This window comes from Saliniferula longa, from assembly GCF_050789285.1.
Taxonomy (GTDB): domain Bacteria; phylum Pseudomonadota; class Alphaproteobacteria; order Rhodobacterales; family Rhodobacteraceae; genus CAVPWP01.
The window spans coordinates 1122956-1233516 of sequence record NZ_JBOUVX010000001.1; the positions used below are offsets into that span (position 1 = coordinate 1122956).

At 67.6% G+C, this 110561-nt stretch carries 109 protein-coding genes, 3 tRNA genes, 1 other RNA gene and 1 pseudogene (2 of these 114 running past the window's edge); 69 read left to right on the top strand and 45 right to left on the bottom strand.

Annotation, left to right across the window (positions count from 1 at the left end; translation table 11 throughout):
* From ACRDNQ_RS05270 to ACRDNQ_RS05285, 4 genes are all read left to right on the top strand, one after another.
* A protein-coding gene (locus ACRDNQ_RS05270; RefSeq protein ID WP_431827582.1) for a SulP family inorganic anion transporter crosses the window boundary here: on the top strand, positions 1–293 show its final stretch. It extends 1468 nt beyond the left edge of the window; the window shows 293 of its 1761 coding nt (coding positions 1469–1761); its start codon lies off the left edge, out of view; the stop codon is at positions 291–293.
* Between the two features lie 696 nt (positions 294–989).
* Entirely contained in the window at positions 990–1472 is a 483-nt protein-coding gene (locus ACRDNQ_RS05275) for a Hint domain-containing protein (RefSeq protein ID WP_431827850.1), read from the top strand.
* Between the two features lie 213 nt (positions 1473–1685).
* On the top strand, positions 1686–2747 hold the full coding sequence (cheB, locus tag ACRDNQ_RS05280) for a chemotaxis-specific protein-glutamate methyltransferase CheB (protein ID WP_431827583.1): 1062 nt from the start codon (positions 1686–1688) through the stop codon (positions 2745–2747).
* The gene (locus tag ACRDNQ_RS05285; RefSeq protein WP_431827584.1) at positions 2744–3319 is read left to right on the top strand and encodes a chemotaxis protein CheD; all 576 of its coding nucleotides are present in this window, start codon (positions 2744–2746) and stop codon (positions 3317–3319) included. The genes cheB and ACRDNQ_RS05285 overlap by 4 nt, the downstream gene beginning before the upstream one ends.
* A 217-nt stretch (positions 3320–3536) precedes the next feature.
* On the opposite strand, the gene ACRDNQ_RS05290 is transcribed toward ACRDNQ_RS05285, so the two are convergent.
* The 10 genes from ACRDNQ_RS05290 to ACRDNQ_RS05335 form a co-directional block, all read right to left on the bottom strand.
* Positions 3537–3893 (bottom strand): hypothetical protein, encoded by a 357-nt coding sequence (locus tag ACRDNQ_RS05290; protein WP_431827585.1) that lies wholly within the window; start codon positions 3891–3893, stop codon positions 3537–3539.
* A gap of 383 nt (positions 3894–4276) precedes the next feature.
* Positions 4277–4663, bottom strand: a complete 387-nt coding sequence (locus ACRDNQ_RS05295; protein WP_431827586.1) for a response regulator — start codon at positions 4661–4663, stop codon at positions 4277–4279.
* A 1-nt stretch (position 4664) separates the two neighbouring features.
* Positions 4665–5540: a CheR family methyltransferase gene (locus ACRDNQ_RS05300; protein WP_431827587.1), complete on the bottom strand. Its 876-nt coding sequence runs from the start codon at positions 5538–5540 to the stop codon at positions 4665–4667.
* Positions 5537–6025, bottom strand: coding sequence for a chemotaxis protein CheW (locus ACRDNQ_RS05305; protein WP_431827588.1), 489 nt, complete (start codon positions 6023–6025; stop codon positions 5537–5539). Before ACRDNQ_RS05305 ends, ACRDNQ_RS05300 begins: the two co-directional genes overlap by 4 nt.
* 2 nt (positions 6026–6027) lie before the next feature.
* The gene (locus tag ACRDNQ_RS05310; RefSeq protein ID WP_431827589.1) at positions 6028–8289 is read right to left on the bottom strand and encodes a chemotaxis protein CheA; all 2262 of its coding nucleotides are present in this window, start codon (positions 8287–8289) and stop codon (positions 6028–6030) included.
* Positions 8290–8299: 10 nt separating this feature from the next.
* Positions 8300–8665, bottom strand: coding sequence for a response regulator (locus ACRDNQ_RS05315; protein WP_431827851.1), 366 nt, complete (start codon positions 8663–8665; stop codon positions 8300–8302).
* The gene (locus tag ACRDNQ_RS05320; protein WP_431827590.1) at positions 8662–8991 is read right to left on the bottom strand and encodes an STAS domain-containing protein; all 330 of its coding nucleotides are present in this window, start codon (positions 8989–8991) and stop codon (positions 8662–8664) included. Before ACRDNQ_RS05320 ends, ACRDNQ_RS05315 begins: the two co-directional genes overlap by 4 nt.
* Positions 8992–9053: 62 nt before the next feature.
* Complete coding sequence (locus ACRDNQ_RS05325; protein WP_431827591.1) at positions 9054–10055, bottom strand: glucokinase; 1002 nt, start codon at positions 10053–10055, stop codon at positions 9054–9056.
* Positions 10056–10059: 4 nt separating this feature from the next.
* The gene (locus ACRDNQ_RS05330; RefSeq protein WP_431827592.1) at positions 10060–11388 is read right to left on the bottom strand and encodes a GH1 family beta-glucosidase; all 1329 of its coding nucleotides are present in this window, start codon (positions 11386–11388) and stop codon (positions 10060–10062) included.
* Complete coding sequence (locus ACRDNQ_RS05335) at positions 11385–12452, bottom strand: LacI family DNA-binding transcriptional regulator (protein ID WP_431827593.1); 1068 nt, start codon at positions 12450–12452, stop codon at positions 11385–11387. Before ACRDNQ_RS05335 ends, ACRDNQ_RS05330 begins: the two co-directional genes overlap by 4 nt.
* A gap of 251 nt (positions 12453–12703) precedes the next feature.
* Here ACRDNQ_RS05335 and ACRDNQ_RS05340 point away from each other — a divergent pair, with 251 nt between their 5' ends.
* The 5 genes from ACRDNQ_RS05340 to ACRDNQ_RS05360 all read left to right on the top strand — a co-directional run bounded on the left by ACRDNQ_RS05340 (position 12704) and on the right by ACRDNQ_RS05360 (position 19368).
* A complete protein-coding gene (locus ACRDNQ_RS05340) occupies positions 12704–14059 on the top strand; it encodes an ABC transporter substrate-binding protein (RefSeq protein ID WP_431827594.1) in 1356 nt (451 codons plus the stop codon).
* Between the two features lie 101 nt (positions 14060–14160).
* Positions 14161–15393: a carbohydrate ABC transporter permease gene (locus ACRDNQ_RS05345; protein ID WP_431827595.1), complete on the top strand. Its 1233-nt coding sequence runs from the start codon at positions 14161–14163 to the stop codon at positions 15391–15393.
* A complete protein-coding gene (locus tag ACRDNQ_RS05350; protein WP_431827596.1) occupies positions 15393–16550 on the top strand; it encodes an ABC transporter permease subunit in 1158 nt (385 codons plus the stop codon). Before ACRDNQ_RS05345 ends, ACRDNQ_RS05350 begins: the two co-directional genes overlap by 1 nt.
* Before the next feature lie 9 nt (positions 16551–16559).
* Positions 16560–18224 carry a beta-galactosidase BglA gene (bglA, locus tag ACRDNQ_RS05355; RefSeq protein ID WP_431827852.1) on the top strand — a complete coding sequence of 555 codons (1665 nt, stop codon included), beginning with the start codon at positions 16560–16562 and terminating at the stop codon, positions 18222–18224.
* Between the two features lie 52 nt (positions 18225–18276).
* The gene (locus tag ACRDNQ_RS05360) at positions 18277–19368 is read left to right on the top strand and encodes an ABC transporter ATP-binding protein (protein ID WP_431827597.1); all 1092 of its coding nucleotides are present in this window, start codon (positions 18277–18279) and stop codon (positions 19366–19368) included.
* A gap of 4 nt (positions 19369–19372) precedes the next feature.
* Here ACRDNQ_RS05360 and ACRDNQ_RS05365 read toward each other — a convergent pair whose 3' ends face one another.
* Positions 19373–20005, bottom strand: a complete 633-nt coding sequence (locus ACRDNQ_RS05365) for an exopolysaccharide biosynthesis protein (protein WP_431827598.1) — start codon at positions 20003–20005, stop codon at positions 19373–19375.
* A 152-nt stretch (positions 20006–20157) separates the two neighbouring features.
* On the opposite strand from ACRDNQ_RS05365, the gene ACRDNQ_RS05370 reads away from it, so the two are divergent.
* From ACRDNQ_RS05370 to ACRDNQ_RS05405, 8 genes are all read left to right on the top strand, one after another.
* Complete coding sequence (locus tag ACRDNQ_RS05370; RefSeq protein ID WP_431827599.1) at positions 20158–20805, top strand: NAD(P)H-dependent oxidoreductase; 648 nt, start codon at positions 20158–20160, stop codon at positions 20803–20805.
* A gap of 3 nt (positions 20806–20808) precedes the next feature.
* On the top strand, positions 20809–22731 hold the full coding sequence (locus ACRDNQ_RS05375) for a monovalent cation:proton antiporter-2 (CPA2) family protein (protein WP_431827600.1): 1923 nt from the start codon (positions 20809–20811) through the stop codon (positions 22729–22731).
* A 109-nt stretch (positions 22732–22840) separates the two neighbouring features.
* A complete protein-coding gene (gene guaB, locus ACRDNQ_RS05380) occupies positions 22841–24289 on the top strand; it encodes an IMP dehydrogenase (protein WP_431827601.1) in 1449 nt (482 codons plus the stop codon).
* 88 nt (positions 24290–24377) lie between these two features.
* Positions 24378–25553, top strand: a complete 1176-nt coding sequence (locus ACRDNQ_RS05385; RefSeq protein WP_431827602.1) for an RsmB/NOP family class I SAM-dependent RNA methyltransferase — start codon at positions 24378–24380, stop codon at positions 25551–25553.
* A 72-nt stretch (positions 25554–25625) separates the two neighbouring features.
* The gene (locus ACRDNQ_RS05390) at positions 25626–27971 is read left to right on the top strand and encodes an ATP-binding protein (protein ID WP_431827603.1); all 2346 of its coding nucleotides are present in this window, start codon (positions 25626–25628) and stop codon (positions 27969–27971) included.
* Positions 27972–28315: 344 nt separating this feature from the next.
* Positions 28316–29392, top strand: coding sequence for a recombinase RecA (gene recA, locus ACRDNQ_RS05395; protein ID WP_431827604.1), 1077 nt, complete (start codon positions 28316–28318; stop codon positions 29390–29392).
* A 322-nt stretch (positions 29393–29714) separates the two neighbouring features.
* Positions 29715–32375 (top strand): alanine--tRNA ligase, encoded by a 2661-nt coding sequence (gene alaS, locus ACRDNQ_RS05400; RefSeq protein ID WP_431827605.1) that lies wholly within the window; start codon positions 29715–29717, stop codon positions 32373–32375.
* Between the two features lie 3 nt (positions 32376–32378).
* Positions 32379–32666, top strand: coding sequence for a DUF1330 domain-containing protein (locus tag ACRDNQ_RS05405; RefSeq protein WP_431827606.1), 288 nt, complete (start codon positions 32379–32381; stop codon positions 32664–32666).
* 80 nt (positions 32667–32746) lie between these two features.
* On the opposite strand, the gene typA is transcribed toward ACRDNQ_RS05405, so the two are convergent.
* Positions 32747–34567, bottom strand: a complete 1821-nt coding sequence (typA, locus tag ACRDNQ_RS05410) for a translational GTPase TypA (protein ID WP_431827607.1) — start codon at positions 34565–34567, stop codon at positions 32747–32749.
* Positions 34568–34819: 252 nt separating this feature from the next.
* Between typA and cysS the strand changes: the two genes are divergently transcribed.
* From cysS to ACRDNQ_RS05425, 3 genes are read left to right on the top strand one after another with little or no spacing between them, the layout of a single operon-like run.
* Positions 34820–36208, top strand: coding sequence for a cysteine--tRNA ligase (gene cysS / locus ACRDNQ_RS05415; RefSeq protein WP_431827608.1), 1389 nt, complete (start codon positions 34820–34822; stop codon positions 36206–36208).
* On the top strand, positions 36205–37827 hold the full coding sequence (gene cimA / locus ACRDNQ_RS05420) for a citramalate synthase (protein ID WP_431827609.1): 1623 nt from the start codon (positions 36205–36207) through the stop codon (positions 37825–37827). The genes cysS and cimA overlap by 4 nt, the downstream gene beginning before the upstream one ends.
* A complete protein-coding gene (locus tag ACRDNQ_RS05425) occupies positions 37824–38579 on the top strand; it encodes a squalene/phytoene synthase family protein (RefSeq protein WP_431827610.1) in 756 nt (251 codons plus the stop codon). Before cimA ends, ACRDNQ_RS05425 begins: the two co-directional genes overlap by 4 nt.
* Here ACRDNQ_RS05425 and ACRDNQ_RS05430 read toward each other — a convergent pair.
* A complete protein-coding gene (locus ACRDNQ_RS05430) occupies positions 38576–39826 on the bottom strand; it encodes an MFS transporter (protein WP_431827611.1) in 1251 nt (416 codons plus the stop codon). The genes ACRDNQ_RS05425 and ACRDNQ_RS05430 overlap by 4 nt on opposite strands.
* 189 nt (positions 39827–40015) lie before the next feature.
* Between ACRDNQ_RS05430 and ACRDNQ_RS05435 the strand changes: the two genes are divergently transcribed.
* From ACRDNQ_RS05435 to pgi, 7 genes are all read left to right on the top strand, one after another.
* Positions 40016–40750, top strand: coding sequence for a cobalt-precorrin-6A reductase (locus ACRDNQ_RS05435; RefSeq protein ID WP_431827612.1), 735 nt, complete (start codon positions 40016–40018; stop codon positions 40748–40750).
* Positions 40729–41379 carry a DNA-3-methyladenine glycosylase family protein gene (locus ACRDNQ_RS05440; RefSeq protein ID WP_431827613.1) on the top strand — a complete coding sequence of 217 codons (651 nt, stop codon included), beginning with the start codon at positions 40729–40731 and terminating at the stop codon, positions 41377–41379. Before ACRDNQ_RS05435 ends, ACRDNQ_RS05440 begins: the two co-directional genes overlap by 22 nt.
* Positions 41376–42047 carry an alpha/beta hydrolase gene (locus ACRDNQ_RS05445; RefSeq protein WP_431827614.1) on the top strand — a complete coding sequence of 224 codons (672 nt, stop codon included), beginning with the start codon at positions 41376–41378 and terminating at the stop codon, positions 42045–42047. Before ACRDNQ_RS05440 ends, ACRDNQ_RS05445 begins: the two co-directional genes overlap by 4 nt.
* Before the next feature lie 176 nt (positions 42048–42223).
* Complete coding sequence (locus ACRDNQ_RS05450; protein ID WP_431827615.1) at positions 42224–42808, top strand: HNH endonuclease; 585 nt, start codon at positions 42224–42226, stop codon at positions 42806–42808.
* Between the two features lie 153 nt (positions 42809–42961).
* A complete protein-coding gene (gene zwf / locus ACRDNQ_RS05455; RefSeq protein ID WP_431827616.1) occupies positions 42962–44416 on the top strand; it encodes a glucose-6-phosphate dehydrogenase in 1455 nt (484 codons plus the stop codon).
* A complete protein-coding gene (pgl, locus tag ACRDNQ_RS05460; RefSeq protein ID WP_431827617.1) occupies positions 44413–45084 on the top strand; it encodes a 6-phosphogluconolactonase in 672 nt (223 codons plus the stop codon). The genes zwf and pgl overlap by 4 nt, the downstream gene beginning before the upstream one ends.
* Positions 45085–45112: 28 nt before the next feature.
* Positions 45113–46732: a glucose-6-phosphate isomerase gene (pgi, locus tag ACRDNQ_RS05465; protein WP_431827618.1), complete on the top strand. Its 1620-nt coding sequence runs from the start codon at positions 45113–45115 to the stop codon at positions 46730–46732.
* A gap of 80 nt (positions 46733–46812) precedes the next feature.
* On the opposite strand, the gene ACRDNQ_RS05470 is transcribed toward pgi, so the two are convergent.
* The 4 genes from ACRDNQ_RS05470 to ACRDNQ_RS05485 form a co-directional block, all read right to left on the bottom strand.
* Entirely contained in the window at positions 46813–47286 is a 474-nt protein-coding gene (locus ACRDNQ_RS05470; RefSeq protein ID WP_431827619.1) for an acyl-CoA thioesterase, read from the bottom strand.
* Between the two features lie 13 nt (positions 47287–47299).
* Positions 47300–47373, bottom strand: a tRNA-Gly gene (locus ACRDNQ_RS05475).
* A 63-nt stretch (positions 47374–47436) separates the two neighbouring features.
* Positions 47437–48366: a Hint domain-containing protein gene (locus ACRDNQ_RS05480; protein ID WP_431827620.1), complete on the bottom strand. Its 930-nt coding sequence runs from the start codon at positions 48364–48366 to the stop codon at positions 47437–47439.
* Positions 48367–48480: 114 nt separating this feature from the next.
* Positions 48481–50517, bottom strand: a complete 2037-nt coding sequence (locus tag ACRDNQ_RS05485; protein WP_431827621.1) for an ASKHA domain-containing protein — start codon at positions 50515–50517, stop codon at positions 48481–48483.
* Positions 50518–50664: 147 nt separating this feature from the next.
* Between ACRDNQ_RS05485 and ACRDNQ_RS05490 the strand changes: the two genes are divergently transcribed.
* A complete protein-coding gene (locus tag ACRDNQ_RS05490) occupies positions 50665–50934 on the top strand; it encodes a hypothetical protein (RefSeq protein WP_431827622.1) in 270 nt (89 codons plus the stop codon).
* A 4-nt stretch (positions 50935–50938) separates the two neighbouring features.
* On the opposite strand, the gene ACRDNQ_RS05495 is transcribed toward ACRDNQ_RS05490, so the two are convergent.
* The 4 genes from ACRDNQ_RS05495 to ACRDNQ_RS05510 are packed head-to-tail and all read right to left on the bottom strand — an operon-like array spanning position 50939 to position 53830.
* Positions 50939–51913, bottom strand: a complete 975-nt coding sequence (locus tag ACRDNQ_RS05495) for a methyltetrahydrofolate cobalamin methyltransferase (RefSeq protein ID WP_431827623.1) — start codon at positions 51911–51913, stop codon at positions 50939–50941.
* Complete coding sequence (locus ACRDNQ_RS05500) at positions 51910–52569, bottom strand: HAD family hydrolase (RefSeq protein ID WP_431827624.1); 660 nt, start codon at positions 52567–52569, stop codon at positions 51910–51912. The genes ACRDNQ_RS05495 and ACRDNQ_RS05500 overlap by 4 nt, the downstream gene beginning before the upstream one ends.
* An 11-nt stretch (positions 52570–52580) precedes the next feature.
* A complete protein-coding gene (locus ACRDNQ_RS05505) occupies positions 52581–53507 on the bottom strand; it encodes a methylenetetrahydrofolate reductase (RefSeq protein ID WP_431827625.1) in 927 nt (308 codons plus the stop codon).
* Between the two features lie 26 nt (positions 53508–53533).
* Positions 53534–53830, bottom strand: coding sequence for a virulence factor (locus tag ACRDNQ_RS05510; RefSeq protein ID WP_431827626.1), 297 nt, complete (start codon positions 53828–53830; stop codon positions 53534–53536).
* A gap of 261 nt (positions 53831–54091) precedes the next feature.
* Here ACRDNQ_RS05510 and ACRDNQ_RS05515 point away from each other — a divergent pair, with 261 nt between their 5' ends.
* A complete protein-coding gene (locus ACRDNQ_RS05515; protein ID WP_431827627.1) occupies positions 54092–55207 on the top strand; it encodes a Ppx/GppA phosphatase family protein in 1116 nt (371 codons plus the stop codon).
* A gap of 15 nt (positions 55208–55222) precedes the next feature.
* On the top strand, positions 55223–55942 hold the full coding sequence (locus ACRDNQ_RS05520) for an RlmE family RNA methyltransferase (protein ID WP_431827628.1): 720 nt from the start codon (positions 55223–55225) through the stop codon (positions 55940–55942).
* Here the strand turns inward: ACRDNQ_RS05520 and ACRDNQ_RS05525 are convergent.
* The 4 genes from ACRDNQ_RS05525 to ACRDNQ_RS05540 form a co-directional block, all read right to left on the bottom strand.
* The gene (locus tag ACRDNQ_RS05525) at positions 55939–56178 is read right to left on the bottom strand and encodes a ribbon-helix-helix domain-containing protein (protein ID WP_431827629.1); all 240 of its coding nucleotides are present in this window, start codon (positions 56176–56178) and stop codon (positions 55939–55941) included. The genes ACRDNQ_RS05520 and ACRDNQ_RS05525 overlap by 4 nt on opposite strands.
* A complete protein-coding gene (locus ACRDNQ_RS05530) occupies positions 56175–56375 on the bottom strand; it encodes a DUF4169 family protein (protein WP_431827630.1) in 201 nt (66 codons plus the stop codon). The genes ACRDNQ_RS05525 and ACRDNQ_RS05530 overlap by 4 nt, the downstream gene beginning before the upstream one ends.
* A gap of 7 nt (positions 56376–56382) precedes the next feature.
* Positions 56383–57777: a class II fumarate hydratase gene (fumC, locus tag ACRDNQ_RS05535; protein ID WP_431827631.1), complete on the bottom strand. Its 1395-nt coding sequence runs from the start codon at positions 57775–57777 to the stop codon at positions 56383–56385.
* A 172-nt stretch (positions 57778–57949) separates the two neighbouring features.
* Positions 57950–58534 (bottom strand): hypothetical protein, encoded by a 585-nt coding sequence (locus ACRDNQ_RS05540; RefSeq protein WP_431827632.1) that lies wholly within the window; start codon positions 58532–58534, stop codon positions 57950–57952.
* Positions 58535–58768: 234 nt separating this feature from the next.
* On the opposite strand from ACRDNQ_RS05540, the gene ACRDNQ_RS05545 reads away from it, so the two are divergent.
* Entirely contained in the window at positions 58769–59440 is a 672-nt protein-coding gene (locus ACRDNQ_RS05545) for a VPLPA-CTERM sorting domain-containing protein (RefSeq protein ID WP_431827633.1), read from the top strand.
* Between the two features lie 49 nt (positions 59441–59489).
* Here ACRDNQ_RS05545 and ACRDNQ_RS05550 read toward each other — a convergent pair whose 3' ends face one another.
* From ACRDNQ_RS05550 to ssrA, 3 genes are all read right to left on the bottom strand, one after another.
* Entirely contained in the window at positions 59490–59951 is a 462-nt protein-coding gene (locus tag ACRDNQ_RS05550; RefSeq protein WP_431827634.1) for an SspB family protein, read from the bottom strand.
* Positions 59952–60032: 81 nt separating this feature from the next.
* A complete protein-coding gene (locus tag ACRDNQ_RS05555; protein ID WP_431827635.1) occupies positions 60033–60695 on the bottom strand; it encodes a DUF1194 domain-containing protein in 663 nt (220 codons plus the stop codon).
* 51 nt (positions 60696–60746) lie between these two features.
* Positions 60747–61096, bottom strand: a transfer-messenger RNA (tmRNA) gene (ssrA, locus tag ACRDNQ_RS05560).
* 68 nt (positions 61097–61164) lie between these two features.
* Between ssrA and mbfA the strand changes: the two genes are divergently transcribed.
* Positions 61165–62142, top strand: a complete 978-nt coding sequence (mbfA, locus tag ACRDNQ_RS05565; RefSeq protein ID WP_431827636.1) for an iron exporter MbfA — start codon at positions 61165–61167, stop codon at positions 62140–62142.
* On the opposite strand, the gene ACRDNQ_RS05570 is transcribed toward mbfA, so the two are convergent.
* On the bottom strand, positions 62139–62696 hold the full coding sequence (locus tag ACRDNQ_RS05570; RefSeq protein WP_431827637.1) for a nucleotidyltransferase family protein: 558 nt from the start codon (positions 62694–62696) through the stop codon (positions 62139–62141). The two genes, mbfA and ACRDNQ_RS05570, sit on opposite strands and share 4 nt — an antisense overlap.
* Positions 62697–62892: 196 nt before the next feature.
* On the opposite strand from ACRDNQ_RS05570, the gene ACRDNQ_RS05575 reads away from it, so the two are divergent.
* Positions 62893–63642 (top strand): sulfite exporter TauE/SafE family protein, encoded by a 750-nt coding sequence (locus ACRDNQ_RS05575; RefSeq protein ID WP_431827638.1) that lies wholly within the window; start codon positions 62893–62895, stop codon positions 63640–63642.
* Between the two features lie 28 nt (positions 63643–63670).
* Here the strand turns inward: ACRDNQ_RS05575 and ACRDNQ_RS05580 are convergent, their stop codons facing one another.
* Positions 63671–64591, bottom strand: coding sequence for a LysR family transcriptional regulator ArgP (locus ACRDNQ_RS05580; RefSeq protein WP_431827639.1), 921 nt, complete (start codon positions 64589–64591; stop codon positions 63671–63673).
* A gap of 203 nt (positions 64592–64794) precedes the next feature.
* On the opposite strand from ACRDNQ_RS05580, the gene ACRDNQ_RS05585 reads away from it, so the two are divergent.
* The gene (locus tag ACRDNQ_RS05585) at positions 64795–65745 is read left to right on the top strand and encodes a fatty acid desaturase family protein (RefSeq protein WP_431827640.1); all 951 of its coding nucleotides are present in this window, start codon (positions 64795–64797) and stop codon (positions 65743–65745) included.
* Between the two features lie 134 nt (positions 65746–65879).
* Here the strand turns inward: ACRDNQ_RS05585 and ACRDNQ_RS05590 are convergent.
* Positions 65880–65969: transfer RNA gene (locus tag ACRDNQ_RS05590), tRNA-Ser, on the bottom strand.
* A 321-nt stretch (positions 65970–66290) separates the two neighbouring features.
* Here ACRDNQ_RS05590 and ACRDNQ_RS05595 point away from each other — a divergent pair.
* The 10 genes and pseudogenes from ACRDNQ_RS05595 to ACRDNQ_RS05640 all read left to right on the top strand — a co-directional run bounded on the left by ACRDNQ_RS05595 (position 66291) and on the right by ACRDNQ_RS05640 (position 75599).
* Positions 66291–67139 carry a DUF2059 domain-containing protein gene (locus ACRDNQ_RS05595; RefSeq protein WP_431827641.1) on the top strand — a complete coding sequence of 283 codons (849 nt, stop codon included), beginning with the start codon at positions 66291–66293 and terminating at the stop codon, positions 67137–67139.
* A gap of 10 nt (positions 67140–67149) precedes the next feature.
* A complete protein-coding gene (locus ACRDNQ_RS05600) occupies positions 67150–69273 on the top strand; it encodes a tetratricopeptide repeat-containing sulfotransferase family protein (protein WP_431827642.1) in 2124 nt (707 codons plus the stop codon).
* A gap of 160 nt (positions 69274–69433) precedes the next feature.
* Positions 69434–69895, top strand: a pseudogene (gene rplU, locus ACRDNQ_RS05605) (50S ribosomal protein L21); the annotation flags it as partial.
* Between the two features lie 63 nt (positions 69896–69958).
* A complete protein-coding gene (gene rpmA / locus ACRDNQ_RS05610; protein WP_431827643.1) occupies positions 69959–70228 on the top strand; it encodes a 50S ribosomal protein L27 in 270 nt (89 codons plus the stop codon).
* A 196-nt stretch (positions 70229–70424) separates the two neighbouring features.
* Entirely contained in the window at positions 70425–70964 is a 540-nt protein-coding gene (locus ACRDNQ_RS05615) for a GNAT family N-acetyltransferase (RefSeq protein ID WP_431827644.1), read from the top strand.
* Between the two features lie 10 nt (positions 70965–70974).
* A complete protein-coding gene (locus tag ACRDNQ_RS05620; RefSeq protein ID WP_431827645.1) occupies positions 70975–71523 on the top strand; it encodes a GNAT family N-acetyltransferase in 549 nt (182 codons plus the stop codon).
* A 25-nt stretch (positions 71524–71548) separates the two neighbouring features.
* The gene (gene obgE / locus ACRDNQ_RS05625; RefSeq protein ID WP_431827646.1) at positions 71549–72574 is read left to right on the top strand and encodes a GTPase ObgE; all 1026 of its coding nucleotides are present in this window, start codon (positions 71549–71551) and stop codon (positions 72572–72574) included.
* Positions 72562–73686 (top strand): glutamate 5-kinase, encoded by a 1125-nt coding sequence (gene proB / locus ACRDNQ_RS05630; RefSeq protein ID WP_431827647.1) that lies wholly within the window; start codon positions 72562–72564, stop codon positions 73684–73686. The genes obgE and proB overlap by 13 nt, the downstream gene beginning before the upstream one ends.
* A 22-nt stretch (positions 73687–73708) precedes the next feature.
* On the top strand, positions 73709–74278 hold the full coding sequence (locus tag ACRDNQ_RS05635) for an antibiotic biosynthesis monooxygenase family protein (RefSeq protein ID WP_431827648.1): 570 nt from the start codon (positions 73709–73711) through the stop codon (positions 74276–74278).
* A 46-nt stretch (positions 74279–74324) separates the two neighbouring features.
* The gene (locus ACRDNQ_RS05640) at positions 74325–75599 is read left to right on the top strand and encodes a glutamate-5-semialdehyde dehydrogenase (protein ID WP_431827649.1); all 1275 of its coding nucleotides are present in this window, start codon (positions 74325–74327) and stop codon (positions 75597–75599) included.
* Here ACRDNQ_RS05640 and ACRDNQ_RS05645 read toward each other — a convergent pair.
* Positions 75589–76185 (bottom strand): histidine phosphotransferase family protein, encoded by a 597-nt coding sequence (locus ACRDNQ_RS05645; protein ID WP_431827650.1) that lies wholly within the window; start codon positions 76183–76185, stop codon positions 75589–75591. The genes ACRDNQ_RS05640 and ACRDNQ_RS05645 overlap by 11 nt on opposite strands.
* Before the next feature lie 30 nt (positions 76186–76215).
* Between ACRDNQ_RS05645 and ACRDNQ_RS05650 the strand changes: the two genes are divergently transcribed.
* The 3 genes from ACRDNQ_RS05650 to olsA all read left to right on the top strand — a co-directional run bounded on the left by ACRDNQ_RS05650 (position 76216) and on the right by olsA (position 78214).
* Entirely contained in the window at positions 76216–76398 is a 183-nt protein-coding gene (locus ACRDNQ_RS05650; protein WP_431827651.1) for a DUF3553 domain-containing protein, read from the top strand.
* A 206-nt stretch (positions 76399–76604) separates the two neighbouring features.
* A complete protein-coding gene (gene olsB, locus ACRDNQ_RS05655; protein ID WP_431827652.1) occupies positions 76605–77390 on the top strand; it encodes an L-ornithine N(alpha)-acyltransferase in 786 nt (261 codons plus the stop codon).
* Positions 77387–78214 carry a lyso-ornithine lipid O-acyltransferase gene (olsA, locus tag ACRDNQ_RS05660; protein WP_431827653.1) on the top strand — a complete coding sequence of 276 codons (828 nt, stop codon included), beginning with the start codon at positions 77387–77389 and terminating at the stop codon, positions 78212–78214. The genes olsB and olsA overlap by 4 nt, the downstream gene beginning before the upstream one ends.
* 26 nt (positions 78215–78240) lie before the next feature.
* Here olsA and ACRDNQ_RS05665 read toward each other — a convergent pair whose 3' ends face one another.
* Both ACRDNQ_RS05665 and ACRDNQ_RS05670 read right to left on the bottom strand, forming a co-directional pair.
* Positions 78241–78861: a thiamine phosphate synthase gene (locus ACRDNQ_RS05665; RefSeq protein ID WP_431827654.1), complete on the bottom strand. Its 621-nt coding sequence runs from the start codon at positions 78859–78861 to the stop codon at positions 78241–78243.
* Positions 78862–78916: 55 nt separating this feature from the next.
* On the bottom strand, positions 78917–79246 hold the full coding sequence (locus tag ACRDNQ_RS05670) for a TfoX/Sxy family protein (RefSeq protein WP_431827655.1): 330 nt from the start codon (positions 79244–79246) through the stop codon (positions 78917–78919).
* Between the two features lie 68 nt (positions 79247–79314).
* On the opposite strand from ACRDNQ_RS05670, the gene ACRDNQ_RS05675 reads away from it, so the two are divergent.
* Genes ACRDNQ_RS05675 through ACRDNQ_RS05685 form a run of 3 tightly spaced genes read left to right on the top strand, consistent with a single transcriptional unit; the run spans position 79315 to position 82721 of the window.
* Entirely contained in the window at positions 79315–80049 is a 735-nt protein-coding gene (locus tag ACRDNQ_RS05675) for an RNA methyltransferase (RefSeq protein ID WP_431827656.1), read from the top strand.
* 57 nt (positions 80050–80106) lie between these two features.
* On the top strand, positions 80107–81252 hold the full coding sequence (gene ctaA, locus ACRDNQ_RS05680) for a heme A synthase (protein WP_431827657.1): 1146 nt from the start codon (positions 80107–80109) through the stop codon (positions 81250–81252).
* Complete coding sequence (locus tag ACRDNQ_RS05685; protein ID WP_431827658.1) at positions 81249–82721, top strand: carboxypeptidase M32; 1473 nt, start codon at positions 81249–81251, stop codon at positions 82719–82721. Before ctaA ends, ACRDNQ_RS05685 begins: the two co-directional genes overlap by 4 nt.
* Positions 82722–82725: 4 nt before the next feature.
* On the opposite strand, the gene ACRDNQ_RS05690 is transcribed toward ACRDNQ_RS05685, so the two are convergent.
* Together ACRDNQ_RS05690 and ACRDNQ_RS05695 are read right to left on the bottom strand one after the other, a co-directional pair.
* Positions 82726–83130, bottom strand: a complete 405-nt coding sequence (locus ACRDNQ_RS05690) for a DUF1801 domain-containing protein (protein ID WP_431827659.1) — start codon at positions 83128–83130, stop codon at positions 82726–82728.
* Positions 83127–83930: an enoyl-CoA hydratase gene (locus ACRDNQ_RS05695; RefSeq protein WP_431827660.1), complete on the bottom strand. Its 804-nt coding sequence runs from the start codon at positions 83928–83930 to the stop codon at positions 83127–83129. The genes ACRDNQ_RS05690 and ACRDNQ_RS05695 overlap by 4 nt, the downstream gene beginning before the upstream one ends.
* Positions 83931–83995: 65 nt before the next feature.
* On the opposite strand from ACRDNQ_RS05695, the gene ACRDNQ_RS05700 reads away from it, so the two are divergent.
* Positions 83996–84421: a PaaI family thioesterase gene (locus tag ACRDNQ_RS05700; protein WP_431827661.1), complete on the top strand. Its 426-nt coding sequence runs from the start codon at positions 83996–83998 to the stop codon at positions 84419–84421.
* 9 nt (positions 84422–84430) lie between these two features.
* Here ACRDNQ_RS05700 and ACRDNQ_RS05705 read toward each other — a convergent pair whose 3' ends face one another.
* On the bottom strand, positions 84431–84886 hold the full coding sequence (locus ACRDNQ_RS05705) for an Lrp/AsnC family transcriptional regulator (RefSeq protein WP_431827662.1): 456 nt from the start codon (positions 84884–84886) through the stop codon (positions 84431–84433).
* Positions 84887–85047: 161 nt separating this feature from the next.
* Here ACRDNQ_RS05705 and ACRDNQ_RS05710 point away from each other — a divergent pair, with 161 nt between their 5' ends.
* On the top strand, positions 85048–85254 hold the full coding sequence (locus tag ACRDNQ_RS05710) for a DUF6356 family protein (RefSeq protein ID WP_431827663.1): 207 nt from the start codon (positions 85048–85050) through the stop codon (positions 85252–85254).
* On the opposite strand, the gene ACRDNQ_RS05715 is transcribed toward ACRDNQ_RS05710, so the two are convergent.
* The 3 genes from ACRDNQ_RS05715 to ACRDNQ_RS05725 all read right to left on the bottom strand — a co-directional run bounded on the left by ACRDNQ_RS05715 (position 85251) and on the right by ACRDNQ_RS05725 (position 88045).
* Entirely contained in the window at positions 85251–85889 is a 639-nt protein-coding gene (locus ACRDNQ_RS05715) for a YitT family protein (protein ID WP_431827664.1), read from the bottom strand. The genes ACRDNQ_RS05710 and ACRDNQ_RS05715 overlap by 4 nt on opposite strands.
* Before the next feature lie 88 nt (positions 85890–85977).
* On the bottom strand, positions 85978–87189 hold the full coding sequence (locus tag ACRDNQ_RS05720; protein WP_431827665.1) for an NADP-dependent isocitrate dehydrogenase: 1212 nt from the start codon (positions 87187–87189) through the stop codon (positions 85978–85980).
* Between the two features lie 202 nt (positions 87190–87391).
* The gene (locus tag ACRDNQ_RS05725) at positions 87392–88045 is read right to left on the bottom strand and encodes an alpha/beta hydrolase (protein WP_431827666.1); all 654 of its coding nucleotides are present in this window, start codon (positions 88043–88045) and stop codon (positions 87392–87394) included.
* A 188-nt stretch (positions 88046–88233) separates the two neighbouring features.
* On the opposite strand from ACRDNQ_RS05725, the gene iscR reads away from it, so the two are divergent.
* The 11 genes from iscR to ACRDNQ_RS05780 all read left to right on the top strand — a co-directional run bounded on the left by iscR (position 88234) and on the right by ACRDNQ_RS05780 (position 96968).
* Positions 88234–88719 (top strand): Fe-S cluster assembly transcriptional regulator IscR, encoded by a 486-nt coding sequence (gene iscR / locus ACRDNQ_RS05730; protein WP_431827667.1) that lies wholly within the window; start codon positions 88234–88236, stop codon positions 88717–88719.
* A complete protein-coding gene (locus ACRDNQ_RS05735) occupies positions 88712–89773 on the top strand; it encodes a cysteine desulfurase family protein (RefSeq protein ID WP_431827668.1) in 1062 nt (353 codons plus the stop codon). Before iscR ends, ACRDNQ_RS05735 begins: the two co-directional genes overlap by 8 nt.
* Before the next feature lie 20 nt (positions 89774–89793).
* Positions 89794–91317: a Fe-S cluster assembly protein SufB gene (gene sufB / locus ACRDNQ_RS05740; RefSeq protein ID WP_431827669.1), complete on the top strand. Its 1524-nt coding sequence runs from the start codon at positions 89794–89796 to the stop codon at positions 91315–91317.
* A 60-nt stretch (positions 91318–91377) separates the two neighbouring features.
* The gene (locus tag ACRDNQ_RS05745) at positions 91378–91704 is read left to right on the top strand and encodes a DMT family protein (protein ID WP_431827670.1); all 327 of its coding nucleotides are present in this window, start codon (positions 91378–91380) and stop codon (positions 91702–91704) included.
* 117 nt (positions 91705–91821) lie between these two features.
* The gene (locus ACRDNQ_RS05750) at positions 91822–92364 is read left to right on the top strand and encodes a hypothetical protein (protein WP_431827671.1); all 543 of its coding nucleotides are present in this window, start codon (positions 91822–91824) and stop codon (positions 92362–92364) included.
* A 76-nt stretch (positions 92365–92440) separates the two neighbouring features.
* Positions 92441–93196, top strand: coding sequence for a Fe-S cluster assembly ATPase SufC (sufC, locus tag ACRDNQ_RS05755; RefSeq protein WP_431827672.1), 756 nt, complete (start codon positions 92441–92443; stop codon positions 93194–93196).
* Positions 93196–94485, top strand: coding sequence for a Fe-S cluster assembly protein SufD (sufD, locus tag ACRDNQ_RS05760; RefSeq protein WP_431827673.1), 1290 nt, complete (start codon positions 93196–93198; stop codon positions 94483–94485). Before sufC ends, sufD begins: the two co-directional genes overlap by 1 nt.
* Positions 94486–94501: 16 nt before the next feature.
* Positions 94502–95035, top strand: a complete 534-nt coding sequence (locus ACRDNQ_RS05765; protein WP_431827674.1) for a YIP1 family protein — start codon at positions 94502–94504, stop codon at positions 95033–95035.
* Positions 95032–95625, top strand: coding sequence for a Yip1 family protein (locus ACRDNQ_RS05770; RefSeq protein ID WP_431827675.1), 594 nt, complete (start codon positions 95032–95034; stop codon positions 95623–95625). Before ACRDNQ_RS05765 ends, ACRDNQ_RS05770 begins: the two co-directional genes overlap by 4 nt.
* A complete protein-coding gene (locus tag ACRDNQ_RS05775) occupies positions 95625–96845 on the top strand; it encodes a cysteine desulfurase (protein WP_431827676.1) in 1221 nt (406 codons plus the stop codon). Before ACRDNQ_RS05770 ends, ACRDNQ_RS05775 begins: the two co-directional genes overlap by 1 nt.
* 46 nt (positions 96846–96891) lie before the next feature.
* Positions 96892–96968: transfer RNA gene (locus ACRDNQ_RS05780), tRNA-Arg, on the top strand.
* A 163-nt stretch (positions 96969–97131) separates the two neighbouring features.
* Here ACRDNQ_RS05780 and ACRDNQ_RS05785 read toward each other — a convergent pair.
* The gene (locus tag ACRDNQ_RS05785) at positions 97132–98229 is read right to left on the bottom strand and encodes a tyrosine-type recombinase/integrase (RefSeq protein WP_431827677.1); all 1098 of its coding nucleotides are present in this window, start codon (positions 98227–98229) and stop codon (positions 97132–97134) included.
* A 1169-nt stretch (positions 98230–99398) separates the two neighbouring features.
* Here ACRDNQ_RS05785 and ACRDNQ_RS05790 point away from each other — a divergent pair.
* The gene (locus tag ACRDNQ_RS05790; protein ID WP_431827678.1) at positions 99399–99824 is read left to right on the top strand and encodes a hypothetical protein; all 426 of its coding nucleotides are present in this window, start codon (positions 99399–99401) and stop codon (positions 99822–99824) included.
* Positions 99825–99859: 35 nt separating this feature from the next.
* Here ACRDNQ_RS05790 and ACRDNQ_RS05795 read toward each other — a convergent pair whose 3' ends face one another.
* The 4 genes from ACRDNQ_RS05795 to ACRDNQ_RS05810 all read right to left on the bottom strand — a co-directional run bounded on the left by ACRDNQ_RS05795 (position 99860) and on the right by ACRDNQ_RS05810 (position 105008).
* A complete protein-coding gene (locus ACRDNQ_RS05795) occupies positions 99860–100864 on the bottom strand; it encodes a lipoprotein N-acyltransferase Lnb domain-containing protein (protein WP_431827679.1) in 1005 nt (334 codons plus the stop codon).
* A gap of 328 nt (positions 100865–101192) precedes the next feature.
* Entirely contained in the window at positions 101193–102248 is a 1056-nt protein-coding gene (locus ACRDNQ_RS05800) for an alpha/beta hydrolase (protein ID WP_431827680.1), read from the bottom strand.
* A gap of 304 nt (positions 102249–102552) precedes the next feature.
* Entirely contained in the window at positions 102553–103803 is a 1251-nt protein-coding gene (locus ACRDNQ_RS05805) for a carbohydrate porin (protein ID WP_431827681.1), read from the bottom strand.
* A gap of 161 nt (positions 103804–103964) precedes the next feature.
* Positions 103965–105008 (bottom strand): helix-turn-helix domain-containing protein, encoded by a 1044-nt coding sequence (locus tag ACRDNQ_RS05810; RefSeq protein ID WP_431827682.1) that lies wholly within the window; start codon positions 105006–105008, stop codon positions 103965–103967.
* A 235-nt stretch (positions 105009–105243) separates the two neighbouring features.
* On the opposite strand from ACRDNQ_RS05810, the gene ACRDNQ_RS05815 reads away from it, so the two are divergent.
* The 5 genes from ACRDNQ_RS05815 to ACRDNQ_RS05835 all read left to right on the top strand — a co-directional run.
* On the top strand, positions 105244–106620 hold the full coding sequence (locus ACRDNQ_RS05815) for an amidohydrolase family protein (RefSeq protein WP_431827683.1): 1377 nt from the start codon (positions 105244–105246) through the stop codon (positions 106618–106620).
* A 208-nt stretch (positions 106621–106828) separates the two neighbouring features.
* A complete protein-coding gene (locus ACRDNQ_RS05820; RefSeq protein WP_431827684.1) occupies positions 106829–108175 on the top strand; it encodes a metal-dependent hydrolase family protein in 1347 nt (448 codons plus the stop codon).
* A gap of 66 nt (positions 108176–108241) precedes the next feature.
* Positions 108242–108919 carry an ABC transporter ATP-binding protein gene (locus ACRDNQ_RS05825; protein ID WP_431827685.1) on the top strand — a complete coding sequence of 226 codons (678 nt, stop codon included), beginning with the start codon at positions 108242–108244 and terminating at the stop codon, positions 108917–108919.
* A complete protein-coding gene (locus ACRDNQ_RS05830) occupies positions 108919–110259 on the top strand; it encodes an ABC transporter permease (RefSeq protein WP_431827686.1) in 1341 nt (446 codons plus the stop codon). The genes ACRDNQ_RS05825 and ACRDNQ_RS05830 overlap by 1 nt, the downstream gene beginning before the upstream one ends.
* Positions 110260–110279: 20 nt before the next feature.
* Positions 110280–110561 carry the start of a DUF3299 domain-containing protein gene (locus ACRDNQ_RS05835; protein ID WP_431827687.1) on the top strand. 375 nt of this gene lie beyond the right edge of the window, so 282 of the gene's 657 nt are visible here — the first part of the coding sequence; it begins with the start codon at positions 110280–110282; its stop codon lies beyond the right edge, outside the window.

Consider the following 110561-nt stretch of genomic DNA (forward strand, 5'->3'; position numbering starts at 1 on the left):
TCATCTATGACCGTGTCGTGGGCGACAGGGCGATCCGGCATGTGGTGCTGATGTGTTCGGCGGTGAACGAGATCGACATGAGCGCGCTTGAATCGCTCGAGGCGCTGAACCACAGGTTGAACGAGATCGGGATCCGGCTGCACCTGAGCGAAGTGAAGGGCCCGGTCATGGACCGTCTGGAACGCACGCATTTCCTGGACGAACTGTCGGGCCGGGTCTTCCTTTCGCAGTTCGAGGCGATGCGCGCCTTGCAACCTGGAGGCGAAACGGGCCCGGCGCCGCTTCGGTGCTAGGATTGCGGGGGGCCGGGCGCGCAGATCGCGCGGACCGGCCTGCCACAATCGGCACGATTCGAGGCCGGATGGGCGCGGATTCTTTCAGATAATCGCGTCCGCGCTCCCGCCGCGGCACCCTGAAATCCCGGAAATCGCGGCGGAACAGACTGTTGTCGCTGGCGCGACAGTGCGACTTTGGCGATCCGGCCTCAATTCTTAACGTCCGGTTTATGTTGGATCGGACGACAATTCGCTTCGATTCTTATGGGTTTTTCGGGGCCGATCCCGCCCTGAACACGGCCTTTGTTGCGCACCGGGAAACCATCTGGGCCGTTCTCCGTCAACTGCCTGCGGGCGGGTGCACCATATCGACACAGTCGGGCGGCTTCCTGCCCAAGTATCGCCGGACGCGCCGGACAGAAAGGTGCCGTAGCGGATCGGACAGCCTGCCACCAAGCGTTGACCGGACTGCGTAGTGAGTAGATGGTAGGGGACCAGTATCGGTGCCCGTTCCGGGTAAGATGCGTGTCGGTCGGGGTGGGGAGACCGGCACGCGATCCGCGGACAGGGTGTAAGACGGCCGGGGATGTGCTCCGGGTGCGTGTTGTAAACGTGTCGCCGCGATGGTTGCGGTGTGATGAGTGGAAGGTGAGTGACGTGACGATTGACCAGTTCCCCGCGACGGTGCGGGAAGGTGCGACCCGCCCCAGCGCAATGCCGGGCGGGCCCCAGCGAACGGTGCGGACCGAACGCGAACCTTCTTCCCTGCAATGGACGCTGCCCGGCTTTGCGCCGATGACACGGATCACCACGTCCTTCGGCGAGGTGCACGCCCAGGCTCTGCGCGAACGCGACCTTGTCCGAACCCGCTCGGGCGAGTTCAAGCCGATCCGCTGGATCGACCGCATCGTGTTGGACGAGGAATTCCTGATCCGTCACCCCGATGCCCTGCCGGTGCTGATCCGCGCCAATTCGCTTGGCCGCGGCCTGCCGCGCGCCGACGTGATGCTGTCGCCACGCCAGCCGATCGCGCCGGCACTGAACCACCTGCCGGGCACCGCGCGGACCGCGGCCGATCTTCTGGCCCGTCCCGGCGTCTTCCGGAAGACCGAGAACGTGCTGACCTACACGCTCTTCCACCTCGGTACGCCGGACTACGTGATGTGCGAACGACTTTGGGTCCACGTCGCGCCCTGAGGCGCGCGCCGGATCCCCACGGGGTTTGCAGCAGGCGGAGGGGCAGCATCCGGCATTGGCCGGGCGCGGCCCCTCCGCCACCCTGAATTTCCCCGTGCCGCTCAACCGAATCTTCACTGCTTTGCGCGAGGTCTGACCCGACGAACCGGGGAAGGCGTGGGACGGCATGACTCTGGCGGGCGAACAGCGGCGGGGCGCCGGGGGCGGGGGCCGATGACGCCGGACGCGCCTGCGGGCCTCACCCGCGTTCTGATCGTGGACGACTCGCGCACCATCCGCACGATGCTGCGGGCGCTTCTGGCCGCTGATCCCCGGATCGCGGTGGTGGGCGAGGCCACCGATCCCTACGAAGCGCGCGAGGCGATCAAGGCGCTTGATCCCGATGTTCTGACGCTTGACGTCGAGATGCCGCGCATGAACGGATTGGACTTTCTCGGGCGTCTCATGCGGCTGCGGCCGATGCCTGTTGTCATGGTGTCCACCCGCACCACCGAGAACAGCGAAACCGCCATCCGCGCGCTTTCGATCGGGGCGGTCGATTGCATCGACCTGTCGCGCTTTCGCGGCGATGCCGAAGGGGCCGTGCGCCTGGCCGACACGCTGGTCCAGGCCGCCCGCGCCTCGGTCGGCCGTCTTACCGCGCGGCCAAGGCCCGCGCAGGCCCGGCCCGCCGCCGCGCCGTTTCAGTGGAACGGCAGGATCGTCCTGATCGGAAGTTCGACGGGTGGGGTCGATGCTCTGGAACGCGTCTTGGCGGCCTATCCCGCGGACGGGCCGCCGACGCTGGTCGCCCAGCACATGCCGCCATCGTTCCTGCGCAGCTTCGCCGACCGGCTGAACGCGCAGGTCGCCCCGCAGGTGTCGGTGCTTGGCGCGGACGCGCTGCTCGAGACGGGCCGCGTCTACTTCGCGCCGGGCGGCGACAGCCATGGCATCGTCGTGGGGCGCGACCGTCTTCGGCTGCGCGCCATCGCCGACGATGGCACCGCGGCCTATGTGCCGTCGGTCGATCGCCTGTTCGCCTCGGCCGTCGGCGTGGCGCGCCAGGTCGTCGCGGTCCTGCTGACCGGCATGGGCCGCGACGGCGCCGAAGCGATGCGCGACCTGCGTGCGGCCGGCGCGCATACCATCGTGCAAAGCGGCGACAGTTGCGTCATCGACGGCATGCCGCGCGCCGCCCGCGATCTTGACGCCGCGATCGAGGTGCGCCCCCTCGACGAGATCGGCGCGGCGATCCTGGCGGCCACCGGCCGCGCCGCCCTGGCCCGGACATGAGCCTCGCGGGGTCCGGGCCGCAGACGCGCCCGACCGTCGAGCGCAGGCTTTACATCGCACAGGGCGAGCATGTCGTATCCGACCATCCCGACACGGTGATCACGACGATCCTGGGCTCGTGCGTGGCCGTCTGTCTTTGGGATCCCGCGACCGGAGTGGGCGGGATGAACCACATCCTGTTGCCCGATTTCGGGGGACGCGGCGAGGCCGTCCCGGGGACCGGCGTCGCGGGCGCCGGGGTCTACCGGTTCGGCGCGGCCTTGATGGAGGTGCTCATCAACGACGTCCTCAAGGCGGGTGCCGGCGGGTCGCGCCTGCGCGCCAAGCTGTTCGGCGGGGCTGCGATGCTGGGGGCGGCCACCGAGATCGGGCCTTGCAACGTGGCCTTCGTCAGGCAGTTCCTGCGCCGCGAAGGGATCGCGATCGAGGCCGCCTCGACCGGCGGAACACGGGCCCGGCAGATCCGTTTCTGGCCGAACGGGGGCCAGGCCCGGCAGCGGCTTGTCGTGGCGGCGGCCAGGCCGGCTGCGCCGGCGGTCTTGCCCAAGGCAAGCGACGTCGAACTGTTCTGAGTGTCCCCGAACAGGCCCCGTGGCGCCCGTGGATGTGCCACGGCAAAGGTGCACGGGGGCCTGCGGCTGGTCTTTGCGCAGGTCTCCGCCCCGGTCGGCGCAGGCGGAGGCGGCCGCGAAGGCCCTTCGTGCCTTGTGGCGGATCCGGTGGTCTGCCGCGATCCGCGGCCTGCGTACGCCTGCGACTGCAAGCGTGGCGGCGCTCTGTCCGGGGCTTTCACAGAAGGGTCAGCCGGCCCGCCTCGTCCGCCGCCGTGTCGTGGGGCGGCCGTCGCGCGAAAAGCCGCTCGGAGACGCTGCGCAGACGCAGCGATCGGGCCAGATCGGCCGGCGCGGGAAGATCGGCGGGCAGCGCCGACGCAAGGGCCCCGGTCAGGCGGCCAAGATCGTCAAGCGTCTGTCGCAGCCGGTCAAGCTCTTGCAGGTCGCGGGCCGAGGACGCGCTTGGGGCCGCCGCGCCCTGGGGCAAGGCGCGCTCGATCCGGGCCGCGAGGCTGGACAGGGCGACCAGTTCGTCCGACAGGCGCGCGACAAGCTCGCGCACCGTCTGTCCCGCGCCGATATCAAGGCCCACGGCCCCGGGCCGCCCGGCAGCGCCGTTCCCGGACGTCCGGTCGCGGCCGCACCGGTCCCGCTTCGCCGCGGATCTGCGGGGCCCTTCCGGAGTCGAGCCTTCGGGGTCTGGCCGGTCCGAGCCTGCTTCGCCTCGGGTGGCCCCGTCCGGTGTCGTTCCGCCCCGTTCGGCCGGGCCCAGCTTGGCCGCGCCGCCGTCGCCTCCGTGGCCGCGGTCCCGGTTGGCGCGATGCGGAACGGCCGCGTCTGCCCTCGAACCGTCGGGCAAGGCGCCTACCGGTCCAGCCCCGTCCGCGCGGGCGCCATGCGAGGAGTCCAAGCCCCGTGCGAAGTCATCCGCCGCGGCGCGGTCCGGCGCCGTCCTTCGGGACCCGGGCAAACCGGTCACAGCCGCCCCACGACGGCCTCGATCGCGGTCTTCAACTCCTGCGGCGTGAAGGGCTTGCGCAGGTAGTTGTTCATGCCCAGCCGGCGCCCCTGATCGATGATCTGCGCCTCGGCCCGCCCGGTGATCAGAAGAAAGCCGATGCGCGCGGTGCGCGGGCTTTGCCGCAGCGCGTGCAGAAGGTGAAGCCCGTCCATGCCGGGCATGTTGTAGTCCGAGATCACCAGGTGCGCCGGGCTGTGCGCGAGCGTGGCAAGCGCGCCCGGCCCATCGGCGGCGCTGGCCACGTTGCGGATCCCGATCGCGTCCAGCGCCTGGGTGATCAGGCCGCGGCTGGTCGACATGTCGTCGACCACCAGGATGCGCAGCTGCTCGCGAAGCGACATGTCAGGTTCCCCCGTTGCGAAGCGGTCCGGCGCGCCGGTAGGTGGTCACGCCGGCCCCGGCCAGGTCGGGCGCGGCGCCGTCCTGCACCCGCTCGGAATGGCCAAGAAAGAGCCATCCCCCCGGGGTCAGCGCGGCGGCGAAGCGCGGCCAGAGCCGGCGTTGCGTATCGGTGTCGAAGTAGATCACCACGTTGCGGCAGAAGATGGCGTCGAAGGGACATCGCATCGGCCAGGGATCGAGAAGGTTGAGGGCACGAAAGCTGACCAGTTCGCGCAGGGCCGGGCGGATGTCGATCGCGGCGTCGGCGGGGCCCGGCACGCCAAGCGTGGCGATGTCGGCCGCCGGCAGGCTGGCCACCGCGGCACGCGGATAGAGCCCCTTGCGCGCCTCGTCCAGGACGTGGCGGTCGATGTCGGTCGCCAGCACCCGCAGGTCGAGCTGCCCGGCGTCCGGCGCGGCCCGCAGAAGTTCAACAGCGATCGAATAGGCCTCCTGTCCGGTCGAGCATCCCGCCGACCAGATCCGCACCCGGCCGCCGGCGCGCGCCCGCGCCACAAGCCCGGGCAGGACCGACGTGCGCAGGGTGTCGAAATGGTGCCGCTCGCGGAAGAACTGGGTGACGTTCGTGGTCAGGGCCGCAACCAGCTCAAGCCGCTCGGCCTGGCCATCGGCGGCCTCGACGAAGTCGAGGTAGTCCTCGATCCGCGCCACGCCAAGCGCGCGCAGCCGCCGGGCAAGGCGCGACTGCACCATGGGCGCCTTGACGTCGGGGATTTGCAGGCCCGCCTCGCGCCGGGCAATCGCCGCCACGCGGGCGAAGTGCGCCGGCGCGAGCGGTGCGGCGAGCGGCCCGCCCGGGCACGGCAGCGCGGTCACGCGGCCTCCTCGGTCATGCCCGGCAGGACCTGATCGAGATCGAGAAGCCGCACCATCCGCCCTTCGATCAGGGTCAGCGACTGCACGAAACCCCGCCCGGCACCGGTGGCAAGTTCGGGCGGGGCCTGAAGCTCAGACCGCGGGATCGTCAGGATGTCCGAGACCGCATCGACCCGCAGCCCTACCGTGCGTCCGCCGCTTTGGACCACGATGATGACGTGGCGCGCATCCGGCCCTTCGGTGGCCAGGCCAAGACGCAGCGCCAGGTCGAGCACCGGCAGCACGGTGCCGCGCAGGTTGATCACCCCGCGCACGAAGGCCGGGGCGTGGGGCAGCGAGGTCGCGTGGGTCCAGCTTCGGATCTCGCGGACCTGCATGATGTCGACCGAATATTCCTGTTCGCCGACGCGGAAGGTCAAAAGCTCGATCTCGGCGCTGTCGCCGGTCGGCGGGGGGGCTTCGGCCGGGGGAAGGGAAGGCTGCATCGTCACGCGCTCCGTCTGAGGGCTGGGGTCTGTGGGCCGCGCCCGGCGGCGGTCGCCACGAGGTCGGCCGGATCGAGGATCAGCGCGATCTTGCCATCGCCGAGGATCGTCGCCGCGCTGACCCCGGGAACGCGGCCATAGCTGTCCTGCAGGCCCTTGATCACGACCTGGCGCTGATCCTCGATCCCGTCGACGACAAGCGCCGCGCGCGTGCCGTCTTCCTGACCGAGAAGGAGCACGATGGCGCCGGCAAGGATCTCGCCCGCCGCGCGATAGCCAAGCGCCACCCCAAGATCGAGCAGCGGAACGACCTGGCCGCGCACCGCGATCACGGGCTCGTCCGGGCCGACCAGGCGCACGTCCGCGGGCGACACCGACAGCGTCTCGGTGATGGCGTTGAGCGGCATGACGAGGGTCTGGCCGGCGACCCGAACGACCATCCCGTCCAGCACCGCAAGCGTAAGCGGCAGCGAGATGGTGAAGCGCGTGCCGCGCCCTGGGTCCGAGGCGATCGCGATGCGCCCGCCCAGCGTCGTGATCGCGCTGCGCACCACGTCCATGCCCACGCCGCGTCCCGACAGGTTCGACACGGCGCTTGCCGTCGAGAAGCCGGGCAGGAACAGAAGCGCGTCGATGTCCGGATCGCTCAGGGTCTGCCCGGGCGGGATCAGGCCCTTCGCCTCGGCGATGCTCTGGACCTTCGGCCGGTCGATGCCGCGGCCGTCGTCCGCCACCTCGATCACCACCCGGCCCGAGCGGTGGATGGCCGAAAGCGTGATGCGGCCTTCGGGCGGCTTGCCGGCGGCGATCCGGTCTGCGGGCGGCTCGAGCCCGTGGTCGACGGCATTGCGCACCATGTGCGTCAGCGGGTCGGCCAGGCGCTCGATCACGGTCTTGTCGATCTCGGTTGCCTCACCCTCGGTCCGAAGGCGCACGGACTTGCCGACATCGGCCGAGGCCTCGCGCACGATCCGCGCCATGCGCTGGAACAGCGGCTTCACCGGTTGCGCGCGGATCATCATGACGCTGTCCTGGATGTCGCGGGTCAGCTGAAGGAATTCGTCAAGCCCGGCCGCCACCCGGACGTCGGCGGCAAGGCCCGCGCCGGCGACCGCCTGCGACAGCATGGCCTGGTTGATGACCAGTTCGCCCACCAGATTGACCAGTCGGTCGATCCGGTCGAGGTCGACCCGGACCGTCGGACCCGCAGCGCCCGCGGCCGCGCCCGGCGCGGCGTCCGCCCGGCCGGCCGACGCGTCGCCAGCCGCGCCGCCAGCCCCGGCAGGGCTGGCGGGAGGGGTGCCGGGAAGGGTGGCGGCAGGGGCGGCAGCGGCGGGCAGATCGGGGGTGAAGATTGCGGATGGGGCGGTGGAAGAGTCAGGGATCGGGGCAGGGGCCACGACGGGGCCGTCGTCCAGGACGGCGCCGGTCGGGTCGGATTCCGAGTTGCGGTCATCCCAGATGCCCGGGGCCTCGAGGTCGCACAGGCCCACGACGAATTCGAAGACCTCGCGGATCGCCGCGGCCTTGACCCCCGTGGTCAGGACGACGTCCCATCCGATCAGCGCCGAGGCCGGATCATAGGCCGCAAGGTCGGGCAGGGCGGCATGGGTGCAGCGTGCCTCGAGGCGGCCCAGGTCAGCAAGCGCCCGCAGCAGGAAGGCAGGCTCGTTCCCGGTGGCGTAAAGCGCGGGGTTGGGCCGAAAACGGATCGACACCTCCCTTTCGGCGGCAGGGGCCGCGCGGTCGGCGTTGTGGGCGGCCGCGCCGTCCCGGGCCCCGTCGGGACCCGGCGCGAGTCCCAGGTCGAACTCAAGGTCGATCGCCATCGGCGTGAAGGCGGGCGCGGTGCCGTCGTCGTCGTCGGCGGCGGCGTCGTCCCCGACAAGCGCGCCAAGCGCTTCGGCCACGGGCGCGGTGGCGGCGGCGTCCGCCGGCAGGCCATCGCGCGCCGCGCGCACCAGGTCGGCCAGCGCGTCGCCGCCCGCGAAGAAGGCGCGGATCGCCCCGGGTCCGGGGTCGAGGCGGCCTGCGCGCAGCGCGTCCAGCGCGGTTTCGAAGCCATGCGCGAAGCGCACGAGGTCCTCGAGCCCGAAGGCCCCAGCGCCGCCCTTGATCGAATGCACGGCGCGAAAGACGGTGTTGACCGTGTCGGCGTCGCGCGCGCCCGCCTCGATGGCGTCAAGGCCGTCTTGCAGCGCCTCGAGCAGTTCTTCGCATTCGACGAAGAACGAGGCGCGGATCTCCTGCATGGGGTCGGTCATGGCGCCCTCGTCAGCCCGCCACCATGCGCAGCGCGCGCACCAGTTTCTCGGGGTCGAAGGGTTTGACGATCCAGCCCGTCGCCCCGGCGTCGCGCGCCCGCGCCTTCAGGTCGGCCGCGCTCTCGGTGGTCAGCACCAGGATCGGCACGGCGCGCATCCGGTCCTGCCGGCGCACCGCGTCGATGAAACCGAACCCGTCGAGGCGTGGCATGTTGATGTCGGTGATAATCGCGTCAGGCGCCAGCGTTTCCAGAAGGTCAAGCCCGTGCTGGCCGTCCTCGGCGAGGTGGGCGGTGAATCCGGCCTCGGTCAGGGCCAGTCGCAGCATGTCGCGCATGGTGCGGCTGTCGTCGACGGCAAGCACCTGCATCCTCAGGCCGCCGGCGCCAGGAAGTGGTCGGGGTCGATCCCCATCATCACGATCTGTCCCGCAGTGTCGGCGGGAAGTTCGTGCACGCGGAAGGCGCGGCCGTCGTGTCGCCAGGTCGCCGCGGCCACCATCAGCGTCTGCAGGCCAAGCGCCCCGATCATCGTACAGGCGCCCCCGTCAAGGTCGAGGTCCGCGCCGCGTGCGGCGCGCAGCGCCCCGGTCAGAGAGGCGGCCGCACGCGTGTCAAGGCGCGCGGGCAGGGCGAGGCAGGTCCGGCCCGGCGTCCGGTCCAGCGTCTGGCCTGTGGCGTCTTGCGAATCTATGTCGGTCATTGCGCTTCCCCTTGGCTTCGGACCCTTTCGAGCCCTTTAGGGGACGGCGCGTTAAGGCCGGGTTACGCGGGCCGGATCTTCGCCGCGATCTGGTCCAGGTAGGCGGCCGAGCCGGTCAGCGCGGCGAAGTCGTCCTCGACCACCCAGACGCTGAAGTTCTGCATGAAGCCCGCAAAGCGCCCCTTGTCGCGGAAGGCGGCCTCGAACCCGTGCGGGCCAAGATGCGGGGCGATCGCGCGCGCCACGCCGCCGGCAAGAAAGACGCCGCCGAAGGGAAGAAGCGTCAGCGCAAGGTTGCCCGCCACGGTGCCCAGGATGCGCACGAAGGTGGCCACGGCCTCGGCCGCGCGGGGGTCGGTGCCGGCCTCGCAGGCCGCCATGATGTCAGCCGCGTGCAACTCGCCCGGCGCGCCCAGCCGCTCCCCCAGCCAGGCATAGATCCGCTCGAGCCCGCGCCCCGACAGCACGTCCTCGATCCCGGGCACGCCATGGGCGGTCTCGACGAAGGTGCACAGGTCGAAATCGGCGGGCGTGCGGATCGGCATGTTGGCGTGGCCGGCTTCGGCCGCGGCGACGAAACGGTGTCCGTCGACGTGATAGACCGGCGCGATGTTGAAGCCGGTGCCCACCCCGATCACAAGCTGCGCGGCGTCGGGCCCCGCGGCCGAGCCGGCCATGACCGGACGCAGGTTCGCCGCGTCGATCCGGCCCAACGCATGGCCTTGCGCCTGCAGGTCGTTCAGGACGGCGACGGTCTCGGCCCGGGTGGCGCGGGCCACGCCGGCGGCGTCGATCGTCCAGTCGAGGTTCGTCATCGTCGCGCGCCCGTCATGCACGGGGCCGGCCACGGCGACGCAGGCGCCCTTGCAGTCGACCCCGCCCTCGTCCGCGAGGAACGCCGTCAGGACGCTTTCGAGGCCCGGGTAATCGGCATTGCGAAACCGCCGAACGGTGTCGGGCAGCAGGCGATGGCCCTCGGCCAGCGCCACGCGGGTGTTCGTGCCTCCGATGTCGGCGACGAGCGAGTAGCGGTTGGCCGGGCGGCCATGGGCGGGGACGGGCATGCGATCAGCTTCGTCTGAGGGCGGCGGCCAGCGCGTGATAGGACGCTTTCGGGGTCCGCCGCAAGCTGTCGAAATCGACGTGGACAAGGCCGAAGCGCTTTTCGTAGCCCAGCGCCCATTCGTAATTGTCCATCAGCGACCAGACGAAATACCCCTTCACAGGCACGCCTTCGGCGATGGCCTTGCGCACGCTGGCAAGATGCGCATCGAGATAGTCGATCCGGTGCGGGTCGAAGACGGCGCCGTTCTCGATCACGTCGGGCGCGGCCATGCCGTTCTCGGTCACGTAAAGCGGCAGGCCGTGGGTGTAATCCTCGTGCGTGCGGCGCAGGAAATGGTGTAGCCCCTCGGGATAGACCTCCCAGCCCATCGCGGTCTTGGGCAGCGGCCCCTCGACCTCTTTCAGCGCGGGCCAGGGGCTGGTGTCGTCGGCGGCGATGACCTTGCGCGTGTAGTAGTTGAGCCCCAGCCAGTCGAGCGGCGCGCGGATCGTGGCGAAGTCGTCCTGCCAGCCGTCGGGCATGTGCGGGCCGAAGCCTTCGATTACCTCGGCGGGGTATTCGCCGCGGAACAGGCCCGACAGGAAGAAGCGGTTGTAATAGGCGTCATAGCGCCGTGCGGCGGCCAGCGTCTCGGGCCGGTCGTCGGCAGGCTGGGCGTATTCGAAGTTGCAGACCGCGCCGAGGTTCGACATGCCGAGGCCGCGCATCACCTCGATCGACCGGCCATGGGCCAGAAGGACGTGGTGCATCGCCCGTGCGGTGGCGCGGATGTCGCGCAGGCCCGGTGCGTGCAGGCCCATGAAATGCGACAGCCAGCCCACGCACCAGGGCTCGTTGATGGGGGCGGCCGACCAGATCCGGTCGCCGATCCGGCCCATGATCACCTCGGTGAAGTCGGCCAGCCATCCGGCGATGTCGCGGTTGCGCCAGCCGCCCAGATCGGCCAGCTGCGAAGGCAGTTCCCAGTGATACAGCGTGGCGGCGGGCTTCAGGCCGCGGTCCAGCAACCCGTCGACCAGCCGGTCGTAGAAATCGAGGCCCTCGGGGTTGGGCGTTCCGCGCCCCTCGGGCAGGACGCGCGCCCAGCTTGTCGAGAAGCGATAGACGTCGACGTTCGATCCCGCGACGAGGTCAAGATCCTCGGGCCAGCGGTGGTAATGGTCGCAGGCGACAGCGCCGTGTTCGGCGCGCACCACGTTGCCCGGCGTGGCCGCGAAGGTGTCCCAGTGGGTCGACCCCGCGCCACCGTAGGCATGGCCTTCGATCTGGTAGCTCGAGGTGGCGGCCCCGAACTGGAAGTCCTCGGGGAAGTCGGCGCGGGTGAAGGTCATCGGTCAGCCATCTGTTTCTGGGCGACAAGCGCGGGGGTGGGGCCGGGGGCGGGACCGGTCGACTCGCCGATCAGGAATTCGGCCTCGAGAAGCTCGGTGATCGGGGCATGACCGGGGTTGTCGATGGTTTCAAGCAGGATTTCGGCGGCCCGCCGCCCGGCCTCGCGCACCGAGGACCGCAGCGCGGTGAAGATCGGGATGTCCTCGCCGTTGCGCAGATAGGACAGGTCGTCGTCATGGGTGATGATCGACACGTCGCGCCCCAGGCGCAGGCCCGCGCCCTCGACCGCGCGGCGCACGCCGAAGGCGGTGATGATCGAGGCGACGACGAAGGCGGTGGGCGGATCGGGCAGGGCCAGCATCCGGCGCGCGGCGCGATAGCCGTAGCCTTCGGTCATCTCGTCGCTGGTCATCAGCGCGGGGTCGGGCGCCAGGCCGCTGTCGGCCAAACCGCGCAGGAAGCCCTCGCGCCGGCGCGCGGCGAAGTCCATCGTCTCGATCCCGTTGACCAGCGCGATCCGCCGGTGGCCGAGGTCGGCCAGAAAGCCCGCCGCGCGCTGGAAGGACCGGCGGTTGTTGACGTCGAGCCAGCTGTAGGGCGCGGTCGCCTTGGAGCTGCGCCCGTGCACCACGAACGGCAGGCCGATCTCGGCCAGAAGCGGGATGCGCGGTTCGTCGGTCTTGGGGGCGTGGACGATCACGCCGTCGACCATGCGGGTAGAGGCGAGTTCGCGATAGGCGCGTTCCTCGTCGCCGTCGCTGACGATCGACAGGATCATGTCGTAGCCGGCGCGATGATATGTCTCGCCCGCGCCGGCGACGAAGTCGGCGAAGATCGGGTTCAGCATCTCGTGCTTGGTGGACAGGGGAATCACATGCCCGATCGCCATCGTCCGCCCCGTCGCCAGCGACCGCGCGCGCGTGTTCGGGCGGTAGTGCAGCCGCCGTGCCGCCTCGACCACGCGCAGGCGCGTCGCCTCGGCCACTTCGGGATAGCCGTTGAGCGCCCGGCTGACCGTGGTCTGCGACAGCCCCAGCTCCTGCGCGAGTTGCTTGAGATTCATGTCGCGGGCCCCAAAGCGCTTTGGATTCGGGGCGACTGTAGAAGCCGCCGCCCGTCCGGTCAAAGGCAAGTTCTTCCGCCCTGCGGCATTGCATATGCAGCATCGGAAGGCGCGGCCGGGGTGCGGGGATTTCCCGGATTGACAGGTTTCGCGGCATCGGCAACTGTGCCCGCGTCCAAAGCGCTTTGACAATTTGGCGCTCGACAGATTTGAGAAGCGCGATGCAATCGCGCGGAACCGGGAGGATACCGATGAGACACTTCCTTTACGCCGGCACGGCGGTTGCGGCGCTGTGCGCCGGCGCGGCACAGGCGCAGGACCTTGTTTTCCCCGTGGGCGAAGGCGCCTTCTCGTGGGACAGCTACAACGAATGGGCCGCGAACGCGCCCGACCTCAGCGGTCAGACGGTGACGATCACCGGTCCCTGGCTTCAGCCCGAGGATGACTTCTTCCGCAGCGTGGTCGCCTATTTCGCGGCCGCCACCGGCGCCGAGGTGATCTATACCGGCTCGGACTCGTTCGAGCAGCAGATCGTGATCGACGCCGAGGCCGGCGCGGCCCCGAACATCGCCGTCTTCCCGCAGCCGGGCCTGGCCGCCGACATGGCCGCGCGCGGCCTTCTGTCGCCGTTGCCCGAAGGCATGGGCGACTGGGTGGCCGAGAACTATGGCGCGGGTCCGTCGTGGGTTGCGCTTGGCACCTATGCCGACCAGTCCGGCGCCGATCAGCTTTACGGCTTCTTCTACAACGTCAACGTCAAGAGCCTTGTCTGGTACAACCCCGAGAACTTCGAGGACGCGGGCTATGAAATCCCGACCACGATGGAAGAGCTGAAGGCGCTTACCGAAGAGATGGTCGCCAACGGCGACACGCCCTGGTGCATCGGCCTGGGGTCGGGCGCGGCCACCGGCTGGCCCGCGACCGACTGGGTGGAGGACCTGATGCTGCGCACCCAGCCGGCCGACGTCTATGACCAGTGGACGACGAACGAGATCCCGTTCAACGACCCCCGCGTGGTGGCCGCGATCGAGGAATTCGGCTGGTTCGCGCGCGACGACGCCAAGGTGGCGGGCGGTGCGGGCGCGGTCGCCTCGACCGACTTCCGCGACAGCCCCAAGGGCCTCTTCGCCTCGCCGCCGCAGTGCTACATGCACCGCCAGGCGTCGTTCGTGCCGGCCTTCTTCCCCGAGGACGTGGAATTCGGCGTCGACGCCGACTTCTTCTACTTCCCGGCCTACGCCGAAAAGGACCTGGGCAACCCGGTTCTGGGCGGCGGCACGCTGATGGCGATCACCGACCCGTCGGACGCCACCAACGCGCTGATGGAGTTCTTCAAGCTGCCGATCGCGCATGAAGTCTTCGGCGCGCAGTCGGGCTTCCTGACGCCGCTGAAGTCGATCAACCCCGAAACCTACCTGAACGACGCGCTGCGCAAGCAGGGGGATATCCTGGTCAACGCCACGACCTTCCGCTTCGACGGGTCGGACCTGATGCCGGGCGGCGTCGGTGCCGGCACCTTCTGGACCGGCATGGTCGACTACACCGGCGGCAAGGACGCGCAGGCGGTGGCCGATGAGATCCAGTCAAGCTGGGATGCGCTGAAGTAAGCGCGCCCTGAGGGGCTGACAGGACTGGGGACTCCGGCCGTGCGCCGGGGTCCCTCGACACCCCCGGGAAAACCGGACCCATCAGACCGAGGGAGGGGATGATGCATCCTGCGTTGCAAGGCCTGTTGACCATTGCGATCGGCGTCGGCGGTTGTATCGGCTACTTCTATTTCTCCAACCAGTTCCTCGACAAGGTCCTGTTTCCCGCCAAGGGTCCGAACGCCGGGCGCAACATCAACCGCGCCAACCAGATCCGACCCTGGCTGTTCCTTTTCCCCGCGCTTTTCGCGCTTGGTCTCTACCTTGCCTATCCGGTGGTCGAGACGCTGCGCCTGTCGCTGACCGACCGTAGCCAGGGCGGCGCCTTCGTGGGCTTCGCCAATTACGAGCAGATGCTGTCCGAGGCCAAGTTCTGGGAAGCCATCCGCAACAACATGCTGTGGCTCATCGTGGTGCCGGCGGTGGCGACCGCGTTCGGCCTTCTGGCCGCGCAGCTGACCGACCGGATCAGCTGGGGCAACATCGCCAAGTCACTGATCTTCATGCCGATGGCGATTTCGTTCGTGGGCGCCTCGGTCATCTTCAAGCTGATCTACGACGCCCGTCCAGCCGATGCGGCGCAGATCGGCGTGCTGAACGCCGTCTGGATGCAGTTCGAACCCGGATTCTGGTCGCTTTTCTTCCTCCGGCTTCTGCCGGCGGTGATCCTGATCTCCTTCGCGGCGCTTGTGGCCTATGTCGGCTGGCTGTTCACCAAGGCGATCTGGGAACGGCAATCGGACCGGTCGCTCTGGCTTCTGCCGCTCAGGCTTCTGGTGGCGGTGGCCTCGGTCTGGCTGATCTGGAAAAGCCTCGCGTCGGTTCTGGCCCTTTTCACCTTCGCGCCGCCATATGGCGTGCCGCAGCAATGGCTGACAACGCCCTTCTGGAACAACTTCTTCCTGATGGCGGTGTTGATCTGGATCCAGACCGGCTTTGCCATGGTGATCCTGTCGGCCGCCTTGCGCGGCATCCCCGAAGAGACAATCGAGGCCGCCATCGTCGACGGCGCCAATCCCTTCCAGATCTTCTTCAAGATCAAGGTGCCGCAGATCATGCCGACGATCGTCGTCGTGTGGACGACGATCACGCTGGTGGTGCTCAAGGTCTTCGACATCGTCTTCGCCATGACCAATGGCCAGTGGGAGACGCAGGTGCTGGCCAACTACATGTACGACAAGCTGTTCCGCGCCAATGACTGGGGCGTGGGATCGGCCAGCGCGATCGTCATCATGCTTCTGGTGACGCCGATCCTGGTCTGGAACGTCTACAACGCCCGCAAGGAGATGCGCTGATGGACAACATCGCTGGCCGGAAGTCGGGGCTGACCTGGGCGGTCCACATCGCCGTCGCCCTTCTTGTCGTTCTGTGGCTCTTTCCCACCGTGGGCCTGTTCGTGTCGTCCTTCCGCACGGCCGACCAGATCTCGTCCTCGGGGTGGTGGGCGGCGCTCTTTCCGACCGAGCAGACCCAGCAGTTGCGCATCGGCGGCCGCGACGCCGCGGTGCAGGAGGGTGACCTCTGGGTGATCGAGGGCAGCTTCTTCGAGGGGCCCGAGTCGCTTTCGTCCTCGGCCGAGATCCGCGCCTTCGGCGTGTCCTCGCGCGCCATCGGCGCCTTCGCGCCGGGCGAGACCGCCGAACCGGGCGCGGGCGAGACCTTCACGCTGAACGCCGACGGCACCTATCGCTTCACCAGCGTCGAGGAACCCGGCGGGCGCGGCCAGCGGGTGTTCGTGACGGCCGAGACGCCGCCCGAATTCACGGTGAGGAACTACAACACCATCCTGTTCAGCGGCACCGGCCAGGACAACATGGCCAAGGCCTTCTTCAACACGCTGACGGTGACGATCCCGGCCACGGTCATTCCGATCCTCGTGGCGGCCTTCGCGGCCTATGCCCTGGCCTGGATGGATTTTCCCGGCCGGGCACTGCTGATCGCGCTGGTCGTGGCGCTGCTGGTGGTGCCGCTGCAGCTGGCGCTGATCCCGCTTCTGCGGCTGCATCTGGGGATCGGCATCGGCAAGGGCTATCTGGGGGTGTGGCTCGCGCATACCGGATTCGGGCTGCCGCTGGCGATCTACCTGTTACGCAACTACATGGTCGGCCTGCCGCGCGATATCATCGAGAACGCCAAGGTCGACGGGGCATCGGATTTCCAGATCTTCACGAAGATCGTCCTGCCGCTGTCCTTCCCGGCGCTCGCATCCTTCGCGATCTTCCAGTTCCTCTGGACCTGGAACGACCTTCTGGTCGCGAAGGTGTTCCTGATCGACGCCACCGGCTCGACCACGGTCATGACCAACCAGATCGTCGAGCTTCTGGGAACGCGCGGCGGCAACTGGGAAATCCTGGCGACGGCGGCCTTCGTGTCGATCGCGGTGCCGCTGGCGGTGTTCTTCGCGATGCAGCGCTATCTGGTGCGCGGCCTTCTTGCGGGCTCTGTGAAATAAGCGATGTCGATGAACTTCCTCGAACCCTATATCGAACCGCAACCGAAGCTGACCACCGATCCCGACTGGTGGCGCGGCGCGGTGATCTATCAGATCTACCCGCGCTCGTTCCAGGATTCGAACGGCGACGGCATCGGCGATCTGGCCGGGATCATCCACCGCCTGCCGCATGTGGCCGACCTTGGCGTCGATGCGATCTGGATCTCGCCCTTCTTCCGCTCGCCGATGAAGGACTTCGGCTACGATGTCAGCGATTACAACGACGTCGACCCGATGTTCGGCACGCTGGGCGATTTCGACGCGCTGGTCGGGCGGGCGCATTCGCTGGGGCTGAAGGTCGTCATCGACCTGGTCATGAGCCACACCTCGGACCAGCACCCGTGGTTCAAGGAAAGCCGCTCGTCGCGCGACAACGCCAAGGCCGACTGGTACGTCTGGGCCGATCCCAAGCCAGATGGAACGCCGCCCAACAACTGGCTGTCGATCTTCGGCGGGTCGGCCTGGCAGTGGGACGGCGAGCGGATGCAGTACTACCTGCACAACTTCCTCAAGGAACAGCCCGACCTCAACTTCCACTGTCCCGCCGTTCAGGACGCGCTTCTGGCGATGGCGCGCTTCTGGCTTGAGCGGGGCGTCGACGGCTTCCGGCTCGACACCGTGAACTTCTACGTCCACGACAAGCAGTTGCGCGACAACCCACCGCTGCCGCCGGAAGAGCAGAACGACACCACCGCCCCGTCGGTGAACCCCTACAATTTCCAGGATCACCTCTACGACAAGACCCAGCCCGAGAACATCGAATTTCTCAAGCGGTTCAGGGCCTTGATGGACGAGTTTCCCGCGATCACGTCGGTCGGCGAAGTGGGCGAAAGTCAGCGCGGGATGCAGGTGCAGGCCGACTACACCAAGGGCCATGACCGGCTGCACATGTGCTATGGCTTCGACTTCCTGTCGAACATCTTTCCCACCGCGACGCGCATCGACGAGGTCATGCGCCGCTTCGCCGCCGAGGCGCCGGACAGCTGGGCCTGCTGGGCCTTCTCGAACCACGACGTCGTGCGCCATGCCACGCGCTGGAACCTCGACGAGGCCCAGCGGCGGCTTTACGCCGCCATCCTTCTGGCTCTGCGCGGGTCGGTCTGCCTGTATCAGGGCGAGGAGCTTGGCCTGACCGAGGCCTACGTCGCCTTCGAGGACCTGCAGGATCCCTACGGCATCGAGTTCTGGCCCAAGTTCAAGGGCCGCGACGGCTGCCGCACGCCGATGCCCTGGGTCACCGACAACCAGAATGGCGGCTTCTCGGACAGCAAGCCCTGGCTGCCCGTGGCGATGGAGCATCTGCCGATGTCGGTCGCCGCGCAGCAGGGCGATCCGGCCTCGACGCTGGCCTTCTATCGCGAAATGATCGCCTTCCGCCGCGCCCATCCGATGCTGGTCAAGGGCGGGTACGAGCCGCTTGCCGCGCAGGACGGGCTTCTGGCGTTCAATCGGACGCTGGGGGCGACGCGCATGCTGTGCGTCTTCAACATGACCGACAGGGAACAGACGGTCCCGCTGCCGCCGGGCGACTGGCAACAGGACAAGGGCGCGCCCTTCGCGTCCTGGATCGGCGAGGGCGGGGCGGTCCTGCCGGCGTTCGCCGCCTTCTTCGCGCTGGACGGGGCGCAGCCATGACGGCGGGACTACAGGGGAACGGGCGCCCGGGCGCCCAGGGGAGGAGACAGCGATGGCCGATCTGAAACTGACCGATGTCGGCAAGGCCTATGGCGGCACCGTCGAGGTCCTGAAGAACATCAACCTCGACATCGAGACGGGCGAACTGATCGTCTTCGTCGGCCCCTCGGGCTGCGGCAAGTCCACGCTTCTGCGGATGATCGCGGGGCTCGAGAAGATCACCGCCGGCACGCTCGAGATCGACGGGCAGGTCGTGAACGACGTGCCGCCCTCTCAGCGCGGGATCGCCATGGTCTTCCAGTCCTACGCGCTTTATCCGCACATGACCGTCTACGACAACATGGCCTTCGCGCTGCGGCTGGCGAAGAAGTCCCCCGAGGAAATCGACGCGGCGGTCAAGGCGGCGGCGGCGAAGCTGCAACTGACGCCCTATCTCGACCGGCTGCCGAAGGCGCTGTCGGGCGGCCAGCGGCAGCGCGTGGCGATCGGACGGTCGATCGTGCGCAATCCCAAGGTCTATCTCTTCGACGAGCCGCTTTCGAACCTGGACGCCGCGCTGCGCGTGGCCACCCGGATCGAGATCGCGCAACTGAAGGAGGCGATGCCCGATTCGACGATGATCTACGTCACCCACGATCAGGTCGAAGCCATGACGCTGGCGACGCGCATCGTGGTGTTGGCCAACAAGGGCATCGCGCAGGTCGGCTCGCCGCTCGATCTCTACGAGACTCCGAACAGCGAATTCGTGGCGCAGTTCATCGGCTCGCCGTCGATGAACCTTCTGCCGGGCGAGGTCGTGGGCACGGGCGAACGCACGACCGTCAAGCTGGACGGCGGCGGCACGATCGTGTCGCACATCGCCACGAAGGCGTCGGACATGGGGCTGAAGGTCAACGTCGGCGTCCGGCCCGAAGATTTCGTGCAGACCACGGACGAGGTCTATGTCTACGAGGGCAAGGTCGACATCGTCGAGGCGCTTGGCGAGGTGACGCTTCTCTACTTCATGCCCGAGGGCGAGGCCGATCCGGTGATCGGCAAACTGCCGGGGATCCACCGCGAACTGCGCGGCACGACCGTGCGCCTGGGCGCGGCCCCCGAAAAGGTGCACCTGTTCGCCAACGGCGTGTCGCTGCTTTACCGCTGAGCGGTCACCAGAGGGTGGCCGCCGCCGCGAAGCCCGCAAGGAACAGTCCGGCGACGATGCCGGCGGCAATGGCGCCGACCAGCAGTCCGGCGCCAAGCCAGAGGCCATCACGTTCGCTGATCCCAAGCGCCAGAAGACAGATCGCGATGGCAGGGACGCCGTTCGCGAAGGGGATGGGCAGCATGATCATCAGCGACAGCACGATCGCGACAGCGCCCGCCATGCGCTCGGCAAGGCGATAGCTTTCGGGCCAGAAGCGCGGGCGCGCCATCCGCTCGACCCGCCTGAGCCAGGGCGTGATCCTGGCCACGAGTCTGCCGAAGGCGTCGCGATCGAAGGACCACCGGTTGAGACGTGCCGGCAGCCAGACGCGCCGCATCCCCGCAAGCAGCTGGACCGCGACAAGGGCAAGGAGAAGCCCAAGCACGGTCGAGGAGCCCGGAATGAACGGGATCGCGTTGGGAACGGCCAGCAGGATCATGACGGGCGCGAAGCTGCGGTCGCCAAGCGCGTCCACCACGTCGCGGACCGACACGCGGGCGCGATCCTCGGCCGCGAGCCGCGTGAAGACCTCCGAAAGGCGCAGCTCTTCCGTTCCGGCAAGGGGGCCCGAGGCGGGCAGCGACGTCGCGTCCATCGAACAGGTCCGGCGCGCAAGGAAAGCTGCGCAAGCGCCGCCAGACGTCCGGCAGCCCCCTTCAGATGGGTGACGCCCCCGGGTTGGACAAGAGCGGCGGCGTCGCGCGCGCACGACACCGTATTGCATTTGACCGGGCGCGAACTTTCCGCATGGATGGTGAACGGAGCCGCGCGAACGGAAGGCCGCCAACTGTGCCCAAGCTGATCGTCTATCATGCCCACCCCGGGCCGCAGCATTCGCACGCGAACCGGGCGATGGCCACCGTCGCGCGGGCGACCGAGGGGATTACGGTCGTCGATCTTTACGCCGAGTATCCGCGCTTCGACATCGACATCGACCGCGAACAGGCGCGATGCCTCGCCCATGACGTGATCCTCTTCCAGTACCCGATGTTCTGGTACTCGACGCCCTCGCTGATCAAGGAATGGCTCGACCTCGTGCTCGAGCACGGCTTTGCCTATGGCGCGGGCGGCGACCGGCTGGCCGGCAAGACGATGATGCTGGCGATCACGGCGGCGGGCCCCGAGGACGCCTATTCGCCCCAGGGCTACCAGCACTACCCGATCCGCACCTTCCTGACCCCGCTCGAGCAGACCGCGCGCCTGTGCCGGATGCGCTTTGCCGTGCCCTGCGTGCTGTACGGATCGCTGCGCGCCGGGCAGGACGGGCGGCTTGATCGGCATGTGGCGGGCTACGGCGCGCTGCTGGCGGCGATCCGCGACGGGCGGCACGACTTCGACGCGGGCGGCGCCGAGGTCCTTCAGTTCGACAGCGCGCTTCCGGCGGCGGGGGGCTGAGCCATGGCCGACGTCCTTCTTCTGGCGTTCCTCTTCCTGGTGGCGGGCATCGTTGCGGTCCCGATCGCGGCGCGCCTGGGGCTTGGGTCGGTCCTTGGCTACCTGATTGCCGGGATCGCGCTTGGCCCGCTTCTGGCGGCGCTGCATGTCGATGTTATCAGCATCCAGCATTTCGCCGAATTCGGCGTCGTGATGATGCTGTTCCTCGTGGGCCTCGAACTTGAGCCGCGCAAGCTTTGGCAAATGAAGGGCCAGCTTCTGGGCCTTGGCGGGCTTCAGGTCGCGGGCACCGCGGCGCTGGTGATGGCGGGGGCGATGGCGCTTGGCCAGCCCTGGAGCGTGGCGCTGGCCATCGGGCTTGTGCTGTCGCTGTCGTCGACCGCCATCGTGTTGCAGACGCTGAACGAGAAGGGACTGATGAAGTCCGACGGCGGACAGGCAAGCTTTTCGGTGCTTCTGGCGCAGGACATCGCCGTCATCCCGATGCTGGCGCTTGTCCCGCTGCTGGCGTTGCCCGAACTGGCCGCGCATGGCGCGGGCCATGCCGAGGACGGCCACGGCGCGGGCCTGAGCCTGGTCGAGGGGTTGCCGGGCTGGCAGGCGGCGCTGGTGACGCTGGGGGCCATCGCGGCGGTGGTTCTTGGCGGCAGTCTGCTGACCCGGCCGCTTTTCAGCTTCGTCTCGCAGGCGCGGATGCGCGAGCTGTTCGTGGCCACGGCGCTTGCGCTTGTCGTGGGGATCGCGCTTCTGATGACGCTCGTGGGCCTTTCGCCGGCGCTTGGCACCTTCCTTGCCGGCGTGGTGCTGGCCAACAGCGAATACCGGCACGAGCTTGAATCCGACATCGACCCCTTCAAGGGGCTGTTGCTGGGCCTCTTCTTCATCACCGTCGGCGCGGCCATCGACTTTGGCCTGCTGCTTGGCAACTTCGGCACGGTGCTTGGCCTGACGCTTGCGCTTCTGGCGGCGAAGGCGGCGGTTCTCTACATCCTCGGCGTGATCTTCCGCGTGCCGGGCGCGGACCGCTGGCTTTTCGCGCTTGGCCTGGCCCAGGCGGGCGAGTTCGCCTTCGTCCTGCTCAGCTTCACCGTGGCCAGCGCCGTCATCCCGCAGGCGGTGGCCGATCAGCTTCTGCTGGTCGTGGCGCTGTCGATGCTGCTGACGCCCGCGCTTTTCATCCTGTTCGACCGGGTCATCGCGCCGCGCTTCGACACCGCGCAGCTGTCCGAACCCGACGCCATCGACGAGACCGGCACCGTCATCATCGCGGGGCACGGCCGGTTCGGCGGAATCGTCAACCGGATGCTTCTGGCCAACGGCGTGCGCACGGTCGTGCTTGACCACAACTCGCGGCAGCTCGAGATGCTGCGCGCCTTCGGCTTCAAGGTCTATTTCGGCGACGCGACGCGGCCCGATCTGCTGCACGCGGCGGGGATCGATCATGCGCGCATGCTTGTCGTCGCCATCGACGATGCCCATCAGGCGACCGAGTTGGTGCGCCACGCCGTGCAGAGCTATCCGAAGCTTCACGTCATCGCGCGCGCCCGCGACCGCGATCATGTCTACCAGCTTTACGCCGCCGGCTGCCGCGACATCATCCGCGAGACCTTCGATGGCGGGGTGCGCACCGGCCGCTCGGCCCTCGAGGCGCTGGGGATGCACCCCTACGAGGCCCACCGCCGCGCCCGCGACTTCGAGCGGCGCGACCGCGAGGCGCTGGCCGAACTCGCCCGGCTTTACGACCCCGAGATCCCGGCGCATCAGAACGCCGCCTACGTCGCCAAGGTGCGCGAGGTGAGCGAACGGCAGGAGGCCGAGATGCGCGGGTCGGGCCGCGCCTTCGCCTCGCGCGTGGACCGCGCCTGGGCGCCGCCCACGCCGGGCGATGTCGAGGCCGAGACGGCGAAGGCCCGCGATCCGGGCTGAGGGACGAAATCTTGTGGGGCAGGGCGGGACGCCTACGAATTGGGGTTTTGCGCCCCGACGAAACATGCAATAGGGAACCGCCAAACGAACCCTCCCGAGGAGCTGCCCCATGGAGATTCGCGAGGCTCTCACCTTCGACGATGTTCTTCTTGTCCCTGCCGCGTCGAGCGTCCTTCCGTCGACGGCCGATACGCGCACGAAGGTGACGCGCGAGATCGCGATGAACATCCCGCTTCTGAGTTCGGCGATGGACACCGTCACCGAAAGCCGCATGGCCATCGCGATGGCGCAGGCGGGCGGGCTGGGTGTCATCCACCGCAACCTCGGGATCGAGGAACAGGCCCGCGAAGTCCGCCGCGTCAAGCGCTTCGTCTCGGGGATCGTCTACAACCCGATCACCCTGACGCCCGACCAGACCCTGGCCGACGCCAAGGCCCTGCAGGACCGCTACAAGGTCACAGGCTTTCCCGTGGTGGATGAAAACCGCCGCGTGGTGGGAATCGTCACGAACCGCGACATGCGCTTCGCCACCTCGGACGACACGCCGGTGCGGGTGATGATGACCGCCGACAACCTTGCCGTGCTGACCGAACCCGCCGATCTTGACGAGGCGCGCAGCCTGATGAAGGCGCGGCGCATCGAGAAGCTGCTGGTCACCGACGGCAAGGGCAAGCTGACCGGGCTTCTGACGCTGAAGGACACCGAGCAGGCGGTGCTGAACCCGGTCGCCTGCAAGGACCATCTGGGTCGGCTGCGCGTGGCCGCGGCCTCGACCGTGGGCGACAAGGGCTTCGAACGCTCGGCCGCGCTGGTGGATGCGGGCGTCGACATCGTGGTGATCGACACCGCGCATGGCCATTCCGACGGCGTGGCCGAGGCCGTGCGGCGCGCCAAGGCGCTGTCGAACGAGGTGCAGATCATCGCCGGCAACGTGGCGACCGGCGAGGCGGTGCGCGCGTTGATCGACGCGGGCGCGGATGCGGTGAAGGTGGGCATCGGCCCGGGGTCGATCTGCACGACGCGGATGGTCGCGGGCGTGGGCGTGCCGCAGCTGACCGCGATCATGGACAGCGCGGCGGCCGCGGGCGGCGTGCCGATCATTGCCGACGGCGGGATCAAGTATTCGGGCGATTTCGCCAAGGCGATCGCGGCTGGCGCGCATTGCGCCATGGTCGGAAGCATGATCGCCGGAACCGAGGAAAGCCCCGGAGAAGTCATTCTGTATCAAGGCCGTAGCTTCAAGAGTTACCGTGGCATGGGAAGTCTGGGCGCGATGGCGCGCGGCTCGGCCGACCGGTATTTCCAGTCGGACGCGGCCTCCGACAAGCTGGTGCCGGAGGGGATCGAGGGGCAGGTGCCCTACAAGGGGCCGGTCGCGACGGTGGTGCACCAGATGGTCGGCGGCCTGCGCGCCGCCATGGGCTATACCGGCTGCGCCACGATCGAAGAGATGCGCACCCGCTGCCAGTTCGTGAAGATCACCGGGGCGGGGCTGAAGGAAAGCCACGTCCACGACGTGCAGATCACGCGGGAAAGCCCGAACTACCGGGTCATGTGATCCCGCGTCCACGTCGTCCGCGTCCCCGGAATCCCTGTCCACGGAATTCTGCCCCGCCCCCCGCCCAACGCAGGACCGCACCCGTCCCATGACCCCAGCCGCCCGCATCGCCGCCGCCATCGGGCTTCTGGACCTCTGGCTGGGCGGAGAGCCCGCCGAACGCGCACTGACGAACTGGGCGCGGGCAAACCGTTTCGCCGGCAGCAGCGACCGTGCCGCGATCCGCGACCATGTCTTCGACGCGATCCGCTGCCGCCGCTCCTTCGCCGCGCTCGGCGGGGCCGAGACCGGCCGCGGTCTGATGCTGGGCGCCCTGCGCGCGGCTGGGGCCGATCCGGCCGGGGTCTTCACCGGCGCGGGCTTCGCCCCGGCCCCGCTTGCCTCCGACGAGGTTGCGTCGGGTCGCCCGTGGGAGGCGCTTTCCCCGCTTGAACGTCTGGACTGCCCCGACTGGCTGGCCCCGCCGCTTGAGGACAGCCTTGGCGACGACTTCGCTGCGGTGATGGCCGCGCTCAGGTCCCGCGCGCCGGTTTTCCTGCGGGTGAACCTTGGCCGCGCGGACCGCGACGCCGCGGTGCGCGCGCTGGCGACCGAGGGGATCACGGCGCGGCCGCATCCGCTGGCGGCCACCGCGCTCGAGGTGACCGAAGGCGCGCGGCGCATCCGCGGCGCGCGGGCCTATGTCGACGGCCTTGTCGAGTTGCAGGACGCGGCCTCGCAGGCCGTGGTCGAGGCGCTGGGGCCGGCGCCGACGGGGGCGGCGCGCACGCTCGACTACTGCGCAGGCGGCGGCGGCAAGACGCTGGCGCTTGCCGCGGCGGGCTGGGGGCCGGTCTTCGCCCATGACGCGGACCCGGGCCGGATGCGCGACCTGCCCGAACGCGCCGCCCGCGCGGGCGTTCAGGTTGGCGTTATCGCCCCTGGCAGGGTCGCGCCGCAGGGACCCTTCGACCTTGTCCTGTGCGATGTGCCCTGTTCGGGAAGCGGTGCCTGGCGGCGTCAGCCCGAGGCGAAGTGGGCGCTGACGCCCGAGGCACTTGGCCGTCTCTGCCGGGTTCAGTCCGACATCCTCGATGCCGCCGCGGGTCTGGTGGCCCCGGGCGGGCGGCTGGCCTACGCGACCTGTTCGATGCTGCGCGCCGAGAACGAGGATCAGGCTGCGGCCTTCCTGGCGCGGTCCCCTGGCTGGCGGCTTCTGGCACAGCGGCGCTGGAGCCCGCTCGAGGGGGGCGACGGTTTCGGACTTTCCATCTTTGCGCGTTGACTTGCCGCGCAGTACAACCCATGGTTGTTCCCTGATCCAGGCTTAAGCGGCGCTTAAGGATTGCCGTCCGAAATGGCGGCATCACGAATCGCCGAAAAGGGGACGCTCGTGCCACATCCGGCACTTTCTCCGCATCCGCTGACCCTCACCGCCGCCCGCCTCGCGCCGCGCGCGGTCTATGTGCTGGGGGCGGCTGCCTGTCTGGCCGTAGCGGGCGGGGTCGCGCCCTGGCCGCTGGCGGCCCGCCTGCTGTGGTCGGCGGCGGCCGGTCTTCTGGCGCTTGCCGCGGCGATCTGGTTTCTGGCCTACCGGCGCGCGGCCGGGCGCGCGCAGCTTTTTCACGCCGTCTCGCGTTTCGTCGAACGCGACGCCTCGCCCAGCTTCACCACCGACGCCGAAGGCGTGATCGGCTATCAGAACCGCGCCGCGCAGGAACGGTTCGGCGAACGCGACGGGGCCACGCTGGTGGCGGTGCTGGGCGACTATTTCGCCGCCCCCGCGACCGTTCTCCACCGCCTTCAGTCGCAGGCCGCGGTCAAGGGATCGGCGCGCGAGGATGTGGTGATGCGGCGCGGCCACATCCGCCTGTCCGTGCACGAAATCGGCCGGGACGGCTTTCTCTGGCGGCTTGAAGACATCGCCGAACGCACCGGCGCGGGCCGCGGCGGGGAAGGGATCAGCCTGCCCATGCTGACGGTCTCGAAGGCGGGAACCGTGCTGTTCATGAACGAGGCGATGCGCCGCCTGATCGGCGGGCGTGAAAGCGCGCTTGACCGCATCATCACCGACCTGCCGCTGCGGCCGGGCGACGTGCACGAGGTGGCCGCGCTGTCGGGGCGGGTGCGCAGCACGGTCCTGCAGATCGACAGCGCCGCCGGGCGCAGCGAGGTTTACCTGCTGCCGGTCCTCGCCGACCGCGCGCAGGCGGCGGGCTGGCAGTTCTTCGACGCGCTTCCCGTGCCGATGCTCAAGCTTGCCGGGGACGGAACGGTGCAGTTGGCCAACCGCCTGGCCCGCGACCTGCTGGGCCATCCCGCGCCGCCGGCCACGCCGCTGTCGGACCTGCTCGAAGGGTTGGGCCGGTCGATTTCGGACTGGATGGCGGATGCGGCCGGGGGCCACGGGCTGAACCGGGCCGAGCTTGTGCGCGCACGCGCGCCTGCGCAGGACGTGTTCCTTCAGATCACTCTCGGGCGCATCGCCGACGAGGACGAGACGACGCTGGTCGCGGTCCTGCACGATGCGACCGAGCTCAAGACGCTCGAGGCGCAGTTCGTGCAAAGCCAGAAGATGCAGGCGATCGGGCAGCTTGCCGGCGGCGTGGCGCACGATTTCAACAACCTTCTGACCGCGATCAGCGGCCACTGCGATCTGCTGCTGCTGCGCCATGACGAGGGCGACCCCGACTATGGCGATCTCGTCCAGATCCACCAGAACGCCAATCGCGCGGCCAGTCTTGTCGGACAGCTGCTGGCGTTTTCGCGCAAGCAGAACCTGCATCCCCAGCCGCTTGACCTGCGCGAGACGCTGTCGGACCTGACCCATCTTCTGAACCGCCTGGTGGGCGAGAAAGTGTCGCTCAGCCTGGTGCACGACCCCGCGCTGATGATGGTGCGCGCCGACAAGCGCCAGCTGGAACAGGTGCTGATGAACCTTGTGGTCAACGCGCGCGACGCCATGCCCGAGGGCGGGCGGATCACGATCGAGACGCGGATGGAGCATGTCGCCACGCCGCTGCGCCGCAGCCGCGCCGAGGTTCCGGCAGGGGCCTATGTCGTCGTCCGGGTCGAGGACGAGGGCACCGGCATCCCCGCCGACCAGCTGCCCAAGATCTTCGAGCCCTTCTTCACCACCAAGAAGACCGGCGAGGGGACGGGGCTTGGCCTGTCGACCGCCTATGGGATCGTCAAGCAGACCGGGGGCTTCATCTTCGCCGACAGCGTCGTCGGGCAGGGGACAAGCTTCACGCTGTATTTCCCCGCCCATGAACGCGTGGAACCCGCGCCGGCCCAGGCAGCCGTTCCCGCGCCCCGGACCGCGACGCCCTTCAAGGGTGACGGCGTCATCCTTCTGGTCGAGGACGAGGCCCCGGTGCGCGCCTTCGCCTCGCGCGCGCTGCGGATGCGCGGCTATACCGTGCTCGAGGCCGAGAATGCCGAAGAGGCGCTGAAGACGCTCGAGAACGATGCGCTGTCGGTCGACATCTTCGTCACCGACGTGATCATGCCTGGCATGGACGGGCCAAGCTGGGTCAGAAAGGCGCTCGAAACGCGGCCGGGCACGCGCGTGGTCTTCGTGTCGGGCTATGCCGAAGACAGCCTTGCCGAAAGCCAGGCGCGGATCCCGCATTCCGTCTTCCTGCCCAAGCCCTTCTCGCTGTCGCAACTGACCGAAACGGTCCAGGCGCAGCTGCACTAGCCTGACATGCCCCGCAGGATAGCGCCGACATCTGGGTGTGGCGGCGATCGGCGCGCGGGGCGGCTTGGGGCCAATCCCGCATGGGCCCGGCGGCACGTGCCCTCCGCGGATGCGCGCGGGCGGGCTCTGGCGATCCGGGGTGGGCCCGCCACCGCGAGATCTGCGTGCGAGCGCGCCGTCGCGTTCCGTCGCTAACCGCTTCTTAACCGATTCCGCAGTTAGGTGGGACTTGAAGAAAACTGTTGCGATGTTCTCCGTTTGATCTCATAAGATGAATGAGAACACAAGGCGAACACAGGCAGTCATTGCCGCCCCCGGGCGGGTGTGGAATAAGGAACAGGACCATGGCCACGGCAAGCATTCTCGAGATGACCGACAAACGCTCCACCGACAAGCAGAAGGCGCTCGATTCGGCGCTGGCGCAGATCGAACGCCAGTTCGGCAAGGGCTCGATCATGCGGCTTGGCGCCGACAACCCGGTGCAGGAGATCGAGTCGACCTCGACCGGGTCGCTGGGCCTCGATATCGCGCTTGGCATCGGCGGGCTGCCGAAAGGCCGCATCGTCGAGATCTATGGCCCCGAATCCTCGGGCAAGACGACGCTCACGCTGCATTGCGTGGCCGAGGAACAGAAGAAGGGCGGGGTCTGCGCCTTCGTCGACGCCGAGCATGCGCTTGACCCGCTTTACGCCCGCAAACTGGGCGTCAGCCTGGAAGAGTTGCTGATCTCGCAGCCCGACACCGGCGAACAGGCGCTCGAGATCACGGATACTCTGGTGCGCTCGGGCGCGGTCAGCATGGTCGTGGTCGACTCGGTCGCCGCGCTCACGCCCAAGGCGGAACTCGAGGGCGACATGGGCGACGCGCAGGTCGGCGCCCAGGCGCGGCTCATGAGCCAGGCGATGCGCAAGCTCACGGCCTCGATCAGCCGGTCGAACTGCATGGTGATCTTCATCAACCAGATCCGCATGAAGATCGGCGTCATGTTCGGCAGCCCCGAAACGACGACGGGCGGCAACGCGCTCAAGTTCTATTCTTCGGTCCGTCTCGACATCCGCCGCATCGGCGCGATCAAGGACCGCGACGAAGTGGTGGGCAACACCACGCGCGTGAAGGTCGTCAAGAACAAGGTCGCCCCGCCGTTCAAGCAGGTCGAGTTCGACATCATGTACGGCGAGGGGATCTCGAAGACCGGCGAACTGCTCGACCTTGGCGTCAAGGCCGGTGTGGTCGAGAAATCGGGCAGCTGGTTTTCCTATGGCGACGAGCGCATCGGGCAGGGGCGTGAGAACGCCAAGCAGTTTCTGAAGGACAATCCCGCCGTCGCGCTTGCCATCGAGGACAAGATCCGCGCCGCGCACGGGCTCGACTTCGACATGGGCGCCACCGACGACACCGACGAGGTGCTGGCCGAGGAATGACCGCTGACGACCGGGGACCGCCGGTCGCGGCCAGCCGGGCCTGCACGATCCTGGCCCATCCCAACCGATCCCGGCCCCGGCATCCTTTGCCGGGGCCGTTCGTTTCCCCAGGGCGACGCCTTGGGCAGGGCAGGCGGCCCGCGCGCGCCTTTCCGCGCCACCTGTCCGGATCACTCCTCGGGCGACCTTTCCCCGTGACCTTGCCCTGTCGGCTGCGCCTTAAGGATCGGCCTGCCCGGGAATGCCGCGACGAGGAACGCCCCCTGTGGACAGACCCGCCTCTTGCGCATAGATCAGGACGACCCCTGATCCCGGAACGCCCATGACCAGCCTGAACGACATCCGCGCGACCTTCCTCGGGTTCTTCGAGACGAACGACCACCGGGTCGTCGACAGCTCGCCCCTTGTGCCGCGCAACGACCCGACGCTGATGTTCACGAACTCGGGGATGGTGCAGTTCAAGAACGTCTTCACCGGCGTCGAACATCGCGACTATGTCCGCGCCACCACCGCGCAGAAATGCGTGCGCGCGGGCGGCAAGCACAACGACCTCGACAACGTGGGCTACACCGCGCGCCACCACACCTTCTTCGAGATGCTCGGCAACTTCTCGTTCGGCGACTACTTCAAGGAGGCCGCGATTCCCTTCGCCTGGGACCTCATCACCAAGGAATTCGGCATCTCGAAGGACCGGCTGCTGGTCACCGTCTACCACACCGACGACGAGGCGGCCCAGATCTGGAAGACATACGCCGGTCTGCCGGACGAGCGGATCATCCGCATCCCGACGTCCGACAACTTCTGGCAGATGGGCCCGACCGGCCCCTGCGGCCCCTGCACCGAGATCTTCTACGACCACGGCGATCACATCCCCGGCGGCCCCCCGGGCAGCCCCGACGAGGACGGCGACCGGTTCATCGAGATCTGGAACCTCGTCTTCATGCAGTACGAACAGTTCGAGGACGGCACCCGGCGCGAGCTTGGCGCCCAGTCGATCGACACCGGGATGGGCCTTGAACGGATCGGCGCGCTGCTTCAGGGCAAGCACGACAATTACGACACCGACCTCATGCGCGCGCTGATCGAGGCCTGTGCCCATGCCACAAGCTCGGATCCCGACGGGCCGGGCCGCATCCACCACCGCGTCATCGCCGATCACCTGCGCTCCACCAGCTTCCTGATCGCCGACGGCGTCATGCCCTCGAACGAGGGCCGCGGCTATGTCCTGCGCCGCATCATGCGGCGCGCCATGCGCCATGCCCATCTTCTGGGAGCGAAGGACCCGGTCATGTACCGTCTGGTGCCCGCGCTCGTGATGCAGATGGGCCAGGCCTACCCCGAACTGGGCCGCGCCCAGCCGCTGATCGAAGAGACGCTGAAGCTCGAGGAGAGCCGTTTCCGCGAAACGCTCGACCGCGGGCTCAGGCTTCTGGACGAGGAACTGGCCCATCTGCCCGACAGGGCCGACCTGCCAGGGGCGGCGGCCTTCAAGCTTTACGATACCTATGGCTTCCCGCTCGACCTGACGCAGGACGCGCTGCGCGAGCGTGGCCGCGCGGTCGACGTGGCGGGCTTCGACGCAGCGATGGCCGAACAGAAGGCCAAGGCCCGTGCCGCCTGGGCGGGTTCCGGCGAAACCGCCGACGCCGCGCTCTGGTTCGACATCGCCGAGCGTGACGGCACCACCGAGTTCCTGGGCTACGACACCGAGACGGCCGAAGGCCAGATTCGCGCCATCGTGCTGGGCGGCGCCGAAGTGCCAGAGGCCAGCGCGGGCGACAGTGTGCTGATCGTTCTGAACCAGACGCCGTTCTACGCCGAAGCCGGCGGCCAGGTCGGCGACAGCGGCGTGCTGCGCACCGACACCGGGGTTGCACGCATCACCGACACCCGGAAGACCGCAGGCGTCTTCATCCACGTCGCCGACGTCACCGAAGGCCGCATCGCCACCGGGACCGGCGCCGAATTGCGGGTCAACCACGACCGGCGCAGCGCGATCCGGGCCAACCACTCGGCCACCCACCTTCTGCACGAGGCACTGCGCGAGGCGCTTGGCGAGCATGTCGCCCAGCGAGGATCGCTCAACGCGCCCGACCGGCTGCGTTTCGACTTCAGCCATTCGAAGGCCATGACGCCCGAGGAACTGGTCCGGGTCGAGGCCGAGGTGAACGCCTTCATCCGCCAGAATTCGAAGGTCGAGACCCGCATCATGACCCCCGACGACGCCCGCGCCATCGGCGCCCAGGCGCTCTTCGGCGAGAAATACGGCGACGAGGTGCGCGTGGTGTCGATGGGCGAGGCGCCCACCGGGAAGGGCCTGAACGGCCGGACCTGGTCGATCGAGCTCTGCGGCGGCACCCACGTCCGCCAGACGGGCGATATCGGCCTGTTCGTGACGCTGGGGGAAAGCGCCTCCTCGGCCGGCGTGCGCCGGATCGAGGCGCTGACCGGCCAGGCCGCCTTCGACCACCTCGCCGGACAGGACCGCAAGCTGGCCGAGGTTGCGGCTGTCCTCAAGGCCCGACCCGAGGATGCCCCGGACCGGGTGCGCGCGCTGCTCGACGAACGCAAGGCGCTGCAGGCCGAGGTGGCCGACCTGCGCCGCAAGATCGCCCTAGGCGGCGGCAGCGGGGCCGAGGGCGGCGAGGTGCCGAGAACCGTGAACGGCGTCACCTTCCTCGCCCAGGTGCTCGATGGCGTGCCCGGACGCGATCTGCCGGGCCTGATCGACGCGCTGAAGGCGCGGGTGGGCAGCGGCGCGGTTCTTCTGATCAGCGAGGCCGACGGCAAGGCCGCCGTGGCTGCGGGGGTGACGACCGACCTGACCGGTCGCCTCTCGGCGGTGGACATCGCCCGCGCGGCGGTCGAGGCGCTTGGCGGCAAGGGCGGCGGTGGCCGGCCCGACATGGCGCAGGGCGGGGCCAAGAGCGCCGAGAACGCCGCGGCCGCCATTGCCGCCGCCGAAGCCGCGTTGAAAGGATAGACCATGCCCGCCTTCTGGATCGCCCACGTCAAGGTGCACGACGCCGAGGCCTATGGCCGCTATGCCAGCCTCGCGACCCAGGCCATCGCCGAACATGGCGGGCAGTTCATCGCCCGCGGCGGCCGCTACGTGCAGCTGGAAGGCCCCGACCGGCCGCGCAACGTGGTCGCGCGCTTCCCCTCGCTCGAGGCGGCTGAGGCCTGCTACCGCTCGCCCCACTACCAGGAGGCGCTGAGCCACGCCAGGGGCGCGGCCGACCGCGAACTCGTCATCGTCGAATACGAGGACTAGGCCCGCCGCCGATCATCGCGGTCTTCTTCTCTTGAGCAATACTCCGGGGAGCGCGAGGGGCTGGCCCCTCGCATCCCGCCTCAGGTTTCGGCGCGCGACTGCCGCTTGCGCTCGTGCGGGTCGAGAAAGCGCTTTCTCAGCCGGATCGCGTTCGGCGTGACCTCGACCAGTTCGTCGTCGTCGATATAGGCGATCGCCTCTTCCAGCGAAAACCGCACCATCGGCGTCAACCGCACGGCGTCATCGGTGCCCGAGGCGCGGACGTTGGTCAGCTTCTTGCCCTTCAGCGGATTGACCTCGAGATCGTTGTCGCGGCTGTGCTCGCCGATGATCATGCCCTGGTAGACCTCTTCCTGCGGGCCGATGAACAGCCGTCCGCGCTCTTCGAGGTTCCACAGCGCGTAGGCCACCGATTGCCCGGCCTCCATCGAGATCAGCACACCTGCGCGCCGGCCGGGGATCGCCCCCTTGTGCGGCGCCCAGCCGTGGAAGACGCGGTTCAGAACGCCCGTGCCGCGCGTGTCGGTCAGGAACTCGCCGTGATAGCCGATCAGCCCGCGCGATGGCACATGCGCGATGATCCGCGTCTTGCCGGCCCCGGCCGGCTTCATCTCGGCCAGGTCGCCGCGCCGCGCGCCGGTGATCTTCTCGATGACCGCGCCGGTGTACTCGTCGTCGACGTCGATCGTCACTTCCTCGATCGGCTCGAGCTTGCCGTCCTCGCCGTCGCGCAGGATCACCTGCGGGCGCGAAATCGACAGTTCGAACCCCTCGCGGCGCATGTTCTCGATCAGCACGCCCATCTGCAATTCGCCCCGGCCCGAGACCTCGAAGGCGTCACCGCCCGGCGTGTCGGCGACCTTGATGGCGACGTTCGATTCCGCTTCCTTCATCAGCCGCTCGCGGATCACGCGCGACTGCACCTTCTTGCCGTCGCGGCCGGCCAGCGGGCTGTCGTTGATCCCGAAGGTGACCGAGATCGTCGGCGGGTCGATCGGCTGGGCGGGCAGGGGCGTGTCGACCGCAAGCGCGCAAAGCGTATCCGACACGGTGGCCTTCGACATGCCCGCGACGGTGACGATGTCGCCGGCCTCGGCCGTCTCGATCGTCTGCTGCGACAGGCCCCGGAAGGCGAGGATCTTGGTCACGCGGAACTGCTCGATCTTCTGCCCGATGCGGCTCAGCGCCTGGATCGTCGCGCCCGTGGTCAGCCGCCCGCTTTCGATGCGGCCGGTCAGGATGCGCCCGATGAAGGGGTCCGCGCTCAGCGTTGTGGCCAGCATGCGGAACGGTTCTTCGACGCGGCTGGTCTGGCGCGGCGGCGGCACGTGGGCCACGATCAGGTTGAACAGGGCCGACAGGTCCTTGCGCGGGCCGTCCAGTTCCTCGTCGGCCCAGCCCGAGCGGCCCGAGGCGTAAAGATGCGGAAAGTCGAGCTGGTCCTCGTCGGCGTCGAGCGCGGCGAAAAGATCGAAGACCTCGTTCAGTGCGCGGTCGGGCTCGGCGTCGGGCTTGTCGACCTTGTTCAGCACCACGATCGGGCGCAGGCCCAGCGCCAGCGCCTTCGAGGTGACGAACTTGGTCTGCGGCATCGGCCCTTCGGCCGCGTCCACCAGAAGGACGACGCCGTCGACCATGCTCAGGATGCGTTCGACCTCGCCGCCGAAATCGGCGTGGCCGGGGGTGTCGACGATGTTGATCCGCGTGCCCTTCCATTCGACCGAGGTGCACTTGGCCAGGATGGTGATCCCTCGTTCGCGTTCGATGTCGTTGGAATCCATCGCCCGCTCGGCCACCGCCTGCCCGACGCGGAAGGCGCCCGACTGCTTCAGAAGCTCGTCGACAAGCGTGGTCTTGCCGTGGTCGACATGGGCGATGATGGCGATGTTGCGCAGCTTCATGGGGGCCGGTCCTATGGGGGATTGCGCGCCTGCTAGCGCGCCCCGCGCCGGAAGGCCAGAGCGAAACGACATCGCGCCCGATCCGCCACGCTGGACGAACCCTCGCGCCTCTGCTAAGGCCTTGCGGCATGACGACCCTGTGCATCATTCGCTGCTGCATTCTCCGCTGACAACAGTCACGCGGGCCGGTCCTCTTTTCCTCAAGACAAGATCACGCTAAGGCCCGCGGGCACCCGACCCGAAGGACGCCCCATGACCGAGATCAGGCTTTGGAACACCCGGACCCGGGCAAAGGACCCGCTCGAGCCCACGGTCATCCCCGGGCGCGTGTCGATCTATGTCTGCGGCCCCACGGTCTATGACCGGGCGCATCTGGGCAACGCCCGTCCGTCGGTGGTCTTCGACGTGCTGAACCGGCTTCTGCGCCACACCTATGGTGACGCGAACGTGACCTATGTGCGCAACATTACCGATGTCGAGGACAAGATCATCGACCGCGCCGCCGAACGCGGCATCGGCATCGACGAGCTGACCGCGACGACCGAGGCCTGGTATCATCAGGACATGGCCGCGCTTGGCGTTCTGCCGCCGGATGTCGAGCCGCATGCCACCGCCTTCATCCCGCAGATGATCGCGATGATCGAAACCCTTGTCGCGCAGGGCCATGCCTACGCGGCCGAGGGGCATGTGCTTTTCGCGGTGGGCAGCTATGCCGACTACGGCGCGCTGTCGGGCCGCTCGGTCGAGGACATGATCGCCGGCGCCCGGGTCGAGGTCGCGCCCTACAAGCGCGATCCGATGGACTTCGTGCTGTGGAAGCCTTCGGCCCCCGACCAGCCCGGCTGGGACAGCCCCTGGGGCCGCGGCCGCCCGGGCTGGCACATCGAATGCTCGGCCATGAGCCACGCGATCCTGGGCGACAGCTTCGATATCCACGGCGGCGGGATCGACCTTCAGTTCCCCCACCACGAGAACGAGATCGCCCAGTCGAAATGCGCCCACCCCGAAGGCGCCTTCGCCCGCATCTGGATGCACAACGAGATGCTTCAGGTCGAGGGCAAGAAGATGTCGAAGTCGCTGGGCAACTTCTTCACGGTGCGCGACCTGCTTGACCGGGGCGTCCCGGGCGAGGTGATCCGCTTCGTGTTCCTGTCGACGCATTATCGCAAGCCGATGGACTGGACGGAGAAGAAGAGGGGCGAGGCCGAAAAGCGCCTGACGGCGTGGTTTCGCAAGACGGATGGGGTCGAGGCAGCGAAGGTCGTGCCCGCTCGCGTTCTCGCGGCGCTCGCGGACGATCTGAACACACACCTTGCTCTGACCGAGATGAACTCGCTTTCGGCGCCTTACCTGAAGGCGGCTATGCGGCTGATCGGGCTGCCCGATGCCGAGGAAGTGGACTGGTTTCGATACGTTGAAAGCGGCGGCTTGGCGGTTGGCGTCAATTCGGAAGCGGCAACTAAGATCGACGAATTGCTCGCCCGCCGTAGCGAAGCCAAGAACAACCGTAACTTCGCCGAGGCTGACCGGATACGCGACGCGCTCTCGGAAGCTGGCGTCGTCATCAAGGATGTTCCTGGAGGATCAGTCTGGGAGTTTGGGATGTCAGTCGATCTGAACAAACTGGAAGCCCTGAAATGACCCGCGCGCGCCTCTATCTTTACGACACCACGCTGCGCGACGGGCAGCAGACGCAGGGCGTACAGTTCTCGACGCCGGAAAAGCAGGCCATCGCGCAGGCGCTCGACCGGCTGGGGGTCGATTACATCGAAGGCGGCTGGCCGGGAGCGAACCCCACCGACAACGACTTCTTCGCCGACGCCCCGAAGACCCGCGCCACCTTCACCGCCTTCGGCATGACCAAGCGTGCGGGCCGGTCGGCCGACAACGACGACGTGCTGGCCGCCGTCCTGAACGCCGCCACCCCGGCGGTCTGCCTGGTCGGCAAGACCCACGACTTCCACGTCGAGACGGCGCTTGGCATCACGCTTGAGGAAAACCTCGACAACATCGCCCGCAGCATCGAGCATTGCGTGAAGTTGGAGCGCGAAGCCATTTTCGACGCTGAACATTTCTTCGATGGCTACAAGGCCAACCCGGACTATGCCATCGCCTGTGCGACCGCCGCCTACGCGGCCGGCGCCCGCTGGGTGGTGCTGTGCGACACCAACGGCGGCACGCTGCCCGCGGACGTGGGCGCGATCACCCGGGCGGTGATCGACGCGGGCATCCCGGGCGACCGCGTCGGCATTCACACCCATGACGATACCGGCAACGCCGTCGCGGCCTCGCTGGCCGCCATCGACGCCGGCGCGCGGCAGGTGCAGGGCACGCTGAACGGCCTGGGCGAGCGCTGCGGGAACGCCAACCTGACCACGCTGATCCCGACGCTTCTGCTGAAGGAACCCTATGCAAGCCGTTACGAGACAGGGATAAATCCCGAGGCGCTGCAGGGACTGACGCGCACCTCGCGGATGCTTGACGACATCCTGAACCGTGTGCCGCTGCGCAGCGCGCCCTATGTCGGCGCCTCGGCCTTTGCGCACAAGGCCGGGCTGCACGCCAGCGCGATCCTGAAGGACCCCGCAACCTACGAACACATCGACCCCGCCGCCGTGGGCAACGCCCGCATCGTGCCGATGTCGAACCAGGCCGGACAGTCGAACCTGATCCGCCGCATGTCCGAGATGGGGATCGCGGTGGAAAAGGGCGATCCGGCGCTGGCCCGCATCCTTGACATCGTCAAGGCGCGCGAGGCCGAGGGCTATTCCTACGACACCGCGCAGGCCTCGTTCGAGTTGCTGGCGCGGCAGGAGCTTGGCGCCCTGCCGAACTACTTCGACGTGCGCCGCTACCGCGTCACCGTGGAACGCCAGCGCGACGACAAGGGGCGTCGGCTGACGCTGTCCGAGGCGGTCGTCGTCGTCGACATCGGCGGCGAGCGGAAGTTGTCGGTCAGCGAAAGCCATGACGAGGAAGGCTCGGACCGCGGCCCCGTGAACGCCCTGTCGAAGGCCTTGGCCAAGGACCTTGGACCCTATCAGTCGATCATCGACGACCTGCATCTGGTCGACTTCAAGGTGCGCATCACCCAGGGCGGCACCGAGGCCGTGACCCGCGTCATCATCGACAGCGAGGATTCGGCCGGCCGGCGCTGGTCGACAGTGGGCGTGTCGCCCAATATCGTCGACGCTTCGTTCGAGGCGCTTCTCGACGCCATCGTCTGGAAGCTTGTCCGCGACGGCGCCGTCGCGGCATGAGCCTGGACGCCTGCGCCGATCTCGTCCAGCGCGGCGACCCCGACCGTTTCGCCACCGTTCTGGCCGCGCCCGTCGGCCTGCGCGCGCGGCTGCTGCCGCTTTACGCCTTCAACGTCGAGGTGACGCGCGCGCCCTGGGTCACCGCCGAGGCGCCCATCGCCGAGATGCGCCTGCAATGGTGGCGCGACGCGCTGGAAGAAGTCGCCCAAGGCCGCCCGGTCCGCCGGCACGAGGTGACGACGCCGCTGGCCGGGGTGATCGACGCCGAGGCGGCGCGGACGCTGGACCGGCTGGTGGCCGCGCGCCGCTGGGACATCTACCGCGACCCGTTCGAGGACGCGGCGCATTTCGCCGAATATATCGACGCCACCGCCGCTGGCCTGATGTGGACGGCCGCGCGCCTGCTGGGCGCGGGCGACGAGGCCGCGGTGCGGGATCTGGGCTGGGCGCAGGGCCTGGCCGCCTTCCTGCGCGCTATCCCCGAGCTTGAATCGCGCGGTCGCCGCCCGCTGGTCGATGGCCGGCCCGAGGCCGTGGCCGCGCTTGCCGCCGAGGGTCTGCGGCGCTTGCGGGCAGGGGTGGCCGGGGGGGCGCGGGGGCCCGCGACCTGGCCGGCGTGGGAGGCCGCCGCCGTCCTTGCACTTGCCGCGCGCGACCCGGGGCGCGTGGCCGAAGGCGCCCTTGGCGTCAGCGAGCTGCGCCGCCGCGCGCTGCGGTTGCGGGCCGCGCTGACCGGGCGCGTGGCGGCCTAGCGACGGGCCGGGTCGCGGCGCTGCATCACCAGCCAGATCAGCGCGCCGCCGGCCAGGGCCAGGAACGGCGCCATCGCCATGTTCACCGCGCTCCAGCCGTCGGCGGAATTCCCGCCGGTGCAGTTCATCAGCCCGCCCGAGGCCAGCGACGCGACCGCGACGCCGCCGAAGACGATGGCGTCGTTCATGCCCTGCACGCGGCCGCGTTCCTGCGGGGCGTGCGACCGCGCCAGCATGGTCGTGGCCCCGATGAAGCCGAAGTTCCAGCCGATCCCGAGCAGGACAAGGGCGCCGAAGAAGTTCGCAAGCTCGACGCCGTTCAGCGCCACGCCGCCAGCGGCGGCCAGGATCACGAGGCCCGCCGCCACGATCCTTTCGGCCCCGAAGCGGGCGATCAGGTGGCCGGTGAAGAACGAAGGCGCGAACATCGCCAGCACATGCGCCGACACGATGTCGGACGCATTGCCGGTGGTGAAGCCGCAGCCCACCACCGCAAGCGGCGTCGAGGTCATCACCAGGTTCATCAGCGCGTACGAGACCATGCCGCAGATCACCGCGACCGCGATGACGGGATCCTTCAGAAGCTCTGTCTTGGTGCGTCCGCGCGGGTCGGCGGCGGTGGGTTTCGGCGGCTTCGGGATGTCGAGCAGGAAGAACAGCCCCATCCCGACGACGTTGATCGCCATGGCCGTCAGATAGGTGCCAAGGAACGGCACGACATGGGCGTCGACCGTGACCTTCACAAGCTGCGGTCCGATCAGCGCCGACAGAAGGCCGCCGGCCATGACATAGGAAATCGCCTTGGGCTTGAAGGCGTCCGTCGCAGTATCGGTCGCGGCGAAGCGATAGAAGCCCTGCGCGCTCATGTAGATGCCGGTCAGGTAGCTGCCCGCCAGAAGCAGGGCGAAGCTGCCCTGCCAGAGCCCGAAGGCCGCGATCGCCGATCCGACCAGCCCGCCGACCGACCCCAGCACGAACCCCGCGCGGCGGCCGTGGCGCTGCATCAGCCCCGACAGCCAGGGCGCCGTCGTCATCGACCCCACCACGATCAGCGAGATCGGGAGCGTGGCAAGGCAGGGATTGGGCGCAAGCTGCTGTCCGGCAAGCCCGCCGATCACGAAGATCATCGTGATCTGGCTGCCCAGGATCGCCTGCGCGGCGACCAGCACCGCCACGTTGCGCCAGGCGCGGCGGTCGCCTGTGCGGGGCGTCTCGGTCGGGCAGGCGGGTGATGTCGGGTCGTTCATGCCGTCAGGTAGACGCCCTTGCGCGGCAGGGGCAAGCACGAACCCATCCCTGCGACACCGGTGTCGCGCGGGCATTCGCAGCGCGTCCCTTGCGGCCGCCCGCGGACGCGCTATTTCTTTGCATGCCACCGTATTCAATTGAACGAAGTACGGGCAACGGGAGGGACGGGTGTCGCCGGTCGAACGTCGATGAGGCTTCTTCTTCTCGCCGGAACCTGGGAGGCGCGGCAGGTCGCCGCTGCGCTGACGCGCGAGTCGCGCGTGTTGGCCATCGCCTCGCTCGCCCGGGCCGAGCGTCGGCCCGAACCCTTCGGCATTCCCACCCGGATCGGCGGGTTCGGCGGCGACGCGGGCTTCGTCGACTGGCTTGGGCGTGAAGGCATCGACGCGATCATCGACGCCACCCATCCCTTCGCCGCGCGCATCAGCCACCGCACCGCGCGCATCGCCGCCGAACGCGGAGTGGACTACATCCAGTTCCTGCGCCCCGCCTGGCTGCCCGAGCCGGGCGACGACTGGACCTTCCTCAACACCGAGGCCGACGCCCCGCGCCACATCCCGGCCGGCGCGCGGGTCTTTCTGGCCACGGGGCGGCGATCGCTTCACGCCTTCGGGGCGCTGCGCGAGGCGACGCTTTTCTGCCGGCGCACGGACGGGGCGCGCGATCCGTTTCCCTTCGGCAACGGCATCTTCGTCTACGGCCGACCGCCGTTCTCGATCGACCACGAGATAACCACCTTCGGCCGACTTGCCATCGACTGGCTGGTCACCCGCAACTCGGGCGGCACGGCCAGCCGCGCCAAGCTGGAAGCGGCGCGCGAACTTGGGGTAAAGGTGGCGATGATCCGGCGGCCGCCACAACCGCCCGGGCCGAAGGTGGAAACCGTGGCGGAGGCGATGGCATGGGTGCGCAGACGGATCTGAGGGTCGGGCGCGTGATCCACAGCCCCGACTGCCTGGCCGAAGGGGCGCGCCATCTGGCGCGGGTCGAGCCGCGCTTCGGCCACGCGATCTCGGCCACGGGTCCCCTGCCGCTGCGCCTGCGCGCGGACGGGTACGAGGCGCTTCTTGACGCCATCGTCAGCCAGCAGGTCTCGGTCGCGGCGGCGGACGCGATTTGGGGCCGGCTCGATGCGGCGGGCCTTACCGCGCCGGGCGCGGTCCTTGCCGCCGACGACGAGGCGCTGCGCGCCTGTGGCCTGTCGCGGCAGAAGGCGCGCTATGCCCGCGCGCTGGCCGGGGCGGCGATCGACTATGCCGCGCTGCGCCGCCAGCCCACGGACGAGGTGATCGCGACCCTGATCGCCGTGCCGGGGATCGGGCGCTGGACGGCCGAGATCTATGCCATGTTCTCGCTCGGTCGGGCGGATGTCTTTGCGCCGGGCGATCTGGCGCTTCAGGAATCGGCGCGGCTGCTCTTCGCGCTTGATGCCCGCCCGCGCGAGGCCGTGCTGCGGCAGATGGCCGAACCCTGGGCACCCTGGCGGGCGGTTGCGGCGCGCCTTCTGTGGGCCTACTACCGGGTGGCGAAGGAACGCGAGGGGATCCGATGACGCGCACGCTGGCCGCCAAACGCCGTCCGCCGGCCTCGGGGACGACCCGCTCGGCGGTGATCTTCCTGCACGGCTATGGCGCGGACGGGGCCGATCTTCTGGGTCTGGCCGATCCCCTGGGCCCGCATATGCCCGACACCGCCTTTCACGCCCCCGACGCGCCCGAACGCTGCGTGGCAAGCCCCTTCGGCTATCAGTGGTTCCCGATCCCCTGGCTTGACGGGTCGTCCGAGACCGCGGCCGAGGCATCGATGGCGACCTCGCTTGACGATCTTCGCGCCTATGTCGCCGGCGTGCTGGACAGCGAAGGACTGACCGCGGACCGGCTGATCCTGTTCGGTTTCTCGCAAGGCTCCATGATGAGCCTGCATCTTGCCCCCCGCTGGCCCGCGCCCCTTGCCGGGGTGGTGGCCTTCTCGGGCCGGCTTCTGGCGCCCGACCGGCTGACGGCCGAGACCGTCTCGCGCCCGCCGGTGCTTCTGGTGCACGGCGACGCCGACGAGGTGGTGCCCTTCGTCTCGATGGCCGAGGCGGGGCGGGCGCTGACGGCGGCGGGGTTCGAAACCTACGCCCACCGCATGTCGGGCACCGGCCACGGCATCGCGCCGGACGGGCTCAGCGTGTCGCTGCGCTTCATGCTTGACCGGCTGGCCGCACCCGCGGACTGAGCGCGCCGCGCGGCCCTTTGCCCCGCTGTCACGCAACTGTGACGGACCCGCGCTACCCCTGCGACAAAACCCACTAGTCTCTGGGGCTTGCCAGACGTCAACCGCCAGATATAGTGGGTGCATCGGAGCTGGGGCAACGGCGGCCGTGGCCGCACAACACAGGGGTCCGGACGGTCATGGATGGTGATTTCCGAACGAGTTTCGTGCGCGACCCGTCAAGTCTGCGGCAGCATCCGGCCCTTGTCCTGAACGCAGATTACCGCCCGCTCAGCTACTACCCGCTGTCGCTCTGGCCCTGGCAGGAGGCCGTGAAGGCGGCCTGGCTGGACCGGGTCGACATCGTGGCCGAATACGACGAGGTCGTGCGCAGCCCCTCGACCGTGATCCGAATACCGTCGGTCGTGGTGCTGAAGGACTATGTCAAACCGCAAAAGCGCGTGGCCTTCACGCGCTTCAATCTTTTTCTCAGGGACGAATTCTGCTGCCAGTACTGCGGCGCGAAGGGCGATCTGACCTTCGACCACGTCGTGCCCCGCGCACGGGGCGGCGTGACAAGCTGGGAAAACGTCGTCGCGGCCTGCGCCCGCTGCAACCTGCGCAAGGGGTCGAAAAGCCTGTCGCAGGCCGGCATGTCGCTGCGGCGCGCCCCGCGCCGTCCGGGGGCTGAAGAACTGCGCGACCGTGGCCGCAAGTTCCCGCCGAACCACCTGCACGAAACCTGGCTCGATTTCCTTTACTGGGACGCGGAACTCGAGGCCTGACACCGCCGGCCGGTCGGGGCGTCGCTGCGTTGCAGAAACGTCGCGTCGGGACAAGGCGGCTTTCTGATCGCGGCCAGCTTCGCTAGACTTCGCGCCGCAGCACCGCTATAGCGCGGGCAAGGATGCTGTTAGCGCTAACGAACCGGAGCTCCCATGGTCTCGCGCGTCATTCCCGTCGACCCGTTCGACCTTGTCATCTTCGGCGGCACGGGCGACCTTGCCCAGAAGAAGATCCTGCCCGGCCTCTATCGCCGCTTCGCCGATGGACAGATGCCGGCCGAGGCGCGCATCATCGGCGCCGCGCGGTCCGACCTGACCTCGGACAGCTATCGCGCCATGGTGCGCGACGCCGTGTCCGAGGCGATTCCCGAAGGTCGGCGCAACGGCGACACGCTGACCGCGTTCCTTGGCCGGATCGAGTATGTCACGATCGACGCCACCGGCACCGCGGGCTGGACCGAGCTTGCCGCGATGGTCCGCCCCGACGTCGTCCGCGCCTTCTATTTCTCGGTCGCGCCAAGCCTTTTCGGCGATCTGGCCAAGCGGCTGAACGATCACCGCATCGCCTCGCGCCACTGCCGCATCGTCGTCGAAAAGCCCTTCGGGCGCGATCTGGCCTCGGCGCGCGACCTCAATGCGACGCTCGCCCGCCACTTCTCGGAAGAACAGATCTACCGGATCGACCACTATCTCGGGAAGGAGACGGTGCAGAACCTGATGGCGGTGCGCTTCGCCAACGTCCTGTTCGAACCGCTGTGGAACGCGCAATACGTCGACCACGTCCAGATCACGGTGGCCGAGACGGTGGGCGTCGGGGGCAGGGGGGCCTATTACGACAAGTCGGGCGCCATGCGGGACATGGTGCAGAACCACCTGATGCAGCTTCTGTGCCTGATCGCGATGGAGCCGCCCAGCCGATTCGACCCTGACGCCGTGCGCGACGAGAAGCTCAAGGTGATCCGCGCCCTCGACCCGGTCGAGCCGAAGGACATCGTGCGCGGGCAGTACCTGGCGAACGACACGCTCTCGGGCTATCGGGACGAGGCCGAAAGCCCCGACAGCCGCACCGAAAGCTTCATCGCGCTGAAGTGCGGGATCTCGAACTGGCGGTGGGCGGGCACGCCCTTCTACCTCCGCACCGGCAAGCGTCTGAAGGCGCGCGCCTCGGAAATCGCGGTGGTGTTCAAGGACGCCCCGCACGCGATCTTCGGCCAGTCGGCCGGCACCCACCGCAACATCCTGTCGATCCGGCTTCAGCCGAACGAGGGCATCACCCTTGGCGTGACGATCAAGGAACCCGGCCCCGGCGGCATGCGCCTTCTCGACGTGCCGCTCGACATGTCCTTCGCCGACGCGCTTGGCCCCGAGGCCAGCGAGGTGCCCGACGCCTACGAGCGGCTGATCATGGACGTGATCCGGGGCAACCAGACGCTGTTCATGCGCGGCGACGAGGTCGAGGCCGCCTGGGCCTGGACCGACCCACTGATCGAGGGCTGGACCGAGCGCGGCGATGCCCCCGCGCCCTACGAGATCGGCTCGACCGGGCCGGAAGAGGCCGCGATCCTAATGCACCGCGCCGGGCGCAAGTGGCGGGAGATCCGGCCATGAGGTTTGTCGAGTATCCCGACCGCGACATGATGATGATCGACGTCGCGAACGTGCTCGCGGGCGAAATCAACGCGACCCTGATGCACGAGGACCGCTGCACCCTGGCCGTGCCGGGCGGCACGACGCCAGGGCCCGTGTTCCAGTCGCTCTGCGCGGCCAAGCTCGACTGGAGCAGAGTCGACGTGCTTCTGACCGACGAACGCTGGGTCGACGAGGGGGACCCGCGCTCGAACGCGCGGCTTCTGCGCCAGACGCTGCTGACCAACCGGGCGGCGGCGGCGCGGTTCCACCCCTTCTACCGCGCGGGCCAGTCGCCCGACGAGGCCGCGCCGGACCTCGGGGACATGGTCACGCGGCTGCTGCCGGTGTCGGTCCTGCTTCTGGGCATGGGGGCGGACATGCACACGGCCTCGCTTTTCCCGGGCGCCGACGGGCTTGGGGCCGCGCTGGCGTCCGACGCGCCGCCGGTGCTGCCGATCACCGCCCCTGGCAGCGGCGAGGCGCGGGTGACGCTGACCGCGCCGGTCCTGGACGGGGCGATGTCGACGCATGTCCTGGTGACCGGCGCCGAGAAGCACGCCGCGCTCGAGCGCGCCGCGCAACTGACGCCGGCCGAGGCGCCGATCCGCTCCGTCTGGGGCAGGGCGACGGTTCACTGGGCGGCTTGACGCAGGACAGCGCAGAAGGACAACGACGATGACGCTCGACTGGCAGACCCTTTCGGCCCGCGCCGCCGCCGCGAAATCCCGCCGGATCCTCGATCTTTTCGACGGGACCGACCGCGCCCGCGACTTCTCGGTCGAGGCGGGCGGCTTGCTCTTCGACTATTCGAAGACGCACATGACCCCGGACGACCGCGACCTGCTGCTTGGGATGTATCGCGCCGCCGGCGTCGAGGCGCGGCGCGAGGCGATGTTCGAGGGCCGCAAGATCAACGACACCGAAGACCGCGCGGTGCTGCACACGGCGCTGCGCAACCTCGACGGCGGGCCGGTCCTGGTCGATGGCCAGGACGTCATGCCCGGCGTTCTCGCCACGCTCGACCGGATGGGCCGCTTCGCCGAGGACGTGCGCGCGGGCCGCTTCCGGGGCAGGGGCGGGGCGATCACCGACGTGGTCAACATCGGCATCGGCGGCTCCGACCTTGGCCCGGCGATGGCCACGCTGGCGCTTGCGCCCTATCACGACGGGCCGCGCTGCCACTTCGTCTCGAACATCGACGGCGCGCATGTGGCCGACATCCTGCGCCCGCTCGACCCCGCGCGGACGCTGGTCATCGTGGCCTCGAAGACCTTCACCACGATCGAGACCATGACCAACGCGGCCACGGCCAAGGCCTGGATGAGCGAGGCGGTCGCCCGCCCCGCCGACCAGTTCGCGGCCCTTTCGACCGCGGCCGAGCGCACCGAAGCCTTCGGCATCCACCCCGACCGCGTCTTCGGTTTCGAGGACTGGGTCGGCGGCCGCTATTCGATGTGGGGCCCGATCGGGCTGTCGCTGATGATCGCCATTGGCCGCGACGCCTTCCATGCCTTTCTGCGCGGCGGACAGGAGATGGACCGCCACTTCCGCGCCGCCGCGCCGCGGGACAGCCTGCCTGTGATGCTGGCGCTGAGCGGGCTCTGGCACAACCAGGGGATGGGCCTGCCCACCCGCGCCGTCCTGCCCTACGAACAGCGCCTTGCCCGGCTGCCGGCCTATCTTCAGCAACTCGAGATGGAATCGAACGGCAAGCAGACCACGATGGAGGGTGGGCAGGTGCCTGCGGCCTCGGTCCCGGTGGTCTGGGGCGAACCCGGCACCAATGGCCAGCACGCATTCTACCAGATGATCCACCAGGGCACGCAGGTCGTGCCGTGCGAGTTCCTTCTGGGCGCCGAGGGCCACGAGCCCGAGCTTGCCCACCATCACCAGCTTCTGGTGGCCAACTGCCTTGCCCAGTCGCAGGCGCTGATGACCGGCCGCAGCCTCGCCCAGGCCGAGGCGCTGATGGCGAAGGCGGGCTTCACCGGGGACGACCTGCGCCGCCAGGCCGCGCACCGGGTCTTTCCCGGCAACCGCCCGTCCGTGACGCTGGTCTACCCGAAGCTCACCCCCTTCGTCCTGGGCCAGATCATCGCCCTTTACGAACACCGCACCTTCGTCGAGGGGGCGATGCTGGGCATCAATTCCTTCGACCAGTGGGGGGTCGAACTGGGCAAGGAACTGGCGAAATCGCTTGAACCCGTGGTCGCGGGCGAGGCGCCGGGCGAAGGGCTCGACCCCTCGACGCAGGCCCTTGTCGCCACCGTCCACCGCTTCGCCGACGCGGGCTGATCCCCGCGCGCGGCCAGCGCGGCTCCATCGACCTGCAAATATCCTCGGGGGAGCGCGAGGGGGCGGACAGCCCCCTCGCCCTAGCGTTCGTCCCGGGCGCCGTCCCGCGTGACAAGCACCGCACGCTCGGCGTCCGTCAGCGGCAGGCTGCGCGCACCCGCGGGATCGGTCCGGACGATGACCGCGCTCCCGCTGGTGCAAAGCCGCCCCCCGCTCCAGACCGCATAGGCCTTGCGGAAGCTCGTCCGCCCGACACTCTCGCAGCGGGCCGTCACGATGTAATCGTCGTTGAGAAAGAGCGGCGCGTGATAGTCGCAGCTCAGGCTGCGGACCACGAAGGTCGGGTCCTCGGGCCGGTACTGCGTGATCCCGCGGTCGACGAACCACAGAACCCGCAGCGTCTCGAACCAGCGCAGGTAGGTGGTGTTGTTGACATGGTTCAGGGCGTCAAGCTCGTAAAAGCGCACGCGGTCCGCATGGCCGAAGCTCCAGGGCTCGGGAATGCCGGCGGCGCGCAGGCGTTCACCGGACAGAGGGGTGAGATAGTCGGTCATGGCGTCAGGATACTGGAGCGGGTGAAGGGAATCGAACCCTCGTCGTAAGCTTGGGAAGCTTCTGCTCTACCATTGAGCTACACCCGCCCGTCTGCCCCAGGACTTACGGCGCGCGGCGGGGCTCGTCAAGGACGGCCGCAGGCGGTGCCGTCAGCCGTCCAGCAGACACAGCGCCTCGCGGCGGCCGATGCAGGGCAGGCAGCTGCGGCCGGCGTCGGGGTGCGCGAGGTCGGGGAATATCTCGGCCAGTTCGGCAAGCGACGCCGCGTCGTAGGAGGCCAACGCCACTTCGCCCAGAAGCAGCGACTCGGTCGACAGACCGTTGGCCCAGACAAGGTCATGATCCTGAAGGCAGAAGTGCACGTAACGCACGCCATCTTCGGGCGCGGGCGGGTGCAGCACCTGCGCGTCGTCGACAAGGTGCACGGCATGGGCAAGCACCGCCGGCGCGCCGAACAGAAGCTCGGCCCGCCAGCCCGTCAGCGCGATGCGGTGCTGGGGCGAAACCCTCAGGTCGCGGTAGGGCGCGCCTGGGCCGAAGGCGTCCTTGCGGATGGTGACGGGGCGCAGGTGGGGCGCGGCCCGCAGCTCGGCGCCGCTCAGCCGGCGCTCGCCGATCCAGCGGATGGGCGCGGGCCAGCCTTCGCCCGTCAGCACCAGATCGCCGACCATCAATTCTTCGACCGGAACCTCGCCGCGCGCCGTGCGGATCAGCGTGCCGGCCACGAAGCAGGGGACGACACCGGGCGGAAGCGACACCGTGACGTTCAGCGTGTCGCTGTTTCCTCCGCCGCCTCCGGCGCGCACGGCGCCGATGACAAGCTGCAGCGACGTGCCCGCGGGAATGTTCACGCCCGGCGTCAGGACGACAGACAGGCGCGCTGACAGGGGGCCGGTCTCGGAGATCGTGACGGTATAGTCCGCAGGCGTCAGCACGCCGTCAGAGATGACCTGCACCGACCACGTCACGTTCAGCCGGTTGACGATGTAGTTGGCGGTCAGTTCGGCATCGCCTGGCGAGATCGCAAGGGTCTCCGGCCCGATGATCGTCAGCCGCCCTCCGCCTGGTCCTGTACCCATGTCATCCTCGGTGGCAACGCCCGGACCGAGTTTAGCCGTGCTTGCTGCAATGGCAATGAAGCTGACGCCTCATTGCCATCGGTCGCGGACAATCGGGGCCTTCAGTCCGGACGGTCAGTCGCGTCGACGCCGCCGCGCGCGCCCTTCGCCGCCGCCGGTGTTGAAGGCGACATCGGGCAGGGTGGCCACCGCGCGAAGGTGCGGGAAATCCGCCGTCGCGTGCGGAATGGCGTTGGCGGCCACGAAATGCTCCTGAAAGCGCGGTTCGATGGCGGTCTCGATCTTGATGATCTTCGCCACGTCCGCCTCGATCCGGGCGCGCGCGGTCACGTCGCAGAGCGCGATGCGCGCCCCGGTGCCGGCGGCGTTCCCCGCCGATGTGACCTTGTCGAGCGGCGCGTCGGGGATCATGCCCAGGACCATGGCGTGCTTGGGGCTGATATGCGCGCCGAAGGCGCCGGCCAGCACGACGCGGTCGACGGTGTCGGTGCCGATCTCGTCCATCAGCAGGCGCGCGCCGGCGTAAAGCGCCGACTTGGCAAGCTGGATCGCGCGGATGTCGCCCTGCGTGACAAGGATCAGCGGCCCGCCGTCGGCGCGGCCATCGTGCAGCATGTACGAGAAGGTGCGCCCGTCGGGGAGGCAGCGCGCGGTCCCCGTCTGCTCGGGGTTGCCGATCAGGCCCGAAGGATCGAGAAGGCCGGCCATCCGCATCTCGGCCACCGCCTCGATGATGCCCGAGCCGCAGATGCCGGTGATCCCGGTCGTCGCGGTCGCCTCGGCAAAGCCGGGGTCGTCCGACCACAGATCGCTGCCGATGACGCGGAAGCGCGGCTCTTTCGTCGCGGGGTCGATTTCGACCCGCTCGATCGCGCCCGGGGCGGCGCGCTGGCCGGACGAGATCTGGGCCCCTTCGAAGGCGGGGCCGGTGGGAGACGAACAGGCCAGAACCCGGTCGCGGTTGCCCAGCAGGATCTCGGCGTTGGTGCCCACGTCGACGACAAGGACCAGATCGTCCGAGGTCTGCGGCGATTCCGACAGCGCCACCGCCGCGGCGTCGGCCCCCACATGACCCGCGATGCAGGGCAGGATATAGGCGCGCGCGGCCGGGTTCACGCCGGCGATGCCCATCTCGGCCAGCGACAGGTCAAGCGCCGAGGACGTGGCCAGCGCGAAGGGCGCCTGGCCAAGCTCGACCGGGTCGATCCCCAGCAGCAGGTGGTGCATGACCGGGTTGCAGACGAAGACCGCCTCGACGATCTGGCGCGCCTCGATCCCGGCTTCGGTCGCCAGTTCCTGGGCCAGCCGGCCGATCGCCTCGCGCACGACGGCCGTCATCTCGGCGTCGCCGCCGGGGTTCATCATGGCATAGCTCACCCGGCTCATCAGGTCCTCGCCGAAGCGGATCTGCGGGTTCATGACCCCGGCCGAGGCGGCGACCGATCCGTTGCGCAGGTCGGTCAGATGTGCGGCGATGGTGGTCGACCCAAGGTCGATCGCCAGGCCGTAAAGGCGCCCCTCCCAGAACCCGGGCCAAAGGTCGAGGATGCGGTGCCCGTCGTCGTGGTTGCCCTTGTGAAGCGCCACCGTCGCCGCCCAGCCGCCCTTGCGCAGGGCCGGCTGCAGACGCGCAAGCACCGGCAGCGGCGCGGTCACGTCCCCGATCGCCCATTCGCGCGCCAGCGCCGCCTTCAGGCGCTCGAAGTCGCCGGTGGGTTCGTGCATGTCGGGCTCGGCCACCTCGACATAGTACAGCCGGGTGGCGGGGTTCATCTCGATCACCCGGTCGGACGCCGACTTGCGGATGACCTGCTTGTGCACCTGGCTTTCGGGCGGCACGTCGATGACGATGTTGCCCTGGACGGTGGCCTGGCACCCCAGACGGCGTCCGGCGGCCAGCCCGCGCTTCTGCCTGTAGCGTTCTTCGACCGCGTTCCAGTCCGACAGCGCGCCCTCGGCCACGGTGACGCCGTGCTTGGGGAAATCGCCATAGGACGGCGTGATCTGGCATTTCGAGCAGATGCCCCGCCCGCCGCAGACCGAATCGAGGTCGACGCCAAGCTGGCGCGCGGCGGTCAGCACGGGCGTGCCCAGGGCGAAGCGGCCGCGCTTGCCCGAAGGCGTGAAGATCACGAGTGCATCGGCGGTCATCGACGGGTCTCCCGGGGCAGGGTGATGCAGGAATGCCACCGCGCCGGCCGGACCCCGCCATCGGCGGGTCCCCGCCTAACGGGTCGCGCGGCCGCCGTGATATCGACCCTCGCACAAAACGTCATCCGATTCCCTGCATTCGCTGCCATGCCATTCGATCCCTACGTTCCCGCAACTGCCCTGGCCTATGTCCTGCTCCAGGTGCCGGCGCTTCTGTGGCTGACCGGCGCCTGGGCGCGCGCCGCGATGGTCCCCGCGGTGGCGATGGCCGGGGCGCTTCTGGTCTTCATCCTGGGGATGATGACCCCGCTTCCCCTGACGATCCTGCCCCTTGCGCTTGGCCTTCCGCTGGGCGTCCTCTACCTCGCGGCGCTCTGGCTCGCGCGGATGGCGCTGTCGCTTCGGCGAAGCGCCTGAGGCGTCACGCCCGCCGCCGCCGCCGCCCGCTGCCGCCCGCCGCCGCCGCGGCGGCGCTGGCCTCGGCGAAGGGCACGCCCGCCTCGACCTGTTCGAGGATGCGCGAAAAACGGATCCACTCGCCGCCGTTCGGGTCGTGGTTCATCAGGAAGTTCGCCGCGCGGATCGCCTCCATCTCGACGGGGCGGACGGGGTTCATGATCGCGCTGGTCATGCCGGCGCCGATCGCCATCGGGAGGAAGGCCGCGTTGACGCCGTGGCGGTGCGGCAGTCCGAACGAGATGTTCGAGGCCCCGCAGGTGGTGTTGACGCCCAGTTCCTCGCGCAGGCGGCGGACAAGGGCGAAGACCTGCTGCCCGGCCGTCGCCATCGCGCCCACCGGCATCACCAGGGGGTCGACCACGATGTCATGGGCCGGGATGCCATGGTCGGCGGCGCGCTGCACGATCTTCCGGGCCACCTCGAAACGGACGTCGGGATCCTCGGAAATCCCGGTCTCGTCGTTCGAGATCGCGACCACCGGCAGCTTGTACTTGGCGACCAGCGGCAGGATCGCCTCCATCTTTTCGTCCTCGCCGGTCGTCGAGTTGATCAGCGGCCGCCCTTCGACCACCTCGAGCGCGGCCTCGATCGCGCCGGTCACCGACGAGTCGATGCACAGCGGCACGTCGGTGATCGCCTGCACCCGCCGGACAAGCTCGCGCATCAGAGGCGGCTCGACGAAGTTGTTGTCGGCATAGCGCGGGTCTTCGGCCATCTTGTTCTTGAAGACCGCGCCCGAGTTCACGTCGAGCACCATCGCCCCGCAGGCCACCTGTTCCAGCGCGTCCTTCTCGACGGTCGAGAAATCGCCGGCCTCAAGCTCGGCATTCAGCTTCGAGCGGCCCGAGGGGTTGATGCGCTCGCCGATGACGCAGAAGGGCTCGTCGAAGCCGATGACGACGGTCTTGGTCTTCGATTCGATCACGGTGCGGGTCATGCGGGCACTCCTTTGAGGCGGTCGAGCAGGGGCGCGAGCGCGGGGTCGGTGAAATCGGTGATGGTCGCCCGGGCGCCCAGCGCCAGCAGGTCGGCCGCGGTCAGGGTCGAGGTGACGCCCACCGTCGCGATCCCGGCGGCCACCGCGGCGGCCAGCCCCGAGGGGCTGTCCTCGAAGGCAAGCGCCTCCGCGGCGGCGACGCCCAGCGCGTCGAGGGCGGCAAGATAGGGGTCGGGGAAGGGCTTGCCGCGCGGGCAGGCCTCGCCGCTGACCACGACCTCGAAATGATGGCGAAGGCCGATGGCCGACAGCATCGCGTCGGCGTTCTCGGGCGGCGCGTTGGTCACAACGGCCAGCGCCCAGCCTTCGTCCCGCGCCCGCTCGAGCATGGCCGCGACACCGGGCATGGCGGGGTAGGGGCGGGGCAGGCGGCGGCGGAACCGGGCCTCCTTCTCGACCGACAATCCGCGCGGGTCGGGATGGTCGGGGATCATTTCCGCGAAGTAGTCGGCGTTGAGGCGGCCGTGGATATGGGCGCGGTAATGGGCCTCGTCCACGGCGATGCCGAAGGGCGACATCAGATCGGCGAAGACCGCGCAATGGATCCGGTCGGTGTCCAGCATGGTGCCGTCGAGGTCGAGCAGGAGCGCGGGCAAGGGCTGTCCTTCTAGGCGCTGTCGCGCTCGGCGGGCACGCGGCCCTGTTCGGTGGCCCAGGTCGCGGTCGCGCCGATCCCGCCCAGCGGGAAAAGGTGCAACTGCGCGATCGGGAAATCGGGATCGGCGGCCTTCATCGCCTGAAGCTCGGCCACAAGCTCGGTCGGCTCGTAGGGCATGACCAGCTTGGTCACGTCCATGGCCCGCTTCTGCAGCACCCGCAGCGAGGGGCCGACACCGCAGGCGATGGCGAACTTCAGAAGCGTCTGAAGCTTCGCGGGCCCCGCGATGCCCAGATGGATCGGCAGGGCGATGCCTTCGGCGCGCAGCCGCTTGCCCCAGGCCACGACCGGCGCGGCCTCGAAGGCGAATTGCGTGACGATCGCCATCTCGGCGTCGGTGCGCTCGGCGAAGGCCTGTTTCCAGCGCAGCGCCTCCATCACCGAGCGGTCGCCGCCGTCGGCGTCGATGTCGCGGTTGCCCTCGGGGTGGCCCGCGACGTGCAGCCGGGTGAAGCCCGCGCGGTCGAACAGGCCGGACTCCAGAAGCTGCATCGAGGATTCGAAGTCGCCCACCGGGTTGGCGACGCCGCCGGCCAGCACCAGCGCCTCGCGCACGTCGGCCTCGCCCTGGTAGCGCGCGATCCAGTCGGCCAGCATCGTGGCGTCGGCGATGATGCGGGCGGGAAAGTGCGGCATCACGGCGAAGCCGTCGCGCGAAAGCCGCGCGGCGGTCGCCACCATCTCGTCGATGGGCGTTCCGTCGATATGGGCGATGTAGACGCGGGTGCCCTGCGGCAGGAGTGCGCGGAAATCCTCGACCTTGGCGGCGGTGCGGGGCATCACCTCGATCGAGTGACCCGCAAGCATGGCGGCAAGTGCGCCGGTCGACGGCCCGGCCGGGGCGGTGTCCTTGCGGCGGAAATTCAACAGCGCCATCAGCGCCTCCCTTGCTGTGCGAGCCCTCAGGCCCATCCGTCCTGCGCGATCAGCGCCTTCAGCCGATCGGCGTCGTATTCGGCATCAAGCCGTGCCGCCGCCTCGCGCGCCACCGTCTCGGGATCTCCCGCCACCTCGACCGGATCGCCCTTGCGCCATTCGGCCAGATAGGCGTCCGTGCCGATCGCGCCCGCCTTCATCGCCGCCCGGTCGATCGCTTGCTCGAAGCGCTCGGGCAGAGGGGCCTTCACCCCCCGCCGGCCCTTGCCGACGATGACTTGTGCGGGGATGTCCCGCCAGTAGACGATGGTGAGATCGGGCATGGTCGCGTCCTTTTCCCTGACCCTCTTTACGCGTCCGCGCCGCAGCAACCCGGCGCGTTTTCGACATTCGGCACGCCGCGCGCGACGCCCGCTTCCGCGGCTCTGTCCCCGCAGACAGGTTCTAGGGGGCGACGGGGCCGCCCGCCACCGGGCACGAGGCGAAAAATCCTCATGATCGTTATGAATCGGTCCGGTGACACAAGGCTTGATCGAAGGGGGCGCCGTACATACTGTCAGGGGTAACTTGAATTGGAGGGCGACATGCCGCCCGAGCGTCCCGATGGTGCGGGCGCGTTCCCGATCCCGGTCGAGCCGACCGCGCCAGTCCCGCCTGATCCGGCCGAGCTTTACGCCGCGCTGGATCTGGGCACGAACAGTTGCCGGATGCTGATCGCCCAGCCCAAGGGCAATCAGTTCCATGTCGTGGACAGTTTCTCGAAATCCGTGCGCCTTGGCGCCGGATTGGAAACGTCGGGCCGGCTGTCGCGCGGGTCGATGATCCGCGCCGTCCAGGCCCTCAAGATCTGCCAGAAGAAGCTGGAAAAGCACGACGTCAAGCGCATGCGCCTGGTCGCGACCGAGGCCTGCCGCCGCGCCGTGAACGCGCGGGATTTCATCGCCCAGGCCCGGCGCGAGACCGGCCTCGATGTCGAGATCATCGAGCCCGAGGAAGAGGCGCGGCTGGCCGTCATCTCCTGCGCGCCGCTTGTCTCGACCCGGACCGAGCAGCTTCTGGTCGTCGACATCGGCGGCGGCTCGACCGAACTTGTGTGGATCGACCTCAGCCGCGTGCCGCGTCACGACCGGCCGCGCGCGATCATGCGGCTGCACGCGGGCTTCAAGCCGGTCGACGGGTCGCCCTTCCCGGCGGCGCGGGTGGTCGACTGGATCTCGGTGCCGCTCGGCGTCGCGACGCTGCGCGAGCAGTTCGACGACGTGCGCGACGACGCCGCGCGTTTCGCGCTGATGAGCTGGTTCTTCGAGGAAAATCTTGCCGATTTCTCGCCCTATGCCGCGGAACAGACGCGCGAAGGGTTCCAGATCATCGGCACCTCGGGCACCGTGACCACCGTGGCCGCCAGCCACCTTGGCCTGCGCCGATATGACCGCAACAAGGTCGACGGGCTGCGGATGACGTCGGACCAGATCGACAAGGTGATCCGGGAATACCTCACCATGGGTCCCGAGGGCCGCCGCAGCGACCCGCGCATCGGCCGTGACCGGCACACGCTGATCATGTCGGGCGCCGCCATCCTGCAGGCGCTTTTGCGCATATGGCCGACCGACCGGCTGTCGGTCGCCGACCGCGGCCTGCGCGAGGGGCTGCTTTATGCGCAGATGTCGGCCGACGGCGTGCTTGACGGCGGACCCTACTAGGGGCAGGGACGCGCCATGGCGAAGAAACCCGATCCGACAGGCGGCAAGAGCGGGCGCGGTCAGCGCGACCTGCGCGTGAAGGTCAAGACCGCGCGCGGCCGCAAGCTGTCGTCCACGCTCTGGCTCGAACGGCAGCTCAACGACCCCTACGTGCGCCGCGCGCGGGCCGAGGGCTATCGCGGGCGCGCGGCGTTCAAGATCCTCGAGCTTGACGACAAGTATGGCTTCCTCACGCCGGGTGCGCGGGTGGTCGATCTTGGCTGCGCGCCGGGGGGCTGGTGCCAGGTCGCTGTGGCGCGGGTGAACGCGCTTGGCGAACGCGCGGGCAAACCCGTCGGCAAGGTGCTGGGCGTCGACCTGCAGGAGGTCGAGCCCATCGCCGGGGCCGAGATCCACCAGCTCGACTTCATGGCCGACGGCGCGGATCAGCAGGTCAAGGACTGGCTCGGCGGTGGGGCCGACGTGGTGATGTCGGACATGGCCGCGGCCTCGTCGGGGCACAAGGCCACCGACCATCTGCGCATCGTGGCGCTGTGCGAGGCGGCCGCGGCCCTGGCCTTCGACGTGCTCGAACCCGGCGGCACCTTCGTCGCCAAGGTCCTTCAGGGCGGGGCCGAGGGTCAGCTTCAGGCCGAACTCAAGCGCCGGTTCGAGAAGGTCGTGAACGTCAAGCCGCCGGCGTCGCGTTCGGACAGCTCCGAAAAATTCGTGGTCGCCACTGGCTTTCGCGGCTAGCCCCGGGGCTCATGCGGCGCGCCGCCAAGGCGCCCCAGCACATAGACCCGGATCGCCGACGCCAGCCCGCGCCCTTCGCGCGCCGCATCGATTTCGGCCGCAAGGTCATTGATCGGCCGGCCCTCTCGGGCCGCGATCCCGCGGAACGCCGCCCAGAACTCGGGTTCCAGCGACACCGAGGTGCGGTGCCCCTTCAGCGTCAGCGAATGCTTCTCGGGCCGCCCGCTTGCGCTCACGCCCCGTCATCCTCGTCGATGCGCTGTCGGCGGTGCGCCTCGAGCCGCTCGGTCTCGCGCAGGGCGCGCGCCTCGTCGGCCTCGCGTTCGGCGCGCGTCCGCCCGTGCTTGGCGGCATTTGCCCCGGCCCGGGTCCGGGCCTGGGCCTTCGCGCGCGCCTTGCGCGCCTGGTTGAGGTTGATGACCTTGCCCGCCATCGCCGCGTTATCCCCTGGGGCCGATCATGTCCTCGGGCCGCACCACCCGGTCGAAGGTCTCTTCGTCGACGAACCCAAGGCGGATCGCCTCCTGCTTCAGCGTGGTCCCGTTTCGGTGCGCGGTCTTGGCGACCTTGGTGGCGTTGTCATAGCCGATGGTGGGCGCAAGCGCCGTCACCAGCATCAGCGATTCCTTCATCAGCCGGTCGATCCGCTCGACGTTGGCCGTGGTGCCCACCACCATGTTGTCGGTGAAGCTGCCCGCCGCGTCGCCCAGAAGCTGCATCGACTGCAGCACGTTGTAGGACATCATCGGGTTGTAGACGTTCAGCTCGAAATGCCCCTGACTGCCGGCAAAGCCCACCGCGGCGTCGTTGCCCATGACATGGGCGCAGACCATGGTCAGCGCCTCGGCCTGGGTCGGGTTCACCTTGCCCGGCATGATCGAGGACCCGGGTTCGTTCTCGGGCAGGATCAGTTCGCCCAGCCCCGAACGCGGGCCCGACCCCAGAAGCCGCATGTCGTTGGCGATCTTGAACAAGCTCGCCGCCACCGTCTTCAAGGCGCCCGAGAACATCACCATGGCGTCATGGGCGGCCAGCGCCTCGAACTTGTTCGGCGCGGTGACGAAGGGCAGGCCGGTGATCGACGCGATCTCGGCGGCCACGCGCGCATCGAACCCCTTGCGGGTGTTGAGCCCGGTGCCAACCGCCGTGCCGCCCTGCGCCAGTTCGTAGATGTCGGGCAGGCAGGCCTCGACGCGCTCGATCCCCTTGGCGACCTGATGGGCGTAGCCGCCGAATTCCTGGCCCAGCGTCAGCGGCGTCGCGTCCTGCGTATGGGTGCGGCCGATCTTGATGATGTCGCGGAACTCCTCGGACTTGGCGGCCAGCGCGGCCTGCAGCTTGCGCAGCCCCGGCAGCAGCGTGTCGCGCGCCATCATCCCGATCGCGACATGCATCGCGGTGGGGAAGGTGTCGTTCGACGACTGCCCCATGTTGACGTGGTCGTTCGGATGCACCGGCGTCTTCGAGCCCATGACCCCGCCCAGCATCTCAATCGCGCGGTTCGAGATCACCTCGTTGGCGTTCATGTTCGACTGCGTGCCCGACCCGGTCTGCCAGACCACCAGCGGGAAGTTGTCGTCGAACCGGCCCTCGATCACCTCGGTCGCGGCGGCCTCGATCGCGCGCGCAAGGTCCTCGGCGAGGTCCCCCTGGGCAAGGTTCACGCGCGCGCAGGCCTTCTTGATGACGCCCAGCGCGCGGATGATCGCGACGGGCTGGCGTTCCCAGCCGATGGGGAAGTTCATGATCGACCGCTGGGTCTGCGCGCCCCAGTACTTGTCGGCGGGCACTTCGAGGGGGCCGAAGCTGTCGGTCTCGGTGCGGGTCGTCGTCATCGCTGTCCTCCGTAACGCGCCGACAGCTATAGGCAGCGGTCCCGGCCCGTGCAATCGCCCGGTGCTTCCGTTTGCGCAAACAGCGCCCGTTTCCTCTGCCCGGGGGTCTTCTTGGCGGAAATATCCTCGGGGGGTGCGGGGGGCAGACAGCCCCCCGCCCGCGCCCTTCGTCTCAGGTCAGGCGGCGGGCATAGGCGTTGCGGAACTGCGGATGCGAGGTCATCAGCAGGCTCAGCGCGGTCTTCATCGTGTTGAAGCTGTCGCCATAGAAATAGAACACGGCCCGGTCGCCCAGGTCCTCGGAGCCCTGATAGATCGCCTCGGCGCCCAGCGCGTCGGTGCAGACTTCCAGCAGGTCCAGCGCGTCGTCCTCGCAGGCGATCCCGTCGCGGCGGTCAAGGTAAAGACCCAGCCCCTCGGTCCGTCCGAAAAGATGCCGCACCCCGGTGTCGCTGAACTCGATGACCGACCCCAGCGGCGCGTCAAGCTCTTCCAGCAGTCCGCCGATGGTCCTGAGCGCGCGGGGATGCAGCGTCACGAGGGCGAAGAAGATGTCGACGCCTTCGACCTCGCCGTCCTTGCCGCGGCGCACTCCGGTGCCGGTCACCTGCCCCAGTCCCAGCGCCCGGATCTGCCGGTCCAGCGGGCGCGCGAAGACCATGTCGGCGTTCGACCGGCCGATCTTCACCGGCAGCGAGGCCTCGGCCAGATGGGTCGGGCCGCGGAACATCCTGGGCTTGAGCGCGCGCAGCAGCATGGAACGATTCGACCCTGGCAAGTTGACGTTCCGTCTACAAAGCAGGGGTTTGTGGCGATTTGGCGGCGCAATCGCCGTAAGCGGCGGGTTTCGTCGCCGCGCAAGGAGGGCGTCCCGCCGGGCTACCGAGTGACGCAAGGGAATGCGCGGGTTCCCGGCCTGGCGCCATGCAAAAGTCTCAATTGATGTGTTTTACGCAGGCGCGAAGTGGATGCATTAACGAGGAATCACAGTATGCACAGAATTCTCACGGCCCTGGCGTTCGCGGTTGCGGTCCTCTCGGCGACGGACGTCGCGGGGGCGCCGGTCCTTTCGGCCGGGCTGAACCCCGAGTTCAGCGGCGATGCCGCGGTCCGCTACCGGTCGTTCGGCAACACCGGCGGCAACGAAACCTATCTTGGCAAGGGCGACCTCGGCCAGCCGGGCAACCGGGTCGAACAGGGCTACACCTGGACCGACGGCGCCTTCGATTTCGCCTTCACGATCGACCTCGCCAACAACCGGCTCACGTCGAAACTGCCGGGCGCGTCGCTTCTGACCTACGGCTACACCGCTGACCCGATCATCAACGCGTTCAAGATCTCGTCGATAGACCGCGCCGCGCAGGGCGAGCTCTGGATCACCAATCTCATCGTCAACGGCACCTCGCTGGGCGCCGTGACCTCGGCGGCGAGCGAGGGGGTCCTCGACTTCACGGTCACCGGCGTGGCGGTGAGCACCCTCTACACGATCACCGGCAAGATCCACCGGACGGGCTTCTTCGGTTCCAGCCAGGAAGGCAGCCGGATCGACATCGTCGCGGGCTACGTCCCGCCGCCGGCCATTCCTCTTCCGGCGGCGGCCTGGATGCTTCTTGCCGGTCTGGCGGGGCTCGCCGCCGTGGCGCGCCGAGGCAAGGACGCCTGAACCAGGCGGTCCTTCGGGAACCGTCAGCGGGCGCCCCCGGGCGCCCGGTTCACTTGCGGAAGCTGTCCAGCCGCACGACCTCGCCTTCCTTCCGGCTGGCGTGGTCGTCGTCGGGCTCGGGTTCGGGGTCGTCGGGCTCGTCGGGCTCGTCGGGGACCTCGGCGGTCTCGAAGCGCAGGCCGAATTCGACCGACGGGTCGACGAAGGTTTTGATCGCGTCGTAGGGGATGTAGAGCGGCTCGGGTGTGTCGCCGAAGTTCAGCGTGATCGAAAAGCCCTCGTCGCTGACCTCCAGATGGTCATACCAGTGCTGGATGACGATGGTCATCTCGGCCGGATAGCGGTCGCTCAGCCAGTCGGCGAGTTCCACGTCCGGATGCATCGTGTCGAAGGTGATGAAGAAGTGGTGCGCCCCGGGCAGGCCATTCTGGGCGACGTCGGCCAGGACCTGCTGGATCAGGCCGCGCATCGCGGCGTGCATGAGGCTTCCGTAGTCGATCCGGCGGCTCATGGGGTCCTCTTCTGGCCAGCGGCCTCAGCATAGGGGATTCGATTCCGAAGGAAAGGCCGCTTCAGTCACCCTTCGATCCCGTCACCCGGTCACGCGGGCCAGCTCGCGCTTGATCTTCTCGCGGATCGCCCGGGCATAGTCGCCATGGCGGCGGGCCGTCACGACGAAGCCCGCCCGCGTCACGACGTTGCGCAGGTAGTACTGCGTGGTCGAGACGCCGATCGATTCGATCGCGATGGCGTTGATCATCACGCCCAGCCGCTCGGCCTCGCGCCGGGCGGCGGCGGTCGGGCGCCCCGCGTTCTCGGGGCCATCGCCCGAAATGTCGATGATGCGGCGCGTGCAATGGGCGGCCGCGCCCATCTGGCCCAGCGCAAAGGCGATGGCGTCGCCGGGCGCGGTGTTCGACTGGATGAAGGCGCGCCTCAGCCCCCGCGCGCGTTCGGCGAAGGCGGTGATCTCGGCCTCGGTGCGCAGGGTCGTCCAGGGGATCGACATCTCCTGGTCCGCTTCGCCCGACCACTGCATGACCGCCAGCATCACCTCGCCCTGCAGGATCGCTTCGCGCACCTCGGGGTCGAGAAAGGCCTCGGCCATGCCGTCGGCCTGAAGCCGGTATTCGGCGACATCGACCGAGTTCGAGACATCGACGGCCAGCAGAAGCGCCGTCTCGCAGGCGCGTGCGGGCAGCGCCGCACCGGCCAGCGCCACGAACATCGACAGGACTAGGTGTGAACCCCACATCAATCCGACTGTGCGACGGGCGGGGCAGGGGCGTCAACATGAGGAGAGGGAAGTGCAGGCTTCTGTTGCCAGGTGCCTGCGAACCCCGCCTTACGCTGCTAGGCGCAAGGGCTTGATTTTCGATTCCTCGAACTGCTTACGCAGCCAGAGCAACCGGAGCACGATTGTCGTTGGCAATTATGCTTTTTGGACCGGTAACGGTGGTACCTCACCGAGCGAAAGCAATCACCTTTACACGTTCGTCGATCCTGTTTCGGCCCCATGATCCCCCAACGAAGGGTCCTGGTGGAGCCGCCGGGTACCGCCCCCGGGTCCGATCCGCTTATTCCGTGCGCGTTTATCGCCATAGTCCCCGAAAGGACACTTTGAATGTAGGCCGATGGGCCACGGAATTCAAGCAGGGTTGGGGGGTTGCCCTTACTTAGAATAATTCTAAAGTAGTCGGAAACAGTGACGGACGGACCCCCCCATGCGAAGCCTGCTTGGCAACCGGAAACGCTTCTCGGACCTCACCGAACAGGAAATCGTGGCGCTTGCCATCTCGTCGGAAGAGGACGACGCCCAGATCTACCGCGGCTTCGCGGAACGGCTCCGGCCCGACTTCCCCGCCACCGCCGCCGTCTTCGACGGCATGGCCGCCGAGGAAGACGAGCACCGACGCCGCCTGATCGAGCTGCACCGCACCCGCTTCGGCGAGACGATCCCGCTGATCCGGCGGGAACATGTCTCGGGCTTCTACGCCCGCCGTCCGGTCTGGTTGATGGAGAACCTGCCGATCGAGAAGATCCGCGACATCGCCGGCGACATGGAGTTCGACGCGCGCAACTTCTACGAAGCCGCCGCCAAGCGGGTGCAGGACGCAACCACCCGCAAGCTTCTGGGCGATCTCGCGGCGGCCGAGGCCGGGCACGAGAAAAGCGCCGCGGCCCTGGCCGAGGCGCATCTGACGCCCGAGGCCCTGGGCGAGGAAGACCGCCAGGCGCACCGCCAGTTCGTGCTGACCTGGGTGCAGCCGGGGCTGGCGGGGCTGATGGATGGTTCGGTCTCGACGCTGGCGCCGATCTTCGCCACCGCCTTCGCCACGCAGGATCCCTGGACCACGTTCCTTGTGGGTCTGGCGGCCTCGGTCGGGGCAGGCATCTCGATGGGGTTCACCGAGGCCGCGTCCGACGACGGCCAGCTTTCGGGGCGCGGCAGCCCGGTCAAGCGCGGCCTCGCCTCGGGCGTGATGACGACCGTGGGCGGGCTTGGCCATGCCTTGCCCTATCTCATCCCGAACTTCTGGGTCGCCACCACCATCGCCTTCATTGTCGTCTTCGTCGAGCTTTGGGCGATCGCCTGGATCCAGAACCGGTTCATGGACACGCCGTTCTGGCGCGCATCGCTTCAGGTCGTCGTCGGCGGGGGCCTGGTGCTGGCGGCGGGCATCCTGATCGGCAGCGGCTAGGGGCGGAGCGCCGCCAGATCGGCGGGCGTGTCGACATCGGCCAGAAGGCCGGGGGCGGGCTCCAGAGTCTCGTTGGGAAGGTCACGCAGAAGCGCACCCGCGCCGCGGTCGCCGGTCAGCGCCAGAAGCGCGTCGAAGTGGCCGGCGGCGAAGGCCGCGGGCGGGGCGCGCAGCGCTCCCTCGCTGGCCGCGGCCGCACCGTGGCGCCGCGCCCGCCGCAGCACGCCCTCCAGCAGGTCGGGCGTGATCAGCGGCATGTCGGCAAGCGCCACGAGCAGAAGATCGGCGCCAAGCGCCTGCGCCCGGGCGACGCCGGTGCGCAGGCTGGCCGACTGGTCCGACCCCGCCTGGGTCGTGACGACGTCGAAGCCCGGCAGCAGCGCCGCGACCCGTCGGTCGGCGGTCACCGCGATCCGGTGATCGAGGGGCAGTGCGCCAAGCGTTCCGGCCGCCCAGCACAGCAGCGGGCGGCCTCGCAGGGGCGCGAGAAGCTTGTTGTTCGCCCCGAAGCGCGTCGAGCGCCCGGCGGCAAGAAGAAGGCCGGCCGTGATCATCGCGTCACTATAGACACCTCGGGACCCGGCGTCGAACCGGGCTTGCATCCCCCTCGGCAACCCATGATACCCCGACCGAACACTGGCTGCGGCCGGCGGACGGCGCGCACAGGCCCGTCCCCGCCGGGCGAAAAGGGAAGGGGCGAGGGATGCCGGCAGGCACCGTCCGGGACAGAACCGATACGGGAGCGACCGCATGAGCGATCCGGTCGCCTTCTGGGCCGCGGCCGTGCTCGCGTCGTTCTTCGTGGGCGCAAGCAAGGGCGGATTGCCGGCGATCGCGCTTCTGAGCGTGCCGCTTCTGTCGCTGGTCATGCCGCCGATGCTGGGCGCGGCACTGATCCTTCCGGTCTATCTGATCAGCGACGTCTATGGCCTGTGGATCTATCGCAAGTCCTATTCGCGGCGGAACCTCGCGATCCTGTTTCCGGCGGGGCTTCTGGGCATCGTGATCGGCTGGGCGCTGGCCGGGTGGACCGACGACGACACCGTGCGGCTGGTCGTGGGGATCACTGGGCTGGGCTTCGTGGCGATGCGGCTCTGGCGGCGCTTCCAGGGGCCGACCGACCCCCGGCCGGCCGATGTTCCGCGCGGGGTGTTCTGGGGCACGATCTCGGGCTTCACAAGCTTCGTGGCCCATGCCGGCGGGCCCGCCTTCCAGATCTACGCCCTGCCGCAGCAGATGCCCAAGATGGTCTTCGCGGGCACTTCGACGATCCTCTTCGCGCTTCTGAACCTGGCGAAGCTTCCGCCCTACATCGCGCTTGGCTTCCTGCACTGGGACCAGTCGGGCACGATCCTGCTGCTTGCGCCGGTCGCGGTGGCCGGCGCCTGGGTCGGCTACCGTCTGACGATGATCCTTCCCGAAAAGGCCTTTTTCGTGCTGGTCGAGGTGGCGCTTCTGGCGATTTCTCTTCTGCTGATCGAGGCGGGGCTGACCGGCTGACCGGCCTTAAGGGCCACAGCGGCCGCCCTCAGGCGGGGCGGAACGCGTCGGGAAGCAGATAGATCTTCGCCTCTTCGAGCACCAGATCGCTCAGCCGGCGCAGGATCTCGCTGGTCTGGGTGCTGGCCTGCCAGTGCAGGGCGATCTTCACCGATTTTCCGTGGCTCAGTTCGACCAGCCTGCCGCCCTTGACGTGCTCCCAGCCGGCGATGCCGGGCACCAGCCCCCAGGCGGTGCCGTTCAGGCAGCAGGCGATGTAGCCTTCGTAGGACGGCACGAGGTGGGCCGACAGCGGTGTCGTCTCGCCAAAGCACAGCGACATCCACTGATCCTGGATGCTGTCCTTGCGGTCGAAGGCCAGGCAGGGCGCAAGCGCCAGCGTGTCCAGCGTCACGCCGTTGGCGAAATGGTTCTGGTAGAACTCGGGCGAGGCGACGGCGATGTATTCCATCGACCCCAGCGACACGCGCCGGCAGCCCTGAACGGGGTCCTCCATCGCGGTGACGACGGCCAGCGCGTCGCCCGACTTGAGGCTGCGCTCGGTGTGTTCCTGATCGTCGGGCAGCACGTCGAAGCGAATCCGCAACTCCTGCGCCGCACGCTTGATGACCCCTGGAAACCAGGTCGCGAGGCTGTCGTTGTTCACGCCGATCCGGATCGTCGCGGTCGTCGTATCCTCGCTTCCGAACAGCGCGTCCATCCGATCGGCCAGTTCGTGCTGAAGCAGCGTGACCTGTTCGACGTGGCGGCACAGCTGCAATCCGGCCTCGGTCGGCACGCAGGGCCGGCCACGCACGACCAGCACCGAACCGACCTTTTCCTCGAGCGCCCTGATTCGCTGGCTGACCGCGGATTGCGTCACCTGAAGCGCGCGCGCGGCGGATTCGAACGATCCTTCGCGCACGACGGCGGCCAAAGTGGTGAGAGAATCGTAGTCATAGCGCAACATGGCAGGACTTTTGTATTAGCTCGACTTATGGCCCCTGTGGATTACTACGCACAGATTACGAAGTTTGTATAGTATTTTGTCTGCGTCTCCATAAGCGCAACTGTTTCCTTTCAGGAAACGCTCGGAACCCCTTGATCTTGAAGTCTTGTCATAATCGGAAACTTTCCCTTTGATTGTTTCCGCAATCGACCTTGGGGGGGAAGATGTCGGGACTTCAGCTACGCCAGAGATACATGCGCCGGTTCGTCGGGATGACGCGCTATTCCCGTTGGTTGGCCTGGGGGGTCGTCGGGGTCTACGTCCTTCAGGCGCTTGGGGGCGTCTGGCTTGGCCATTACCTGCTGTCGCTGCCGGTCACCTGGCTGTCGGTCCTGGCGATGGTGCTGACGGCGCTGTTCATCGGCACGCGGTTGCGCGGGCTCAACAACATCGTCCATGAATGCAGCCACTCGTCCTTTTCCGATCACCGCGACGACAACGTCACGATCGGGCGGGTCTGCTCGGCACTGCTGACCGGCTGCTTCAAGTCCTACAAGGACGACCACCTGTCGCATCACGCGCATCTGGGCGACTACGACCATGACCGCGAACTCGGCGCGATCGAGAAGCTGGGCCTGCACGATCCGCTGACGCCGCGCACGATCCTGCGGCACTTCGTGACGCCGCTTCTGGGCCGTCATCTGACGATGTATTCGCGCATCAACTTCTCGGGCGAGGACGGGCGTTTCTTCTTCTGGTTCAAGGTGGCGCTTCTGGTCGCGATGACCGTCTACACGGTGTTCGAGCCGCTGACCTCGGTCTTCTTCGTGCTGATCCCGCTGTTCTACGTCTTCCCGACGCTGAACTTCTGGACCGACTGTCTCGACCATGCCGGGTTGGTGGGCGAGGAGGACGAGCTTGAAGCCTCGCGGAACGTGCTGGCGCCCGCGCCGGTGCGGCTGCTCTTCTTCCCGCGCAACGACTGCTACCACCTGGTGCACCATCTGTTCCCGCAGATTCCGGCCCGGCACCTGAAGACCGCGCACGAGGAACTCTGCGCCGATCCCGAATACCGCAACCAGCCGCTTGCGGCGAGCCCCACCCATCGTGGGCTCGTCGATCCGGTGGTGACCATCCTCGGCGTCAAGGGCGGCGCCACTGCGCGCCCGAACTAGCGGCGATCTTCGTAACCAGTAGCATGTCATGACAGGTCCAGGGGCGCGCCTCCGCAAGGGGGCGCGCTTTTCGTTGCGCGATCGCTTGGGAAGGGGCGACGCGGCGGTCGCTTGGGTCGCTCCAGGAAGGGAAGTGGCGGAGAGACAGGGATTCGAACCCTGGGTGGGCTTGCACCCACAACGGTTTTCGAGACCGCCCCGTTCGACCGCTCCGGCATCTCTCCGCGAAGGGTCGGGTGCGATGTAGGGGAAGTGCCGCACCTCTGCAAGCGGGTTTTTCGGGAACCCGTGCCTCTGGTACAGGGGACGCTGCGGACGATGTTGCGGGCGACCCGGCGCGGGGCCGCCGCGGGCCCCGCCGCTGCCCCGCGCGTGTCCCGTCTCAGCCCGGGCGGTGCCGCGGGGCCCGGCCGCGGACCCGGGGCAAGCGGGCGGCGGGGCGGCCTGAACCCGCTCAACTCCGCGTCATCCACTTGGATTGGCGGGCGGCACGCCTTACCATCTGTAAAAGCGCCGCAGCGCCCCCTCAGCCCCGGACCCCGAGCATGCCCAGACCCCAAGCCCTTGCCGCCAGCCTTGCCGTAACCCTTGCCGCCACCCTGGCCCTTGCGCCGCATGCCGCGCGCGCCGAGGTCACGCCCGAGGTCGAGGCGCTGATGCAGGCGATGGACATGGACGGGCTTTTCGAGGTCATGCACCTCGAGGGGCAGGACTACGGCGTGATGCTGGAGGAACAGCTGTTCCCCGGACGCGGCGGGTCGGCCTGGGCGGCGATCGTGTCGCAGACCTATGACCCGACCGGGATGTACGCGCGGTTCGCCACGCGCTTCGCAGACGAGCTCGACGGCGTCGACGTGACGCCCATCACCGCCTTCTTCGCCTCGGACCTGGGCCAGCGCGTCGTGACCTACGAGATCAGCGCGCGGCAGGCCCTTCTGGAAGAGGGGATCGAGGAGGCCGCGATCGAAACCTGGCGCGAGCGCGCCGAAACCGACGATCCGAAGCTTGCCCTGGTCGAGGAGTTCATCGAGGTCAACGACCTTGTGGAGTCGAACGTGATGGGGGCGCTCAACGCCAATCTCGCCTTCTATGGCGGGCTTCTCGACGGCAACGCCTTTCCCCGCCAGATGAGCGAAGAGCAGGTCCTTGCCGACGTCTGGGGGCAGGAGGACGAGATCCGCGACGACACCGTGGAATGGGTTCATTCCTACCTTCTGATGGCCTATCAGCCGCTGTCGGACGCCGATCTTGAAACCTATATCGCGATGGCCCGCACGGACGAGGGGCGGGCACTGAACCGCGCGCTTTTCGCAGCCTTCGACGACGTCTTCACCGATATCTCGGCGACGCTGGGCCTTGCCGCCTCGCGCTTCATCGCCGGGCAGGACATCTGAGCGCCGTCCGGTGGCGCGCCCGGGGGCAACGGGGCAGGGGGCAACGGGGCCTGCCGCGCGGCAGGCGCTGGACCAGGCGCTGGCGCTGATCCGGTCGGGTCAGCGCGACGCGGCCCGGGCACGGCTTCAGGCGCTGGTGGCCCGCGCCCCGGACCTCGTCGAGGCGCGGCTTGCGCTGGCGCGGCTTCTGCAGGACGCGGGCGAGGGCGAGGCGGCGCTGGCGCAGGTCCGGCGCGCGGCCGAGGCCAGCGGCGGGCATCCGCAGGTCTGGGGGCTTTACGTCTCGGCACTGGTCGCGGCGGGGAAGGGGGCGCGCGCGCGCAAGGTCGCGGCCGAGGCCCCGGTGCCTGCCGCGGCCCGCAACCCCCTTCGGGCGCTGGCCGAGGGCGCCCCGGCGGCGGCAGACCCGCCACGCGAGGCGGTGAACGCGCTTCTGGCCCGGGCGCGGTCGGGGGATCTGGCGACCGCCCGGACCGAGGCGCTGGCCTTGGCCGGGAAGTTTCCGAAGTCGGCCCTGCTGCGCAACGTGCTGGGCGTGCTGGCGCTGCGCCGCGAGGATCCCGCCGAGGCCGAGATGCATCTGCGCGCGGCGCTGTCGCTTCGGCCCGAATTCGTCGACGCGGCGGCGAACCTCGGGCTTGCGCTTCTGCGCCAGGCCCGTCCGATGGCGGCGGTCGGCCTGCTTCGTCCCTTCGCCGCGCGTCCCGACGCGACGGTTGCGGTGCGCGCGAACCTGGCCAGCGCCTATGCGCGGGCGGGGCTGGGCGACAGGGCGCTGGCGCTGACCGCGCCGCTTCTGCGCGAGGCGCCCCGGGACCCCGACCTCGTCGCGATCCATGCCGAGGCGCTTCTGGCCGAGGGCCGCGCGGCCGAGGCGCTGGCCGCGCTGTCGGATCTGGCGGCGCACGAGGGCGCGACCTTCCGGCTTCAGGACCTCGTCGCGCGGGCGACCGAGGCGGCCCGCGGGCGTGAGGCCGCGCAGGCCTATGTGGCGGCCCTTGGCGCGCTTGACCCCGAAACCGACCTGCGGCTGGCGCAGGAACAGGCGCAATGGGGCGACGTGGCGGGTGCCGCCGCGCGCGCCCGGGCGCTGGCTGCGGTGCGCCCGGACGACCCGCGCCCCTTCCGCCAGATCGGCCTTTACGGGCGCTGGCCCAAGGACGATCCGCTGGTCGCGGGCCTGCGCGCGCGCTTTTCCGACGCGGCGCTGCCCGCGTCCGAGCGCGGCCGCTTCGGGCTGGCGCTGGCCAAGGCGCTGATGGACGCGGGAGAGGGCGACGAAGGCTTCGAGGTGCTGGTGCGCGCCAACGTCCTGATGCGGTCGCTTGTCCTTTACAACGTGGCCGCCGACGAGGCGCGGTTCGCCCGGGTTGCCGAGCTGTGGGGCGCCGAGACCGTCGCGCGGCTTGCACGCGCGGGCGACGACAGCGTCGCGCCGATCTTCATCGTGGGGCTGCCGCGCTCGGGCTCGACGCTGATCGAAAGCGTGCTGGCGCGGCACGACGCGGTCGCGGCGCTTGGCGAAAGCCCGGTCGCCGCCGAGATCGCACGCGCCCACTGGGACCAGCCCACGCCCGAGGCGGTGCGCGCCGTGGCGGCCGACCTTGCGCCCTTCTTCGCCGCGAAGGCGGGCGGGCGCGCGCGCGTGACCGACAAGTTCCTTCCCAATTTCCTGACTGCAGGGCTTCTGGCGGCGGCCTTCCCGCGGGCCGTGATCGTCGAAGCGGCGCGCGACCTGCGCGCGACGTGTCTGTCGATCTTCGAGAACCCGCTCAGCCCGGCCGGACATCCCTATTCGATGGATCTGGCCGAGCTTGGCCGTCATGCCGCCGCCTATGGGCGGTTGATGGACCATTGGGCCGCGGTGCTGGGCCCGCGCCTGCACCGTTGCCGCTACGAGGACCTCGTGCGCGATCCCGAACCCACGGTGCGCGCGCTTCTCGACGCGGTCGGCCTGCCGTTCGATGCGGCCTGCCTTGCGCCCGAACGGCAGACACGCCGGGTCGACACGCTGTCGGTCGCGCAGGTGCGCGCGCCGCTCCACGGCGGCTCGACCGACCGCTGGCGGCGCCACGAGGCCGCCCTTGCCCCGCTGCTTCAGGCGCTGGGGCCGTCCGGGGGCTTGCGGGCTTGACTTTCCCGGGGCTTTCTCCGATAAGCCGGGCTCTCAGGCGGGGGGCTCCCCGCCTTTGTCGTTAGAACCAGCCCCGATGGGGCGCGCTGTTCGAGGTGGCCTTTGGCCGCAACGCCCGTCAAGCGGGGACCGCAGGACGCGAAATGTGAAGGAAGAACAGATGTTTGCGGTCCTCAAGACCGGCGGCAAGCAGTACAAGGTCCAGTCGGGCGACGTACTGCGCGTGGAAAAACTGGCCGCCTCCGCCGGCGACAAAGTCCAGTTCAACGAGATTCTGATGGTCGGCGGCACCGTCGGCGCGCCGCTGGTGGACGACGCCGCCGTGCAGGCCGACGTCATCGACCAGATCAAGGGCGAGAAGGTCATCCACTTCGTCAAGCGCCGCCGCAAGCACGGCTCGCAGCGCACGAAGGGCCACCGCCAGCAGCTGACGCTGATCCGCGTGACCGACATCCTGGAAAAGGGTGCGGCGAAGTCAGGCGTGATGGCCGCCGTTGGCGCCGGCTCTGCCCCCGCGATGGTGGCCGATGCCGCGCCGGCGAAGGCCGCGCCCGCCAAGAAGGCCGCCCCGAAGGCGGCCGCGGCCGACACGGCCGAGGCGCCCGCCAAGAAAGCCCCGGCCAAGAAGGCCCCCGCAAAGAAGCCTGCGGCGAAGAAGGCCGCGGCCGAGAAGGAGTAACGACAGATGGCACACAAGAAAGCAGGCGGTTCCTCCCGCAACGGCCGCGACTCTGCCGGCCGTCGCCTTGGGGTCAAGAAGTTCGGCGGCGAAGCCGTGATTCCGGGCAACATCATCGTTCGCCAGCGCGGCACCACCTGGTGGCCGGGCGAGGGCGTGGGCATGGGCCGCGATCACACGATCTTCGCCGTGACCGAGGGCGCCGTGACCTTCCGCAAGGGCCTCAAGGGGCGCACCTTCATCTCGGTGCTCCCCGTCGCCGAGGCCGCCGAGTAAGCCGATACTCCCAAGGCCATGACTTCAAAGGGGGATCGGCGGCCGGCCGGTCCCCCTTCCAGTTTCTGGCCGTGGCGGGACGGCAAGGGGGGCAGGACAGGGTGCCGGGGTTGTTTACGATCCTGACAACTTCCATCTCTACCTCTGGTCCGGGCGTGGACCCAAGGCCGGGGCTGCTGTTCAGAGGAGGAACGGCATGAAGATCGACCACATCGTGACGCAACCCGTGATCGAGACGGAGCGCTTCACCCTGCGCCCGCTGCGGCGCTCGGACGCGGGCCTGCTCGAGCTTTACGCGGGCGACGAACGGGTCGCGCGCGCGACCCGCACCATTCCCCATCCGCTGCCGCCCGGCGCGGTCGAGGCCTTCATCACGCGCGCCACCGCGGACGAGCGTGACGAAGACGTCTGGGCGATGGATGGCACGCGGACAGGCCTTGGCGAATTCATGGGCGCGATCAACCTCAAGCGGATGGATCGCGGCCAGTCCGAAATCGGCTACTGGGTCGCGCCGGCGTTCTGGAACACGGGCCTTGCCTCGGAAGCGGTGCGCGCGCTGATCGCCGCGAACCCGCCCGGCGACAAGACGCTGTTCGCCGAGGTGCTGCAGGACAACCCGATTTCGGCGCGCGTGCTGACCAACGCGGGCTTCGCCTATATCGGCGACGCCGAAGCCTTCAGCGTGGCCCGCGGCGCGACCGTGCCGACCTGGACCTACCTCAAGAAACTGGGCTGAGGCGGGCGGCATGGCGGCGGTTCCGCAGACCCTTCGGACGCCGCGCCTGACGCTGAGACCGCTGCGCCCCGACGACCGCGAGGCGATCGCGCGCGGCGTGGGCAACTACGACGTCGCCCGCTGGCTGTCGGTCGTGCCCTATCCCTATGGCCTGGCCGAGGCCGACGCCTTCATCGACGAGGTGCGCGCGGACGGCAAGCGCGTCTGGGCGATCTGCGATTGCGAGGGGCTTCAGGGGCTTGTGGGGCTCGAGGCGCAGCTTGGCTACTGGCTGGCCCGGCCGGTCTGGGGCCGCGGCTATGCCAGCGAGGCCTGCGGAATCGTGGTCTGGCACGCCTTCACCGCCCTTTCGGCGGGATCGGTCGAGTCCTCGGTCTTCGACGGCAACGACCGCTCGCACCGGGTGCTGACCAAGCTCGGCTTTGTCGAGACCGGCCGCCGCCGGGTCGAGGCCCGCGCGCTGGCCCAGACGGTCGAGGCGCTGAGCCTGCGCCTGACCCGCGCCGAGTGGCGCGCGGTACGCCGCTTGAGCCCGCGCCCCACATCCTCTATCGCGTGACACGCAAGCACGGAAAGCCGGTTCCATGAAGTTCCTCGATCTCGCCAAGGTCTATATCCGCTCCGGCGCGGGCGGCGCGGGCTGCGTAAGCTTCCGCCGCGAGAAGTTCGTGGAATTCGGCGGCCCCGACGGCGGCGACGGCGGGCGCGGCGGCGATGTCTGGGCCGAGGCGGTCGAAGGCCTGAACACCCTGATCGACTTTCGCTACCAGCAGCATTTCTTCGCCAGGAACGGACAGCCCGGCATGGGCCGCCAGCGCACCGGCAAGGACGGCGACGACATCGTGCTGCGCGTGCCTGTGGGCACCGAGATCCTGGACGAGGACGAGGAAACCGTGATCGCCGACCTGACCGAGGTCGGCCAGCGCGTCCTTCTGGCCAAGGGCGGCAACGGCGGCTTCGGCAACGTGCACTTCAAGACCGCCACGAACCGCGCGCCGCGTCGCGCCAATCCCGGCCAGCCCGAGGTCGAGCGCACGATCTGGCTGCGCCTGAAGCTGATCGCCGACGTGGGCCTTCTGGGCCTGCCCAACGCAGGCAAGTCGACCTTCCTCGCCGCCACGTCGAACGCGCGGCCGAAGATCGCCGACTATCCCTTCACCACGCTGCATCCCAACCTTGGCGTCGTCGGCGTCGACGGGACCGAATTCGTCGTGGCCGACATTCCCGGCCTGATCGAGGGCGCGCACGAGGGGCGCGGGCTGGGCGACCAGTTCCTGGGCCATGTCGAACGCTGCGCGGTGCTTCTGCATCTGGTCGATGGCACCTCCGAGAACGTGGTGGCCGACTGGCAGACCATCATCGACGAGCTCGAGGCCTATGGTGGGGATCTGGCCGACAAGCCGCGCCTCACGGCGCTGAACAAGATCGACGCGCTGGACGCGGACGAGAGGAAGGCCAAGGCCAAGGCGCTGAAGAAGGTGGCGGGCGAGGTCATGCTTCTGTCGGGCGTCAGCGGCGAGGGCCTGACCGAGGTGCTGCGGCGGCTGCGGCAGGTGATCCGATCCGAGCGCGGCGGTGACGAGGTGGAAGACGGCCCGTGGCGACCCTAGGCGTGCAGACGCTTCCCGACCTGCGCCAGGCCCGGCGGCTCGTGGTCAAGATCGGGTCGGCCCTTCTGGTCGACCGCGGCGCGCTGCGTGCCGACTGGCTGCGCGCGCTGGCGCAGGACGTGGCCGAGGCCAAGGCGCGCGGCACCGACGTGGTGATCGTGTCGTCCGGGTCGATCGCGCTGGGGCGGGGCGTGCTGGGCCTGGGCGCCACGGCGCTGCCGCTCGAGCAAAGCCAGGCGGCGGCGGCGGTGGGCCAGATCCGGCTGGCGCGCGCCTATGAGGACGTGCTCGCGCCGCATGGCATTGTCGCCGCGCAAGTTCTTCTGACGCTTGAGGATTCCGGCGACAGGCGGCGCTATCTAAATTCCCGCGCCACGCTCGAGCAGTTGCTGCGCCTGGGGGTCGTGCCGATCGTCAACGAAAACGACACGGTCGCCACCGACGAGATCCGCTATGGCGACAACGACCGGCTGGCCGCGCAGATCGCGGTGACGATCGGGGCCGACCAGCTGGTGCTTCTGTCCGATGTCGACGGGTTCTACAGCGCCAATCCCAAGGACGATCCCGCCGCGCGCCGCTTCGACGTGATCGCCGCGCTCACGCCCGAGATCGAGGGCATGGCCGGCGACGCGGGCTCGGGCCTGTCGAAGGGTGGCATGAAGACCAAGGTGATGGCCGCCAAGACCGCCGTCGCGGGCGGCTGCGCCATGGCGATCACCGAAGGCTCGGTGCTGCGCCCGCTGTCGGCGATGATGGCGGGGGCGCCGGCCACGTGGTTCCTGGCCGAGGACGACCCGCAGGTGGCGCGCAAGCGCTGGATCGCGGCGATGAAGCCCAAGGGCGAGATCACCGTGGACGCCGGCGCGGCGCGCGCGCTGGGGCAGGGGAAATCCCTTCTGCCTGCCGGGGTTACCGCCGTTTCCGGACGTTTCGGGCGCGGCGATCCCGTCGATATCCTTGACCCCGACGGGGTGCGCCTGGGCCGGGGCCTGACGCGCTATACCGCGGCCGAGGCCGAGGCGATCAAGGGCCACCAGTCGCGCGAGATCGAGGCGGTGCTGGGGTATCCCGGTCGCGCCGCGCTGATCCATCGCGACGACATGGCGCTCTAGCCGCCTGCAAGCGGGGGGTCCGGTGCACGGTCTGTTCTTCGAAGTTCGCCCAAAGCCCGGCCACATGGCGCATTACTTCGACCATGTCGCCCGGCTGAAGCCTGTGCTGGCGCGGCACGAGGGGCTGGTCTTTCTGGATCGCTATCGACCGCTCGACGATCCCGGGGCGCTTCTGTCGCACCAGATCTGGGCCAGCGAAGAGGCCATCGCGGCCTGGCGCGCGGACGCCACGCACCGGGCCTCGCAGGCGGCGGGACGTCGGGTGCATTTCCTCGACTACCGCATTCGTGTCGGCGCACAACTTACGGATTTAGAATTGGAAGATGGCGACGGCCAGACGGGAAACGGGCGCTTTCTGGTGGCGGCCTATGGCGCGGCGCCGGCGGACCTGCCCGGGGCGCGCGCCTTCGAAAGCGTGAATCACGCCGGCTGGTTCGTCACCCTGGCACCGGCTGGCGACGGGGCTGCGGCGCGCAGGATCGCGCGGGGGGCGATGGACGCCGGGGCCGAAACCGCGCGGATCTTCGCGATCTCGCGAGACTACACGATGACCGACCGCGCCGAGGCGCCCGACCGCGACAGTGGACACTGACCTCGCCCGGGGCTATCGAAGACACCGACCCAAAGGGGAGGCTGACATGGCCGACGGTACAGAAGCGCTTGACCCGCAGTCCCTGATCGCCGCGATGGGCGAACGGGCGCGCCGTGCCGCGACCGAGCTTGCCTTCGCCGCGCCTGAAGCGAAGGCCGCCGCGCTGACCGCCGCCGCCGACGCGGTGCTTGCCCGCATGCCCGAGATCCTTGCCGCGAACGCCCGTGACATGGCCTATGGCCGCGACAAGGGCCTGAGCCCCGCGATGATGGACCGCCTGATGCTGGACGAGGGGCGGGTGCGCGCGATGGCCGAGGGGCTGCGCGCCGTTGCCGCCCAGCCCGACCCGGTGGGCGCGGTCATGGCCGACTGGGACATGCCCTCGGGCCTCAACATCCGCCGCGTGCGCACGCCCCTGGGCGTGATCGGCGTGATCTACGAAAGCCGGCCCAACGTGACGGCGGATGCCGGCGCCTTGTGCTTGAAGTCCGGCAACGCGGTGATCCTGCGCGGCGGATCGGAAAGCTTCCACTCCTCGGGCGCGATCCATGCTTGCCTTCTGGACGGGCTGCGCGCCGCGGGCCTGCCGGACGACGCGATCCAGCTTGTGCCGACCCGCGACCGCGCCGCGGTCAGCGAGATGCTGGGCATGGTCGGCGTCATCGACGTGATCGTGCCGCGCGGCGGCAAGGGCCTTGTGGGCCTTGTCCAGGCCGAGGCGCGCGTGCCGGTCTTCGCCCATCTCGAAGGCATCGTGCACGTCTACCTCGACCGCGCGGCCGATCCCGAGAAGGCGCTAAAGGTCGTCCTGAACGCCAAGACCCGGCGCACCGGCATCTGCGGCGCGGCCGAATGCCTGCTCATCCACCGCGACATCGTCGAGACGATCGGCCAGGGCGTGGTGCGCGCGCTGATCGACGCGGGCGTCGAGGTGCGGGGCGACGCCACGCTTCAGGCGATCGCCGGCGTGGTTCCGGCCACGGACGAGGACTGGGGGCGCGAATACCTTGACATGAAGATCGCCGCGAAAGTCGTTGATGACGTGGATGAAGCCATCGCCCATATCCGCCGCTACGGCTCGCAGCACACCGAGTGTATCGTGACCGAGGACGACGCCGCAGCCGAGCGCTTCTTCACCCGCCTCGACAGCGCGATCCTGATGCGCAACGCCTCGACCCAGTTCGCCGACGGGGGCGAATTCGGAATGGGCGCCGAGATCGGCATCGCGACGGGAAAGATGCATGCACGCGGCCCGGTGGGGGCCGAGCAACTGACCAGCTTCAAGTACCTCGTGACGGGCGACGGGACGGTCAGAAGCTGATCGTGATCGCGGTCTCGCCCAGCATGGTGCGGACCGGCCGCCCCATCCGGCGTGCAAGGTCGGGCACCAGCGCGAAATGCACGTTCGACGCCGTGACTTCGACCCCCTCGGCCTGGCCGAGAAGAAGCTCCCAAAGTGACGCGTCCACCTTGACCCGCTCGGCCTGGCCGTCAAGCCGCCAGGCCGCGCCGTCGTGGTGCACGGTGATCCGCCCGCCATACGGCAGCGCGGATTCGAGGCAAAGCACCAGAAGGAAGGCCAGCTTGGCTTCAGCGCGCAAGGGGTCGGTTTCGCCCGTCCAGTCGACGCGCAGCCGTCCGCCCCGGGTCAGGTCGGCAAGGATCGCCCGGAGGTCCTGGGTGCCGATCCGCACCCCATCGCCCGCCGCGCCGAAGGCCACACGGAAAAAGCGGATGCGGGCGTTTGCGTTCTCGACGCTTTCCGAGATCAGCGCGATTTCCGGCGCGGCGTCGAGGCCCGCCATCGATAGAAGCTCGACCCCGTTTCCGATCGCGCCCAGCGGGCTGATCAGGTCATGGCAGATGCGCGACCCCAGAAGCGCGCTCAGATCGTCGCGGGCGGTCACGGGGCGAACCGGACAGCGGAAAGGCAAGGCATGTCGGACATGAATTCGCTTCTACAGCCCGGGATGCTGGTGCGGCACCCGACGCGCGAGGATTGGGGCTTGGGGCAGGTGCAGTCGAACATCGGCGGCAGGATCACGGTGAATTTCGAACATGTCGGCAAGGTCGTGATCGACGCCGCGCATGTGGACCTTGTTCCGGTCTTCGATGCATGAAGCGCCTGTCATGCAATCCTGACGAGCATGTGTAAGTCTAACACAACTTTAGCGCGTGTCAATTCGCCCCTCCCTCGCGGCGCCCGCCGGCACTTGCGGATGCCCCCGCGGGCGGTTGCCAACCCGGAGTGGAGGCAATAGAACGCGCCACGCCCTCGGGTCCGGACGGACGGCAGCCCGAGCATGGACCCAAGCATGGACCCGGCATGGACCCGAGCGATCCGCATCTTTCCCTGCGCCTTGCCGTGACCGACGCCGACCGGCGCGGCGCGGAACGGCTGCGCTACCGGGTCTTCGTCGAGGAACTGGGCGGCGACGGCGCGCTGGTCGACCATGCCGCGCGGCTGGAGCGCGACCGTTTCGATCCCTTCTTCGATCACCTGATCCTGGTCGACGATCGCCGCGATGCCGCGACCTGCGACCATGTCGTGGGGGTCTACCGGCTGATGACCGACGCGGGGGCCGCGCGGGCCGGACAATTCTATTCCGAGGACGAGTACGACCTTGCGCCGCTGCGCGCCTCGGGGCGGCGACTGCTGGAACTGGGGCGGTCCTGCGTGCATCCCGACCACCGCGGCGGGGCGGCGCTGTTCCTGCTGTGGAGCGGGCTGGCCGATTACGTGATCGAGCGCGAGATCGAGATCCTGTTCGGGGTCGCCAGTTTCCACGGCACCGACCCGGCCGCGCTGGCGATGCCGCTGTCCTATCTGCACCATCACCACCTTGCCCCGCCGGAATTGCGGGTCCGCTCGCGCGTCTTCCAGCCGATGGACCTTCTGCCTGCGCAGGACATCGACCGGCTGGCGGCGTTGCAGGCGATCCCGCCCCTGATCAAGGCCTACCTGAGGCTGGGCGGCGTGGTCGGCGAGGGGGCCTTCATCGACCGTCCCTTCAACACCACCGATGTCTGCCTGATCATGGACACCGCGCACATGAACGCCCGCGCGCGCGAGATCTACGCCCGCGGCGCGCGCAGCCGGCCCCGGGCATGACCTGGTCCGAGGACCCGGCCCCGCCGACGCGCCCGATCGGGCCGGGCGACTGGCTTCGCGTCGGGGGACGGGGGTTGGTGCTGGGGGCCGTGACCTTCGGCGGGCTGGCCGTGCTGCTTCTCTTGCGTCTGATCGAGAGGCCGCTCTTCGGTGTGGCGCGGCCCTGGACGCCCTGGATCACGCAGGGCGTCTGCCGGCTGGCCTTCCTCATCCTGCGCATGGGCTACCGCGTCGAGGGGCGGCAGATGAACACCGCCGGCTGCGTGGTGGCCAACCACGCCTCGTGGCTCGACATCTTCGCGCTCAATGCCCGCAAGAGGGTCTATTTCGTCTCGAAGGCCGAGGTGGCGGGCTGGCCCGGCATCGGTTGGCTCGCGCGGGCCACCGGCACCGTGTTCATCAACCGCACCGCGCGCGAGGCGCGCACCCAGACCGAGATCTTCCGCGAGCGGCTGAAGGCCGGGCATCGGCTTTTGTTCTTCCCGGAAGGCACCTCGACCGACGGACGGCGCGTCCTTCCGTTCAAGACCACGCTATTCGCCGCCTTTTTCGACCCAGCGCTGAACGGCAGCCTAAAGGTGCAGCCGGTCAGCGTGATCTACGCCGCGCCCGAGGGCGAGGATGCACGTTTCTACGGCTGGTGGGGCGACATGGGGTTCGGCCCGCACCTGCTGAAGGTGCTGGCCTGCCGGCGGCAGGGGGCGGTGACGCTGGTCTATCACCCGCCAGTCGCGGTGGCGGATTTCGCCGACCGCAAGGCGCTGGCACGACATTGCGAGGCCACGGTGCGCGCCGGGTTCGAGGCCAGGCTGACGGCGAACTGAAGGCGGACTGAGGGCGGGGCTTGAGGTCAGTCCATCTCGGCGATGAGGCTGCCCAGCGCGGCGGCGGGATCGTCGGTTTTCCAGATCTCTTCGCCGACGGCGAAGAAATCGGTGACCTGCCAGAGCGCCGCCACCGCGCGGTCCGTCACCAGACCCTCGGCCACGACCGGAACTTCGATCATCTCGGACCACCAGCCGAAAAGCTCGGCGTCGGCCACGGTGCCGTCGCCAAGGGCGCTGGCGGTGACGGGGCCGAAGCTGACGTAGTCGGCGCCGGCCTCGCCCGCGGTCATTCCGTCGTGGCGCGAGGCGCCGCAGAAGGCGCCGACGATGGCGTCGGGCCCAAGCGCCTTGCGCGCCGCCCGCACCGACCGCGCGCCGTCGGTCAGGTGCACCCCGTCAAGGCCCAGCCGTTCGACCAGCCCCAGATGCGTCTCGATCACCATGGCGATGTCGTGGGCATGGGCCACCTCGCGCACGGCATCGGCCGCGCGGGCGATGCGGTCTTCGTCGCGGCTGGCAAGGCTGAGCCGGATGCAGGCCACGGGGTGCGCCTCAAGAACGGACGCAAGCCGTTTGGGAAAGCTTGACAATTCGAAGTCTGGCGGGGTGATCAGATAGATCTGGGGGCGCTCGAGATCGGCCATTTTCGGCTCCGGTATTCGTCGTCCCGCCGGCTATATCCGCTTCCGGGCGGCTTGGCTACTTCGGCGGCAGACTGCGCGCATGCGACAACGCCATCGCAAGCCAGTTCCGCCTGCGGGCATCGTCGGCCATGGCGGCGTCGGTGACGTCGATCATCCCGCCCATCGCGCGGCCCGAAAACATCATCGGGCCCGCGCCGTCGACCGCGCGCGCCGCGGCCTCGTTCGGCTTTCCCACGCGGAACATCGCGCCGCCCGGATGCACGCCGCAGACCATATGGCCATGCAGCAGGAACGCCAGCCCGCCGAACATGCGTCTCTCGGCGATCCCGTGCTTGTCCACCAGATCCTCGCGCAGCAGCGCCGCCAGGCCTTCGTCGTAGGCCATGCCTCCCCCTTCTTGCCGCCCTTGGGCCCCCTTGCCGCCTTCGTCCGCGCAGCGTAACACGCCCGGCGATGTCTGAACCGATCTTTGTCCTTGTCCGCCCCCAGATGGGCGAGAACATCGGCGCCGCCGCGCGCGGGATGTGGAACTTCGGCCTGAGCCGGATGCGCATCGTCGCGCCACGCGACGGCTGGCCCAATCCCAGGGCCGTGGCCATGGCCAGCGGCGCGGGGCGGCTTCTGGATGCGGCCCTCATCGTCGACGACACGCCCGGGGCGCTGACCGACACGGCCTATGTCTATGCCACCACCGCGCGACCGCGCGACCTGACGACGCCGGTCTTCACGCCCGAGGCCGCGATGGCCGACGCCGCGCGCCGGATCGCCGCGGGGCAGAAGGTGGCGGTCCTGTTCGGCCCCGAACGCGCGGGGCTTGAAAACGACGACATCGCGCGGGCCAACGCCATCATCACCGTGCCGGTGAACCCCGACTTCCCGTCGCTGAACCTTGCCCAATGCGTGCTTCTGACGGCCTACGAATGGCGGCGACAGACGGTCGCGGCGGTGCCGGTCGACCCCGGCCTTGCCGGCACCGACTGGGCGACCCAGATCGAGGTCGAGAAGCTGGCGGATCACTATCAGGAGCGGCTGGACGAGGCGGGGTTCTTCTTCCCGCCCGAAAAGGCCGACAGCATGAAGCTGACCCTGCGCAACCTCTGGAGCCGGATGCCGCTCACGCGGGCCGACGTGCAGACCCTGCACGGCATGCTGCGGCAGATGGTCCGCTGGAAGGACCGCCCCCGGTGACTGGACGCGTCGGGGGGGCCGACCTAGGGTGCCGGGCACGAACAGGACAGGACTGACATGGCCGGAAAACGCAGCATCTTCGAGGACGTCTCGGCCGATACGCCGAAGCCCGCCGCCCCCCGGGGCGGGATGATCGACGCGGCGCGCAAGGGCGCGCGCGGGGCGGTGCGGGCTTGGCTCATGGCGCTGTTCGCCCTGGTCGTGGTGATGATCGCGGTGGGCGGTCTAACGCGGCTCACCGATTCCGGCCTGTCGATCACCGAATGGGCGCCGATCACCGGCGCGATCCCGCCGCTGAGCGAGTCCGACTGGCAGGCCGAGTTCGACGCCTACCGCCAGATCCCCGAATACCAGCTTCAGAACCGGGGGATGAGCCTTGAGGAGTTCCAGTTCATCTACTGGTGGGAATGGGGCCACCGGCAGCTTGGCCGGGTGATCGGGCTGGTCTGGGGGCTGGGCTTCCTGTTCTTCTGGGCGACGAAGCGCATCCCCCCGGGCTGGACCGGGCGGCTTCTGGGGCTGGGCGCGCTTGGCGGGCTGCAGGGCGCGATCGGCTGGTGGATGGTGTCCTCGGGGCTGCGGGGCACGATGCTGGACGTGGCCTCCTACCGGCTGGCGGTGCACCTTGGGCTGGCCTTCGTGATCCTCGGCCTGATCGCGTGGTATGTCTTCAAGCTGGGCCGGACCGAGGCCGAGCTTCTGCAGGCGCGCCGGTCGAAGGACGACAAGCTCTTCTCGCTTGGCACCGGGCTGATGCATTTCGCCTTCCTGCAGATCCTGCTGGGCGCCCTGGTCGCGGGCATCGACGCGGGCCGCAGCTTTCCCGACTGGCCGCTGATGGCGGGCGGTTTCTTCCCGCCCGACCCGTTCCAGATCGAACCGCTGTGGCGCAACTTCTTCGAGAATGCCGGCACCGTGCAGTTCATGCACCGCATGGCGGGGTATCTGCTGTTCGTCTTCGGCGTCGTCGTCTGGCTTCGGGGGCGGGCGTCGGCGAACGCGGGGACGCGTTTTGCCTTCAACGCGGTCTTCGCGGCGCTTCTGGTGCAGGTGACGCTGGGGATCGTGACGGTGATCTACCAGGCGCAGTGGCACGTCGCCATCACGCATCAGTTCGTGGCCGTGGTCCTGTGGGTGACGATCCTGCGCGCCCGGTTCCTCAGCCTCTATCCCAAGGCCCAATCCGTGAGGTCCGCCGCATGAGCGCCTATGACGACCTGATGACCTTTCAGCGCGAGACCGAGGCGCTGGCGCAGATCGCGGGCCGCCTGGGCTGGGACCAGGAGACGATGATGCCACGCGGCGCCTCCGAGCAGCGGGGCGAGGAAATGGCCGCGATCGAGACGGTTCTGCACCAGCGCCGGACCGATCCCCGCATCGGCGACTGGCTGGCGGCCGCGATGCCCGCCGACGGCGTGGCCGAAGCGCACCTGCGCGAGATCCGGCGCACCTACGAGCGCACCTGCAAGGTGCCGGCGCGCCTTGCGGCCGAGATCGCGCGTGTGACGTCCGTCGCGCAGGGCGTCTGGGCCGAAGCCCGCGCGTCCGAGGCGTTCGACGCCTTCGCGCCGACGCTGGCCCGGGTCGTGGCGCTGCGCCAGGAAGAAGCCGACGCGCTGGCCGCGGGCGGCGAACGCTATGACGCGCTGTTGCAGGACTACGAACCCGGCGCGACGGCGGCGAGCATCGGCGCGATGTTCGACGCCATGCGCCCGCGGCTTGTCGCGCTGCGCGCGGCGATCCTTGGCTCGGGGCGCGGTCCCGCCGGGCTGCGCGGCACCTTCGACGAGGGGGGGCAGCTGCGCCTGTCGGCCGAACTCGCACAGGCCTTCGGCTATGACATGGCGCACGGGCGGATCGACAAGGCGGTGCATCCGTTCTCGTCCGGGTCGGGCCTTGACGTGCGGATCACCACGCGGACGAACCCCGAGGATCCGTTCAACTGCTTCTACTCGACCATCCACGAGGTCGGCCACGCCGCCTACGAACAGGGCGTCGACCGGGCCTTCCTGCTGACCCCGCTGGGGCGGGGGGTGTCGATGGGTGTCCACGAAAGCCAGAGCCGGATCTACGAGAACCAGATTGGCCGCAGCCGCGCCTTCACGGGCCACCTTTTCGACCGGATGCGCGCGGTCTTCGGCGATTTCGGCGTGGCCGATGCCGACGCCTTCTACGCCACTGTGAATCGGGTGCATCCGGGCTTCATTCGCACCGAGGCCGACGAGGTGCATTACAACCTGCACGTGCTGATGCGGTTCGATCTGGAGCGCGCCCTGATCGACGGCGACCTTGCCGTGGCGGATCTTCCGGGGGCCTGGAACGACCGCTTCGCGGCCGACTTCGGGCAGGCGGTGGACAAGCCGTCGAACGGCTGCCTGCAGGATGTCCACTGGTCGGTGGGCCTGTTCGGCTATTTCCCGACCTACACGCTGGGCAACGTCTATGCCGGATGCCTGCACGCCGCACTGCGCCGCGATGTGCCCGACCTCGACGCCCGGCTGGCGATGGGCGACACCACGGCCGCCACGACCTGGCTGCGGGATCGGGTGCAGCGCCACGGCGCGCGTCATCTGCCCGAGGACACGATCCGCGCCGCGACCGGGTCCGACCCATCGGTCGGCCCGCTTCTCGACTATCTCGAGAGCAAGTTCGGCGCGCTTTACGGGCTGTGAGGCGTCAGGCGGGGTGAACCGTCCAGCGCGTGCCAAGGTCGGCCACGCCCGCGCGCACGAGATCCTCGAGCACGGCAAGATCGATGTCCGCCAGCCGCGGGATGTAAAGGCAGGACTTGCCCCGGCGAGCCTTTCCAAGCCGTGCCATCAGGTCGGGGAAGGGGGTATACCCGGGCAGGACGTAGACCGTGATCTGCCGGTCGGGCACGGCGAAGCCCGTGGCGAACCAGCGGCCCGAGTGCCCGCTGGCGTAGGTGTAGTCATAGCGCCCGTAGCCGATCATCTTGCCCGACCACAGGCGTGGGGTGAATCCGGTGGCGCGCCGGAAAAGCGCATCGAGTACCTGCGCGTCGGCGCGCCGTTGCGGGTTCGGCAGGCCGGCGATGTAGGCTTCGGCGTCGTCGGTCACTGCGGCCAGTCCGGTTTCCGCTTTTCCAGGAAGGCGCCGATGCCTTCGGCGGTGTCGGGGTGCAGCATGTTCTCGACCATGACCTGCCCGGTGAAGGCATAGGCCTGCGCCAACGGCATCTCGAGCTGTTCGTAGAAGGCGCGCTTGCCGATCCTGACGGCGCTGCCCAGCTTGCCGGCGATGGCGTCGGCCAGTTCGTCGGTCTCGCGCCGAAGCTCGGCGTCGGGCACGGCGCGGTTCACCAGCCCAAGGTCGACCGCCCGGTCGGCCGACACGAAGGCCCCGGTGGTCAGAAGCTCGAAGGCCTTCTTGCGCGGCAGGTTGCGGCTGAGCGCGACCATCGGCGTGGAACAGAACAGTCCGATGTTGACGCCGTTCACGCCGAAGCGCGCGGTGTCGGCGGCGATGGCCAGATCGCAGGTGGCGACCAACTGGCAGCCCGCGGCGGTGGCAAGGCCCTGCACCTCGGCGATCACCGGCTGGGGCAGGGCGACGATCGCCTGCATGACCTCGGCGCAGGCGGTGAAGAGTTCCTCGAAGCGCGCGGCGCCGCCGTCGTCCTCGGCCCGGGCGGCGGTCATCTCGGCGAGGTCGTGGCCGGCGCAGAAGGCCCGGCCAAGGGCCGACAGGACGACGACGCGGATGGCCGGATCGGCCGCCACCTCGTCCAGGGACGCCTGAAGCGCGCCGAGCATCGCCTTGGACAAGGCGTTGAGCTTGTCGGGGCGGTTCAGCACCAGCCGCGCGATCGCGCCGCGGTCTTCGCGGATCACCAGTGTCATCTTGCCCTCCGTTGTCATCCGGGCGAAGTCTAGGCCGCGACGGGGCCGGGGGAAAGCGGGGGGACAGCCGAGGTGAAACGCGGATGGACGTGACGTTGGACGCAGGCGCGCTTCAGGCCTTCCTGCGGGATCACTTTCCGCAGGTCGAGACCCGCTATCACGTCGAAAGCGTGGCCCCGATGCGCCTTGTGGTGCGCATGCCCGTGTCTGAACAGCACCTGCGTCCGGGCGGCACGGTTTCGGGGCCGTCAATGTTCGCGCTGGCGGATGTCTCGGTCTATCTTGCGGTGCTGGCGATGATCGGCCCCGAGGCGCTGGCGGTCACCACGAGTTGCCACATGGACTTCATGCGCAAGCCCGCCGCGGGGCGCGACCTGATTGCCGAGACGCGGCTTCTGAAACTGGGGCGGGCGCTGGCGGTGGGCGACGTGCTGATCCATTCCGACGGCACCGACGCCCCCGTGGCGCGCGCAAGCCTCACCTATTCGATCCCGCCTCGGCGGGCCTAGAGGCGCCGATCAAAGGGGCAGGGCGGTCGTCTCCTTCAGGTTCTCCATCACGAAGCTGGCCGAGACATCGGTCATCTCGACCTTGCGGATCAGCCGTTGGTAGAGCGCGTCATAGGCCGCGACGTCGGCCACGCGCGCCCGGATCAGATAGTCGAGATCGCCGGTCATCCGGTAGGCGCCCTGGATCTCGGGCATCTCGCGGGTTGCGCTGGCGAAGCGGTCCAGCCAGTCGGGGGCGTGGCTGCGGGTGCGCACGAAGATGAAGACGGTCAGCCCAAGCCCCAGCTTCTCGGGATCGAGGATGGCGACGCGAGCGCGGATCACGCCGGCCTCGTCCATCGCGCGGATGCGTCGCCAGACGGCGTTGCGCGACAGGCCGATTCGTTCGCCGATCTCTTCGAGGCCCAGCGAGCTATCCACCTGAAGAATCGCGAGAATCCTTCGATCCAGATCATCAAGTGTCACGTCATTTGGCCTTTTTTGTGGAAAATCTCCCAATTATTTAGCGTATCGACCCAACGAATGGGAGCCATTCTCGCGAGTCTTCGCGCATTCTGCTCCTCACAAGGGCGGCTCCGAAACAGGGACGCCAGAACTTGCAGACGCCAGAAACGGAGACGCGCAGAATGCTGAGCAGACTTTTCCTCGACCACCCTGAAAGCGTCGGCGAAACCTATGGGCAACACGCCCGTTTCGCCTTCGGGTTCTCGTTTCGCCTTTTCGGCGCGGCCTGTGCGGCGCTGATCCATGCGATCCTGCCCTGGACGTTCGAAAAGACCGCCAGCACGATCGTGGCCGATCTTCACCGGCGCACCCACACCCGCGGGCGCTAGCGCCCGATGTAGCGGTCCTTGCGGTGATTGACCGCGATGATCGTGTTGGCCACCACCGCGCCCATCAGCGACCAGAGCACCAGGCCGGGATCGAGCACGGCAAGCGCCGCCGCGAAGAGGCAGGCGTCGAAGGCCAGTTGCGTCCAGCCCGCCTGCAGGCCGATCCGGTCCTGCAGGTAAAGCGCCAGAACGCCCACCCCGCCCAGCGAGGCGCCGTGGCGGAAGATGACGATGAGGCCCAGCCCCGTCACCGCCCCGGCGAGGAAGGCCGCGAGCGGCGGGTCGAGACGCTCGATCACCAGAAGCTCGGGCAGAACCTCGGACATTCCCGAGACAAGGGCCACGGCGATGAAGCTTTTCACGGTGAAGCGCGGCCCCATGCGCCGCCAGGCGAGGATATAGAAGGGCAGGTTCACCACGAAGAAGACCGCCCCGAAGGACCAGCCCGTCACATAGGACAACAGCACGCCCAACCCCGCGGTCTGCCCGGTGATGAGGCCCGCATGGGTCAGGAACAGAAGCCCCAGCGCGCAAAGCGCCGTGCCCACGACAAAGGCCATCGCGTCTTCGGTCAGGCTGTGTTCGATCCGCGTGTGCGGTTCGTTCGTGGCGGAAGTGGCGGAAGGGTCGCTCATGGGCGCGCTTTAATCCCCGCCGCGCCAAAGGAAAAGGGCCGGCGCATGGCCGGCCCTTCGTGGTCGGGGTTCCCTTCCCGCGCGCCGGTCAGGCCAGCGCCTTGTTGAGGTAGTCGTCGACCTTCTCGAGAAAGCCCATGGTGGTCAGCCACTTCTGATCCGGTCCTACCAGCAACGCGAGGTCCTTGGTCATGAAGCCGTCCTCGACCGCCTGCACGGTCACGCGCTCGAGCGTTTCGGCGAAGGTCATGAGCTGCGCGTTGCCGTCGAGCTTGGCGCGGTGCTTGAGCCCGCCGGTCCAGGCATAGATCGAGGCGATCGAGTTCGTCGAGGTCTCCTTGCCGGCCTGGTGCTGGCGGTAGTGGCGGGTGACGGTGCCGTGCGCGGCCTCGGCCTCGACCACCTTGCCATCGGGCGTCATCAGCACCGAGGTCATCAGCCCGAGCGATCCGAAGCCCTGCGCCACGGTATCGGACTGCACGTCGCCGTCGTAGTTCTTGCAGGCCCAGACGTAGCCGCCCGACCACTTCAGCGCCGAGGCGACCATGTCGTCGATCAGGCGGTGTTCGTAGGTGATGCCCTTCTTCTTGAAGGCATCTTCGAACTCTTCCTCGTAGACCTTCTGGAAGAGGTCCTTGAAGCGGCCGTCATAGGCCTTGAGGATGGTGTTCTTGGTCGAAAGATAGACCGGCCAGCCCAGGTTGAGCCCGTAGTTCATCGAGGCGCGGGCGAAGTCGATGATCGACGCGTCGAGGTTGTACATCGCCATGGTCACGCCCGAGCCGGGGGCCTGGAAGACCTCTTTCTCGATGACGGTGCCGTCCTCGCCGGTGAACTTGATGGTCAGCGTGCCCTTTCCGGGGAAGCGGAAATCCGTGGCGCGGTACTGGTCGCCGAAGGCATGGCGGCCGACGACGATGGGCTTGGTCCAACCGGGGACAAGACGCGGCACGTTGCGGCAGATGATCGGCTGGCGGAAGATCACGCCGCCCAGGATGTTGCGGATCGTGCCGTTGGGCGACCGCCACATCTCCTTGAGGCCGAATTCCTCGACCCGGGCCTCGTCGGGGGTGATGGTGGCGCACTTGACCGCGACGCCCACTTCCTTGGTCTTGTTGGCGGCGTCGATGGTGATCTGGTCGTTGGTTCGGTCGCGCTCTTCGATCCCGAGGTCATAGTAGAGCAGGTCGACGTCGAGATAGGGCAGGACCAGCTTCTTCTTGATGAAGTCCCAGATGATGCGGGTCATCTCGTCCCCGTCCATCTCGACGACGGGGTTTGCGACTTTGATCTTCGACATGGGAAGGCTCCCGCTATTTTGAGGAATCGGCTGCGCGCCTCATAGCCGATCGCGGGGCCGCGGGAAAGAGTGGTATGCGACGGTATACAGATTTGTCGCAGCCACGGGTCCCACACGGGGAGACGTCGCCGGGTTTGGCCGAACGGGTGGGCCGGGGGCCAGCCCCCGGACCCCCGGGATATTTCCGCCAAGAAGACCTTCGTCAGCGCGAGGATTCGCCCAGGCGCCGCTGGACGTAGTCGGTGACGTTGCCGATCATCGTGTCCATGTGCGGCTCTTCGAAGAAGTGGCCCGCGCCCTCGATCTCCTGGTGGGTGATCGTGATGCCCTTCTGTTCGTGCAGCTTCTCGACCAGCGAGCGGGTGTCCTTGGGCGGCGCGACACGGTCGGCGGCGCCGTTGATGATCAGCCCCGAGGACGGGCAGGGGGCGAGGAAGCTGAAGTCGTACATGTTCGCCGGCGGCGAGACGCTGACGAAGCCGGTGATCTCGGGCCGGCGCATCAGAAGCTGCATGCCGATCCAGGCGCCGAAGGAGAAGCCCGCGACCCAGCAATGCTTGGCGTTCTGGTTCATCGACTGCAGGTAGTCGAGCGCCGAGGCGGCATCGCTGAGTTCACCGATGCCCTGGTCGTATTCGCCCTGGCTGCGGCCGACGCCGCGGAAGTTGAACCGCAGCACCGTGAAGCCCAGGTTGTGGAAGGCGTAGTGCAGGTTGTAGACGACGCGATTGTTCATCGTCCCGCCGAACTGCGGGTGCGGATGAAGAACGATGGCGATCGGCGCGTCCTTCTGCTTTTGCGGGTGGTAGCGACCTTCGAGGCGCCCCTCGGGTCCCGGAAAGATAACCTCGGGCATGGTTCCCCTTGTCTGTCTTGGGCGGATGCGCCCCCGTCCCCTCGGGTATTCTTGACGAATTCCCTCAGGGACCTTAGAACCGTTCTAAACAGCGCTACGTCCGCCGGCCTTGCTGCCTAGCAGGTAAGGTTCGAGGGCTTTGGCGTCAATGATCCTTTGCCGGGAACTACTTCGGGGCGCGCGACCGCATGAAGCTGAGCACCAAGGGCCGTTACGCGATGGTGGCGCTGACCGACCTGGCCTCGATGCCGGCGGGGACGGTGGTGTCGCTGGCGGATCTGTCGGGACGGCAGAAGATCTCGCTTACCTATCTCGAGCAGCTGTTCGTGCGTCTGCGGCGCGCGGGGCTGGTCGACAGCGTGCGCGGGCCCGGCGGCGGCTATCGGCTGGCGCGGCCGGCGTCGGACATCCGGGTGTCGGACGTGCTGGAAGCGGTGGACGAGACGGTGAGCGCGATGCACACCGGGGCGGGGGCCTCGGGCGCGGTGTCGGGCAGCCGGGCGCAGTCGCTGACCAACCGGCTGTGGGAGGGGCTGTCGGCCCATGTCTATGTCTACCTGCACCAGACGCGGCTGTCGGACATCGCCGGCAACGAGCTTGCGCCCTGTCCGGCCGTCCCGTCGATCCTGACGGTGGTGGACGAGGGCAGTGCCGATGGCGGCGGCGATGACTGAGCGGGTCTATCTGGACTGGAACGCAACAGCCCCGCTGCGCCCCGAGGCGCGCGCGACCATGATCGCGGCGATGGACGTCGTGGGCAATCCGTCGTCGGTCCATGCCGAGGGGCGCGCGGCCAAGGCGCTGGTCGAACGCGCGCGGGCCGAAGTGGCGGCCGCGGTGGGCTGCCAGCCCGCCGAGGTCGTGTTCACGGCCGGCGCGACCGAGGCGGCGGGCGTGCTTGCGGCGCTGCCCGGCGCGGTGGTGGTCGAGCCGACGGCGCATGACGCGCTGTGGAGCCGGGCCCGCGCGGACGGCCTGGCGGGTGCGGTCACCCTGGCGATGGGGCTGGCCAACTCCGAGACCGGGATCGTGATCGCGCCGCCGGTGCGCGAGGGCGGGGTGGTCCGGCTCGGGGCGACCGAGGCCGGCTGTCTGCTGCTCGACGTCACCCAGGCGGTGGGGCGTCTGCCGTTTTCGTTCGCCTGGAGCGGGGCCGACCTTGCCGTTCTGTCGGCGCACAAGCTGGGCGGGCCGAAGGGCGTGGGCGCGCTGATCGTGCGCCGCGGCCTCGACGTTCCGCCCCTGGCCACCGGCGGCGGGCAGGAGATGGGCCGACGCTCGGGCACCGAGAACGTGATCGGCATCGCCGGCTTCGGCGCGGCGATCACCGCGGCGATGCGCGATCTGGACGCCGGTGTCTGGGCCGAGGTCGAGAAACTTAGAAATATTCTAGAAGCGGCTCTGGCTTCTGCCGCGCCGGAGACTATTTTTGTCGGGAAAGACGCGCCGCGCCTGCCCAACACCTCGTGCTTCGCCACGCCGGGCTGGAAGGGCGAGACGCAGGTGATGCAGATGGACCTGGCGGGCTACGCCATTTCGGCGGGGTCGGCCTGTTCCAGCGGCAAGGTGCGGACCAGCCGCGTGCTGACGGCGATGGGCCATGACGCGCGGACGGCGGGATCGGCGATCCGGGTGTCGCTGGGTCCGACGACGACGGAAGACGAGGTGCGGGGCTTCTGCGAGGCCTGGCTGCGCCAATACGAGAAGTTCCGCCGCAAGGCGGCCTGACAGACGGGAGATCGGCAGCGATGACCGCATTGGACAAGCTCGAGGTCAAGGACGGCGTCGACCAGGAAACGGTCGAGGCCGTCAAGTCGCTTTCCGGCAAGTACAAATACGGCTGGGAAACCGAGATCGAGATGGACTATGCGCCCAAGGGCGTGAACCGCGACATCGTGCGGCTGATCTCGGAAAAGAACGACGAGCCCGAGTGGATGACGGCCTGGCGGCTGCAGGCCTTCGAGCGCTGGGAAAAGATGGACGAGCCGACCTGGGCGATGGTCGACTATCCGAAGATCGACTACCAGGACCAGTATTACTACGCCAAGCCCAAGAGCATGGCGGTCAAGCCCAAGTCGCTGGACGATGTCGATCCCAAGCTGCTGGCGACCTACGAGAAGCTGGGCATTCCGCTGAAGGAGCAGATGATCCTTGCCGGCGTCGAGGGCGCCGAAGGCGCGCCGGCCGAGGGCCGCAAGGTGGCGGTCGACGCTGTCTTCGACAGCGTGAGCCTGGGCACGACCTTCCAGAAGGAACTGGCCGAGGCGGGCGTGATCTTCTGCTCGATCTCCGAGGCGATCCGCGAGCATCCCGAACTGGTGAAGAAATACCTCGGATCGGTCGTGCCGATTTCCGACAACTTCTTCGCAACGCTCAACTCGGCGGTCTTCTCGGACGGGTCCTTCGTCTATGTGCCGCCGGGCGTGCGCTGCCCGATGGAGCTGTCGACCTATTTCCGCATCAACGCCGAGAACACCGGCCAGTTCGAGCGCACGCTGATCATCGCCGACAAGGGCAGCTATGTCAGCTATCTCGAAGGCTGCACGGCGCCCAAGCGCGACACGCACCAGCTGCACGCGGCGGTGGTGGAACTGGTCGCGCTCGAGGATGCCGAGATCAAGTATTCGACCGTCCAGAACTGGTATCCGGGCGACGAGGAGGGCCGGGGCGGCATCTACAACTTCGTGACCAAGCGCGCCGATTGCCGGGGCGACCGGTCGAAGGTGATGTGGACCCAGGTGGAAACCGGGTCGGCGGTGACGTGGAAGTATCCGTCTTGCATCCTGCGCGGCGAGGAAAGCCAGGGCGAGTTCTATTCGATCGCCATCACCAACAACTGCCAGCAGGCCGACACCGGCACCAAGATGGTGCACCTGGGCAAGAACACCCGCTCGCGCATCGTCTCGAAGGGGATCAGCGCGGGGCGCGCGCAGAACACCTATCGCGGGCTCGTCTCGATGCACCCGAAGGCCACCGGCAGCCGCAACTACACCCAGTGCGACAGCCTTCTGATCGGCGACAAGTGCGGGGCGCACACCGTGCCCTACATCGAGGTCAAGAACAGCTCGAGCCGGGTCGAACACGAGGCCACGACCTCGAAGGTGGACGAGGATCAGCTGTTCTACTGCCGCAGCCGCGGCATGGACGAGGAAGAGGCCGTGGCGCTGGTCGTCAACGGCTTCTGCAAGGAGGTGCTGCAGGCCTTGCCCATGGAATTCGCCATGGAGGCGCAAAGCCTGGTCGCGATCTCGCTGGAAGGGTCGGTGGGCTGACGCGCGACGCGCGGCCCCTTGGAGCGCTTGTGATTGGTTCCGAACATATCGTTTTCGGCGGTGGCGCCGATCGTGCTTCTGGCACTGTCGAACGTCTTCATGACGTTCGCCTGGTACGGCCATCTGAAGTTCAAGTCGGCGCCGCTGATCGCGGTGATCCTGGTCAGCTGGGGGATCGCCTTCTTCGAGTACTGCCTGGCCGTGCCGGCCAACCGGATCGGCCACGGCACCTATACCGCGGCGCAACTCAAGACCATCCAGGAGGTCATCACGCTGACCGTCTTCGCCGGGTTCTCGGTCGTGGTGCTGAAGGAATCGCTAAGCTGGAACACGCTCGCGGGCTTTGCGCTGATCGCGGCGGGCGCGGCGCTTGTGTTTCGCGGATGACCGGGGGCGCGCTGCCCAATTCCGGTCAGCATGGATCGACAATTTCCCCCGCATCGTCATGGTTTGGCCAAACTGATTTGCAGGATCCTGCCCAAGCGACACAAGGGGAGCGGTCCGTTGGGCGGAATTTCGGAACAGCATCGGCAGACCTTCGAGGCGCGACTGGCCCGCATCAAGAACGGCGGACCGAACACGATGGGCACGCTTCATGTGGGCCCGCGGGACGAGGTGCGCGCCTCCGAGGCGAAGGCGGTCGAGAAGGCCCAGGTGAAGATGCGCAAGACGCGAAAGCGGCGCGGCTCGCCCATGGCGACGGTTCTGCTGCTTCCGGTCGCGCTGGCGCTTGGGGCGCTGTCGGTCTTCGTGGGCCGGGTGGCGGCCTATCGGCTGTTCTCGGACGACGGGATCTATCCGGTCGCGCTGGCCGGGGTGCCGGCCGAGATGTTTGCCGACATAGCGATCGCATCGGTTCTGGCGATGCTGCTGGCCTGGACCTTTCAACTGACCTGGGGAATGCGCCGCGTGGCGCTTGTGGCGGGCTTCGTCGCCATGATGGTGGGCGAGGTCAACCTGATGCAAAGCTATCCCGACCTTTTCGCGACCTTCTTCTCGGACACCTACGTGGCCGGGATGCTGGCCGATCCGCCGGCGACGCTTTAGTTCCCGCCCCATCTTCGATCCCTGACGGGTCGCGCCTTCGGGCCGCGGCCCCCCATGCTTTTTGAGGACAAGAAAAATGCTGGAAATCAAGAACCTGCACGTCAAGCTCGAGGAAGAGGACAAGCAGATCCTGAAGGGCGTTGACCTGACCGTCGATGCCGGCCGCGTCCACGCGATCATGGGGCCGAACGGGTCGGGCAAGTCGACCCTGAGCTACGTGCTGTCGGGGCGCGAGGGCTACGAGGTGACCGACGGCACCGCCACGCTTCTGGGCCAGGACATCCTTGCGATGGAGCCGGAAGAACGCGCGGCCGCCGGCCTTTTCCTGGCCTTCCAGTACCCGGTGGAGATCCCGGGCGTGGGCAACATGACCTTCCTGCGCACCGCGCTGAACGCCCAGCGCAAGGCGCGCGGGCAGGACGAGGTGAGCGCCGCCGACTTCCTCAAGCTCGTGCGGGAAAAGGCGAAGGCGCTGAAGATCGACGCCGAGATGCTGAAGCGCCCGGTCAACGTTGGCTTCTCGGGCGGCGAGAAGAAGCGCAACGAGATCCTGCAGATGGCGATGCTCGAGCCGAAGATGTGCATCCTAGACGAAACCGATTCGGGCCTCGACGTCGACGCGATGAAGCTGGTGGCCGACGGCGTGAACGCGCTGCGCGACGCGGGCCGGGGCTTTCTGGTGATTACCCACTACCAGCGGCTTCTCGACCACATCGCCCCCGACGTCGTGCACATCATGGCGGACGGGCGGATCGTGAAGACCGGCGGGCCCGAGCTCGCGCTCGAGGTCGAGCGGAACGGCTATGCCGACATCCTGTCGGAGGTGGCGTGATGGCGCTTCCCAAGGCCAAGCTTGATGCGACCGAGGCCTGGCTTGCCGGCGTGACCCTGCCGGCGGGCGCGGCCTGGGCGACCGAGGCCCGGCGCGCGGCGCTGGCGCGGGTGCGCGACATGGGCCTTCCGGGGCGGCGCGACGAATACTGGCGCTTCACCCGTCCCGACACGATGATCGCGCCGGACGCGCCCGCAGCCGCCGTCTTCGACCCGAAGGACGAAACCCCGGCGTTCGATGCGCTGGACAGGCTGAAGGTGGTGTTCGTCGACGGCGTCTTCGATGCCGAGGCCTCGGACGACCTGTCGGGCGCGGGGATCGAGATCCTGCGCCTGTCGGAGGCGATGAAGACGGACATCCACTGGGCGCGCGACCTTTACGGCGTGCTCGAGGCGCGCGGGCAGGTCCCGGTGGCGCGGCCGCTGGCCGCGATGAACACCGCCACCGCGACCGATGGCGTGGTGATCCGTGCGACGGCCAGGGTCGAACGGCCGGTCTCGCTTGTCTATCTGCACCGCGACACGGGATCGGACGCGGTGCTGCACCATGTCGTCCGGGTCGAGGCGGGGGCGGACCTGACGCTTCTCGAGAACGGGCCGGCGGCGGCGCGCTTCAACAAGTGCATGGAGGTCGATGTCGCCGACGGCGGCGCCTTCCACCACGTCCGCACGCAGGGCCGTGACCATGAACGTCGCGCGGCGACGCATATCTTCGCCCGGGTCGGGGCCGGGTCGGTCTTCAAGTCCTTCACCACCACCGTGAACGGCGTGCTGACGCGCAACGAGGTCGTGGTCGAACTGACCGGCGACGGCGGCGTTGCCCATATCGCCGGCGCGGCCCTGGGCGACGGTGAGTTTCACCACGACGACACCGTCTTCGTGACCCATGACGCGGTCGGTTGCGAAAGCCGCCAGGTCTTCAAGAAGGTGCTGCGCGACGGCGCGGTGGGGGTCTTCCAGGGCAAGATCCTGGTCCGGCAGGGCGCGCAGCAGACCGACGGCTACCAGATCAGCCAGTCGCTGCTTCTGGACGAGGGCAGCCAGTTCCTGGCCAAGCCCGAGCTCGAGATCTATGCCGACGACGTTAAATGCTCGCATGGCTCGACCAGCGGGGCGATCGACGAGACGGCGCTGTTCTACCTGCGCTCGCGCGGGGTGCCGCGGTCGGATGCGCAGGATCTGCTGGTCATGGCCTTCCTCGCCGAGGCCATCGACGAGATCGATCGCCCCGAGATCGCCGAGGATATCCGCAGCCGCCTTGAAGGCTGGCTGTCGCGCCACCGCAGGTAGGGGGCCGGGGCAGGGCATGAGCGTCACCCGGGATATCGCCCGGACCTATCGCGCCCCGCGCGAGGTCCTGCGCCGCCGCGTGGCGGGCGCGCCGCGCGAAGATCGCGCGCTGGCCGTCGTGATGGCGGGCTGTGTGCTGATGTTCGTGGCGCAGTGGCCGCTGCTGTCGCGGCTGGCCTTCGAGGACCCCTCGGTCGCGCTCGACATGCGGCTTGGCGGGGCGCTTCTTGGGTGGGTCTTTATCGCCCCGCTTGCGCTTTATCTGCTGGCGGCGGCGGTTCACGGGGTGCTGCGCCTTTTCGGCGGCCGGGCCAACTGGTACGAGGCGCGCATGGCGCTGTTCTGGGCACTGCTCGCGTCGACCCCGCTGTGGCTTCTGAACGGCCTTGTCGCGGGGTTCATCGGGCCGGGGGCCGGGCAGACCATCGTAGGCGGGCTCGCCCTTCTGGCCTTCCTTGGCTTCTGGGGCGCGGGACTTTGGGAAATCGAGACCGGGCACGGCGCGGAACAGGCCGCGACGACGGAACCGGGGCGCGGAAGGGCGACATGATCCTCAGTCTGAACACGCTTCTGCCGATGGTCTGGCGGACCATCAAGAACCCGCGCGAGGGCGCCGAAGAGGTGCTGTCCCTTGGCATCCCGCGCGAGGCGCTGTGGCCGCTGCTGGTTCTTGTGCTGGTCCTGTCGATCATCCTGGGCCAGATCACCACGCTGCTTGTCGCCTCGGCCGCGGGCGTGACCGTGACGGGGCCGCTGGCCAACCCGATGGTCACCGGGGTGCTGCAGTTCGCGCTGCTTCTGGTGACGATCTTCGCGATCCATGTCATCGGGCGCAGCTTCGGCGGCACCGGCAACCTTGGCGAGACGATCCTTCTCGTGGCCTGGCTGCAGTTCGTCATGGTCTGCATCCAGGTCGTGCAGACCGCCTTCATGCTGATCCTTCCGCCGGTGGGCAGCCTTCTGGGCATCGTCGGGCTGGTGCTGTTTTTGTGGCTGCTGACCAACTTCGTCGCCGTGGTCCACGGCTTCCGGTCGCTGGGGCAGGTCTTCGTGATGATCCTCGTCTCGATGTTCGTGCTGGCCTTCGTGCTGTCGATCCTTCTGACGCTTGCCGGCGTCTCGGTCCCGGGGCAGATCTGATGTACGACGTTGACCGTGTTCGCGCCGACTTCCCGATCCTCGCGCGCGAGGTGAACGGCAAGCCGCTGGTCTATCTCGACAACGGCGCCTCGGCGCAGAAGCCGCAGGTGGTGATCGACGCCGTGACGCAGGCCTATTCGATGGAATACGCCAACGTTCACAGGGGCCTGCATTACCTTTCGAACCTGGCGACCGAGAAATACGAGGCCGTGCGCGGCACCATCGCGCGCTTCCTGAACGCGGGCGCGCAGGACGAGATCGTGATGACCTCGGGGACCACCGAAGGCATCAACCTTGTCGCCTACGGCTGGGCCATGCCGCGCCTTGGCCCGGGCGACGAGATCGTCCTGAGCATCATGGAGCATCACGCCAACATCGTGCCCTGGCACTTCTTGCGCGAACGGCAGGGCGTCGTGCTCAAGTGGGTCGATGTCGACGCCAACGGCGATCTCGATCCGCAGAAGGTCCTGGACGCGATCGGGCCGAAGACCCGGCTGGTCGCGGTGACGCATCTGTCGAACGTGCTGGGCACCCGTGTCGACGTGAAGACGATCACCGAGGGCGCCCATGCGAAGGGCGTGCCGGTGCTTGTCGACGGCAGCCAGGCGGCCGTGCACATGCCGGTCGACGTGCAGGACATCGGCTGCGACTTCTACGCGATCACCGGGCACAAGCTTTACGGGCCAAGCGGTTCCGGCGCGATCTTCATCCGCCGCGAGAGGATGGCCGAGATGCGCCCCTTCCTCGGCGGCGGCGACATGATCCGAGAGGTCACGAGGGACGCCGTCACCTATGCCGACCCGCCGATGAAGTTCGAAGCCGGCACGCCGGGCATCGTCCAGCAGATCGGCCTTGGCGTCGCTCTCGACTACATGATGGGCCTCGGGATGGACAACATCGCCGCCCATGAAGAGAGGCTGCGCGACTATGCCCGCGACCGGCTTGACGGGCTGAACTGGCTGAACGTGCAGGGCCGAAGCGCCTCGAAAGCCGCGATCTTTTCGTTCACGCTGGACGGGGCGGCCCATCCGCACGACCTTTCGACCGTGCTGGACAAGCGCGGCATCGCGGTGCGCGCGGGCCAGCACTGCACCGGTCCGCTGATGGCGCATCTCGGCCTGTCGGGTACCTGCCGCGCGTCGTTCGGCCTTTACAACACCACCCACGAGGTCGACGCGCTGGTCGACGCGCTCGAGCTCTGCCACGAGCTTTTCGCCTGATGCCGCTTGCGGGGTCCGGCCCCCGCCGCTATACCGCCCGCACGGAGCACCCGTAGCTCAGCTGGATAGAGTGCTGCCCTCCGAAGGCAGAGGTCACAGGTTCGAATCCTGTCGGGTGCGCCATAAAATCAAAGACTTGAAGAACTCGCTGCTCCGGTCCGCCCCAGTTTCGCCCCGGATTGACCGGTCAAGGGGCCTCTGCAAGCCTGCTGCTGACCCTGTCCGGGTAGTCCTTCGAGTCGCAGACAATGGTGGGTCCGATGGCGATCGAGGCTCTCCGGCGCGCTCAGGTCCGCCGGTCGAGCGCATCGAGCACCTCCCGGAAGCGGTCCGGGCAATGATGCCCGTAGACGCTCGCGAGGGTCTCGGGGCTCGTCGAGAAGTAGCCGGCGGCCTGCCAGATTGGCACGCCGCTCTGTAGGACCCACGAGATCGCTGTGTGCTTCAGCGTGTGCGGCGTGACGTCGGAGAGGTCGATCGTGACCCCCTTCGCCCGCGCTTTCGCCTCGGCAAGCCGTAGCGCGCGTTTCCAGCCGGTCTTGATGTCGCCGACCCGACGGCCTCGGTGATCCTCGACCACGAAGCGGCGGCCGTTCCGAGCCTGGATCCGCAGATAGGCGAGGTAGCGGCGGGGCAACGGTGCTCCGCCCTGGCGTTTCTTCGTCTCGGCCTTGCCCACGGGCTTGCGGTGGAGCCAGCCGCGATCGGTGTCGACATGGCCGCCACGGGTCGAGGGCGTGTCGATGTGCATGGCGAGGATCGTTGCCTTCCGTGACCCGGTGTATAGCCCGTGCAGGATGAAGTCGGCGAGGTGGCGTCCGTCTGCCTTTAGCGCCCGCGCTCCGCGCAGGAGCCAGGCGGCCTCTTCGCGAGTGAGCCAGCGGTCCCGCGCGGGCGGTTTCGGGGGCAGGGTGACCCGTGGTGTAGCCGTGAGATAACCTTCGGCGTGGCAATGGTTCAGCGCCGCCTGCAGGACGTTCAGTTCGCGCCGGATGGTGCCGTTGCTCGCCGGTTTGCCGAACCGCGTGATGCGTGAGCCGGCATAGCGACGGCAGGCGGCCCCCGTGATGGCCGCGACCGGCTGGTCGCCCCAGAAGGTCAGAAGCGCATCGATGGCGTATCCGATCCGTTCCGGCGCTGCGACATGGAGGGCATGTTCCTCGCCATAGAGGCTGAGGCATCGGGCGATGGACAACTCGTCCGGGGTGACGTTACCGGCAGGCCGGTACTTTCTCAGGAGATACTCCGCGAGGCGGCTTTCAGCCGCTGCGCGATCGCCAGTGCCGGTGGAGATGTAGGTGGTTCCGTCGCGGATTTCCCAGAAACCGGGACGGCCGAGGCGTTCCTTCCAGTAGAGGCGTGCGCCTTTGCGTTGACGCGGCATAGCTCGATCAGCTCCTCGAGGTCGGTGGCAAGAAGGCGGCAAGCCCGGCCGATCACGATGGTCTTGCCATGGTGATCGGCGACGCGGCGCAGGCTGTCGACGGGCACGCCCAATTGGCGCGCGGCGTCGGGAAAGGTCAGGAGATGGGGCAGGGACATCAGTGTAGCCTCCCCGTCCGGTGACGTGGCCTAACGTCCTCATAGACATCGCGCTCTTCTCCGCCCGGCGTGAGGAAGGCTCGAAGTCCACAGCACAAGGGCGCCTGAGGGCGGCTTGCCCTTAGGGCGCCAGGCGGTCCGCCAGGGGCGCCGGGAGGCTTGTCAATGGCATGGTAGCCCGGCTGATTGCGTAGGGCAGCGTGTCGCCGCGGCGAGGACGGCGACGAGCTTCGCATGCGGTGGGCGGGTCGGGCATAAAGAGCCATGACAGCAACCTCAACAACAGTGGGCGGTCCTCTTCAGGCGCGCCTTGGGACGCGACGGACTCGGACCGTGAAAGCCGATGGCCGAAGCCACGACGACGAACTTCACCGGCGCAACGCCGCCGGACAGGCGTGAGGGATTTGCACCCGCGATGCCGCAGGAACCCGCGGTTGATCGGGGGTCAGGCTGGGCCTGACATGGGCACAACTTATGACAGCCCGGCGCCCGTGCAAAGTCATGGTGTAAAAAGTCACGAAGATTACAAGATTTGGCGTCCAGGGGCCGTCGCGCGACCTGTTTCGCAGGCCGTCAAACCATCGCTGAACCAGTCCGGAAAACCCCGATCTCTCAAGGGCTCCAGCCTTTAGACCCCCTTTAGTCAGAACCCGAACCCCTAGCCTTTAGTATTTATGAGAATCCGTAAGCGCCGGATCGGAGAAAGCCTGACAGGGCGTAAGGCATTTTGGTCCGTCACGGAGCCAGGAAGACCACCATCCCATGCGTCCCGAGCTCTCGCAAAGGTTGCAAGCTCTTGGTAATGAGTTTCAAAGATCATCCTAAATTCACAACTCGCGCTCAGGGAAATCTTGGTCGGAACCGGTCGTCCGATGCATCCTATGGTGGCAAGATTGCATTCCTTTGCGTTTCAATATTGTTCGTGCCGGAAATCCCCGGCGGAGCGGGAGCTGGTCTTCAGTCGGGTTTCGTCTGGCGAAGGGGTAGTTAGGCTACCGGGACGCCTGGAACATGGTGCCTGTCGAGATGAGGGTCATGATCGAGGATACCTTCGGCGAGGGTAGGTTCTATGTCCGTAAGGATATGATCAACAACGCCGTGGGGTATCGGGAATTCTCGGTCCAGGATCTCTGGACCGGCGAGACCCGTCTCAACGAGACGGCGCAGAAGGCTTTCGTCGACACGGTGACGGCGGTCATGGGCAAGAACGCCCTGCGCAACCTGGCGACGGCCGAGAAGTTCTGGCAGGCGGGTGTCTCGGTGGCGAAGCAGACGATCGTGATCCGATCGGTGATCGTTCCCGTGGCGAACCTCGGGTCGAACTTCCTGCAGCTGATGCAGATCGGTGTCGGGCCTCGGGCGATTGCCAAGGGCTTCACGACGAAGCTCGTCGAGATCGATCAGCACCTTCGGAACCTTTCACAGTCCGCGCGGTGATGGGTTTCTAGCGATCGTGCGGTGCAGGTGATGGGTCATCTTCGCGGCGTCGGAACTCCGTCTCGTATGGCTTGCGAATAGTTCTCGGTCAGCCCTTCGGACCGAGCGCGCTCCGAGATATCTCCAAGACGGTAGAGTTCCTCGATCGAGACATCGGTGGCGAGAGCGCCTTGATCGTAAAGGTAGTCGGGAAAGTAGCCGTTCACGATGATCCGCCAGTCGGCAGGCAGCGTCGCCCCCGCGTATCGCGCCAGAAGGATCGCGGTGCGCGAGCAATTCGTGAATACCGAATTGAACCAGTGAGGTTCCTCGACGAGCCGGTTGGCACCCGCGACATAGGCTTCGATCAGATCGCGCGACCCCTCGGGCGGCACCCTGAGGCGAAACATGCGCACGCTCGCCTTCTGGATGTTGGAGCGCAGGCCGACGACGTCGCGTTCTTCCGCGGCCACGATGGCGATCGGGTGTGCCTTGAAGAAATCAGCGACGGGCGAGAAGCTGTCGTCGCTCCGGCGGCGTACCTCGATGGACCACGCGAGATAGTCCCCATTGGCAAAGCCGAAGCTCAGCATGAGATGCGCCATGTTTCGGCCGCCCCAGTAGGACATGAACAGATCCACGCTTTCGATCTGCGAGATGTCATAGCTGCGGGTCGCCCAGACCTCCGTGAAGTCCTCTTCGGATCGCCATTCGAACGCGCGGACGTTCTCTAGCGTCAGGACGTCTCCTTCGATCGTCCCGGTGACCTGCCGCGCCAGTTCGGGCGACCATTGTCCCTCGCTGGGTGGGGCGAGGCTGTTCCACCACACGAGCAGGACGATGGCGGTCAGTGCGAAGACCGAAAGCCACCGCAAGCGGGCCATCGTGAAGATGCCCACGACCGTCCCTAGCCCAAGCGCGCCGAAAGCCGCCGCGACGAGCCATTGGATCGCGTCGGGGCCTGGCAGCTTGAACCAGAGCGCCATCGCGCCCCAGGCCGTCAGATAGCCGACGGCGAGGGCGAGCAGAAATCGCGCCATGCCTTGGAGAAATCCCCGCATTCAGGCTGTTCCTTCCAACTTGGATCTTGCAGCCCATTGAAGCTGATCGTGAATTGCACCCTTGTAACGGAAGAAGATCCTGGACAGCGGCGGCCTCTGCCCGGGATCTATCCGCCCACACAAAGACCCAAGGTCGCAAGTCGCAGGCATCGGGATATCTGACAGGCTACTTCCAACACGGCCGGCATCGACGGGATTTCGGAAATCCAAAACGGAACACTCAGCTGTGCCAGAGGTGAGGCAGCCAAAACGCGCGTCCGCTTGATCGCGAGCAGGAAGCGACGAAGAAGCCGAATGCTCCCCTGTCTTCGTGCGACGGCCTGAGCGATCAGTCGAGGAGCTCAAGCGTACCTCCAGCACCGACAACCAGCGCTTGGCCCAAAACTGAGGCACCTTCCGATGTGTAACTGTCGCCAGCCAGAATGCGACTGCCAAGAAGCTGCACAACTTCGGGCGCGTCGACGAATTTCGAGTGATGTATCGAGCTTGTGTCGCCGACCTGACTGAGATCGATGACATTGACGCCGAGCTTGGTCAGCGAGGCCGCATCGATGTCACCGACCCTTGGACGTCGCGCAATCAAACCCGACAACCTCAGAGCTCGGTCGTCGCTCGAAATCAGAACAAAGAAGCCGCGGCTCTCCGGGGGGATGGAACTCACTTGCGCTGCGAAGAGTTCGTAGTCGATATCTGGAGCGGCAAGAACCACACTCGCGAGCTTGCCGGTCGAATCGAATAGGTTTAGTTGGCTGCCGCCTCGAATGGCCTCCATCGCGAGCAAGTTGCCCATGGAGTGCGCTACGATGTCGACCTTGTCGAAGGACGAGCGCCCGAGCGCGCTCGCGACGTATGTGATCGCGTCCCGCGCAATAAGCGCGCTGTTGATGTCATAGACATAGCTCGTGATCCGCGCATCGGACGCCCAGGAAAATAGGAGAGGCACCCCGCTGTACTCCGTGTCCTCGACGAACTGCGCCAGCCGGAGAATTGCCTCGCTGAGCGTGGTATTGAAGCCATGTATCCACATCAGGGCATCGCGCTGACCGCGTGGGCGCGAAAGCGCGTGGGCCCCCACAACGGACCTGAACCCGGCTTCGTCCAGTATCTGCGGGTTCTTTATGACGAAGTGTCTTTCCGGATCTGGAGGTAGACTCCGAGGCAGTTCGAGCTGACCAATGACATGGTTCGGAGGAGTGTGGACATTCACCGTGGCAAAGTTGATACGCGGGCTTCTTTCGCCTGAGAAAAAGACAGTGGGATCCGTGGAGGGCGCGCGAACAGTCGCGATGTAGATCGTATGGCTTCGCCCCGCGACCTCGTTCGAAGGCGCCGCACCAACCAGGTGCCGCGGCGCAGAGCAGGCTGTCGCTACACTTGCTGCCATAGTGGCGAGAAGCGCCCGGCGTGACAACTTGACGGAGCGGTCTGAATCGCGACGCCGCCTTTGGGAATTCACTTCGCCGTCCAACGCCATCGCCCCCTATTCTGGTATTTCCCTGGTTTTCAACCGAGCACCTCTTGATATTCGCGACCATCCCGACTCGGCTTCACACTACCGCCGCAGGCCAGCCGTAGCGCCCAGACCCGTCATGCACTAAGACTGAAACCGGACCACCCGATGCGGGCAGGCCATTTGCTCCTGCAGTTTTGCAGACGTTTCCGGTGGAAACATATTGGCGGAAGTCGTTTCAGAAAGCAGCCCTCAGCCTCAGCCCGAACATCGCAACCGTATCTTTTGTGGGGTTCAGCGCCGGGTCTTTGATCACCTGAATGCTCGGTGTCAGCTCAATGCCTTCGGTCAATTGCCATTGCTGGAATACCTCAAGGGTATATTGATCGTCCAGCCCGGACCCGAAGGTGTCTTCATTTGGTCGGGACCAGTTCAGCCCCGCACCAAGCAGGTTCTGGCCCGGGTTTGTCGTGTAGCCGAAACCGGCACTCAGAGCAGTTTCATAGAGGCTGCCGCCATCTTTGGACCAACCACCGCGAATAAACGGCAACCACGTGTTGTCGATCACTTTGGAGTAAGAAAATGCAGCCCCGTACCCGCTGGGGGTTCCTGCCGCCGTGCGTTCATCAATTTGCCATAGGGTCACGTGGGCATTATCGACGAAAAGGGCATCGGGCCCAGAGGTCCACCCGAACTCCAGCGTTTTGAAGGTTTCGAAATCGTTAAATAACGTGTCAAACCCGGCAAGTGGATCGGTCGGGTCTCCGTTGGCATCGACGAAGCTGGCCGCGACATAGTAATTGTCGCTCAAAAAACCGCCGACCATCACCCCCAGAGATCCGTCCGGCAGTCCGCCGATCGTCCCCGACCCGGTCTGGAAAGCGAGGTTCGAGAAACCGGACCATGGGCTGGCAAGGGCATAGACATCAGTGTAATCCGTCACGTCCAGCCAACCCGCATAGACCGTGCCGCGGCCCTGCGCAAAGTCCTGTTTCCAGTAGAAGTTTGTCGTCTTGGTGCCCTGGTCGCTGAAGACGGAACTGACCAGCCCGGCATAGCCAAGCTCACTCCCGAACTCGGTCGGTGGGACGTTCGTGAACGCATGACGGTTCTCGAATTTAAAGACCAGCTTACCAGAGTTGGCCTGCCCACGGTTCAACAATTCCCACGTGCCAAAGATGCGAAGCACACCGCTGGCTGTGTTGTCTTCTCCCAGGCTTGAGGACGCCTTGTAGCCTAGAACGTTGTAGTCGATACCAAAATCGAGCCCTGTTCGCTCCTTTACGCCTGCTTTCCACTCCAACCAGGATTGCTGCTTGTTGATACCAAGCAGGTCGTCAGAATCCTCCGCGTCGGATGCCAGGACACTTGGCGTTGCAGAGGGACCGGCGAGATCGTTTGCACTTTGCGCAAGAGTTGCCATCGGCGCTGCGGCGAATAATCCGGAAAGTGTCAGCGCGCGGATGCAGGACGTGAGGGTGGGTTTCACGGGGCTTTGTTCCCTGTTGTTTCGTTTGTGCAAAATGTGAACCAGAGAGTGGTGGAAGGCCTGCAAAAGTTTCACGGCGGCAATGTCCCGTCGAGTGGTGTAGCTGGCGCACCGTCACCGTGATGCTCGGCGCGGGACTGCTTGATCACGGCCACCCGCTTCTACCGCTTTCCGGTTTGAAAGCGCCGCAGCCGCTGACGATAAGCGCGCGGCGTTTCGCCCGTGTTGGACTTGAAGAACCTCGAGAAGTTGGCGGCAGCGGAAAAACCCAACTGGGCCGCGATGTCTGCGATCGGCGTGTCAGTCGTTTCCAGCGCATCGCTAGCCAGCGCAAGGCGCGCACGGCGAAGTTCGCTCGCAAGGCTCGTGCGAAGGACAGACAACCCGGCTTCCAGTTCTGCCGGAGCCAGGCCGATCGCCTCGGCCACAGCCTGCTGCAGGTTGTCTTCGTGGCGATTGAGGATCTCCGGCGCTACGGCGGCGATGGCGCGAGTCAGCGACGGGCGCTCCGGTAAAACCTCGGTTGCAGGGGTGCGGGCAAGACGGTTGACAGCACGGGACCGCAGCAGCTGTGACGGAAAGCGGATCACCTGCACCGGAGCCCCGGTTTCCCGAATGTCGAGGCCTCTGTAACCCGGCGGCAATGCGAGTGCAGACGGTGTTTCGAGCACCACGTCGCCTGTTGCCCGAGTGTCGTCGAGCAGATCGAGAATCCGAAGAAATGTTACAAATGTAAAGCCGATGTTCTGAAGCGGCACTTGGCGCGGACGAAACGTGCGTTCCACACAGTAGGAGGATTGCACGGGGCCGATTTCCAGACGGTGCCGCGCCGATGCGGTGAATTTCCCTGTGGAAAGCACGAGGCCTGTCAGGATTTGGCCAAGTGTTTCGCCACCTTTGAGCGCGTCCTGCGTGATGGGCCACGCCTGCAGGTCGAGTTGTTCCCCAACGTGTACGCCGAGCCACGGATCGCCGATGGTCCGGGCAATGGACTCGAGGAGCCCATAAACCACCTCGGCCTGCACGAGCCGCGAAGGATCATTCGCGGCCTTCAGCGTAAGCCCCTGAGCCTCCAGCAATTTGTCCAAGTCATAGGACCGCGCCTTCAGATAGCCAAGCAAAGGGGAAATCGTGGCCAGTTGCACCAAGGCACTCGCCCGGGCTTCGGGGCTTCCCGGGAAGAAATCGGCAACAGGTGACGTCATGCTCCCAATCATACTTCGAGATGCAATGATAACTTATCATAACTTTCGGATTTTCAGGATAATTGAATCCGATTTTGATAAGTTTTTGCCACCTCAGGTTGCTAGGCTGCGTCGACTGCCGATGCAGTGCCCGAAAGAAACGGTGCGCGCCGACGGCGAGTTGCAAGCGCTCATTTTGGAGCGGTGAACGGCCCGCGCAAGGCGTATGCGGCCGCTGTGAACGGGAGAAAACGGTATGAAGACCTTTTTGAAAATGGCTGCGCTGTCTGTCTTGGCGGCAGGCCCGGTCTGTGCACAAGATGCGCTGCCGCAGGTTTTGTTTACGAATGTGAATGTGTTTGACGGTGTGAACGAGGCCCTCATCGAAAACGCTTCGGTTCTTGTCGAGGGCAACAAGATCAAGACCGTGTCGACCGAGGCCGTCGACGCCCCGGATGCGACAGTGATCGACGGTGGTGGGCGCACGTTGACGCCGGGATTCATCGAGACCCATGCCCACTTCATGCTCATGGGGCCATCGGTGCCGGCCATGGAAGCCAGCAAGACCTGGGAGGATTACGGCATCCACGCCACCAAGATGGCCGAGATGTACTTGATGCAGGGCTTCACCACCGTACGCGACGCGGGCGGAGCTAACGGTGGTGTTCGTAGGGCAATCGATAGCGGGTTGATCGTCGGTCCGCGCCACTATGCTTCCGGTGCGTTTATCGGCACGAGAGGGGGGCATGCCGATTTCGCCAACTTCACTGCCCTGCCTGATGCAGAGACAAACGTATCTCGATTGAACATCTCGCAGCAGGCCAACGGCCCTGACGACGTGCTGAAATTCGCGCGCAACAACTTCCGCATGGGTGCCACCCAGATCAAATACATGCAATCGGGTGGCATCGTTTCGGTATTCGATCCGTTCCAATTGCTTGCCGGATCAAAAGAGGAACTTGAGGCGGCGGTTCAGGTCGCCAACGAGTACGGCAGTTACGTCATGGTACATGCCTATCGCAAAGAAGCCGCGATGGCCGCACTGAATGCTGGCGTTAAGTCCATCGAACATAATTTGGGGTTCGACAAGGAAGTCGCAGATTTGATGATAGAGAAAGGCGCCTACACCACTACCAACCTGACCAGCTTCGATCCGTCGATACTGGAAATTCCGCCAGTGCGCGACGTGCCATCAAGCCTGGCCAAAGCGACAGCGGCAAAGGAGATGTTTGCGAACTACATTTCGAACATGAAGCAATATCCTGTTAAGCGTGGCTTTAATACGGACTGTATTGACACGGTTGAAGCCTGCAACATCCAGATTGCCTACGAGAAGCATTTGCACGAGCAATTTTTCAGCGCCTACGAAGGACTGGTGGCGATGACATCGGTGGGTGGAGAAATCGTCGCCCTGTCTGGCGATTTCATGAACCCATATCCGGAAGGCAAGCTCGGCGTAATCGAAGAAGGCGCTTACGCTGATCTGTTGCTCCTCGACGGGAATCCGCTCGAAGACTTCTCTGTCGTCGGCGCGTCAGACAAGTGGCTCGACGCAGAGCCGCGCCCTGACAGCCCCGAAACGATCCTCATCATCATGAAGGACGGCGTGATCTACAAGAACACCCTTCAGTGACAAGGATCGCCCGCCGCGAAAGCGCGGCGGGCGACAAGTGAGCAACCTCTTGCGGAGCGTGCTTTTTGCCGGCGCGCTCCAATGAACACGAACTCAGGGACCAATCGTCGAAACGCAACCCCGTCGCTCCGGCGATAGTTTTGATCCTGCACGACCACGACTGAACGCTTCACAAGGGGCTCGTTGCTCCGGTGATAGGAGAAATCAAATGTACAAACTGACTCCAAAGACCGTTAGCGCGGCGCTTGCCGTCGTCGTCAGCGTCGCGCTGCCGGCGGCGGCTCAGGACGCCGCCGGGCCGATCCTGTTCACGAACGTCAACGTCTTTGACGGCGTGAACGAAGCCCTGATCATGAATGCCAATGTCGTGGTGACGGACAATCTTATCACCGCCATTTCGACCGAACCGCTTGCCGTGGCAGGCGGCACGGTCATCGACGGTGGCGGGCGCACGCTGATGCCCGGGTTGATTGACGCTCACTGGCATACGCTGCTCTCTTCTATTACGCTAGAGGAAGGTCAATCGGAAGAAGCGGACTATCTACATGCACGCGCGATTGCCGGCGCGGAAGCAACTCTCCTGCGGGGTTTTACCACTGTCCGTGATGTCGGCGGGCCGGCTTTTGGCATTAAGAAAGCCATTGACGAAGGAGTAATTGAGGGGCCGCGCATTTTTCCCAGTGGGGCATTGATCTCCCAGACTTCAGGGCATGGTGATTTCGGTCAGGTGTGGGAAGGTCCGCGTGCCTTCGGATGGGGTCCACCACGTTTTGAGCAGCTTGAGATCACCCGGGTCGCAGACGGGGTGGATGAAGTTCTCGCGGCCACACGCTACAACCTGAAGAAAGGTGCAACTCAGATTAAAGTTATGGCCGGCGGGGGTGTGTCAAGCCTGTATGATCCTCTGTATGTCAATGAATATACTGCTGAAGAACTAAAGGCTATCGTGGATGCGGCGACTGACTGGGGTACCTACGTTACCGTGCATATTTACAACGAAAAAGGAATCGCCCGGGCATTAAACGCCGGCGTTAAGGGTATCGAGCACGGACACCTGATGAGTGAAGAAAGTGCAAGACTCATGGCGGAGAAGGGCGCCTGGCTGTCCATCCAGCCGTTTTACCTGGATATTCCAGGTGCAGAGACATTAGACCCAGATCGCTATGCAAAGTTTGTTCAGGTCGTAGATGGTTTTGAGAAGACGATGGAGTTCGTAAAGAAATATGACCTGAACATGGCCTTTGGAACAGACCTTCTCTTTTCACCGAATACCAACGGTCAGCAAGCCGATCTTCTTGCCAGATTTAAAAACCATTATAGCGATTTTGAGATCCTTCGTATGGCGACTTCCCACAACGCCAAGTACTTTGAATTGAGCGGACCAGGGCATCCCTACCAGGAGGGACCGCTGGGCGTAATCAAGGAAGGTGCCTACGCCGATATCCTGTTGGTGGATGGAAATCCTTTGGAAGACGTCTCGATCCTGGGTGAGGACGCAAAGAACATCCTGCTGATCATGAAGGACGGCGTGATCTACAAGAACACGCTTCAGTGAAAACTGCCGCCCGCCGCGAAAGCGCGGCGGGCGATTTCATGGCCGGGAGGCCGATAATTGCACCCCTTGCGGATTGAACGGCTTGTCTACCGATGGCCGGGCGCGGAGCGCAACACGCTGGAGATTGGCGCGCTGTCTCTGGCGCCCGGAGAGAGCGTGTTTCTGCATGGACCGAGCGGCTGCGGAAAATCGACCTTGCTGTCCGCGATCGCGGGAGTGGTCGATGTGCCGAAGGGGGTTATCCGCGTGGCAGATCAGGATCTTGGCGCCCTGCGCGGTGGTGCGCGGGACCGGTTCCGGGTGGATCACATCGGCATGATCTTTCAGGTGTTCAATCTCGTTCCCTGGTTGAGCGCGCTCGAGAACGTCCTTCTGCCCTGCACATTCTCGCAGCGTCGACGCGCGCGCGCGGGCGACGATCCTGCGGGAACGGCCCGCCGACTGCTTGACGAACTGGGTCTGTCCGATCCGTCGCTGGCATCCAAGCCGGCCCACGAGCTCAGTGTCGGGCAACAACAGCGGGTTGCCGCCGCGCGTGCGCTGATTGGCAAGCCGGACCTGATCCTGGCGGACGAGCCGACCTCGGCGCTCGATGAGGCGGCCAAGGCGGCCTTCGTCGACTTGCTGGCGCGGGAATGCGCCGAAGTGGGCACCGCTCTGCTCTTCGTCAGCCACGACCGCAGCCTGGAACGTCATTTCGACCGCGGTGTTGACTTTCTCACCCTCAACCGGGGCGCCGCCTGATGCTGGGGTTCAGCCTGCGCAGCTTGTGGAACCGCCGGTTCGTCGCCGGCCTGACCGTGCTGGCCATCAGCCTCAGCGTCGCGCTGATCCTCGGTGTCGAGCGGCTGAGGGACGGCGCGCGCGACAGTTTCGCCAACTCCGCGTCCGGGATCGACCTGATTGTGGCGCCGCGCGGCAATTCCGTCCAGATCCTGATGGCCACCGTTTTCGGCGTCGGCGGCACCGGGACCGGCATGACATGGGAGAGCTTCGAGTGGCTGGAGGGTCGGCCCGAGGTCGCTTGGGCCGTGCCGATCCAGATGGGCGACAATCACCGCGGCTATCCGGTGATCGGGACGGATGCATCGTATTTCGAGCATTTCCGGCACTCCGGCGGTCAGCCGCTCTCTCTGGCGGCTGGCTCGTCCTTTACCGGCGATGAAGCGGACGCCGCCGTGATCGGGGCCGAGGTCGCGGCGCGGTTCGGCTATGCTCCCGGTGCGGTGATCGTCAACGCCCATGGCTCTGGCGAGGTCTCGTTCGACCTCCACGATGACGCGCCCTTCACCATATCTGGTGTGCTCGCGCCGACCGGTACCGCCGTAGACCGGATGGTCTTCGTCACGCTCGAAGGCTTCGACACCCTGCATGCGCAAGAAGACGCGCCACTGGCCGACCCCCTCGACCCGGCCACCATGCCCGCCGACGGTCATGGTGAGGATGACGCTCACGACGACCATGACGCGCATGACGACCATGAAGAGCATGGCGACCATGAAGGTACCGGGGCCGGACACGGTCACGAACCGGACCGGATCAATGCCGTCTATGTTGGGCTGATCGATCGGACGAGTGTCCTCGGCCTGCAGCGGGCCGTCAACGAACGCCCCTCCGACGCGTTGAGCGCCGTCCTGCCGGCGGTCGCGCTCGCCGAGCTCTGGGGGATCACCGGGACAGCGGAGCGCGCGATGCGGCTGATGGCGTGGGCCGTGGCTTTGGCAGGAATGATCGGCATGGTGGTCATGCTCTCCGCGACCCTCGACACCCGCCGGCGTGAATTCGCGATCCTGCGGTCCGTTGGCGCCACGCCCGCCCGAATCTTTGCGCTGATCGTCACCGAAGCCGCCGTCCTCACCGCGGCGGGGCTGGTGCTTGGCGTTGCTCTGCTCACGGTGGCCACGTTCGTGACCGACCCGATCCTGTCCGCCCGCTTCGGTCTGCGATTGGGATGGAATGTCTTCGGGGCGCGCGAACTGACCACGCTTTTCGTCATTTTCTGCGCCGGGCTTTTCGCCTCGCTTATCCCGGCAGTCCGGGTCTATCGCATGACGCTGGCCGACGGACTGTCGGTTCGGCTATGACAAACCAAAGGGACTTCTCCATGACCATGTTCGCCCGTCTCGTCTTGATGCTCTCGCTTGTCGTTCCTCCGGGGCTGGCGCAGGCGGCTGACCCTCAGGAGATCTCCTGGGAGACGCTCGCGCCTCCGGCTGCCGTGATCGAGAACCCGTTCGAGACCCTCACCTACGACCAGATAGACACCCTCCGCGAGATCATGCGGGCCGAGACACGGGCGGAGCAGAGCGATGACGCCGAAGCGCGCAGCAAGGCGCAAGCGTTACGCGAACAACTGTCCAAGGACGGCCTCGATGTCGACGGATTG

What these genes read in the sequence shown, in the direction of transcription:
- ACRDNQ_RS05520 (WP_431827628.1), top strand. Translation starts at nt 55,223, where the DNA reads ATGGCGAAGAAACCCGATCCGACAGGCGGCAAGAGCGGGCGCGGTCAG.
- olsA (WP_431827653.1), top strand. Translation starts at nt 77,387, where the DNA reads ATGACCTGGTCCGAGGACCCGGCCCCGCCGACGCGCCCGATCGGGCCG.
- ACRDNQ_RS05370 (WP_431827599.1), top strand. Translation starts at nt 20,158, where the DNA reads ATGGATGGTGAACGGAGCCGCGCGAACGGAAGGCCGCCAACTGTGCCC.
- ACRDNQ_RS05350 (WP_431827596.1), top strand. Translation starts at nt 15,393, where the DNA reads ATGGACAACATCGCTGGCCGGAAGTCGGGGCTGACCTGGGCGGTCCAC.
- ACRDNQ_RS05670 (WP_431827655.1), bottom strand. Translation starts at nt 79,246, where the DNA reads ATGGCCTACGACGAAGGCCTGGCGGCGCTGCTGCGCGAGGATCTGGTG.
- ACRDNQ_RS05320 (WP_431827590.1), bottom strand. Translation starts at nt 8,991, where the DNA reads ATGACCGACATAGATTCGCAAGACGCCACAGGCCAGACGCTGGACCGG.
- ACRDNQ_RS05710 (WP_431827663.1), top strand. Translation starts at nt 85,048, where the DNA reads ATGCTGAGCAGACTTTTCCTCGACCACCCTGAAAGCGTCGGCGAAACC.
- ACRDNQ_RS05360 (WP_431827597.1), top strand. Translation starts at nt 18,277, where the DNA reads ATGGCCGATCTGAAACTGACCGATGTCGGCAAGGCCTATGGCGGCACC.
- ACRDNQ_RS05505 (WP_431827625.1), bottom strand. Translation starts at nt 53,507, where the DNA reads ATGGCGCTGTTGAATTTCCGCCGCAAGGACACCGCCCCGGCCGGGCCG.
- ACRDNQ_RS05510 (WP_431827626.1), bottom strand. Translation starts at nt 53,830, where the DNA reads ATGCCCGATCTCACCATCGTCTACTGGCGGGACATCCCCGCACAAGTC.
- ACRDNQ_RS05405 (WP_431827606.1), top strand. Translation starts at nt 32,379, where the DNA reads ATGCCCGCCTTCTGGATCGCCCACGTCAAGGTGCACGACGCCGAGGCC.
- ACRDNQ_RS05340 (WP_431827594.1), top strand. Translation starts at nt 12,704, where the DNA reads ATGAGACACTTCCTTTACGCCGGCACGGCGGTTGCGGCGCTGTGCGCC.
- ACRDNQ_RS05305 (WP_431827588.1), bottom strand. Translation starts at nt 6,025, where the DNA reads ATGCAGCCTTCCCTTCCCCCGGCCGAAGCCCCCCCGCCGACCGGCGAC.
- ACRDNQ_RS05540 (WP_431827632.1), bottom strand. Translation starts at nt 58,534, where the DNA reads ATGCTGCTGCGCGCGCTCAAGCCCAGGATGTTCCGCGGCCCGACCCAT.
- zwf (WP_431827616.1), top strand. Translation starts at nt 42,962, where the DNA reads ATGGTCTCGCGCGTCATTCCCGTCGACCCGTTCGACCTTGTCATCTTC.
- ACRDNQ_RS05770 (WP_431827675.1), top strand. Translation starts at nt 95,032, where the DNA reads ATGATCCTCAGTCTGAACACGCTTCTGCCGATGGTCTGGCGGACCATC.
- cimA (WP_431827609.1), top strand. Translation starts at nt 36,205, where the DNA reads ATGACCCGCGCGCGCCTCTATCTTTACGACACCACGCTGCGCGACGGG.
- ACRDNQ_RS05440 (WP_431827613.1), top strand. Translation starts at nt 40,729, where the DNA reads ATGGGTGCGCAGACGGATCTGAGGGTCGGGCGCGTGATCCACAGCCCC.
- ACRDNQ_RS05735 (WP_431827668.1), top strand. Translation starts at nt 88,712, where the DNA reads ATGACTGAGCGGGTCTATCTGGACTGGAACGCAACAGCCCCGCTGCGC.
- ACRDNQ_RS05490 (WP_431827622.1), top strand. Translation starts at nt 50,665, where the DNA reads ATGCCATTCGATCCCTACGTTCCCGCAACTGCCCTGGCCTATGTCCTG.
- ACRDNQ_RS05820 (WP_431827684.1), top strand. Translation starts at nt 106,829, where the DNA reads ATGTACAAACTGACTCCAAAGACCGTTAGCGCGGCGCTTGCCGTCGTC.
- sufD (WP_431827673.1), top strand. Translation starts at nt 93,196, where the DNA reads ATGGCGCTTCCCAAGGCCAAGCTTGATGCGACCGAGGCCTGGCTTGCC.
- ACRDNQ_RS05725 (WP_431827666.1), bottom strand. Translation starts at nt 88,045, where the DNA reads ATGCCCGAGGTTATCTTTCCGGGACCCGAGGGGCGCCTCGAAGGTCGC.
- ACRDNQ_RS05365 (WP_431827598.1), bottom strand. Translation starts at nt 20,005, where the DNA reads ATGGACGCGACGTCGCTGCCCGCCTCGGGCCCCCTTGCCGGAACGGAA.
- alaS (WP_431827605.1), top strand. Translation starts at nt 29,715, where the DNA reads ATGACCAGCCTGAACGACATCCGCGCGACCTTCCTCGGGTTCTTCGAG.
- mbfA (WP_431827636.1), top strand. Translation starts at nt 61,165, where the DNA reads ATGCGAAGCCTGCTTGGCAACCGGAAACGCTTCTCGGACCTCACCGAA.
- ACRDNQ_RS05285 (WP_431827584.1), top strand. Translation starts at nt 2,744, where the DNA reads ATGAGCCTCGCGGGGTCCGGGCCGCAGACGCGCCCGACCGTCGAGCGC.
- rpmA (WP_431827643.1), top strand. Translation starts at nt 69,959, where the DNA reads ATGGCACACAAGAAAGCAGGCGGTTCCTCCCGCAACGGCCGCGACTCT.
- fumC (WP_431827631.1), bottom strand. Translation starts at nt 57,777, where the DNA reads ATGACGACGACCCGCACCGAGACCGACAGCTTCGGCCCCCTCGAAGTG.
- ACRDNQ_RS05450 (WP_431827615.1), top strand. Translation starts at nt 42,224, where the DNA reads ATGGATGGTGATTTCCGAACGAGTTTCGTGCGCGACCCGTCAAGTCTG.
- ACRDNQ_RS05695 (WP_431827660.1), bottom strand. Translation starts at nt 83,930, where the DNA reads ATGACAACGGAGGGCAAGATGACACTGGTGATCCGCGAAGACCGCGGC.
- ACRDNQ_RS05550 (WP_431827634.1), bottom strand. Translation starts at nt 59,951, where the DNA reads ATGAGCCGCCGGATCGACTACGGAAGCCTCATGCACGCCGCGATGCGC.
- ACRDNQ_RS05495 (WP_431827623.1), bottom strand. Translation starts at nt 51,913, where the DNA reads ATGACCCGCACCGTGATCGAATCGAAGACCAAGACCGTCGTCATCGGC.
- ACRDNQ_RS05640 (WP_431827649.1), top strand. Translation starts at nt 74,325, where the DNA reads ATGGCCGACGGTACAGAAGCGCTTGACCCGCAGTCCCTGATCGCCGCG.
- ACRDNQ_RS05470 (WP_431827619.1), bottom strand. Translation starts at nt 47,286, where the DNA reads ATGACCGACTATCTCACCCCTCTGTCCGGTGAACGCCTGCGCGCCGCC.
- obgE (WP_431827646.1), top strand. Translation starts at nt 71,549, where the DNA reads ATGAAGTTCCTCGATCTCGCCAAGGTCTATATCCGCTCCGGCGCGGGC.
- ctaA (WP_431827657.1), top strand. Translation starts at nt 80,107, where the DNA reads ATGGCCGGAAAACGCAGCATCTTCGAGGACGTCTCGGCCGATACGCCG.
- ACRDNQ_RS05515 (WP_431827627.1), top strand. Translation starts at nt 54,092, where the DNA reads ATGCCGCCCGAGCGTCCCGATGGTGCGGGCGCGTTCCCGATCCCGGTC.
- ACRDNQ_RS05800 (WP_431827680.1), bottom strand. Translation starts at nt 102,248, where the DNA reads ATGGCAGCAAGTGTAGCGACAGCCTGCTCTGCGCCGCGGCACCTGGTT.
- ACRDNQ_RS05335 (WP_431827593.1), bottom strand. Translation starts at nt 12,452, where the DNA reads ATGAATCTCAAGCAACTCGCGCAGGAGCTGGGGCTGTCGCAGACCACG.
- cysS (WP_431827608.1), top strand. Translation starts at nt 34,820, where the DNA reads ATGACCGAGATCAGGCTTTGGAACACCCGGACCCGGGCAAAGGACCCG.
- ACRDNQ_RS05615 (WP_431827644.1), top strand. Translation starts at nt 70,425, where the DNA reads ATGAAGATCGACCACATCGTGACGCAACCCGTGATCGAGACGGAGCGC.
- recA (WP_431827604.1), top strand. Translation starts at nt 28,316, where the DNA reads ATGGCCACGGCAAGCATTCTCGAGATGACCGACAAACGCTCCACCGAC.
- ACRDNQ_RS05485 (WP_431827621.1), bottom strand. Translation starts at nt 50,517, where the DNA reads ATGACCGCCGATGCACTCGTGATCTTCACGCCTTCGGGCAAGCGCGGC.
- cheB (WP_431827583.1), top strand. Translation starts at nt 1,686, where the DNA reads ATGACGCCGGACGCGCCTGCGGGCCTCACCCGCGTTCTGATCGTGGAC.
- ACRDNQ_RS05580 (WP_431827639.1), bottom strand. Translation starts at nt 64,591, where the DNA reads ATGTTGCGCTATGACTACGATTCTCTCACCACTTTGGCCGCCGTCGTG.
- ACRDNQ_RS05700 (WP_431827661.1), top strand. Translation starts at nt 83,996, where the DNA reads ATGGACGTGACGTTGGACGCAGGCGCGCTTCAGGCCTTCCTGCGGGAT.
- ACRDNQ_RS05480 (WP_431827620.1), bottom strand. Translation starts at nt 48,366, where the DNA reads ATGGGTACAGGACCAGGCGGAGGGCGGCTGACGATCATCGGGCCGGAG.
- ACRDNQ_RS05620 (WP_431827645.1), top strand. Translation starts at nt 70,975, where the DNA reads ATGGCGGCGGTTCCGCAGACCCTTCGGACGCCGCGCCTGACGCTGAGA.
- sufB (WP_431827669.1), top strand. Translation starts at nt 89,794, where the DNA reads ATGACCGCATTGGACAAGCTCGAGGTCAAGGACGGCGTCGACCAGGAA.
- ACRDNQ_RS05665 (WP_431827654.1), bottom strand. Translation starts at nt 78,861, where the DNA reads ATGGCCGATCTCGAGCGCCCCCAGATCTATCTGATCACCCCGCCAGAC.
- ACRDNQ_RS05570 (WP_431827637.1), bottom strand. Translation starts at nt 62,696, where the DNA reads ATGATCACGGCCGGCCTTCTTCTTGCCGCCGGGCGCTCGACGCGCTTC.
- ACRDNQ_RS05575 (WP_431827638.1), top strand. Translation starts at nt 62,893, where the DNA reads ATGAGCGATCCGGTCGCCTTCTGGGCCGCGGCCGTGCTCGCGTCGTTC.
- ACRDNQ_RS05425 (WP_431827610.1), top strand. Translation starts at nt 37,824, where the DNA reads ATGAGCCTGGACGCCTGCGCCGATCTCGTCCAGCGCGGCGACCCCGAC.
- ACRDNQ_RS05435 (WP_431827612.1), top strand. Translation starts at nt 40,016, where the DNA reads ATGAGGCTTCTTCTTCTCGCCGGAACCTGGGAGGCGCGGCAGGTCGCC.
- ACRDNQ_RS05650 (WP_431827651.1), top strand. Translation starts at nt 76,216, where the DNA reads ATGTCGGACATGAATTCGCTTCTACAGCCCGGGATGCTGGTGCGGCAC.
- ACRDNQ_RS05775 (WP_431827676.1), top strand. Translation starts at nt 95,625, where the DNA reads ATGTACGACGTTGACCGTGTTCGCGCCGACTTCCCGATCCTCGCGCGC.
- ACRDNQ_RS05790 (WP_431827678.1), top strand. Translation starts at nt 99,399, where the DNA reads ATGGTGCCTGTCGAGATGAGGGTCATGATCGAGGATACCTTCGGCGAG.
- ACRDNQ_RS05430 (WP_431827611.1), bottom strand. Translation starts at nt 39,826, where the DNA reads ATGAACGACCCGACATCACCCGCCTGCCCGACCGAGACGCCCCGCACA.
- pgi (WP_431827618.1), top strand. Translation starts at nt 45,113, where the DNA reads ATGACGCTCGACTGGCAGACCCTTTCGGCCCGCGCCGCCGCCGCGAAA.
- ACRDNQ_RS05345 (WP_431827595.1), top strand. Translation starts at nt 14,161, where the DNA reads ATGCATCCTGCGTTGCAAGGCCTGTTGACCATTGCGATCGGCGTCGGC.
- ACRDNQ_RS05310 (WP_431827589.1), bottom strand. Translation starts at nt 8,289, where the DNA reads ATGACCGACCCCATGCAGGAGATCCGCGCCTCGTTCTTCGTCGAATGC.
- ACRDNQ_RS05325 (WP_431827591.1), bottom strand. Translation starts at nt 10,055, where the DNA reads ATGCCCGTCCCCGCCCATGGCCGCCCGGCCAACCGCTACTCGCTCGTC.
- ACRDNQ_RS05810 (WP_431827682.1), bottom strand. Translation starts at nt 105,008, where the DNA reads ATGACGTCACCTGTTGCCGATTTCTTCCCGGGAAGCCCCGAAGCCCGG.
- bglA (WP_431827852.1), top strand. Translation starts at nt 16,560, where the DNA reads ATGAACTTCCTCGAACCCTATATCGAACCGCAACCGAAGCTGACCACC.
- ACRDNQ_RS05715 (WP_431827664.1), bottom strand. Translation starts at nt 85,889, where the DNA reads ATGAGCGACCCTTCCGCCACTTCCGCCACGAACGAACCGCACACGCGG.
- ACRDNQ_RS05795 (WP_431827679.1), bottom strand. Translation starts at nt 100,864, where the DNA reads ATGCGGGGATTTCTCCAAGGCATGGCGCGATTTCTGCTCGCCCTCGCC.
- ACRDNQ_RS05685 (WP_431827658.1), top strand. Translation starts at nt 81,249, where the DNA reads ATGAGCGCCTATGACGACCTGATGACCTTTCAGCGCGAGACCGAGGCG.
- ACRDNQ_RS05765 (WP_431827674.1), top strand. Translation starts at nt 94,502, where the DNA reads ATGAGCGTCACCCGGGATATCGCCCGGACCTATCGCGCCCCGCGCGAG.
- ACRDNQ_RS05295 (WP_431827586.1), bottom strand. Translation starts at nt 4,663, where the DNA reads ATGTCGCTTCGCGAGCAGCTGCGCATCCTGGTGGTCGACGACATGTCG.
- ACRDNQ_RS05530 (WP_431827630.1), bottom strand. Translation starts at nt 56,375, where the DNA reads ATGGCGGGCAAGGTCATCAACCTCAACCAGGCGCGCAAGGCGCGCGCG.
- ACRDNQ_RS05390 (WP_431827603.1), top strand. Translation starts at nt 25,626, where the DNA reads ATGGCGGCATCACGAATCGCCGAAAAGGGGACGCTCGTGCCACATCCG.
- ACRDNQ_RS05585 (WP_431827640.1), top strand. Translation starts at nt 64,795, where the DNA reads ATGTCGGGACTTCAGCTACGCCAGAGATACATGCGCCGGTTCGTCGGG.
- typA (WP_431827607.1), bottom strand. Translation starts at nt 34,567, where the DNA reads ATGAAGCTGCGCAACATCGCCATCATCGCCCATGTCGACCACGGCAAG.
- iscR (WP_431827667.1), top strand. Translation starts at nt 88,234, where the DNA reads ATGAAGCTGAGCACCAAGGGCCGTTACGCGATGGTGGCGCTGACCGAC.
- ACRDNQ_RS05675 (WP_431827656.1), top strand. Translation starts at nt 79,315, where the DNA reads ATGTCTGAACCGATCTTTGTCCTTGTCCGCCCCCAGATGGGCGAGAAC.
- ACRDNQ_RS05445 (WP_431827614.1), top strand. Translation starts at nt 41,376, where the DNA reads ATGACGCGCACGCTGGCCGCCAAACGCCGTCCGCCGGCCTCGGGGACG.
- pgl (WP_431827617.1), top strand. Translation starts at nt 44,413, where the DNA reads ATGAGGTTTGTCGAGTATCCCGACCGCGACATGATGATGATCGACGTC.
- ACRDNQ_RS05815 (WP_431827683.1), top strand. Translation starts at nt 105,244, where the DNA reads ATGAAGACCTTTTTGAAAATGGCTGCGCTGTCTGTCTTGGCGGCAGGC.
- guaB (WP_431827601.1), top strand. Translation starts at nt 22,841, where the DNA reads ATGGAGATTCGCGAGGCTCTCACCTTCGACGATGTTCTTCTTGTCCCT.
- ACRDNQ_RS05595 (WP_431827641.1), top strand. Translation starts at nt 66,291, where the DNA reads ATGCCCAGACCCCAAGCCCTTGCCGCCAGCCTTGCCGTAACCCTTGCC.
- ACRDNQ_RS05785 (WP_431827677.1), bottom strand. Translation starts at nt 98,229, where the DNA reads ATGCCGCGTCAACGCAAAGGCGCACGCCTCTACTGGAAGGAACGCCTC.
- ACRDNQ_RS05330 (WP_431827592.1), bottom strand. Translation starts at nt 11,388, where the DNA reads ATGACCTTCACCCGCGCCGACTTCCCCGAGGACTTCCAGTTCGGGGCC.
- ACRDNQ_RS05555 (WP_431827635.1), bottom strand. Translation starts at nt 60,695, where the DNA reads ATGTGGGGTTCACACCTAGTCCTGTCGATGTTCGTGGCGCTGGCCGGT.
- ACRDNQ_RS05385 (WP_431827602.1), top strand. Translation starts at nt 24,378, where the DNA reads ATGACCCCAGCCGCCCGCATCGCCGCCGCCATCGGGCTTCTGGACCTC.
- ACRDNQ_RS05275 (WP_431827850.1), top strand. Translation starts at nt 990, where the DNA reads ATGCCGGGCGGGCCCCAGCGAACGGTGCGGACCGAACGCGAACCTTCT.
- sufC (WP_431827672.1), top strand. Translation starts at nt 92,441, where the DNA reads ATGCTGGAAATCAAGAACCTGCACGTCAAGCTCGAGGAAGAGGACAAG.
- olsB (WP_431827652.1), top strand. Translation starts at nt 76,605, where the DNA reads ATGGACCCGAGCGATCCGCATCTTTCCCTGCGCCTTGCCGTGACCGAC.
- ACRDNQ_RS05545 (WP_431827633.1), top strand. Translation starts at nt 58,769, where the DNA reads ATGCACAGAATTCTCACGGCCCTGGCGTTCGCGGTTGCGGTCCTCTCG.
- ACRDNQ_RS05720 (WP_431827665.1), bottom strand. Translation starts at nt 87,189, where the DNA reads ATGTCGAAGATCAAAGTCGCAAACCCCGTCGTCGAGATGGACGGGGAC.
- ACRDNQ_RS05375 (WP_431827600.1), top strand. Translation starts at nt 20,809, where the DNA reads ATGGCCGACGTCCTTCTTCTGGCGTTCCTCTTCCTGGTGGCGGGCATC.
- ACRDNQ_RS05830 (WP_431827686.1), top strand. Translation starts at nt 108,919, where the DNA reads ATGCTGGGGTTCAGCCTGCGCAGCTTGTGGAACCGCCGGTTCGTCGCC.